This window comes from Peptacetobacter sp. AB845, from assembly GCF_047528295.1.
Classification (GTDB): Bacteria; Bacillota; Clostridia; order Peptostreptococcales; family Peptostreptococcaceae; genus Peptacetobacter.
The window spans coordinates 2,249,187-2,364,529 of the sequence record NZ_CP180001.1 but is presented as its reverse complement, the minus strand read 5'-3'; the positions used below and the strand labels follow the sequence as shown (position 1 = coordinate 2,364,529).

The following is a 115,343-nucleotide window of genomic DNA, read 5'->3' as shown; positions in this document are numbered from 1 at the left end:
CTTTCGTTGAAGCAGAAGATGTTATGACAATAATGGAAAAAATGGTTCAGGAAATATTCAAAGAAACTATAAATGTTGATATAGAACTTCCTCTACCAAGAATGACTTACGCAGAAGCTATGGATAGATACGGTTCAGATAAACCAGACACTAGATTTGGATATGAATTTGTAAACATAACTGACTTAGTTGAAGGATGCGGATTCAAAGTATTTGCTGACTGTGCTGTAAAAGGTAAGAGTGTTAGAGGTATAAATGTTGAAGGAATGGCTGAAAAATTCCCAAGAAAACAGATATCTCACTTAGAAGACTGTGCTAAAACTTACAAAGCAAAAGGTCTTGCATGGATGAAAATAACTGAAGAAGGGGTAACATCTCCAATAGCTAAATTCTTCAGTGAAGAAGAATTAAATGCAATAGTTGAAAGAATGAACGGTAAAGTAGGAGACTTACTTCTATTTGTTGCTGATAAAGATTCTATAGTTTACGACGCATTAGGACAGGTAAGACTTGCAGTTGCAGATAAATTAGGAATATTAGAAGAAAAGAAAAATCAGTTCAACTTCTTATGGGTAACAGAATTCCCACTATTTGAAGAAGATGAAGAAAATGGAAGATATGTTGCTAAACACCATCCATTTACTTCTCCATTAGATGAAGATATAGATAGACTTGATACTGATGAAAAAGATACATTAAGAGCAAAAGCATACGATATAGTATTAAATGGATACGAAGTAGGTGGAGGATCTGTGAGAATATCTGATTCTGAAGTTCAGAAAAAAATGTTCGCAGCTCTAGGATTAAGTGAAGAAGAAGCTTACAACAAATTCGGATTCTTACTAGATGCTTTCAAATACGGTGCACCACCACACGCTGGTATGGCATTCGGACTTGATAGATTAGTTATGCTACTTGCAGGAGTTGACAACATAAGAGAAGTTATAGCATTCCCTAAAAACCAGAATGCTATATGCCCAATGACAAATGCTCCAGCTCCAGCAGAAGATGCTCAGCTTGAAGAATTAAGCATAAAAGTAGATATAAAAGAAGAAAACTAAATTGTAAATATTAAAATAAATATAGACAAATTTAGCTAAAAGATATATAATACTTATTACAAAATAATAATACTTCTCGAAGGGGAGTAGCTTACACAGATAAGTGCAGTTGGTCGTCAATACAGCATATATGCTCGGTCAACTGGCGAGGATAGAATGTTAACCTTGATAGCGAGACCTTCAAAATAGACAACGGTTTATTTTGAAGGTTCGTATCAAGGTTTTTTTATTACTCAAAATAAATCAAGACGAATTAAAAAAAGAAATCATATCTATTAGAGAAGAAAAGGAGGAATACTTATGTTTTATCAGAAAAATTATGAAGAAGTTTTAAAAAACTTGGAGTCTAGTGAAAACGGTCTAAGCCAAGAAAAAGCAAAACAGCTTTTAGAAAAACATGGCTACAACGAATTACAGGAAAAAGACAAAGTACCTGTATGGAAACTATTTTTAGAAAGCTTTAAAGATCCACTAGTTATAATACTTCTTATAGCTGCAATAGTTCAGATTGCACTAGGTGAGACTATGGAATCTTTAATAATATTTGCAGTTATAATACTTAACAGTATACTTGGCGTTGTTCAGACAAAGAAAGCAGAAAGTTCATTAGACAGTTTAAAAGCTTTATCTGCACCAAACGCAAAGGTTATAAGAGATGGAAATAAATTAACTATACCTGCTAAAGAATTAGTACCAGGGGATGTAGTAATACTTGAAGCAGGGGATTATGTACCAGCAGATGGTAGATTAATAGAAGCACAGACATTAAAATGCGTTGAAGGAATGCTTACAGGTGAATCAGAACCAGTATTAAAACACACAGATGTTATAGCAGATGAATCTCCTTTAGGAGACCAGAAAAACATGGTATTCAGTGGTTCTATGGTAGTTTACGGTAGAGGAACATTTGTAACAACTGGAACTGGTATGAACAGTGAAATGGGTAAAATAGCAGGACTACTTGAAAATGCAGACTCAAAACTTACTCCACTTCAGCAGAATATAGAAGCTTTCAGTAAAAAATTAGGTGTTGGTATAACATTACTTGCATTATTAATATTCGGAATACAGGTTGGTAAAGCATTTATAATGGGAACAGGAAATATGGGTGAAGTAGTACTTAGCTCATTTATGTTCGCAGTAGCAATAGCAGTTGCAGCAATACCAGAAGCATTATCATCAATAATGACTATAGTTTTAGCAGTTGGAACAAATAATATGGCTAAAAAACAGGCTATAATAAGAAAACTTCCTGCAGTTGAAACACTAGGTTCAGCAAAAGTTATATGTACAGATAAAACTGGTACACTTACTCAGAACAAGATGACAGTAGTAGATTTATACATGAATGGAACTGAATCAGAAGTTATGAATTCAGCAGAAAGCTACGAATCTAACGCACATAGCAGATTACTTACATTATGCTCAGTATTATGTAATGACTCTGCAATAGGTAGTGAAGGTCAGGAAATAGGTGACCCAACAGAAACAGCTTTAATTAACTTTGCAAATAAAAATGGATTAAATTACGAAGATATAAGAAATGAAAACCCTAGAGTTGAAGAATTACCATTCGACTCTGATAGAAAATTAATGACAACTGTAAATAAAACTAGAGATGGATACTTTATGTTTACAAAAGGTGCTCCAGACATAATATTCTCTAGATCAAAATACGTTTTAATAAACGGAGAAAAGAAAGAACTTACAGATGAAATAAAACAGCAGTTTAGAACTCAGAACGAAGGATTCTCAAATAGAGCGCTAAGAGTTTTAGCATTTACATATAAAGAAGTAGAAGAAGGATTTGCTCCTTCAATAGAAGATGAAGACGATTTAACTTTAATAGGTCTACTTGCAATGATAGACCCTCCAAGAGCAGAAGTAATAGATGCAGTTGCAGAAGCTAAAGAAGCTGGAATAAAAACAGTTATGATAACTGGTGACCACAAAACAACAGCAGCTGCAATAGCTAGAGAAATAGGAATAATGGAAGATGGCGACCTTGCTTTAACAGGTCAGGAATTAGACGCACTTACAGAAGAAGAACTAGATGAAAAACTAGAAAAAATAACTGTATACGCAAGGGTTTCTCCAGAAAATAAAATAAGAATAGTAAGAGCTTGGCAGAAAAAAGACTGTGTATCAGCTATGACAGGTGACGGTGTAAATGATGCCCCAGCTTTAAAACAGGCTGATATAGGTATAGGTATGGGTAGTGGTACAGATGTTGCAAAAGATGCAAGTGATATGGTATTAGTTGATGACAACTTTGCAAGTATAGTAAATGCAGTTGAAGTTGGTAGAACAGTTTATAGCAATATTAAAAAATCTATAACATACTTATTTGCAGGTAACTTCGGTGCGATAATAGCTATATTATTTGCGGTATTTGCTAACTGGACAAATCCATTTACAGCATTACAGCTTTTATTCATAAACCTTGTAAATGACTCACTTCCAGCAATAGCATTAGGATTTGAACCAACAGAAAGAGGAACAATGAAGAGAGCTCCAAGACCAGCGAATGAAGGTATATTAGCTGATGGAACAATGCAGCGTGTAGTATTCAGAGGTATTGTAATAGGTATAGTTACAATAATAGCTCAGTACATAGGAATGCAGGTATCTCCAGAATTTGGTGTAGCAATGGCATTCTCAACATTAATATTTGCAAGAACATTACAGACAATAGCAAGCCGTTCAAATGTAGATCCTGCAGTAAAAATAGGATTCTTTTCAAATAAATACGTTATAGGCGCTATGGTAGTATGTTTCTTATTATACTCAATAGTATTAATCCCAGCAGTAAGACCAATATTCTCAATACCACTAGGATTTGGTATGCAAGAACTTGGAATATGTATAGGACTTGCATTAGTATCAACTCTTGTAATGGAAGTTGGTAAAATATTTATGAGAAATTCAGTTAAATAATTTAATAGATAGAAAAATCCACAACAAAAAAATAGGGAGCATAATGCTTCCTATTTTTTTGTTAAATTTAATTAAGTGATTAACTTTATTGAACTATTTTAAATAATAATATATAATGTAATGAGTTATAAAAATTTGTATATAGGTGAGGGGAAAAATGAAAAGAACAGATTTACTTCAAAGGATATTGGAGTTCAAAAGAAATCTAACATTTACTTATTATAAGTTTCTTTCAACTCCGCATGAATACTATCCAGGTGAAAAAATGCATATGAGGGAAGTGCATGTTATAACAGAAATTGGTGAAAATGGATTGGATAATATTAGTGAACTAAGCGAGAGGCTGAATATAACTAAAGGTGCAGTTTCTCAGTATCTAAAAAAATTAGAGAAAAAAGGGTTCATAGAAAGGGTACAAGAAAGCGAAGATAAGAGACAGTATTCTGTTAGATTGACTGAAAAAGGTAAAGAGCTAAATAAAATCCATACTAAATACGATAAAGAACAGTATAGAAAAGCATATCCTTTCTTTAGTGAGTTTACAGAAGAGGAATTAGAGCTTATATGTAGATTCGAGGCTAAATTTGCTGAATTTGGCGAAGAAATGCTAAAATATGAAAAAGATGATAATTCTGATTGGGGAAAGAATTATATCTAAAATAGTAGTATTGAAAAAAGAATGGTGAAATTATTTAATAAAGGCAAGGCAATAACTTATAAGTATGACAATAAAATAATTTGTCATATAAAATTAGTTATTTGTTTTGCCTTTATTTTTTTGATTTACAATAGAAATAAAATGTAATATAATTGAATTTATATAGTTTAACGAAAATTGAGAAAATTTAAATTAAAAGTTAGACTAATTAATAGAATAAAAATACCAATTTAAACGAATAAAGTAGAAAAAACTAAAAACTAAACCGAAAATTATCTAAATAGGAGGAGATTTTTATGAAATTATGGGGAGGTCGTTTTAGAAAGTCTGAAAATAAGCTGATGGAAGAGTTTAATCAGTCTTTTGGATACGACAATGTTCTTTATAAAAAAGATATTGAAGGAAGTTTAGCACATGTATACATGCAGGTGAAATGCGGACTTTTAACAGAAGAAGAAGGAAAGGCTATAACTGATGGACTTGTTGGAATACTTGAGGATATAGAAAGTGGAAAGCTACCACTTGATGGAAACTACGAAGATATACATACGTTCACAGAAGCTAACCTTATAGAAAGAATTGGAGAAACAGGAAAGAAATTACACACTGCAAGAAGTAGAAATGACCAAGTAGCAGTAGATATGAGATTATATGCAAAAGAAAAAGGTGCTGAAATAGCAGATCTTACAGCTATGTTAAAAGATACAATAAAAGCAAAAGCTGATGAAAATCCATGCATAATGCCTGGATACACTCATTTACAGAGAGCACAGGTTGTAACATTTAAGCATCATTTAATGGCATACCACAGCATGTTCTCAAGAGATGAAAAAAGACTTAGAAATGCTCTTGAAATACTAGATGAATGTCCTTTAGGATGTGGTGCATTAGCTGGAACAACTCACGATATAAATAGAGAAATAACTTCAGAAAAATTAGGATTCAAAAAACCAGTAGACAACTTTATGGATGGTGTAAGTGATAGAGATTATTTACTTGAGCTTATGTCAGATTTCTCAATAATAATGATGCATCTAAGCAGATTAAGTGAAGAGCTAATACTTTGGAGCTCACAGGAATTTAAATTTGTTGAAATAGACGATTTATATTCAACAGGAAGCTCAATAATGCCTCAGAAGAAAAATCCAGACGGTGCAGAACTTATCAGAGGTAAAACAGGAAGAGTATACGGAAACTTATTCTCATTATTTACAGTAATGAAAGGAATTCCTCTAGCTTATAATAAAGACATGCAAGAAGATAAAGAAGGATTCTTTGACAGTGTAAGAACTCTTGAAATGTGTTTAGAAATAATGGCTAGAATGATAGAAACTCTAAAAGTTAGAGACGATAACATGAAAAAAGCTGTAAAAGGTGGATTTTTAAATGCTACAGAAGTTGCAGACTATCTAGTTAAAAAAGGAACTGCATTTAGAGATGCTCATGGAATCGTTGGAAATATAGTAATCTACTGTGAAGACCACGACAAAGCAATAGAAGAATTGACTTTAGAAGAATTAAGCCAGTTCTCAGATGTATTTGATGAAGAAATATACGACTTTATAGATTATGAAAATATACTAAACAAAGGAATTAAAAAGAATTTAAAATAAGAAAATATAAATTAATAAAAAATATAAAGTAATAAAATAAGGACTGTTGTAGATTATTGCAACAGTCCTTTAATATTTATTTTCTAGTTTTTCCTGTATCTTTTTTTACAGTTTGATTTTTATCCTTTGAGCTATTTGATTTTTTCTTTTTCTTCATCTGCGCTCTTTGTTTTCTTTTATATCTTCTATAGTATTTTCTAGCTAGTTTGTATACAAGGAAAAGAAGCAATGCAACAATAGCTACTTTTAAAATACTTAAAAGAACTCTAAAGAAAGTATTTTCAGTTAAAAATGCAAATTTGCTAGTTACATCATTTTTTGCAACTAAGTCTATAGTTTTAAATTTTTCTCCGTTTTTATATATATAAAATTCCCCAACCTTATCTCCTGAGCTTATTGGAAGAGAAGTATCCTGTAGGTCTGTTTTGAAAGTGAACTCATCTGTAACAGTCTGTCCCTCAGGAAGTACTACTGTATAACTTTCTTTAGGTTGATACATAAGTTTTTTCTGTTTAGAGAACCACTTTCTCTTAGAATCTACATAATCAGATTTATCCATTATAGTGAATGAATCATAGTTTTCAAACCCATAGTCTATAAGAGTTCTAGAATCTACATAAATTCCTTCATTAGTTGAATTAAATACTGCAGATATAATTCTTTGATTATCTTTAACTGCACTAGTTAAAAGACATTTTCCTGCAGCATTTGTAAATCCAGTTTTTATACCGTCTACAATATCATATTTTATATCAATTCTTTTACCTCTATACATTATCTTTTGATGAGAAGTAAGGAATTTATTAGAGTTTGTATAAACTCTTTCATGAGGATACTGCTTAGTAGGCTTGAATTTTACTGATTTAGTAGCTACAATTTCTCTAAATACTGAATCAGACATACATTTTCTAGCTATTAAAGCCATATCCTTTGCAGTTGTGTAGTGGTTTGTATCAGGTAGACCATTTGGATTGTTAAAATGAGTACCAGTACAACCTATTGCTTCTGCCTCTTTATTCATTAGGTCGGCAAACTCTGGAATAGATCCACTTACATGCTCAGCTAAAACATAAGCTACGTCATTACAAGAATGAACCATAAGGGCAGTAAGTAATTCCTTCACTGTAAAAGTTTCTCCTTTTTTTAGAAACATACTAGATGGCTCTATGTAAGGAAGGTCGCCTATAGTTATTTTTTCATTTAAGTCTGGAACATTTTTTATAACTAAATAAGCAGTCCATGCCTTTGTAGTAGAGGCTGGATAAATTTTTACATTTCCATTTTTCTGATAAAGAACTTTACCCGTTTCGTAATCCATTAAAACAGCACTTTTAGCCTCAAGATTTACTACCTTTTGCTCAGCAAATACATTTCCTATTGATGTAAAAACTGAGGCAAATACTAAAAGAAAGGCTATTAATACTGAAGATATTTTTTTCATTAAAAAACCTCCAATTAAATTCAAATATACTTTTTTAGTATAACATAGTTGTGTCAATAATAAAAATGAAAGGAGTGATAAAATGGAAAAAAATAAAAAAACATTTATCTTTGCAGCTATTGTTATTGGCTTATGTGCAATTGCTGGTGTGAAAATTTTTGAAAGTGAGGGAAATGCAAGATATGAGATTGCTCAAAGTGAGGATATTGAAAAAGAAGGCTCGGATTTAAAACAAGATAACAATTCTTCTCAGAGTAACAATAATTCAACTACGACAGAGGTAACTGTATATATAAGTGGAGCGGTTAAAACAGAAGGGGTTATAACTATGAGCTCTGAGGATAGATTATCTGATGCTATAAAGGTTATGGGAGGAATTGTAGAGGGTGCAGATATGAATGCGATTAATTTAGCAGAAAAATTGGTGGATGGAAAGCATTATATAATACCAAAACAAGGTGAACAAATTCCTAATGATGTAAATGCAGGTGGGGGAGCATCTGGCGCAACTACACAAACAGCAGGAGGTAGTGAACAGGGACAAGGTGGACTTGTGAATTTAAATACTGCTACAATTGAACAGCTAGACACACTTCCAGGAGTTGGAGAGGCTACTGCAAACAAAATAATAACCTATAGAGAAGAAAATGGTGGATTTAAAAGCATAGAGGATTTAAAGAATGTCAAAGGAATTGGAGATAAAAAATTTGAAGAGATTAAGGGGAATATATGTGTATAGTAAATAGAAGTATATGCGTATAGTATAGAAAAAAATATAAAAAAACTATTGTAAATATGGTATATGTCTATAGTTTTTTTATTCAAAGATGAAGAATTTATCTATTATACGAGATGAAAAAAATATTGTCAATAAAAGATATTTGTTAAAAATATAAGATAAAACAAAAATAAAATTAAAAAAATAAATTTATTAAAAAATTCAAAAAAGCTAGTTTGATTAAAAAAATCAAGCTAGCCTTTTATTTTGGGGAGAAAGCTTAATTAATTATATATAAAACGTAAAAAATATGTTAATATAAGAGTGCACAGTTATTTAAAAAAACGATAGATGTAAATAAAAAAACAATATATGTAAATAAAAATCAATAGATAATATACAAAAAAGTAAAAATTAGAGAAATAAAAATAAAAAACGAAAAATTTATAAACAGGGGGAATTTAAAATGGCAAAAGAATATAAAAGACTAACAGAAATGACATCAGCTGGAGGTTGAGCAGCTAAAATAGGGCCAGAGGTTCTGGCTGACGTATTATCTCAATTACCAAAAAATGACAACGAAAAAGTAGGAAACTTATTAGTAGGATTAGATACAGCAGACGATGCTGCAATATACAAATTAGATGATGAAAAAGCTTTAATACAGACATTAGACTTCTTCACTCCAATGGTAGACGATCCATATATATTTGGGCAGATAGCTGCGGCAAACTCTTTATCAGATATATACGCAATGGGTGGAGAACCAATAGTTGCTATGAATATAGTTTGTTTCCCATCTTGTCATGATATGCAGGTACTTGCAGAAATACTAAAAGGTGGATTTAGCAAGGTTAAAGAAAGTGGTGCGTTATTAGTTGGTGGACACACAGTAGACGATAAAGAACCAAAATACGGATTATCTGTATCAGGATTAGTTCATCCAGATAGAGTACAGGCTAACTCAACTGCTAGACCTGGAGATAAATTAATACTTACTAAACCAGTAGGAACAGGAATACTTTCAACAGCTATGAAAGAAGATTTAGTATCTCAGGAAGTAGTAGATAAAGTAATAGAAACAATGGTACATCTAAATAAATATGCGGCTATGAGTGTTAATAAATTTGAAGTACACTCAATAACAGATATAACAGGATTCGGATTATTAGGACATGCTATGGAAATGGCTAAAGCATCAGATGTAACAATAGAAATAGATTCAAAAAATGTACCTATATTAGAAGGTGCAATAGAAATGGCTCAGATGGGTATAGTTCCATCAGGAGCATACAACAACATGGGTTATATACAGGATGATGTAATGAAGGATGAAAGTGTACCAGAATGTATAGAAGACTGTTTATACGATCCTCAGACATCAGGAGGATTACTTGTTGCAGTTAGAGCTGATCAGGCAGAAGATATAGTAAAAGACATGCTTGCAAATGGTTCAATAGTTGCAGAAGTAATAGGTGAAGTTAAAGAAAAATATGAAAACGGAAAATACATACATGTGATATAATCAAATAAGGGAAAACAATATTTAAATATTAAAAAGAAAGAGTGGTCAGGTTGAATAAAAAAGAATTATTTAAAATGCTTCCTTCAGTAGATGAAGTATTATCACAGAAAGAAATTGAAGAATTAATAGAAAAATATCCAAGAAGTATAGTACTAGAATCTATAAGAGAAGTAATAGATAAAAATAGACAGACAATAGTCGCTATAAAAACAGAAGAGGAAGCTGAAAAATTCTCTCTTACTATAGAAAAAGTAATAGAAGAAACAGAAAGAAAAGCAAGAGATAATTACGCTCTTTCTTTAAAAAAGGTAATAAACGGAACAGGAACTGTTCTTCATACAAACTTAGGTAGATCTTTAATAAGCGAAAAAATTAAAGATGAAATATGGACTGCAGCTTCAAGATACTCAAACCTTGAATATGATTTAGAAAAAGGTGAAAGAGGATCAAGATATGTACATCTAACAGATATGATAAAAAGATTAACTGGAGCGGAAGATGTTTTAGTAGTAAACAATAATGCTGCAGCAGTTATGCTTGTTCTTAGCACAATGGCTAAAGGTGGAGAGGCTATAGTGTCAAGAGGAGAACTTGTTGAAGTTGGTGGTTCATTTAGAATACCAAGTGTTATGGCACTTAGTGGAGCAGACCTAGTTGAAATAGGTGCTACAAATAAAACACATTTAAAAGATTATGAAGATGCTATAACAGAAAACACAAGAGCACTTATGAAAATTCATACAAGTAACTACAGAATAATGGGATTCACAGAATCAATATCTGTAGCAGAACTTGTTGAATTAGGTAAAAAACATAACCTACCTGTAATAGAGGATTTAGGAAGTGGAGTATTTATAGATTTATCTAAATACGGATTAGAATATGAACCAACAGTACTAGATTCAATACACCGGGGTGCTGATATAGTAACATTTAGTGGAGATAAAATGCTTGGTGGAGCACAGGCAGGTATAATAGTAGGTAAAAAGAAATACATATCAGCTATGAAGAAAAATCAGCTAACAAGAGCACTAAGAGTCGATAAACTTACAATATGTGCACTTGAAGCAACACTTAGAATGTACTTAGATGAAGAAGAAGCTGTTAAAAACATACCTACATTAAATATGATAACAATGCCTATAGAAGAATTAGAAAGAAAATCTAATCTTTTATATGCAGAAATAGAAAAATTAAACCTAGATGCGGATGTTCATATAGAAGAATGTCTATCTCAGGTTGGTGGAGGATCTATGCCTCTTGAAACAATGAAATCTAGAGGAATAGCTATAACTCCAAACAATATGAACGTATCTACATTAGAAAGAAAACTAAGACTTAGCGATTCTCATATAATAGCTAGGGTTTACGATAATAAATACGTTCTTGACGTTAGAACTATATTCGAAGACGAGTTTGCAGATGTAGCTAATGAGCTTAAATTAGCATTTATGTAGTCTAAAATTTATTCAAAGAAATTATTTAACTGATTTGAGTAAAATTTTAGAAAGCGGATTCGAAATTAGGAGGAATTAAAATATGAAACACATTATAGTAGGGACTGCCGGACATATAGACCATGGTAAGACAACACTTATCAAGGCTTTAACTGGTAGAGAAACAGATACCCTTGATGAAGAGAAAAAAAGAGGTATTTCCATAAATCTAGGATTTACTTTCTTCGACTTACCTAGTGGAAAGAGAGTAGGTATAGTAGACGTTCCTGGGCATGAAAAATTTATAAAAAATATGTTAGCTGGAGCATCTGGACTAGATATGGTAATGCTTGTTGTTGCAGCTGATGAAGGTGTAATGCCTCAGACAGTAGAGCATATAGATATACTATCATTCCTAAATATAAAAAATGGTCTAATAGTATTAACTAAGAGTGATATGGTAGAACCAGAATTTAGAGAATTAGTTAAAGAAGATATAAAAGAAAGAATGAAAGGTACATTCCTTGAAGATGCTGAAATGCTAGAAGTAGATTCTGTATCTAAGAGAGGAATTCCAGAGCTTATTCAGAAATTAGATGATATGAGTGAGCAGATAGAAGAAAAGAACGAAAACTCACCAGCAAGACTTAATATAGATAGAGTATTTACAATAAAAGGTCATGGTACTGTTGTTACAGGTACTCTTCTTGAAGGTAAGATAAGCGTTGATGATGATTTAGTAGTATATCCAGAAAACCTAAAAGCTAAGATAAGAAGTATTCAGGTTCATGGTGAAGATGAAAATACTGCTTATGCTGGGCAGAGAACAGCTATAAATATTTCTAATGTTAAAAAAGATGAGATTGGAAGAGGAGATGTTCTTGCAGCTCCAGATTCACTTGAAGAGTCTATGATGCTAGATGTTAAGATGAATATAATCAAACATGTAGATAAGACTTTAAAACATTGGGATAGATTAAGATTGTACCATGGAACAAGAGAAATTCTTTGTAGAGCAGTTCCTCTTGATAAGGAAGAAATTGCTCCAGGAGAAAGTGGATTTGTTCAGTTAAGACTTGAAGAAAGTATAGTATCTAAAAAGGGAGATACTTTTGTTGTAAGAAGTTATTCACCAATGGCTACAATAGGTGGTGGTGTTATAATAGATGCTTCACCTAAAAAACATAAGAGATTTGATGAAGATGTAATAGAAACTTTAAAAGTTAAAGAAAAAGGTGAACTTCATGATATTCTTGAAGAATATTTAAAACACAACTCTAAGAATTATCCAACAGTTAAGGATATGATGAGTTATAGTGGTGCTCATGAAGAGGATATAAGAAAAGCTTTAGATAAATTATCTGAAGAAGGTAAGATATTTGTGATTGGAAGTATGTATATACATATTAATCACTACAAAAAATTATCTGAAAAGGTAAATGAACTTCTTGCAGATTACCATAAACACAATAGATTAAAACCAGGTATTTTAAAGGAAGAGTTAAAATCTAAGGTTGAAAGTAAATTCAAACCAAAGGAATTTGATATAGTTCTTGCTTCACTTGAAGGTGATGGACTTATTAAAATCGCTGGAAATATTGTTTCGCTTAAAGATTTCGAAGTTGTTTTCAATGAAAAACAGAAAGAAAATAGAAACAGAATGCAGAAAATGCTTAAGAAATGCGGATTTGAATCTGTTCCAACTATAGAGGAAATAACAGGAAAAGATGTTAGAGCTAAAGAGGTTCTAGATGCTATGATAGGAGATTCTGTTGCTATGCTTGGTGATGGATATATCATGGATATGGAAACTTATGATAAGGCTAAGAAGATGCTTGTTGATTATATTAATGAGCATGGAGAGATTACTCTTGGAGAGTATAGAGATTTAATAGGATCAAGTAGAAAGAACTGCATGATAATATTAGAAAGTTTTGATAGAAATAGAATAACAAAGAGAATCGAAAATAAAAGGGTTCTTATGTAGAAAAAGGCAAGAAGGTACACTTCGTTCCTGGCTTCGACGATTTCTTCGTCTAGCTCGAACTTTGTTCGAGGCTAAAGACGAAATCGTCTGCAGATAGTCACTGAAGTTGTACCTTTCTTGCCTTTTTGCATAGGGAAGCTTTTTAATTTTTGATTCTTTGTTGTTATTAGGGATGAGGGCGAGAAATGTTTTTTATTTAATGGAAGGTTTTAAATCTATGATGAGTTGACAGAATTTGGACTTGATAGAGAAACTGTGTATTATTATATTAGAGAAGGTGAATATCATGCTTTCCAATTTGCAAGATTCTATCAAGGTCAAGAGGATATGGAAGACTACATATATGTAAATTCTCCAGAACATATGTCGGGATTAAGTTGGGAACATGGATTTAGAAATACATTTGAGAAGTATAAAAATTATAAATAGATTATTAGTTGTATATGAATAATTTAAATAGTTAATTTTAATTATAAATAAATATGAGATAATAAAGGTACTGTCTGTTTGATGGTACCTTTTATTTTTAAGTAAGTAAGATAAAATATTTATCATTATATACATAAATAGATTTTATTTATAACTTTCAAAAAACATTTAAAAGAAAACAAAAAAATGTTTTCTTTCTATACCCCATTATGGTATATTTTTTTTGAACATCATATAATTACGAAATGTTAAAAAAATATTAAACTAATACTTAATAAGGTAGTAAAATTTTAATATAAAATTATAGATATTATTAATACATATAAAATATATAATTGATAGTATTATTTTCTGTTAAATGATGTTGCAATATTTTGAAAATACTAAAAAAGATGTGAAATTTATTATTTAAGAAAAATAACTTATGGAGGAAAATGCCAATGAAAGCAAATAAACATTTAGCTACAGTAATGGCTGCAACTATGGTTGCAGGAAGCGTAGTACCTGTAATGGCAGAAACAACTAACGAAGCATTAATAGGGAAAAATAGAATAGAAACAGCTGTAAAAATATCTAAAGATGGATGGAATTCAGCAGAAACAGTAATATTAGTAAATGATGGCGCTATAGCAGATGCATTAACTGCAACACCACTTGCATTTGCAAAAAATGCTCCAATATTATTAACTTCTAAAAATGGTTTAAGTAATCAGGTAAAAGCTGAAATAAAAAGATTAGGAGCTAAAAATGCAATACTAATAGGTGGAAACACAGTTCTTCCAGCTTCAATAGAAAAAGAATTAAAAGAATTAGGTTTAAAACCAGATAGAATAAAAGGTGAAACAAGAGAAGAAACTGCTTTAGCAATAGCTAAAAGATTAGATGCTATAAGCGATGTATCAGAAATAGCAGTAGTAAATGGAACAAAAGGTTTAGCAGATGCGGTTTCAGTAGCAGCAGCTGCAGCAGAAAGACATATGCCAATATTACTTGCAAATCCTAAAAAAGGATTATCAGCTTCTGAAAAATTCATAAAAGATGAAGCTATAAAAGCATCATACTTAATAGGTGGAACAACTGTATTACCAAACAAAATGGTATCAAGCCTACCAGGTAAAAAAAGATTAGAAGGATCAAACAGAAATGATACTAATGCTAAAGTTATAGAAACATTCTATAAAGGAAAAGAATTAAAGAATGTTTATGTAGCTAAAGATGGTAGAGGTGGAGATTCTCAGTTAATAGATGCATTAGCAGTTGGTGTACTTGCGGCTAAAAATGCTTCTCCAGTATTAATAGCTTCTAAAAACCTTAACGCAAAACAGGTAAATGTTATAAATACTAAAGAAGTAAGCAACATAGTTCAGGTTGGTGGAAAAGGTAACGAAGGTGCATTTAACCACTTAAAAGAAATAGAAGAAGAAGATGTTTATGAAGTAGAAACAGTAGAAGAATTAAAAGAAGCTTTAGCAAAAGCAAATGCTAACGATAAAATAGTATTAAAACCAAATGCAACAATAACAGAAGATATAATAATAAATACAGATAAAAATGTAGATATAAAAGTAGAAGGAACAGTTACAGGTAAAGTAGAAATAACTGCTCCAAACGGAAATGTTGCAAACAACTCAACTAGTAAACCAGAAACTAATAAACCAAGTGGTGGTGGTTCTACAGGTGGAACAGTTGTATCTCCAAGCGTATCAAGTGTAACTGCAACTATATCTGGAAATGATATAAATGTAGAGGCTATAGTTAGTAATGCGGGTAATAATAATGCTAAAATAGAAATAATAAAAGACGGAAAAGTTGTAACAGAAAAATCTGTAGATGTAGTAAATGGAAATATAAACTGCAAAATAGAAAATTTAGCTAAAGGTGAATATACTGTAAAAGTTACTGTTGGAGGTTCTTACAAGGTTTCAGAAAAAGTTTCAATAGCAACTGGATTACTTGAAGCAAAAGATGAAGCATCATTAAAAGATGCTATAAAAAATGCTGAAAAAGGAGATACAATATCAGTAGTTAAACCTATATATGTAGATGGGTTAGTAGAAGTAGATAAAAGTATAACTATAAATTTAAATAAAAATACGATAACACAAAATAATGCCACAACTAAGAACGGAGATATTGTAGTAATAAAAGGTTCTAATTTAAATGTATCTATAAAAAATGGAACTTTAAAAAATGAGGATGCAACACAAGATATGGGACATGTAGGGGTATTTATACCAGAGGGTTCTAATAATATAAATCTTAATTTATCAGATGTTACAATAAAAATGGCAGGTTTTGCAGAAGAAGATATTATACCTGATAAAACAGCTAATTTATTTGGTGTATACGCAAATGGAAATTGTACAGGAATATCATTTAATATAGATAGATGTAATATAAGTGGTGCGGCTGTAGGTGTATACTTCCCAGTAGGAAGTGAAAAAATATCAATTAAAGACTCTACAATAACAGGTGGAACAGCTGTAGGTATAAAAGGTGGAAATGGAGTAATATCAAATTCAAAACTAGTAGGAACTGGTCCATGTACAGATGAACGTATAAATAATTTAGTTCCAAATACAGATGGTATACATGAAGCAGGAGAGGCTTTATTAATAGAAGGAAACTATGCTAGAAATATGGATATAAAAGTAGAAAACTGTACATTAGAAAGTGGAAATGGATACGGTGTGCGTATGCAGTTCTTTAATGAGAAATATACAAAAAAACTAAGTATAAAAGGTGGAACTGTAAAAGGTAAGTTAGGTGCTATATTTAATAATCACTCTGCTAATACAAATAAAGATTATGCAAGTGATAGTGGAATATTCAAAAAATCATTAACAACAAGTGGAGTAACTTTTGAAGTTACAGATGAGAAAAGTTTAAATAATGCTGTATTGAATTCTAAAGAAGGAGATAAAGTAGTACTAAAAAATGACATAACACTTAAAGAAGCAATAAAACTTCCAAAAGGTAAAGTTGAAATTGATTTAGCAAATAATAACATTACATCAGAAGTAACAGATAAAAAGCTTTTTGAAGAAGTAAGTGATGGTAAAAAAGTAATTATAAAAAATGGAAATATTAATGTAGATTCAAATATAAAAACAAGTTCTCGTATATATGTAACAAAGGGAGGATATGTAAAATTAGAAAAAGTAAATCTTACAACAAATGGAAGTGGTTTCTATTTAGCTGGCAAAAATGCTACTGCAGATATAATAGATTCAACAATAAATTCAAAAGGATACTGTGTTTCAACTAATGCCAAAGATACAACAACACATGGAGTAATTTATAATATAACAAATTCAACACTTAATTCTAATACTGAAGATAGTGTAGGAACACCAGTACTAGTAAATGTTCCTTGTGAATTAAATATGACAGATTGTAAAGTAAATGGACTTTATCAAGGTGTTGTAGTAAGAGGTGGAAAGGCTAAGCTAGTAAGAACCGATATTGTAAATAACTCTATTATAACAAATAAAGATGATTATAAAGGTGAAGGAAATTGGGGAGAAGGTAACGGTGTTCCACGTGCAGCTTTAGTGGTAGGAAACAGACATACAGTTTCATATGCTTACCCAGCAAGTGTAGAATTAGAGGGATGTACTATTGAAGAGAAGTCAGAAAATCCAGCTATATACATGTGGGGTAATACTGAAACCAATAATGCTACTTTAAAATATGATTCTAAAACTACTATTAAAAAAGGTAAATTTATAAAAGGGAATGAATTCTGTAATATAGATGGTAAAGGTCTTACAGTAGAAAGTAAATAATCAAAAGGCTGCCCTCGTGGCAGCTTTTTCTATACATAAAAAGAGGGCTTAAAGCCCTCTTTTCTGTATGTGCGATGATATTATTTAATTAAAGTCATGTAAGCCAAAATTGGCAAACCGATAAAATATAATATAACCAAATTATATCCGATAAAAGCCAAAACGTAAAGGAAAAAATAAAAAAATCCTTCTAAAATCTAAAAAAACAAACCAACTAAAATAATTCATTCCAAAATAATAAAAAATTCTCTTTCCTTACTTCACAACCTTAAACTGATCATTTAAAATCTTAAACTCATCCTTGAATCCCTTAGTCAAATAAACCTTCTTATCCTTAGTAACGAAAACAGCCTCAACATTGTCTATACCCTCGATAAGCTTCTTACCATCCTCAAGTCCAAGAGCAAATGCAGATGTAGAAAGGGCATCGCAGTTTATAGATTTGTCAGAGATAATACTAACACTAAGAAGATTATTATCGAATGGATAACCATCTGCTGGATTTAGTATATGATGATACTTCTTGCCGTCTTTTTCAACAAATCTTTCATAAACACCAGAAGTTACGACAGATTTATTACTTACCTTAATACTTGCAAATGAATCATTTGCATTTTCAATAGGATTTTTTAGTCCTATATTAAAATCGCCAATAGTTTTGATATTTCCACCTAAGTTTATTATAGCTTTTTCAACATCACTAGCCTTTAAATATAGTGCAACTTGGTCTGCTGCAAATCCTTTAGCTATTGCACCCAAATCTATTTTCATACCTTTTTTCTTTAAGAAAACAGTAAACTCTTTATCAAAAGTTTCATTTTTACCGTCACCATCTTGGTCAGATTCTAACTTAATTTCCTTAACTTCTACATTTTTGTAGTCTATCAAAGGTAGGAGTGTATCTATTTCAGATTTTTCAGGGACTCTGGCATCCTCTTTTCCTATAGACCAAAGATCACTTACAGGCCCTATTGTTACATCAAAATTACCATCAGATAGTTTTGAGTAGTGTATAGCCTCTTTAACAACTTCATAAGTTTCTTCTGATACTTTAACAGGCTTTATTCCAGCATTTTTATTTATTTTAGAAACATCGCTTCCAGGAATTTCTGTACTCATAAGGTTGTCGACATTCTTTACAACATCGTCGCATCCTTTAAGAATTTCAGAGGCTTTATTTTGTTTCTTTCCGTATACTGTAACGGTGTTCACAGTTCCTAGATAATAGTTTGTCTGTGAGTAATTTTCGTCCATATTAGGTCTAAAGATAAAATATCCTGCTACCAATAATATTATTAGCACAACAATTTGTGGAGCTGATTTTCTCATTTTTAATTCTCCTTATTTAAATTTATAGTAGTTAATATCAAAGTATGATATGATTAATTATATCATAATTGACAGCAAATTTATCGTACAAAGAAAATAGAAGAATTATTTATAAAAGAATAATTTGTAGAAAATTTTGGGGGAAGTTAGATGAAAAAGAAAGATTTTATTTTAATAGCAGTTGTATTAATAGCAGTTGTAGCACTTTTTGGGTATACAAAGTTTAAGGATGCAAATGAGAAGGCTGCATTTGTAGAAGTTTATAAAGATAATGAGCTTTATAAAGAGATTCCACTAGATGAGGAAGATGAATTTACAATAAAGGACGGAGAGCATATAAATAAGGTTAAGGTGCATGATAGAGGTGTTGAGGTGACTGAGGCTAATTGTCCAGATAAGGTGTGTGTCAAAACAGGATTTATCACAAAGCCGAGCCAGAGTATAGTTTGCATACCTAATAAGTTGAACATAAAAATAGTAGACGGCAATACTGATGATAGCATAGATGCTGTAGTTCAGTAGATTGTTTTTAATATCTATACGGATAGAAGATAAGTAATGGTAAAAAGATAAACAGGAGGAAAATTTATGTCATATAATGAAGAAAACTTCACTAAAAAATCGTGGGAAGGTTTGATAAATACGGATTGGAAAGAGCTTTTAAGTGATGAATTTGATAAGCCATATTTTGAAAAATTAAATGAGTTTTTAAAGGAAGAATACAAGGAACACGAGGTATTCCCTAAAAGAGAGGATATATTCACAGCCTTAAACCATACATCATTCAAAGATACAAAGATTCTTCTTTTAGGGCAGGATCCATATCACAATGACGGTCAGGCACATGGGCTTGCATTTTCAGTTCTTCCGGGAATTAAAACTCCGCCATCATTAAAAAATATGTACAAGGAATTAAATGCAGAGTATGGATGCTTCATTCCAGATAATGGGTACCTTATGGATTGGGCAGACCAGGGAGTTCTTCTTTTAAACACATCTCTAACTGTTAGAGCACACGAAGCGAACTCTCATAGCAAAAAAGGCTGGGAAAAATTTACAGATAGAATAATAGAGATTTTAAATGATAGAGAAGATCCAGTTGTGTTTATTCTTTGGGGAAATAATGCTAAAAAGAAAGTTAAACTAATAAATACAGACAAACATTACATATTAGAGGGGACTCATCCAAGTCCACTTTCTGCAAATAGAGGATTTTTCGGGTGTAATCATTTTAAAAAAGCTAATGAAATATTAAAAAGCATTGGTAAAACTGAAATCGATTGGCAGATAAATAATTTAAAAGAAGATGAGCAGATGAGTTTAATATAGTTTTTTTCGATTTTTTTATTTATTTTTTGAATAACACTTGCAAAAGTGTATTCTATGTGTTATATTATTACTGTTGAAAAAACCACGGGGGTGGATGGGTGCTGGTGTGCCCTCTAGTCTTCAAAACTAGTATGAGGGGTTAGGAGCCTCTTAGGTGGGTTCAATTCCCACGCACTCCCGCCAATTAGATAATAATAACTTGAATAGATTGGAAATACTGGCTTTGATAGTCAGTATTTTTTTATTTTTTGTATCTTGTAACTCAATTGTAACTCAATTAAAAAGTAACTCAATTAAAAAGTAACTCAATAAAAAGAGCCTGGAGCATAAAGCCCCAAGCCCACAAATTAAAATATATTTTCTAGTTCGTTTATAGCCTCTATTTTTTTATCTTCCATAACTTCAGTATATATATTTAAAGTTATTTCAATATCCGCGTGTCCCATTAAGACCTGGACAGTTTTCGGAGGTATATTTTTTTCAAATAATCTAGTCGCAAATGTTTTTCTTAGTCCATGAAATTTTATATGTTCCTCTTTTGGTATTCCCATTTTATCCTGGATTCTTTTAAATGGCTTAGGCGGATAATTTGGGTTTAGATAAGAGCCTACACTATTACAAAATACTAAATTATTATCCTGGAACGATTCGCCTAATTTAGCTTTGATTTCGTCTTGCTGCTTTTTATGTTCTAGTAGCTTATTGAACACATTACTAACTATTGGAACAGTACGAAACGCATTTTCTGTTTTAGGTATTTGTTCGAATGTTTCCCTATGTTTATTATCTTGATCATCAAATATATATCCGCGCCGTACAGACCTATTGACAGTTAAAGTGTGATTATCAAAATCTATATCAGACCATTTAAGCCCCAGGAGTTCGCCAAGTCTTAACCCCGTACTAAGAGCCACCAGGAAGAAAGTTTCTAATTTATGCCCTTTGATAGTTTCTATAAAGAGAGCTTGTTCATCAACAGTGAATACTTGTTTCTTTTTTTCTTTTTTCTCAGTTGGTAGCTCAACAAGTTTGGCGAAGTTTTTTTCTATGTAGTCATTTTTTTCGGCAAAGTCCAAACAAGTTTTTAATTTTTCGTTGATTTGTTTAACAGTAGATACAGTTGTTCCATTATCTAGTAATCTGTTATAATATGCTTGTATATTATTCAATTTCAGTTTGTAAAGTGGGATATTAGCTATTTCAGAGCCTTCAATATAGTTTCGATATATTGATTCGTAGCGCTCAAATGTTTTCGGCTTAATATCTCTTTTTTTTATGTTCCAAACCCAATAATTAAACCAAGTGGCCACTGTATATTCATTTATAGCAGCTTGACCAATAGGATTTAAAAGCTTGTAATTATCCATTTTTTCTTTGACTTCTTTTTTGGTTTTTCCATAAAATGATTTTCTTTTAGCTTTTCCGTTTTGGTCGATTCCAATAGTCAATTGTCCGCGGTAACAGTTACGAGAGCTATAAAAGGCAATAGAGCCCTCACCATTGGCGCGTTTACTCATCAGAGCCACCCTCTTTATTATTTTTTTGATTAAAGTATTTTTTTTCGAATTTATTGTATTCTAAATCTAATTTTTTTATTAATTCTTCTTTTGATTTTTTACTAAGATTATCGTTAAATTTAGATAAATCAATATTAAAATCAGTAGTTAGAGATTCTTTTGTTTTAATATACATTTCTTTTAAATACTCTTTTTCTACTTGTGTTATTTCACGATTACAAGAATTATATTCTGTTAAAGTGTCTAAAGTCATATTCACTATAGGAATGAAAGCAGAAGTGACTTTTAAAGCAGACTCCCGCGTATTTATTAACTTTGAGTCGGCGTTTAATAACCTGTCAAATGTATCATTATCTATACTAGAACGATTTGTTTTTTCTAGATTTTCAGTTAAAGATAAAATATTTAATACATACTGTTCTAATTCTGAAACTTCAAAAGTCTTATGGTTATCAGAAGAGGGGTCAAAAGCGACAATTTTCTTCAAAGTATAAGAAAAAATATATTGTTTTGAAGTTAAAGAATTTAATAAATTTGTCAAGTTCAAAGCAATATCTTTAAAGTCTAAATTGCTATGTTTAAATCTTTTTTCTAAGGAATCACTTATTTTTTTTGTAAAAGCTGATGATAAAAAATCAAAAGTTTCTTTATATTTTTCTTCGGAAAAATCAAAATTTACCTTATCTTCTAATAATAAATCATTCTCAGAAACATTTAAAATACTGGATAAAATTTCAAGACTTTCTTTCGTTGGCTCAGATTTACCACTTTCATAATTTGAAATTGAAACTCTAGAAAGTCCACATTTATCGGCTAAATCTTGTTGCGTCATTCCTAATTCTTTACGCCTACTTTTTAATAATTCAATATTCATATTTTCACCACCTTCTAAGATATATTATAAAATACTTTCGTTATATGTAAATCACTTTTTAATATATTCGCTTGACTTTTTATCGTAAAAATATTATTATGCTTATTGTAAATAGATTTGAAACTATTTACTTTTAATAAAAAGGGAGGTATAAAAAATGACTCTAAAGCTAGAAAGAGTAAAAAGAAATTTAACACAAAAGCAACTTCAAGATTTATCGGGGGTTTCAATGGTTACTATCAGAAAGATTGAAAAGGGAACGATTGAAAATGTTACTTTAGTTACTTATAAAAAACTAGCTAAAGCCCTTGATATTTCAGTTGAAGAATTAATAAAAGAGGAGGAATAAGACCATGACAAAAGAAAATGACCTATTACAGAGCATTGACGGAGCTTTTCAGACTTACAAAGCAGCAGAACAGAAAGAGCTAGAAGAAAGACAAGGATATAAAATAGTTTCTAGTCCTGGAATAGACAGAGATAACTTAAAGACTTGTAAAGAAGTAGCTCAGATATGCCCTATATCAGAAAGTAAGTTAAGAAAGCTATGTAAAGATTCTAAAAATAATGGTTTCCCTTGTGTATATATAGGGGATAAGGTTTATATCTTAGTGAATGAAGTTTATGGCTGGCTATTAGACCATATAGGCGAAAGATTTTAAAAGGGGTGAGCTGATGAGCAAACGTAAAAGAGCCATATTAGAAAAACATAAAGAAAGAGCCATTAAAACAATAGAAGAATATTATAAAATTCATGACTTACCAAAAGGGGAAATGGAAGTTTCAGACGGTGGGAGATTTAAAGCACTAAAAAATAAAAATGAGATAGTTTTCACAGTAAATAATAAATTAAATGGTGATTGTTTTTTATGTATAAGCCGTATTTTGAATGATAGAAAGTGTTATGAGTTTTTAGAAATATTAAAAGTTGATTTTATATCAATGAGTTGTAGAGACCCAAAAGAAAAAAATCAAAGTTTAAAATGGTTCACAACAGTTTATGAGGGCGACGGCTTTTATGTAGTTGATTAGGTGGTGAGGCTATGGAAGAAGAAAAACTAAAAAATGGCTTTACTTCTTACTTGAATGATGTTTTAGATGCTGATTTAACAACTACCCAAAAAATTGTACTATTACAAATTATAAGATTTTATAATAAAAAACTGGGATATAGTTTTCCGAGTTATGAAATTTTAGCAGATAAAAGCAAAATAACAACTAGAACAGCTATTAAAACAGTTGATTTTTTAGTGAAAAATAATTGGATAAAAAAAGAAGTTTATAAAGGTAAAGGAAACAAGTATTTTATACCCGATAAATATATGTTAGTAAGTAGTGAAAATAATACATGTGAAAATAATACATGTGAAAATAATTCACTAGTGGGGTGTAATAAATTCACTAGTGGGGTGAAAAATATTCACACAACAAATACTAATATAAATACTAATACAATAACTAATAATAATATGTCAGATTCTAAAGAATCAGACGCACCCCCTGGAGCTTTTAAAGATAGTATCAATACAAATAAAAAGACTAATAGCAGCAAGAAAAAAACTACAAAAGATTATTCGAATGAAATAAAAGAAGTAGTGGAATATCTAAACTTAAAAGCTAATAGAAACTATAGACCAGGAACAACCAAGACTAAGAGCCTAATAAGTGCAAGATTAAAAGATTATACAGTCGAGGATCTAAAAGCCGTTATTGATTTCAAAGTTGGTGAATGGTTAGAGAATGAGAAAATGAATAAGTATCTCAGACCCGAAACCCTATTCAATGAAACTAAGTTTGAAAATTATATTAATGAGCTACCAAGCCAGGCAACAAAAGAATCTAGTCAAAGTTATTTAGAAGATAATGATGTTGATTTGTCGATTGAGGATATTATAAAAATAAATCTAAGGAAATCAAGCAATGAATAAATACCCAAAATATAGGTTCTTTGATACCGAGAATATACGTTCTATATACTCAACGATAATTTACTCATTAAGATATTAAAAAAGCCTTAAAAGCGATTTAACGGCTTTAGGGCTTTTAATAAAAATCTTGCTGCAAGGAAGGAGAATAAAAAAATGGATAATTTAAAAAATGATAGACGACTAAAAAATAAAACGGCTGAACAAGATGTTATCGGACTAATGTTATTAAAACCCGAAGTTCAAACGGCACTTGATATAGTTCCAATATCAATATTTACAGATACAGAACAAGCTATAATACAAGGATTCAAAAACGCTCATAAAAGCGGAAAGGAGGTAACAATTGTAGAGCTAATGGAAGAGTTGAAAAAGCCTTCATACAATCTTAATATATATACACTTTCAGAATTAACTAAATTTGTTAGTGATTGTACACTACAAAAAGATGATTTGGAAAAAGCTATTATGGTATTGGAGGATTTGCGGAAAAAAAGAGAGTTTGTAAATTATTCATTAGAGGGGATTGAAAACCTTCTAAATGGCGGAGAGCTAGAGAGCCAGGTAATAGAAACGAGTGATAAAATCGAAAAGCTAATACAGTATCAAAATGACGGTATAAACGATATTAATAGCCTTGTTCAAAAGTCTATGAATAGATTAGAAAATACTGATATTCAAACCAAATTTGGTTATAGTCTACTTGATAAAAATATAGGTGGTGTTAAGCCTGGAGACTATACAATAATTGGTGCTAAGTCGGGAGTAGGAAAGACAACATTAGCCCTAAATATAGCCTTGAATGTATTAGAGCAAGGAAAGAAAGTATTAATAATATCAAGGGAAATGACCGACGTTGATGTATTCGACAGATTCGCAACAATGGTTTCAAAAATACCGTCAATGAAATTTAGAAACAAAGATTTTACGGCTGATGATTGGAAAAGGTTCGTTAGTGCTAGTGGATACCTGGGAGAGTATGAAGGGAAATTATTGATAGATAATAACAGTACCAAAATATCAGATATTATCAAGCTAGTTAGAAAGTATAAACCCGATTTGGTAGTAATTGATTACTTACAGTTATTGAGTGCTGAGGACGGCTCAAAGCTAGAAAATGCGGAAAGAATAATCGCTAATATATCAAGAAATATACGCACTATGACACTAAAATATAATTGCCATGTTATGGCGCTTGTACAGTTAAACAATAGTTTCAAAGGTATACCACATGGGGAAAATGTTATAAGACAATCAGCTACAGTATACCAGGACGCGACAAGTGTTATATACTTGCATGATTTACAAGATAAAGAAGAATTAAAATTTGTATATAGTAGTGTTGGTGGTATAGGAGATAAAGAGGCAGAAAATATAATAAAAAATAATAAAAGCAAAAAATCAACTAGTGTATACGCGTTTAAATTAGATAAAAATAGAAATGGAGCTACTGGAGTAGAGCCGATAACATTTATTCGCCCACAGTTCAAAATGTATGACAATGACGGACTAAAAAATATATAAATATGTAGTGTAAAAAATCAATGAGAATATATAAAAAAATTACACTACAAAATATTATTCCTGGAGAATAAGAGCCAGGATATAAAACCACAAAAGGGGCTTTACTTCATAGCTTTGTAAGTATTGGAAATAGTCAATCACAGAAAGAAAAAATAAAAAAGGGGCAGAGCTAAGACACAAAAGGAGGTGAAAAAATGAAAGTATTGACTAAAGTAAGAATGATAATTCCAATTGTTACAAATTGGATAGAAAACAATTTAATCGTAAGAGCTGATATATACAAAAAACGGCAACTTGTAGATAGTTTTGAAGTATCAAAAATAACTATAAGCGATATTTTAGAGATAGCAGCAAAGGGCAGAAAAGGTTGTTATATATATTTTGAAACTATACACGATATAGGACTTGTAAACGGTGTATGTGCTATAGAATACAAAGACTTAACAATTATGATAACTATGCAATAAAAAAAGAGCCAGGAACGAGCCCGACTCAATTATAAAAAAATTGGGTGTAATATACCCACAAAAACCAACTTAAAGTATATTACACCCTCTTAAAAAAATCAATAATGTAGAGGTGCAAAAATGGAGATAAAAACTCAAAAAATGAATTTATTTAGCCAAAAGGATATAAATGAGATTATAAGAGATATAAATTATAAGTTACAAGATAAGGGAGCTACACCCGACTATCTAAGCCAGGAAAGTTTTTTAAGAGCTGAAAGAGAGCTTGAAGAAAACGAAAGAGATATAAACGATTTATATTTGTTATATTCTCAAAAGCTAGAACTTACAGAAAAAAACAAGGAGAATTTACCAAAGGAAAGATACAACTACATGATAAGTGAATATAAATATCTAACAAATAAGTTTGAAAAATTAAAAAGCAGCTTAGAAGAAATTAAGGATCTAATAACTAATACAGTATTAGACACAAGCGAAGAAGGTTTCAAATTTGGTTTCCTGGCACATAAAGAGCTGAACAAAACATTAAATATTTAGTTAGGGGTGTAGAAGATGATAAAGGACGAAACAATAAAAGAAGTAGTGTTATATGGTGCAATAGATGAAGGGGTAATAAAAGATTTAGATGACCTGGAAGAAGTAAAAAAGATGAAAGAGCCATTCAATGAGCTACAAGAAAAATATAAGTTATTAAGAAAGAAAATAGTTATAAATTTTGCTAACTATAAAGCATTAAATGATGAAACAACAGAAGAATACAAGGAAATAATAAAATTATATGAAGATATAGAAAATATTTGGCACGTTTTAGACAATGCAAGCTCAATGATATATGAAGCACTACAAGAAACACAAGAATATAATTTTATTGAAGGTTTCAAAATGAATAAAAGAATAAGAGAAAATTTATAATAGAGGTGTAAGAAATGAATGATAATAACATACTAGGAGTATTTTTTAATTGGGTAGATAGAAAGAAATTTGAAGATATAAACAGTTTTTTATCAGTAAATAGAGTTTATAAAATTACTGATATATTAAAAAATAAATATCAAAAGATAAATGAAGTTATATCAAATAAACGGATAGACAACCTAAAAATAGAAGATATGAGCGAAGAGGAACAGAAAAAAATAAAAGAAGTACTATACAACATAAGATATGAATATGAAAAAATAGAAGAGTTAGAAACAATAATCAACGGGGCTTTTTTAGACTTGCAACAATATTATTTCATGCAAGGGTTCAAAGCCAATACAGAGCTACGGGAACAGTTACAAAGATTAATAGATAAAAATTAATAGGAAGGTGAAAGAAAATGATAGTAAAAGAATATTTTAATCAGATAGAAAATGATATATCAAAAGTATTTATTGAAATGGGTAAGTTATTAGAAGAAAATAAAAGAGCTAGAGAAGTATATTCAAATAATATAAATCAAAATATGAAGATATTAGAAGAAAAGTATTTTTTCATATTAGATGAGGACTATATAAGAATTAAAAATGTAGATAATGAAGAATTATCAGAATATGAGTTAAAAGAGTATGAGAATATATTAAATATATATAAAGGGCTTAGAAAAATATTCATAGATATTGGATATATCGAAAGAAAAAAATCTTTATCAGAACTAAAAAATAAAAAGCCATTAATGGAACAGTTAGAAGAAATAAAAAATAAATGTAAAAAGCAATTTGAAAATACGGCGGTATAACAACCGCCCTTTTTTATCAAAATAAATGTAGTGTAAAAATAATTCAAAGTAGGGGCTAGAAATTACACTACAAAAGGGAGTTGAAAATATAGTGTTTTGTAGGATAAAGGACGGCAAAGGATACACATATAATATTTATTTATGCGAGAGAAAGCGAGAAAATGGGGAAGTAAAATCAAAAGATATTTTTATAGCTCAGTATAATATCGGAGTATCGTTATATTTTAAAGATGAGGATATGGGCGGTTTGGTTTTAGATATTCCCGAGAGCTCAAAAGAATTTATAATGAATGATTTAAAAGCCCTGGGATATGAAAAGTATTTTGATATTGTAGTGAAAAAATTAATAGAATATAAACGAAAGAAGTACACTACATATATAAAAAACAATAAAGAATATTTTGAGGAAAAATTAAGATATAAAAATCAAAGGAAGAAAGATTATGAGGACTTCAAGAAAAAATATCAAGATTTGGTAAATAAAGATAATGAAAAATATTTTAATTTGGGTTTTGATAAAGGATTAAGGCAAAAAATAGAAAATAATCTAGGTAGCTTTTATGGATCAAGCAGCAATAACTTTTCAGACCAGGAAAGAAAATTATTAAAACAAGCATTTAAATTATTATCAAACAAACATCACCCCGACAAGGGCGGAGATACCGACACAATGGCAACAATTAACAACTTAAAAGAAAAGATATTGAAATAGTATTAGGGCGGTTTATACCGTCCTTTTTTATTGGAGTATAAGAGCCACAACCTTAATGTCATTAACTATTCATTAAGATTTCACTAAGGTTACACTAAGAGCCATTAATAGCAGCATGATTAAAAAGTAGCGAAAAGATAGTTTATATTTGGCTTGTACCTTTTTGGTAAAAGCTTGAAATATAGGGATTATCGTGATTCACTACAATTAAAAAAATATATGGACTGCACCGAAACAGTGCAACCATTGAAATATAAAGCTTGTCGTGAAACACGAGGAGCCTTGAAATATAGGGGGTTGAAATAGCACAAGGCAACAAAAAAAGAAGTATCCGGACTTTTCGGCCACCCTAAAAAGAGCTTGCCGAGATTTCGTCCACCCTAAAAAAGAGCATTGAAAAAATATTTCGGCAAAATCGGCGCCCCTAAAAAAGACTAGCTATTTTTGACTTTTTTGACTCCCTAAAAAAGAGATTATTTTTTCTAGTAAGTTTTGAGTAAGTTTTGAGTAAGCGCAACGTTGCAACAAAAAACATAATTTATAAAAACACGATTTAAAAACGCAGTCAGATTGATAATGATTGAAATATCAATGTATAGAAGGTATAACACAAGTGCAACGCGTTGCAACATTACAAGCTATATAATCTATTTTTGAGTTATGCAAGGTATAAACACAAGGCGAATTATTTACAAGGGCTTAGGGTGGCAAATATAAAGCCAAAATCAAAGAAAACTATAAAAGGGAATTTTCGCCAGGTGCGTTTTTATATTCGGTCGATTGACCGATAAAAAATAACCAAAAGGGGCAAAATTTTAAAAGCAACCTAGAAAGAATTTTCTACAATATAACATTTTTTAAATATTTATAACTTATTAGGATATATTAGAAGATATAAGACCGAGTAAAAACCGAGTATAAGGGGTGTCCTCAGATTTGGGGATACCCATAAAAACTTACTTCCTGGGGGTGTGCTCAGATTTGAGCATACTATAAGAGCACATCAACGAGGTTGACCCGTCAACAGATTTGACTAGTTCAAAAACTTAACCGGTCGACCGACTTATATTTTGTAATAAATATTAATAAAAAGAATTGTATTTGATATACTTCATAAAGTGAACCATGTACAGAGTGGCGAGGTTGAAACCTTCTATTGAAAGGGGGTGGATACCATGAGAGATTTTATTGATGTATTTTTGACTTTAATTATAATACCGATATTGGTTAATATAGTTTCTAGTCTATTAACAGATAAAATAAAAAACCACTCTACAAAGTTTGGCGACGAAGAGAGTGGAAAAAATAAAGAATAATTTTTATTTAATTGTTCTTTTGTTTTCTTAAATCAACCGAGCCACTTTGACGTGGTTCTTTTTCTATATTCATTATATCACTCCCAAACAAAAAAATAAAGCAATTATGAACCTTATAATAAGATATAAAATGTTATGCAATTCTATATTACTCAAAATGATAAAAATTAACTAAATTAAATAAAAAAACAACTATACTTTATATTATAAAAAGATATATCAAAATATATTAAATTATATTTAACTATGTGATTTTATGGAAATTTAATCTTTTAAAGTGAAGTCTGAAAGCTAGTATTTGCAAGGTATTCAAAAAAACTGCGTGTTTTGTCGATTATGCGAAGTTTTTATAACTAGAAAAAAGAAGTAATATTATATCATATATTCACGAGGTATAATGTGAGGATATAAAAATAATTCAATCATGCTGCAATTAGAAATCTTCAAAACGTACGTTCTGTGAATGTGATATAATATTTTATATTCTTTTTCCTGGAGGTGCGTTTTTATGTGTGATGTAAAAAGAGAGCTAGAAAGCTATAATAGTTATAAAAGCGAATTGAAATATCTAAGTGTAGAATTAGAACACTTGAAAGAAAATGACGTTGATATAAAAAGTTGTCCTATTGGGGAAAGGGTACAAACTTCTAATATAGGCGACCCAACGGCTAATTTTGTTGTAGGTAGTGAACAAAGAGCCATAGAAATAAAAAAGGAAATGAGAAATATTAGTCAGAAAATACGATTAATAGACGCATTTATAAAAGGTTTGGAAGAAATAGACAAAAGAATAATAGAATATAAATTTAAAAAGAATTATAACTATGCTCAAATTGGGCGTGCTTTGGGTTGTAGTTCTACAATGGCACAAAATCATATTGAAAAAAGCTTGAAAGAGCTAGAATTTCTATTCGAAAATTATTATATACCTATTTAAATGATCTAAGTATTACGGGTGGTGTTTTTTATGTGTGATATAAAAAAGGAACTGAAAAAATATGATAAGTTGAAAAAACGCATTAAAGTATTAGAAAGTATTATAAAATTTGAAGATGACCAAAAGAGAATAAAAAAACTAGAAAATGAAATAATATCAATTAGATTTCAATTAAATGTATTAAATAATCTAATTAAAGAATTGCCCGAAAAAGAAAGAAAAATAATCAAGTATAGATATATTAATAAATATAGTTGGGCGAAAATATGCACTATAACGGGAGATAGTGAAAGAGGTATAAGGTATAAAATGAATAATGGCATTAAAAAAATAGATTTTATATTCAATAAATATGGATATATTGTATAAATTGAAAGGGTGCATTTTATGAATGATATTATATTGAACCTAGGAGAATTAAAAAATATATTGCGTATTTTTGGAAAAGATATAATTGAAGGTATAGAGCATAAAAGACGAAAAGAGCCGTTAAAAGATAATTTGAATTGTTCAAATAGTGAACTATTGGAGCATATAGAAGAAACAAGAGAAAAAAGGTGTAATACAAGGATTATGATTTCAAGGTTACATATAGCCTATAAAATATTATCAGAAGAAAAACAAATACTTCTTAAATTGAGATTGATAGATTGTAATAATTGGAATTATACAAGTAAAAAAATAGGGTATAGCGAAAGAACTTTGAGAGATTGGGAAAATAACGCACTAAATGAGATATTAAACAAATACAATGAATTACTTGAAATAGATATAGATGAAAGTTTATTTGATGATATATACTTTTTAGATGTATGATTGAAATTGAGATTGAGATTGATATAATTTTAGATAGATAATATAATAGCTATATAATATATAAAGCCTTTCAATATTTTGTATAGTTCTTTTTCTTTTACTCAGTAGCAAAACCAACAAAAGAGCCTACGTTATTCGTTGGGCTTTTTTTATTTGCTTATTATTGCTATAATAGGTATACCACAATATATATTTTTTTATAAATCTTTTTCTATATATTCAAGTAAGTATATGGCCATTTATAGCGTTATCTTGAAGTGATGATAAAAGAGCCTAACAAGTATTATTATTTGTTGGGCTTTTTTAATACTCATTGTTGGAAAATGTTGGAAAAAAATATATATCTATTTGAGGATCTAAAAGAGCAGCTATCAAAATATTGTTCCTGGAGGTGTATTTTATATGAATAAATTACAGAAAAAAGAAGAGCGAAAACAGTTAGCGGAGTTTTTGAAATATTATGGTTTACAAGTAGTGGAAGGAATAGAACAGAACAGACTAAAAGAGCCATTGAAAGAAGAGTACCAGGAAGAGCCAACAGAAAGAAAATCAAGCTATATATTAGAAATTATAAAAGGAGCTGAGGAAAGCCGTTGTAATACAAGAATAGCAATTTCAATATTACATAGAGCATATGAGGAGCTAAAGGAAAAAGAGAAACAAATAATAAAAATGCGATTTAAAGAGCGAGAAAAGATATATTATATTTCAAAATCTATCAATAGAGGTGATACACAAACAAGAGTTATCTATTACAAGGCACTTGATAAAATGATTGATAGTTATAAGATATTTGATATATCAAGAATAGATAAAAGTTTATATAGTGATAAATACTTTGATTTTATTATATAGGGTGTCAATTTTACACCCTTTTTTTATTTATAACTATAATTTCAAAATAGCAGCAAGATTTTTATATAGCCATAGCCCCCATAAAATCATTAGAGGGTAGTTTTTCAGAATACCGCTTGTCCCACATACAAAATATACATAGGTTATCCCACATAACCCCCACCCCTTTATTATGATTTTGTAGGTTTATTTCAGTAAAATGCTAACAATTGCTAACCTTTTGTAGTGTAAAAATATGAGATAGTATCAGTAAGAAATAACACTACAATATTGAGAACCTGAGAAAACTTGAAACTATTTTATATACAAAGCCTTACAAAACCTAACATAAATTATATATATAGGCGAAAAAATGCTAATAAATGCTAAGGTATTAAATTTATATCATGCTGCTATATAATAATTTTGTTGCCTGGAGAGTCTAAGATATTAGTTTCATAAGATGTTAAGAAATGTTAAGGTTTGAATATGTAGTGTAATATTATGGTGATATTATTAGAAGTTTTGACACTACAAAAAAATACTAAGAAAACCTAATGTTTAAATGTGTTATAATGTAGTTAGAAAAAAGAATAAAATAATTGATTTATAAGATTATAAAAAAATATGTTTTGTAACTCAATTGTAACTCAATTATTTCAAAAAGTTATATAAAATTATATGAGATTAAGAAAAATAAAAATATAGAAACATTGAAATTATAAGGTTTTTAGAGAAATGGGAATTGAGTGAAAACTATCAAATAGTTTCCCACGCACTCCCGCCAATACAGTATATTATGGAACCTGAATGAAGGTTCCTTTTTTTATATATTCTAAATATTTACTTGGAGGAATTAAAAAAATGATGGATTGGGAAAAAAGAACATCTCTTGTTGTAGGAGATGATGGAATAGAAAAATTAAACAACGCAAGTGTGATAATATTCGGTGTAGGAGGAGTCGGTGGATTTGCAGCCGAAGCAATAGCAAGAGCTGGAGTAGGAAATATCACAATAGTAGATTTTGATGATGTGGATATAACAAACATAAACAGACAGATAATAGCTCTTCATTCTACAGTTGGAAAGATGAAAGTAGATGTATTTAAAGAGAGAATAAAAGACATAAATCCAAATGTAAACATAACTGCAATTGCAGAAAAATACACTCCAGAAAATGGGGAAGAGTTACTAAGCAGTGGTGAGTTTGATTATGCAATAGATGCAATAGACATGATAACTTCTAAAATACACCTTATAGAAACTTGCACTAAAAAAAGAATCAAAATAATAAGCTCTATGGGAATGGGTAATAAGCTAGATCCTACGAAAATAGAACTTACGGACATATACAAAACTAGCATGTGCCCTTTAGCTAGAGTAATGAGAAGAGAACTAAAAAACAGAGGAATAAAAAAACTAAAAGTCGTATACTCAACTGAAAAAGCAATAGAGCCAAAAGAAAAAATAATGAACGGAAACAAAATGACTGCGGGAAGTGTATCATTTGTACCTTCTGTAGCAGGACTAATAATGGCATCTGCTGTAATAAATGAATTACTAGAAGAAAAATAAAATATATAAAAAGCTGCTAGAATATTACTATCTAGTAGCTTTTTTATGTTTAATTCCGTATAAGCAGGTAAATAAACTTAGGAAAAGAGAAATAACTGCTCTGTAAGCGACAATACTGGAAGCGCCCCATACCTATAAATGTGTTACTTAAATGGATGGGGCGCTGAAGCTCTGGAGCACAGAGCAGTTATAATCTTGTCCTTTTTATTTACCTTTATTCTTCTGCTGCAGCCATAATCAGTATATCACCCGGCAGTAGTTTTGTATCCCCAGTAGGAATTATATTCTCTAAATTTCTCTTTATCAAAATAATAAGATAAGGATTCTCTGTAGTTATCTGATGAAGCGGCGTATTTACCCACTTACTCTTCTTATCGATAACAACTTCTCTAAGTGAAAGATGCTTTCTATCCTCAAAAGACCTTGCTGCAAAAACAAGCAAATCTCCAACCTCAAGAACAGTATCTCCCTTAGGAACTATTGGCGAATGATTCCTTACAATCATTGCAATTAATAAATCTCTAGGAAGTCCTAATTTACTTATTTCTAAATCTTTCCAAGGATGATTTTTATCAATATGTATTTTTATAAAGCTTATATCACTATCTTCTTGATAGTCATTGAAAGTCTTTCTAACATCCGCGTTCTTATCAATCATAGAAAGTTTATTTGCAACCCAAGGAAGAAGAGTTCCCTGTATAGAAATTGAAAGAATAACTATACAAAATACTAGGTTGAATAAATTATATTTTGTATGAACACCACTTAAAACAACAGAAATTGCAAAAACGATAGATGCAACCCCTCTAAGCCCAGACCAAGATACAAGTGCAATTTGCTTAGGAGAAGATTTAAATGGTACTAAAAGTATAAGTGAAACCAACGGTCTTGCCACTAATGTAAGGAATACCATTATCATTAATGAAGGTATCATAACTCTAGGTAAGTCTACAGGTGTTACTAAAAGTCCAAGTAGGAAGAATATAATAACCTGTGCGACATCTGTTGAAACATCGAAAAAATGTACCAAATATTTCTTATGTATCAAAGTAGAATTACCTAAAATTATTCCACATAAATAAACACTTAAATATCCATTTCCATTTAAAGTATAAGGCAATGAAAATGATAGAAGCATTACTGCTAATAGGTATATAGTTACACTTTCTTGAGATTTAAAAAGACTGGTTTTAAATAAGTATATAGATAACTTAGCGACTAAAACACCAAATAATACTCCAAATAACATCTGCTGTACAAGTAGAGCTGGAACGGAAATGTCCTGTCCGAGCATAATTGCTATTAATGAACTTGTAAGCATGTACGATATAGGGTCATTTGAACCAGATTCTATTTCTAAAAGTGAGTCAGTATTGTTTTTTAAGGCTAGATTTCTAGAGCGAAGTATATTAAATACTGATGCAGCATCTGTAGAAGATATTACAGATCCTATTAAAATACTTTCTAGCCATGGTAAGTGCAAAATAAAGTGAGAAAATAATCCAACAGCTCCAGCAGTTCCAGCAACACCTACTGTCGAAAGTAACACAGATTGAGCTACAACCGGTTTGGCAGCTTTTAGATTCGTACCAAATCCTCCGTAAAACATTATGAAAATTAAACTGACTGAACAAATTATATTCACAAAGGAATAATTGTCAAAATTGATTTTGAAAAGACCATTCTCTCCAAAGCACATTCCAAGCAAGATGAATATAATAAGAGATGGTACAGGAATTTTTTCTAAAAAATCATTTAGTAAGATTCTGATTATTATAATTATACTAACTAATAGTACGGCTTTTTCCATAGATAAACCTCCTTTAAGGTTCTTTGTATAATTAATGATAACATAAATCAGAATAATTTGAAAATAGAAAGATTTTCATCTTGCCTATCTTTGAAATGATAGAGTATTTTTATATTTATTCCTAAGGAAATTATAATAATTTATTAATTTTACTCAGTTTTATATTTTTTCTTTTTAAAAATTCCATTCTCATCACAATAAAATACAAGTGTTCCATTTTTATCAGTTCTATAAACCACAGAGCCATTTTCTCTAAATGTATCGAGAACACTTCTATGTGGGTGTCCGTAGTCGTTGTTGTACCCACAAGAGATTGCAACAGCATCAGGTTTAAGTTTTGCTATAAATTCATCTGTTGATGAAGAAGAGCTTCCATGATGCCCTGCCTTTAAAAATTCTATATCTGGTAAATTACACGATGATAGTATCTCTGATTCGTTTTCTTTTTCCGCATCTCCTGTAAATAAAAACTCATAACCTTTGTAATTTAATAGAGATACTATTGAATTTAGATTATTTTTATCAGTAATTGTAGATGGAGATAAAATTTCCATAGTTGTTGAGCTATCTATTTTTAATATATCTCCTTTTGTTAGGTATTCTATTTTTAAGTTTTTATCTTTGCAACTATCCAAAAGATTGTAAAAAGCTTCGGAGTCTGTTTTTGCTTCTGGCATATAGAAATGAGATATTTTAAACTTATCTATAATATAGTCCATGCTTCCTATATGGTCTGTGTCTGGATGAGTGGCAATTAAAACATCAATTTTTTTTACACCTTTTCTTTTTAAGTATGAGTAAACTGTATGTTCAGCATCTTCATCTCCTGCATCCATGAGAATACGTTTGTTCTCGGGTGTCTGTATGAATATACTATCTCCCTGACCGACATCAATTATATGTACAGAAAATAATTTTTCATCTGAGCAACCGTTTACATAGATAAGCAGTAAAAATATCAAAAAAATTTTTATAAGTGATTTACTTTTCATTTTTGTACACCTCTGATAAAATAAATGTTTGGAAAATATAATTTTAGGGTAAAATAAAAATTATAAAAAAATTAATAGTTATCTCATTTATATAATCGACTAATTATATTAGTTATAGACACAAAATGAGAAAAAATATGAAAAAAAGAGATAATAGTTTAGAAATATAAATGTGTAAATATAAAATAAATGAAAAAAGATATGTTAAGGGGAAAAAAGGAGAGGTTTTTATGAGTAAAATAGAATTTAAAAATTTAGATATAGAATCATTGGATAGGTTACAGCCATTCTTTGATATGACAGATTATGAAGCTTGTGATTATTGTTTTGCTACAATGTTTATGTGGCGGGATACTTACAAGACAAAATACCATATAGAAGATGATTTTGCGATAGTTTTTGGTGAATATGAAGGGGAAATATTCTCAGTACTACCACTAGCATCAAGAGAAAATGTTAAAAAAGCTATAGATTTTGCAATGGACTATTTTGAAGAAATAGAAAGCAAAGTTTATTTAAGAGGTATAAATAAGGAAATGGTTGACTATGTTCACAGCAATTACGGAGATAAATTTGAATACATAGAAGAAAGAGATTTATTTGACTACATATATGATGCTGAGTCTTTAAGAACATTAGCAGGTAGAAAAAATCAGAAGAAGAGAAATCATATAAACTACTTCTTAAAGGAATACGAAGGAAGATTTGAAAGTAGATTATTAGATATAGCTGATTTTAACGATTGTAGAGCTTTACTTGATAAATGGAAAGTTCAGAAAGAAGATTCTGATGCAGATGTTGATGATGGAGAATATGTAGCAATAGAGAAAATATTCAATAATTATGATAAACTAAGAGATAGGGTAAAAGTATTTGGAATATATGTTGATGGAGCTTTAGAAGCATTTAGTATAGGTGAAAAACTAAAACCTAATATGGCTCTTATACATATAGAAAAAGCAAATCCAGAGATAAGAGGTCTTTATCCATATATAAATCAGAAATTCTTAGTAGATGAATTCCCAGATGTTGAATTTGTAAACAGAGAAGAGGATTTAGGTATAGAAGGGCTTAGAAAGGCTAAACTTTCTTATCATCCTGTTAGATTTGCTGAAAAATATACAGTTAGAGAAAAATAAATTCAGTATATAAATAGGAGGAGACCTATGAACGTTAGAATAGCGACTGATAAAGATTATGATCAGATTAGAAAAATATGGACTTACTGCTTTAATGAAGGTGAAGAAGTAGAAAATTGCTACTTTGACAATAAATATAGAGCTAAAAATACAGTAGTTGCTGAATTGGAGGGAGATGTAGTTGCATCAATTCACTTAAATCAGCACACTATAAAACTTGGCACTAAAGAAGAGAAAGTATCTTATGTTGTAGGTGTATCTACTTTACCAGAGGCTAGAGGCAAAGGAATGATGAAGTCTATGATGAATTTATCATTTGAAGAGATGTACAACAGAAATCAGAATGTTTCTATACTTATGCCTATAGATTTTAGACTTTATAGAAGATTTGGCTTTGAAAACTGCTATGACATGATAGAACACAGAATAAATATAGAGGATTTATCGGCTTTTAGAATAGAAAGAGATTTTAAAAGAGCAAAGGAATCGGATATAGATACTCTTATAGATATTTATAATAAATCTAATGAAAGATTAAATGGATATACTGTAAGAGGTAAGTGCAGATACGGGAATATGTTTAAGGAAGTCGAAGCTGATGGAGGTCATATTTATATTTGCTCTGATGATAAAGGTGTATATGATGGATATGTTATTTATGCTATTAATGAAGGAAAATTCTTTGTGAGAGAAGTGTACTTTAGTAATACAAGGGCTTTAAAGTCTATTTTAGCATTTATTTATAACCATAATACACAGTGTGAAAAGGTCGTTATAATGGAAGATGTTAGAAATACGATAGGTAATACATTAAAGAATCCTAAGACTTCAGAATCGCTTTTAAACCCATTCATGATGGGAAGAGTTATAAATATGAATGGATGTTTAAAAAATATAGCTAATTATTTTGAAATTGATTATAATTACTCTGAAAAATTAGAGAATGTAGATGAAAATGTAGTAATAGCTATAAAAGATGATTATATAAATCAAAATACTTCAAATTATTGCTTAAAATTCAAAGACAATGACTATAGTTTTGAAGAATTAGAATATAATGAAGAAAATTCTGATTTAGTCTTAAATATAAATCAAATATCTCAATTAATATTTGGATATAAAGATATAGATGATATTTTAGATTTATATGATAATGAAATGAAAGAAGAAAAGCTAGAAATATTAAGAGAAATATTTGTTAAAAAGAGAAATCACATAAATGAATACGATTAAAAAATAATATTATTAAAATTAAAATTGGATGTTGAGTATTTTACAACATCCAATTTTTTTATATATTTTAAGTATTTAGCAAGTTGCTGTACTTACCTTTGATATGTTAGATATTTTACTTCCTATTAGATAGGCAGCTACAAGTTTGATTAAATCTGGAATTATAAATGGTATGACACACATTCCAAGAGTTGCTGTAAGTCCTATTGGCCCATTTGCAGCAGAGAATACCTTCATAAACCAAACTGTTCCAAGAGCATAACATGCAATAAGTCCTATTATTGCTGAAATTATAAATGAAATTTTATTTTTTCCAAAGAATTTTTCAAAAGCCCACATTATTAAAGAAGTAGCTAAAAATCCTACGATATATCCACCAGTTGATCCAGTTAAAGCAGCTAGCCCACTTTTAAAACCAGCAAATACAGGTAAACCTATTGCACCTAATCCTAAATAGATTAACAATGATATTGTTCCGAGTTTTCCGCCTAAAACCGCTATTGCTAGATATACACCAAATGTTTGTAGTGTAAATGGTACTGCTGTTGGAATAGAGATCCAAGAGCATATTGCTATTATTACAGCACAAAGTGCTACATATACTAGTTCTTTTGTTTTCATAAATTTATACCTCTCTTATATTTTTCGATTTATGTTTACTAGAATAAATTAAATTTAAATAAATGTCAACTACAAAACTAAAATAGGTTTACCTAATTATAAAGGTAAACCTATTGTTTTATTTTCAGTTTACTTTTGTATTGTAAATGATTACTTAATAAAATAATGAATTTATCTAAATAAATATAAAAAACAAAAAAGTTTTTGTATATAATTTCAAAAATTGTCAAATATAAAAGTAGATAGGAAAGTGAGGGATATTTAAGTATGTATTTAAGAAGAAATCTATTAGATAAAATTAGAGCATTTTTTATAAGAAGGCCAACCGTAATTTTATTCTTTTTTATATTGTTAATTTCAATTTTGTCTACTAGAGGGGAAATAGTTGATACTTTTGAATCTAACCAAATTGTTAATATAAAAGGGACAGTTATATCTGAATCAAAAAAAGATAGATACACTCAATACAGAATAGGTGATTGTTTGGTAAATGATTATTCTAATAATGTAAATCTAGATGTTGGGGATATTGTAGAGATTAAAGGGAAGTCAAAGGCGCTTTCTGATATGAAGTTTGAAGATTTTAATTATGGAAGATACCTAAAAAGTACAGGAGTTGAGAGTTATTGCAACATGATAAATTGTAAAAAAGTCGGTATAAGTAAACCGTATAAATTAATTGGAATAATAAGAGAGTACATAAAAGATACTAATGCTTATCTTTATAAAGATAAGTCTGATTTTATAAATTCGATGCTTTTGGGAGAGAAGAATCTTATGAGTGATGAGGATAAAAGGATGTTTTCAAGAACAGGAGTGAGCCATATTATAGCTGTTTCTGGACTTCACGTTGGGATATTATGTACCTTGGTAGGTTTTGTGGGCAGAAGGATAAATATAGCTTTTAATATGGTTATTGTAAACATTGTTCTATTTATGTACTTTTATATAGCAGGAGGAAGTCCGTCCATTGGAAGAGCTGTTGTATCATCTGTTTTTTCCGATATATGCTTTATTATTGATAGAAAAAGGGATGGAATTAGTACACTTGCCATAATTTCATCCTGTATGATGTTTTTAAATCCCTTTGTAATATACAATACAGGATTTCAACTTAGTTTCTTAGCTACATTTTCAATAGTTTACTTTTATCCAATTATAAATAAAAAAATAAAATTTTCTGCAGCATCGGTTACAATAGCAGCCAATATAATGACTTTACCAATAATTGTTTATAGCTTTGATGGAATTTCTATATTATCGGTTGTAAGTAATATTTTAGCTGTTCCATTTGTTGCATTTGTTGTGTATATAGATGTAGCGAGTATATTTTTATTTAAATTTTTACCTTTTATTGCAAGCATTGTCGCAGGGTTGAATTCTGTAATTATATCTATAATTTATTTTATTCTAGAAAAAGTAGATGAAATATGGTTTTCATACATACAATTTACTCAATTAGACTTTAGTTTTCTCGTGATTTATTATATAATAATTAGTCTAGGTATAATTTATTATGAAATAAAAGTCGTAGAGGAGCAAAGAAATGGATTACAAGGATATTATCGGAGGAATGAAACAGAATAATTTTGAGAAAGTATATCTTTTCTATGGAAAAGAGTATTATCTTATAGAAAACTCAATAAAAATGTTAAAATCTGGCTTAAATGAGAGTATGCTTGATTTCAACTTTGATGTAATAGATGGCAAAGAAGTTCAATTAGATCAGCTTTTAAGCTCTATAGAGACATTTCCGTTTATGGATGATAGAAAAGTTGTAATAGTTAAGGACTTTGAACTTTTTGGCGGAAATAAGAAAAACTTTACTGATGCAGATGAAAAATATTTTGTAGAAAGATTAGATAATATACCTGATACAACTGTGTTGGCATTTATTGTTTATGGAGATATAGATAAGAGAAAGTCTATATATAAAAAAATAAACAAGGTTGGAACAGTTTGTGAATGTAAGAAATTGGATGGAATGGATCTTTTTAAATGGGTAAAAAGAGAATTCTCTAGACTTGATGTTAATATAGAAAACTCTACAGTTGCATATTTTATAGAGCAACTTGGATATAGAGATAAAAATAGCGATATGACCCTTACAGATGTAAAAAATGAGATATTTAAGATGGGGTCTTATGCTGGTGCGGGAAGTACACTAACAAATGAAATAGTAGATAAACTTTCTCCAAGAAAAGTAGAAAATAATGTATTTAGAATGATAGATAATATAGGTATGAAAAATGCCTCTATTGCAATGAAAATTTTTAAGGATATGGTATTCGATGGAGAGCCTGTACTTAGAATAATGAGTTTAATATCGAGACAGTTTAGAATAATACTAAAAGTTAAAGATATGCAAAAGGAAAATATAAAATTTAAAGAAATTGCATCTACACTAGGACTTCAAGAATTTGTAGTAAAAAATGCAGCAAAACAGGGAGCGAATTTCTCTGATGAAAAATTAAGCGAAATAATGAACTACATACTAGAAAGTGAATACAGAATAAAAAATGGACTAATTGGAGACGAAGCAGCTATAGAAATACTAATAGGAAAATACTGTAAATAAAGGGCAAAAGAGTAACTGCTCTATGCTCCAGGCTTCAGCGCCCCATAATTCTTGTAACACATTTCAAGGTATGGGTGCTTGTATTACTTTGCAACGACAGGTTAGTTTTTAAAATAAGAGAAAATTTAAATGAAAAAGGGTATAGATTGAATTTAAGCGACAATGCAACTTGATTGCCTGGAGCAAAATTCAATCTATACCCTTTTTGTTGCTAAATTTGAGCAATAAAAAAACCCCCTTTAGCGAACAGGGGGCTATATATGTCATATTAAACTGGTAATTAAGCGTTCATACCGTTTAATTTCTGAGCTAATTTAGCTACTTTTCTTGATGCAGCGTTTTTATGTATAGTTCCTTTAGAAGCTACCTGGTATATTCTTTTCTGTGCGTACTGGAATCTAGCTTTAGCTTCTTCAACGTTTCCTGCTGCAACTGCTTCATCAAATCTTCTTATAGCTGTTTTAACCTGAGATTTTCTTACTCTGTTTAAAGCAGTTTTCTTTTCTATAACACTTATTCTTTTTTTAGCTGATTTTATGTTTGCCATTCTATTCACCTCCCACAATAACTTTATTAAATAATCACTCATCGTCAACATATTAGATTTTAACAGAATTATAAATAAAAATCAAGGAAAAATATTTATTTATTTTTATATTTTTTATATCTTGATTTTGTTATAATTTCGGCCTGTTAAAATACAACTAATTATAGATTATACTAGCGTATTTATAAAAAATCAATTAAAAAATCAAATTCTAAAGAAAAATATTTTTCACTTGGTATTTTACAATGACTTTTTTTATTTACATAAGGCGTGAGATAAAGTAAAATAATAGGTATGATATAAAAGCGTAACTACGCTCATAAACGGAAAAAATGAATTTAGCGTAAAAAATCGCTTTGAAATAGAGAATAATTTTGAAAGGGAGGAAACTTAATTGTCAAGCAGACAGAGTAGAACAAGAAACTTTAGTATAATTGCGCATATAGACCACGGAAAATCTACTTTAGCCGATAGATTAATACAGACTACAGGTCTTGTAAGTGAAAGAGACATGAAATCTCAGCTTCTTGATAACATGGATCTTGAAAGAGAAAGAGGAATAACAATAAAATTACAGAATGTTAGACTTAAATATAAGGCTAAAGATGGAGAAGAGTATTATCTTCATTTAATAGATACTCCAGGACACGTCGATTTCAACTACGAGGTATCTAGAAGTTTAGCAGCTTGTGAAGGAGCTCTTTTAGTTGTAGATGCTGCTCAGGGTGTTGAAGCTCAGACATTAGCAAATGTGTATCTAGCTTTAGATCAGGATTTAGAAATACTTCCTGTTATAAATAAGATAGATTTACCAAGTGCTAGACCAGACGAGGTAAAAGCGGAAATAGAAGACTATATAGGATTAGATGCATCAGATGCTCCACTTATATCAGCTAAGAACGGAATAAATATAGAAGATGTCTTAGAAGGAATAGTAAAACATGTACCAGCTCCAGAGGGAGACTCTGAAGCTCCTTTAAAAGCTTTAATATTCGACTCATACTATGATGCATACAAAGGTGTTATAGCTTATGTAAGAGTATTTGAAGGTACTGTTAAAAAAGGTATGACAATCGAAATGATGAATACTAAGAAGAAATTCGAGGTAACTGAAGTCGGTGTTATGGCTCCTAACCCAACAGAACTTCCTGAATTAGCAGCAGGAGATGTTGGTTATATAGCAGCTAGTATAAAAGATATAAGAAGTTGTCGTGTTGGGGATACAATAACTGATGCAGATAACATGACAGCAGAAGCTTTACCAGGATACAAAAAAGCAACTCCAATGGTTTACTGTGGTATTTATCCAGGTGAAGGGGAAAAATATGAAAATGTAAGAGATGCACTTGAAAAATTACAGGTAAATGATGCAGCTTTAGAATTTGAAGCTGAAACATCTGCAGCTCTAGGATTTGGATTTAGATGTGGATTCCTTGGATTATTACACATGGAAATAATGCAGGAAAGATTAGAAAGAGAATTTGACCTTAACATAGTAACAACAGCTCCATCTGTTATATATAGAGTAACAAAAACTGACGGAGAAGTTGTTATGATACAGAACCCAGCAAACCTACCTGAGCCTGGAGAAATACAGATGATAGAAGAACCTATCGTTAAAGGTGATATAATAGTTCCAAAAGACTTTGTAGGGGCTGTTATGGAGCTTTGTCAGGAAAGAAGAGGAACTATGCACAATATGGAATATATTGATGACAGAAGGGTTATGCTTCACTACGACCTACCTCTAAATGAAGTTATATACGACTTCTTTGATGCACTAAAATCAAGAACTAGAGGATATGGATCACTAGATTATGAAATGAAGGGATATGTACCTTCTAAGCTTGTTAAACTTGATATACTTATCAATAAAGAACAGGTCGATGCACTTAGCTTCATAATCCACGAAACAAAGGCATTTGTAAGAGGAAAAGCTATGTGTGAAAAACTTAAAAATGAAATACCTAGACATCAGTTCGCAGTTCCTATTCAGGCAGCTGTTGGAAATAAAGTAATAGCTAGGGAAACAATAAGTGCTTTAAGAAAAGACGTTCTTGCAAAATGTTATGGTGGGGATATATCACGTAAGAGAAAACTTCTTGAAAAACAGAAAGAAGGTAAGAAAAGAATGCGTCAGATTGGTAGCGTAGAGGTGCCACAGAAAGCATTCATGTCAGTTCTTAAACTTGACGACTAATAAAATAGAATAAAAAAATAATTTGGCTGTTGCATTTAATTTGTGTAACAGCCTTTTTAGAAGATTGGAGTGATTTTTTTGATAAAATTGCCAGAGACTACAGCCTATATAATAGAAAGAATAGAAAAAAATGGATTTGAGGCATTTGCAGTAGGTGGATGTATAAGAGATAGCTTACTAGGAAGAGTGCCTAATGATTGGGATATAACGACTTCTGCAAAACCAGCGGATATAATGAATATATTTGAAAACACTGTAGAAACAGGTATAGAGCATGGAACTGTTACAGTAGTTATAGATAAAGAGCCTTATGAGGTTACTACATATAGAATAGATGGAGATTATACAGATGGAAGGCACCCAGATAGTGTAGAATTTACAGAAAATATAGAAGAAGATTTATCGAGAAGAGATTTTACAATAAATGCTATGGCATATAATAATTCTACTGGACTTGTTGATGTATTTGGAGGAAGAGAGGATTTAGAAAATAGAGTAATAAGATGTGTAGGAAATCCTAAAAAAAGGTTTGAAGAGGATGCTCTTAGAATGATGAGAGGGATTAGATTCTCTGCACAACTTGGATTTTCAATTGAGAAGGATACATTTAAGGCGATTGAGGAAATGGCGGATTCAATATCAGTAGTATCTATTGAAAGAATAAATGTAGAATTTACAAAGACTCTAATGTCGGATGCTAAAAAAATAATGATTTATCATGAAACTGGTATATTAAAGAATGTACTTCCAGAGTTGTATACAGTAGAAAAGGAAAATCTTAAAGGAGATTTTTCTATTGAAAAATCTATAAAAATGGGGATAGACTGTGCAAATTTATGTAAAAAAGATTTAGCTTGTAGATTGGCTGGATTTTTTGTATATATAAATGAAGCTATAGGAGTTGAAAATACTAAAAAAATATTGAAAAAGATGAGATATGATAATAAAACAATCTCTAAGACTTGTGAGCTTTTAAAATACAGCATGAGAAATATTTCAAATAACAAAGAAGATTTGAAATATTTACTTATGAAATTGGATAGTGTAGAGCTGTTAGAAGATTTAATAGATTTAAAAGCAGCTGAGGTGGATACTTACTTAGAAACACAGAAAAAAATATTTGAAGATGAATCTACAAAAAACGATGAATCAGATAAAGTTGGATTAGAAGTGTTAGAAGCATTTACTGTAGAATCTTTAATAGTATTAAATAATATAGAAAACACTTTAAAAGAAATAGTAGATAATAAAGAATGTTTTAGAGTTAAGGATTTAGATATAAATGGAAAAGATTTAATAGCAGCTGGGGTAAAGCCAGGAAAAGAAATTGGAGAAATGTTAAATAAAATTTTGAAAGAAGTAATAAAAAATCCAGACATAAATAAGAAAGAAAAATTATTAGAAATAATAAAATAGATTTAATAGGGAAACTATTATTATAAAATTTATAAATAATAATCTATTTGAAGTATATCGATGAAAATAGAATATATAATTAAATTTATAAAAAATTTAAAAAATTAAAAAAGTCCGTTTGAATTATAAGGAAAAGGGTATATAATGGACATAAAGAATTAATTATTATGTATCGGCTTTTTAAATTTATATATTTATTTGTCGGTAGAAGGAGAGTACAAAATGATGGATTATAAGAATTTAATAATGAACTCAAAATCAGTTAGAAGTTTTAAAGAAAAAGAAGTTGAAGCTAAAAACTTTGACGAAATAAAAAAATATGTTGAAACAGCTAAAGTTCTAGTTCCTGGAATAGAAACAGAATTAAAATTCTATGATAAATGTGAAGTATATGAAAAAATGGAAGGATTAGCTGGATACAATGGATTCCTTATAGATGCACCACACTACATGCTTTTACTTTCAGATAAAAAAGATAATTATATAGAAAATGCTGGATATATAGCAGAAAATGCAAGATTAAAAGGTGTAGAATTAAAAATAGATTCTTGCTGGATAACATTTGAAGATGGAAAGAAAATACTTGAAAATATAGGAATAGTAACAGATAAAGAATTAGTTGCATTAGTAGCGTTCGGATATGCTGATGAAGCTAAGAAAAAAGTTTTAAAAGCTACTAAAACTGGAGAAAACTATTCTCAGTCAGAAATGGAAAAAGCAATGGCAGAACCTGCATCAGATAGAAAAGCTATAGAAGAAATAGTATTCATGGATAAATGGGGACAGGCAGCAGATATAGAAGATCTAGAAACAAGAGCTTTACTAGATGCATTCTCATACGCTAGATTAGCTCCTTCAGCACTTAATAAACAGCCATGGAGATTCATAGTTGATGGTGGTAAAATAGTTCTTGCTGTTGATAAAGAAGAGTTAAAAGATGAATACGAAGGAAAAATAGCTTCTGGTATAGTAATGTTATACTTCGGATTAATAGTAGATACAACTCTTATGGATTCTAAATGGGTATTTGATGCAAGTGGATATGAAGTACCTGCTGAATATAGAGTAGTTGGATACTGCAATATATAATTTAAATTGATTATGTGGGATGCCTCGATTATTTAAAGAGGCATCTCTTTTTTTTGCTTAGAACACTCTTAATCTTCTCTCCAGGCTTCGATGCATCGCTTTGATTTTGTAACACATTTATGTGTTGCGATGCATCTCCAGATTGTATAAAATAATAATTATTAAAAGGAGGAATGTTTGATGTTTGGAGTTTATATACATATTCCGTTTTGTGTGAAGAAGTGTAAGTACTGTGATTTTAATTCATTTAAGATGAATTTATGTGATAAGAAGAGATATTTAGATGATTTGAAGAGAGAAATCGAGATGTATTCAGAAGAGTGTTCAGATAGAAAGGTAGATACTGTATTTTTTGGAGGGGGTACTCCAAGTATTTTATCAAGTGAGGAGATTCAGGATTTGATGAAATCTGTTAAGAGTAATTTTAATGTTTCAGAAGATGCTGAGATAACTATGGAGTGTAATCCAGGGACTATTGATAGAGAAAAGTTAGAGGCTATTAAGAGTAGTGGTATAAATAGACTTAGCATAGGGCTTCAAGCTGTACAAAATCATCATTTAAACTACATAGGAAGGATTCATACTTATGAGGAATTTGAAAAGAATTTTAGAGAAGCCAGAGATGTAGGATTTGACAATATAAATATTGATTTGATGTTTGCTTTACCAAATCAGACAGAAGAAGATTGGAAAGAGAGCTTAGAAAAAGTTGTAGGTTTAAATCCAGAACATATTTCAGCATATTCTCTTATACTTGAAGAAGGAACAGAGCTTTTCGATATGTATGAGAGGGAAGAGTTTGAACTTATGGACGAAAATAGAGATATAGAAATGTACGAGTATACAATTAATTATCTAAAGGAGAACGGGTACAATCAGTATGAGATATCCAACTACTCTAAGAAAGGAAAAGAATGTAAACACAATATAATCTACTGGCAGTGTAAAAACTATCTTGGTCTTGGAGCGGGAGCAGCAGGATACCTTGGAAGAAATAGGTATACAAATGAAGCTAATTTAAATAGTTACCATAAAAAAATAGAAAACAATGAAAAGCCTATTATAAATGTTGAAAATCTTTCTGATGAAGAAATGATAGAGGAAATGGTATTTATGTGCCTAAGAATGACTGAGGGAATAAATAGAATTGATTTTAAAAATAGATTTAAAATTGAATTTTGTGATAAATATCAAAAGCAGGTAGATGATCTTGTTGATAGAGGACTTTTACTTGTAGATGAAAAAAGTGTAAGATTGACTCAAAAGGGTAGAGAAATTTCTAATAGCGTATTTTTAGAAATATTATCTTAAAGTAAAAAAGCATACAAAAGGTAATAGAGAATACAAAAAATAAAAAATTAGCACTCGAAGTATCTGGTGGACAATTTGTAAAAGAAGGTATTGAATTTGCAATAAAGGAATCTAATTATAGTATAATTGGATTTCTTTTTTTGTGTTCAAAAATACTTTTCAAAAAGTTTTTCAAAAGATGTTGACAAAAAAATTTAAAGGTGTTATAAAATAAGTATAAGCTTTTTAGCACTCCTAAATGATGAGTGCTAATAAAGTAAGAAGGTGATAGATTTGGAATTGAATGAAAGAAAATTAAATATACTTAAGGCGATAGTTAAAGATTATATTGATACAGCAGAGGCTATCGGTTCTAGAACAATTTCAAAGAAACATGATTTTGGAGTCAGTGCAGCGACTATAAGAAATGAAATGGCTGATTTGGAAGAGTTGGGATATTTGATACAGCCTCACACATCTGCAGGTCGTGTACCTTCTGTTAAAGGATATAGACTATATGTTGATTCTTTAATGAGCAAGGGAGAGCTTACTGATGAGGAAAAAAGGTTAATTGAAAACTGTATGAAAAACAATATAGATAATATAAATGTTTTAATTCATGAAACATCAAAGATGCTATCAAAATTAACCAATTATACTACAGTAGCTATTACAAAGAGTATAACAAACAACGTAATAAAATATATACAGTTGGTAAATTTAAATGAAAACGAGATACTTTTAATAGTAGTATCAGAAAAAGGAAATGTAAAAAAAGCAAGTATACCTGTAAGAGAAAATATTGAACAGGCTAAGTTAAATCTTATATCAGATAGCTTAACTAAAAGACTTGCTGGAAAGAGTTTATCAGATTTAGATGAAAACTTTATATCTTATGTTAAATATCAGATTGGTGAGTTTTCAATGGTAGTCGATGAATTGATTAACATACTAAATGGAGATGACTCGGATGATGACTATTCATTGACATTGAATGGAGCGACGAACATATTCAACTATCCAGAGTTTAACGACATAATAAAAGCAAAAGAATTTTTAAACCTAGTTGAAGAAAAGGATGCCGTTACAGATCTTATCAAACAAAAGGGAATTCAAAAGGATAACCTGAATATTTTGATAGGTAATGAAAATGGAAAAGGTCTTGAAAAAGATTGTAGTGTCGTAACAGCTACATATAATGTAGATAATAATACATTAGGAAAAATAAGCTTTATAGGACCTACAAGAATGGATTACGCTAGAGTTTGCTCAATAATAAATTATATGAGCATTTTACTAAATAAAAAGAAATAAAACAGCAAAAGCTGATTGACTGAGGGGTGTATGTCTTGGAAAATAATAGAGGTATAAACGAAGAGACGAAAGAAACTAAAACGTGTGAGGAAACTCAAAACGAAGAGTTAAATGTTTCTAATGAAGAGATAGAAGGTGAAGCAGAAAAAGTAACAGATATAAATGCTAAACTTGAAGAAAAAAAATTAAAAGATGAAATAGCTGATATGAATGATAAATATCAGAGACTTCAGGCTGAGTATGCAAACTACAGAAGAAGAACTAATGAAGAAAAAGAAACAATTGGAATATTTGCAAATGAAAAAATAATGGCAGAACTTATTCCAGTTATAGACAATATGGAAAGAGCTCTTGATTCTGCAGACAAAGGAACTCCAGTTTATCAGGGAATAGAGCTAGTATATAAACAGCTTTTAGATACACTTGCTAAATTTGGACTTCAGGAAATAGAGGCTGAAGATGGGCCATTTGATCCAAACTTCCATCAGGCGGTTATGCAGGATCATATATGCGGTGTAGAACCTGGTAAAGTTGTAGATGTACTACAAAAAGGATATAAATTAAATGAAAAAGTTGTTAGAGCAACAATGGTAAAAGTTTCTTGCTAGTATAAATTAACTAGCACAACTTAATTAAAAGAATTAAATTTTTAAAAAGGTAAATTACAAATCATAATATGATTTATAATCATAAAGGAGGAAATTAAAATGGCAAAGGTAATAGGTATAGACTTAGGTACAACAAACTCATGTGTAGCAGTATTAGAAGGTGGAGAACCACAGATAATACCAAACTCAGAAGGTATGAGAACTACTCCTTCAGTAGTAGCTTTCACTAAAGATGGAGAAAGAATAGTTGGGGAACCAGCAAAAAGACAGGCAGTAACAAATGCAGATAGAACTATAAGCTCAATAAAAACTCATATGGGTACTGACTACAAAGTAAATATAGATGGAAAAGATTATTCACCACAGGAAATATCAGCAATAATACTTCAGAAATTAAAATCTGATGCAGAAAGCTACTTAGGTGAAAAAGTAACAGAAGCAGTTATAACTGTTCCAGCATACTTCACAGATGCTCAGAGACAGGCAACTAAAGACGCTGGTAGAATAGCAGGACTTGAAGTTAAGAGAATAATAAACGAACCAACAGCAGCATCACTTGCTTACGGTATGGATAAATTAGATCAGGACAAAAAAATATTAGTATTCGACTTAGGTGGAGGTACATTCGACGTTTCATTACTTGAAATAGGTGATGGTACTTTCGAAGTTTTAGCTACAGCTGGTAACAACAGATTAGGTGGAGATGACTTCGATAAAATAATAATAGATTACTTAGCAGAAGAATTCAAAAAAGCTGAAGGTGTTGATTTAAGAAACGACAATATGGCTCTTCAGAGATTAAAAGAAGCTGCTGAAAAAGCCAAAAAAGAATTATCTTCAACAATGAGTACAAATATAAACCTTCCATTCATAACAGCAACTGCAGAAGGTCCAAAACACTTAAACATAGATTTATCAAGAGCTAAATTTGAAGATTTAACAGCTGGATTAGTTGAAAAAACTATGGAACCAATGAAGAGAGCTATATCAGATGCAGGAATATCAGTTTCTGAAATAGATGATGTATTACTAGTTGGTGGTTCTACAAGAATACCAGCAGTTCAGGAAGCTGTTAAAAAATTCATAGGAAAAGAACCTCACAAAGGTATAAACCCAGATGAATGTGTTGCAGCTGGTGCTTCAATACAGGCAGGGGTATTAACAGGAGAAGTTAACGACTTATTATTATTAGACGTAACTCCATTATCATTAGGTATAGAAACTTTAGGTAATGTATTCACTAAAATAATAGACAGAAATACAACAATACCAACTAAAAAATCTCAGGTATTCTCAACTGCAGCAGATAACCAGACAGCTGTTGATATACATGTACTTCAGGGTGAAAGAAGTATGGCTTACGACAATACTACATTAGGTAGATTCCAGTTAACTGATATACCACCAGCAATGAGAGGAATCCCTCAGATAGAAGTTACTTTCGATATAGATGCTAATGGTATAGTTCATGTTACAGCTAAAGATTTAGGAACTGGAAAAGAACAGAAAATAACTATAACTTCTAACACTAACTTATCTGAAGAAGAAATAGAAAGAAAAGTTAAAGAAGCTGAAATGAATGCAGAAGCAGATAAAGCTAAAAAAGAAAAAATAGAAGCAGTTAACCAGGCTGAATCAACAGTATATCAGACTGAAAAAACTTTAAAAGAAGTTGAAGATAAAATAAGTGCTGATGATAAATCTGCAATAGAAAAAGCAATAGAAAACGTAAAATCTGTAAAAGATAAAGAAGATGCAACAGCAGAAGAAATAAGAAATGCTATAGATGAATTAATGCAGAAATTCCAGAAAGTATCTGAAGTAATGTATCAGCAGGCACAGCAGGAAGCTCAGCAGCAGGCAGGAGCTGAAGAAACTGGTAAAACAGCATCAAATGACGAAAATGTATACGATGCAGACTTCAAAGAAGTAGATGAAGATAAATAATATCTAACTTTTAGTATTTAAAATAACTGAATGTGATTATTCCAGGAAAAAAGACTATATAGCTTGTAATTAACCTGTGAATAAAGTAAGATATTAAAGTAGAATTATAAAGTATGAATGATAGCTTGTAGTTTTAAATATTCTACAAGCTATTGTTTTATTGTTTGAAAGTTTTAGAGAGGAAAAGGCGGTGTCACAGGTTGAGTAGTAAAAGAGATTATTATGAACTTCTTGGCGTTGAAAAGACAGCAACAGCCCAGGAAATTAAAAAAGCATATAGAAAACTAGCTATGAAATATCACCCAGATAGAAATCCAGGTGATAAAGAAGCTGAAGAAAAATTTAAAGAGATAAACGAAGCGTATGAAGTATTATCAGATGAAGAAAAGAGAAAAAGATATGATCAGTTTGGTCCAGACGGTGTAAATGGTCAGGGTGGATTCGGTGGCCAGGATGGCTTTGGCGGATTTGGTCAGGGCGACTTCGGTGGATTCGGCGGATTTGAAGATATATTTGGAGATATATTCGGAGGTGGATTCGGCGGATTTGGTGGATCTGGCTCAAGAAGAAGAGGCCCAGTAAGAGGTGCCGATATAAGACAGAGAGTAAGAGTTACATTTGAAGAAGCTGCAAAAGGTGTTAAAAAAGAAATAAAAGTAACAAGAAATGAAGAATGTAGCGAATGTAATGGTACAGGTGCAAAACCAGGAACTTCTAAGAAAACTTGTCCAAACTGTAATGGTACAGGTACAGTTAGAAGCGTACAGAGAACTCCGTTTGGTAATATAGCAAGTACTAAGACTTGTCCAAATTGTAATGGTACAGGTGAAATAATAGATACTCCATGTTCTAAATGTAAAGGAACTGGTAGTGTAAGAAAAACTAAAACTATCGAAGTTGATATACCAGCAGGTATAGATGATGGACAGATGATAAAATTATCTGGACAGGGTGAATTTGGTGAACCAGGAGCTCCAAAAGGAGATTTATATATAATAGTAGAGGTTATGCCTCATGAAATATTCAGAAGAGATGGATACGATATTTATATAGATATGCCGATAACATTTGTTCAGGCAGCACTTGGTGATGAGATAGAAGTGCCAACTCTTGATGGTAAGGTTAAATATACTATACCAGAAGGTACTCAGACAGGTACAGTGTTTAGATTAAGAGATAGAGGTATAAAACGTATAAGAGGTAATTCTAAGGGTGATCAGTACGTTAAAGTTAATGTAGAAGTACCTAAGAAACTTTCTGAAAAACAGAAAGAATTATTAAGAGAATTCGCAGGTGAATGTGGGTCGAAAGAGCACGAAAAAAAAGCCACATTCGGGGAAAAAATAGATAGATTATTTGGAAAGAAAAAGAAATAATTTTTAAATAGGCTGTTGCAGTATTTGTAGCAGCCTATTTTTAGTTTTTACTCAAAGTTAAATTCTTCTCCAGGCTTCGATGCTTTGCAAAGTTTTTGTAACACATTTATTAGTTGCAAAGTGTCTCCAGATTGTCGAAGTATTTTAACTTTGAGTAAAACTAAAGGCTTTGCTACAAATACTTACAACAGCAATTTTTAAAAATTATTTTCATGGAAATAATAGGAATCAAGCCAGTAAAATGATAAAAAAGAAAATTTATCTTGAAAGATTGGTTTATTAATGGTATTTTGTGTAATGAGAAATTTTTAGGTTGAAGTTTTTTAGAGAGATTTTTATGAAAAGGAGAGCAAGAATGGAAGAGAAGAAAGGGTTTAGTATAAATTGGGTAGAGACTGGTAAGTTGTTTTTATCGGCTTTAGTTATTTTTACGCTTAAACATTTTGTTGTTAATTTTGCTGGGGTTGAGTTTAGAAATAATGAGACTACTAGTATGGGTGGAGTTCTTTTAGGTTTAGTGTTTGTGGCAATGGTGCTTGAATATTGGAAGGGATTCCATATTATAGGAAAAGGTGATGGAAAAGGAGCAAGTATTATAGCTGGTATAGGTGCTGGTATATTTGCTAATTCTATAATGAATTTCTTTATAACTGTTGTTATAGCAGCAGTAGTGTTTGGTATTTTAGATTATTTCTTATCTGGTAAGAGAGAAAAAGAGAGATTAGAAAGAGAAGCTAGAAAACCTAAACACGATGGTAAAAAGAAGAAATCAAAGAAGAAAAAGAGATAATAAAAAAGAAAAATAATAAGATTATATTGTAAAAAGAAAAAGTAAAAAATAAAGTAAGTAATAATGTAAAAATAAAAGAATAAAAAATAAAAGAATAGAAAATAAAGGAATGATGATGTTAAAAAGGTTGTGTTATTAAAATTTAGTAGCACAACCTTTTTTTGCAGAAAGAAAAGATAATAGATAAAAATTGTTATATAGTATGATATAATAAAAGGTAATGTAAAATGGAAAATTTTGACCATGTGTCAATTTAAAGAATAATATTTTTTAGATGGAGGTTACGAAAAATGGGAAATTGGATAGAAGTAACAATTAGAACAACTACAGAAGCAGTTGAGGCTATAACAAATATACTTTATGAAAATGGAGCAGCAGGGGCTATGATAGAAGACCCTAATGACTTTAAATTCCAGAAAAAACACGAATATGATTGGGATTATGTTGAAGAAGAAGTATTCAACAAAAGTGGAGAAGACTGCGTAAAAATAAAAACATATATATCTGAAGAAAAAAATGTACCAGAATTCGTTGAAAATGTAAGACATAGAATATCAACACTTAAAGATTTTGGTATAGACCCAGGTGAAGGAAGTGTATCTTTAGATACAGTTAATGAAGCTGATTGGGCAAATAACTGGAAAAAATACTACAAACCAACTAAAGTAGGTGAAAAGATAGTTATAAAACCATCTTGGGAAGAATACGAAGAACAGGATGGAGATATAGTTATAGAGCTAGATCCAGGTATGGCATTTGGTACAGGTACTCACGAAACAACTAGTATGTGTATATGCCAGTTAGAAAAATACGTTACTCCAGATGCTAAGGTATTCGATATAGGTTGTGGTAGTGGTATATTAGCAATAGCAGCTGCTAAACTAGGTGCTAATGATGTTACAGCAGTTGATTTAGATGAAGTAGCTGTTGAAGTTGCTAAAGAAAATGTAAAAGAAAGTAACGTAGAAGAACAGGTTACAGTACTTCATGGAAACTTAACTGATGTTATACATGATAAAGCAGATGTTGTAGTAGCTAATATAATAGCAGACATAATAAAAATACTTGCTAAAGATGTACAGCAGTTTATGAAAGAAGATGCTGTGTTTATATCTTCAGGTATAATACTTGCAAAAATAGATGAAGTAGTAGAAAGTCTTGAAGAAAATGGATTTGAAATAGTAGAAGTTATCAGAAAAGGAGAATGGTCTGCTATAGTATCTAAAATAAAAAAATAAAAATTTATTTAAAAAGGATATTATTATGGATTGGACATGGACTATGGATAGATTTTTTGTAGACAAGAACAATATAAATTTAGAAGAAAATACATGCATCATAGAAGGTGAAGATGTAAAGCATATAACAAAAGTTCTTAGATATAGAGAAGGCGAAAAACTTGAAATCTGTGACGGAGAAGATAACGAGTATATAGGCGAAATAAAATCTATGTCTAAAGAAGAAGTTTGTCTAGATATAATAGACAAAAGGGATATAAAAAGAGAATCTAAGCTAAGAGTTAGAGTATATCAGGGAATGCCAAAAGGTCCTAAGATGGAGTATATTCTTCAGAAATTAACTGAAGTTGGAACTGATGAAATAATCTTAGTAGATACAAAAAGAAGTGTTGCAAAAGTAGACGGTAAAAAAGAAGATAAAAAGCTTGAAAGATGGGAAAGAATCATCTATGAAGCAGCTAAACAGTCTAAGAGAGGAAAAATTCCTACATTAAGAGGAGTTTTAAGTTTTAAAGAAGCTCTTGAGGATATGAAGAGAAATGATTACAATATTTGCCCTTATGAAGATGAAAGAAATATACCTTTAGTTAAAGAGATAAGAGGGCTTGATATAGAAATTATAGGTATATTTATAGGACCAGAAGGTGGAATTGCTGATGAAGAAATAGATGCACTTAAAGAAAATGGAGCAAAAGTAGTTACTCTTGGTCCTAGAATTCTCAGAACAGAAACTGCATCTACTGTTGCCTCAGCACTTGTACAATATGAATTAGGTGATTTAGGAGGAGAAATATAAGTGAAAAAAGTTGCTTTTTACACACTTGGATGTAAAGTAAACCAGTATGAAACAGAAGCTATGATAGAATTATTTGAACATGCTGGATATGAGCACGTTCAGAGTGAAGAATATGCAGATGTTTATGTTATAAATACTTGTACTGTTACTCACATGAGTGATAGAAAATCAAGACAGTATATAAGAAGAGTTAAGAAAAAGAACCCAAACTCTGTAATAGCAGTTGTAGGATGCTATTCTCAGGTTGCTCCAGAGGAGATACTAGATATAGAAGAAGTAAATTTAGTTATGGGTACTAATGATAGAAGACATATAGTTGAAAAGGTAGAGGCTGTTACATGCAATGATAAGGTGTCTACAGTAGACGATATAATGAAGGTAAAAGAATTTGAAGAAATCGAAATAACTCAGACTAATGGAAGAACTAGAGCATTTATGAAAATTCAGGATGGATGCGATAGATTCTGCACATATTGTATAATTCCTTATGCGAGAGGAAGAGTTAGAAGTAGAGATCTTGATAATATAGTTGAAGAAGTTAAATTATTAGCTTCTAAAGGGTATAAGGAAGTAGTTCTTACAGGAATACACGTTGCATCTTACGGAAAAGATATAAAGGATAAAGATGTTAAATTACTAGATGTTATAAAAGCTGTAAATGAAATAGATGGTATAGAAAGAATAAGAACTAGTTCAGTTGAACCTATATTATTCACTGATGAGTTTGTAGAAGAAATCTCTAAAATGGATAAAGTTTGTCCTCACTTCCATTTATCACTACAGAGTGGATGTGATGCTACATTAAATAGAATGAATAGAAGATATACTACAGCTGAATATAGAGAAATAGTAGAGAGATTAAGAGAAAAAATGCCAGATGTTGCTATAACTACTGACGTTATAGTTGGATTCCCTGGAGAAACTAATGAAGAATTTAAACAGACTTATGAATTCTTAAAAGATATAGAATTAGCACAGATGCATATATTCAAATATTCTCCAAGAAAAGGTACTCCAGCAGCTAAGATGGACAACCAGATAGATCCTCAGGTAAAACATATGAGAAGTGAACAGCTTATATCTCTATCTAAAAATAATTTCGATAAATTTGCTGAAAGATTTATAGGAAGAGAAATGGATGTTTTATTTGAAGAAACTACTAAATCTGGAAATTATGAAGGGCTTACAATGAACTACATGAGAGTTGAAGCTCCAAGTGAAGAAGACATTTCTGGACAGATAAGAAAAGTAAAAATAACAGGAATAAAAGAAGACTATGTTGAAGGTGTATTAATATAGTAGAAAATAAAAAATAATTTAGTAAAAATATAAATTAGAGATAAAATCCTTCTTGTTTTGCCGATTAATTTGGTGAAAAAAGAAGGATTTTTTATTTTAGTGTAGAATTTTATAAAGATAACAAATCGGAGGTGAATTAATTATGGATTGTATATTCTGTAAAATAGCAAATGGAGAAATACCATCATCAAAAGTTTATGAAGATGATAAAATATTAGCGTTTAACGACCTTAATCCTGTTGCGCCATATCATATACTTGTAATACCTAAAAAACACTATGCTAGTATATTAGATGTGCCAGCAGAAGAAATAGGTATAATAGCTGATATACACAACGCTATAAATACAATAGCTAAAGAAAAAGGATTCGATAAAACTGGATTCAGAATAATAAACAACTGCGGTGAAGATGGTGGTCAGGAAGTTAAACACATACACTACCATGTACTAGCAGGTAAAAAACTTCCTAACTACGAAGCAGAAGAAAAATAGGATTGTTTTCCTAGGAAAATCTTAGCAAAATGTATGATTGGGCAATTTTAAAAAAATGTTAAAAAAAATATCGGATTAGGAACAAAAATACTTGATAAAAATAAAGATTTAGTTTATACTAGATTAAGTGTTAGGTTTGTAATCCTTAACAGTTGTTACAGTCCCAGCATAATTGCGCTATCGGAGGGAGGGAAAAAGAATGTCAGAAGTTAGAGTAAGAGAAAATGAATCATTAGACAGTGCTTTAAGAAGATTTAAACGTCAGTGTGCAATGTCTGGCATAATGTCTGAAGTTAGAAAAAGAGAACACTACGATAAACCAAGTGTAAAACGTAAGAAAAAAGCTGAAGCAGCTAGAAGAAAAAACGCTAAAAGATAGTAGCAAATAAAAACAAAGAGGTGAGGGGAAATGACCCTTAAACAAAAATTACAAGAAGATCTAAAGACTTCAATGAAAAACAAAGATACATTGAGAAAATCAGTTATAACTTTAATAAGATCTTCAATAAAGCAGGTAGAAGTTGATAAACGAATCGAATTGAACGATGATGATGTTATAGATATAATATCAAAACAGCTAAAACAGCGCAATGACAGTTTAGAACAATTTCTAGATGCTGGAAGGGAAGATTTAGTTGAAGAGACTAGATCAGAAATAGAAGTATTAAAAGAGTACCTACCTCAACAATTAAGCGAAGAAGAGCTAAATGAGATTGTAAAACAGACTATATCTGAAGTAGGAGCAACTTCTATGAAGGATATGGGAAAAATAATGTCAGTTATAAAACCTAAAACAAAAGGTAGAGCTGATGGAAAACTAATTAATAAATTAGTTAAGGAAAACTTACAATAAATATGTATATATGGCCTGGATATTTTATCCAGGCTTTTAATCTTTTTTGAATAAATTTATATTTGCTTACCTAAAAAATATAGTTAAATTAAAAAATGTATAAAAAAAAGAGATAGTTTTAAAAGGTTATCTCAATAAATTTCATAGCAATAAAATGAAAATGAAATTGACACTCGGTTATATTTATAATAACATACTTTCAATTAAATAAAAAGTCTGTAAATTCGAAATAATATGAGTTATTATATATATAAGCTAAAAAGACATATATCAAACATAAAATATAAAAAATACTAAGGGAAAACGATATATGTTAGCGAAGGGAGAGGGTCTTATGAAAGTTACAGTAACTGGAAAACACGTTAAATTAACAGATGGAATAAAAGGGTATACAGAAGACAAATTAAAAAAATTAGGAAAATACCTTGATGAAGACACAGAAGTTAAAGTAACTGTTAGCGCTGGGAAAAATAGACAGAAGGTAGAAGTTATGATACCTAATGTAAATGGACACACAATAAGAGTGGAAGAAGAACAGGATAATTTATATCCAGCAATAGATTTAGTTTGCGATAAGTTAAGCAGACAGATTGTAAAATATAAAGATAAATTTAAAACTAGAGTACCAGGCAACTTCTCTATTAGATATGAAGGAATAGAAGAATTAGCTCATGAATTAGATTATGAACCAGAAGAACCTGAAGTAGTAATAGAAAGAAGAAAAAAATTCAACTTAAAACCTATGAGTGTAGAAGAAGCTATACTTCAGATGAATTTAACAGACCATGATTTTTATATGTTTAAAGATCGGGAAAGTTTCGAAATATGCTTAGTATATAAGAGAAAAGAAGGCGGATATGGATTAATAGAACAGGAAGTATAAATTCTATCGATTCATTTATAAATAAAAAATGCAAATAAGGGAGTTGTCAGTAGGCAACTCCTTTTTTAAAATATGATTAAAAAATGTTTATAACATAAGTAAAATGGGTAGAAATAAAGTATATGAATTTTAAGGAGGAAACAAAATTATGGATATTAAAGTTTTACAAAACTTATCTTATGGACTTTATACAATAGGAACATTAAAATATGGAAGAAAAGTTGGGTGTGTTGTTAATACAGTATTTCAGGTTTCAGCAGAACCAGCAATGATATGTGTAAGTATGAATAAAGATAATTTTACACATGATTGTATAAAAGAAGAGGGAAGATTTAGTGTATCTATATTATCAGAAGATACAGATCCAGATATAATAAGAACATTTGGTTTCCAGTCATCTGAAAAAAATGACAAATACGATGGTTTCAAATATGATTATGTAGATAAAATGCCAGTAATGGTTCAGGATATAAGCGGATATTTAATATGTGAAGTTGTATCTTTTACAGATGCAGGAACACATTCTTTAATACTTGCAAAAGTAACAAATACAGGATTTGTAGGGAAACATAAACCTATGACTTATGATTATTATCATAGTGTAATAAAAGGTAAAGCACCAAAGAATGCTCCTACATATATTGCAGCAGAAGATAAAAAAGAAGAAGCTCCAAAAGCAGAAGGAAAAATAAGTTACTACTGTGATGTATGTGGTTATGTATACGAAGGAGATATAACAAAAGAGCCTGACGATTATAAATGTCCATTATGCCATATGGATAAATCTCATTTTGTAAAAGTGGAAGAAGAACCAGCAGAAGAAAAAGTAAGCTATTACTGTGATGTATGTGGTTATGTATATGAAGGCGATATAACAAAAGAAGGCGACGATTATGTATGCCCATTATGTGGTATGGATAAATCTCATTTTATAAAATCTGATGAAAAATCTTCTACAGCTAAAAAAGAAGAACCAAAAAAAGAAGTAAAAGAAGAATCTCCACAGTCAGAAGAAGGAGTAAGCTACTACTGTGATGTATGTGGCTACGTATATGAAGGAGATATAACAAAAGAACCAGACGATTACGAATGCCCACTATGCCATGTAGACAAATCTCATTTTATAAAAGTAGAAAAAGAAGAATCAAAGGAAGAAGTAAAAGAAGAGACTCCACAGTCAGAAGAAGCAGGAGTAAGCTACTACTGTGACATATGTGGATACGTATACGAAGGTGACATAACAAAAGAACCAGACGACTACGAATGCCCACTATGCCATGTAGACAAATCTCATTTCATAAAACAGTAAAATAAGATATATTATATAGGCTGTCACAAAATTTGTGACAGCCTTTTTTCTGTCTTGAATGAAATTAATTTACTTATAAATTATTACTTTTAAATAAATTCTTTCTGTTGCTTGTAAATTAAATATATCTATCTCCTCGACAATGCAGCTTGACTGCCTGGAGAGGAATAGATATATTTTTTACAAGCTTTAAAGAAAAATTTTTAAAAGTTTATTTCATAATAAAAAATGAAGTTCAAATTTATTATGAAATAAGCAATAAAAATGGTATAATATAGAATGTGGAATTATATTTATGTAATGAAACAAAAAAGTTTAAGAAAGCTTTAAGCTGGGAGGAAAGAAAGAATTGATTATACAAAAGAAATTTCTTATATCAGAGCCAAATTTTGAAAGAGAATTATTTGGAAACTTTGATGAAAATATTAAGCTTATAGAAAAGTCACTAAATATAGATGTAACACTTAGAGAAGGAAATCTTATTTTGATAGGTGAAGAAAAAAATGTAGAGGCAGCAAATAGTTTAATGAATGAGCTACACACTACAGTATCTAAAGGAAAATCATTGGATAAACAGTCAATACTATATTCTTTATCACTTCTTAATGATGGAGATGAAAATAGAATACAAGAACTTGAAGGAACAATAGTACTTACAAAAAAAGGTACTCCAGTTCAGCCTAAGACTTTAGGTCAAAAGGAATACGTTAAATTAATAGAAAATAATGATATAACTTTTGGTATAGGTCCAGCTGGTACAGGAAAAACGTATCTAGCAGTTGCAATGGCAGTGCAAGCATTTAAAAGAGATGAAGTAACAAGAATAGTGCTTACAAGACCTGCAGTTGAAGCTGGTGAAAGCTTAGGATACCTTCCTGGAGATTTACAGGAAAAAATAGACCCATATCTAAGACCACTTTATGATGCATTATTTGAAATGCTAGGTGGAGATAAGGTTAATAAATATATAGAAAGAGGTATTATAGAGGTTGCTCCTCTTGCATTTATGAGAGGTAGAACACTTGATAATGCGTTTATAATACTAGATGAAGCGCAGAATACAACATCTGAGCAGATGAAAATGTTCCTTACTAGATTAGGGTTTGGGTCAAAAGCTGTAGTAACAGGTGATGTTACACAGACAGACCTTCCATCAAATAAGAAAAGTGGATTAGTTCAGGCTACGTATATATTAAAGGATGTCAATGGAATAGGAATAAAAGAGCTAACAGATAGAGATGTTGTTAGACATGAGCTTGTTCAGAGAATAATAAAGGCATACGATAAATACGAGAAAAAAGAAGCTTACAAAAGAGAAAAAAAGGAAGAGAGAAAAAGACAGAACAAATAATCTGGTAAATTGAAAATTAAATAAAAATAGATTGATTTCAAAATTAATTTGAACAAAAAATTAAATAAGCAGGTGGAAATTATGAGATATATATTTGATGATAGACAGGAAAAAATAGATATAAAAGATGAACTTTATGAAAAAATAGAGGATATAGTAGAAGAAGTATTAGATTATGAAGGGTACAGTGATGACTACGATATAAGCATATCTTTTGTAGACAATAAAGAAATACATGAGCTTAATAAACAGTTTAGAGGTGTTGATAGAGCTACAGATGTGCTATCATTCCCTATGCTATCTGATGAGTTTGAGGATGTAGAATATGAAGAAATGTCTTTAGGTGATATAGTTGTATCACTTGAGAGAGCTTTAGAACAGAGTATAGAATATGGACATAGCTTCGAAAGAGAAGTTTGCTTCTTAGTATGTCACAGTATGTTCCATTTATTAGGTTACGACCATGATACTGAGGAACATACTAGAGAAATGAGAGAAAAAGAAGAGGCAGTTCTTACTAAATTAAACATAACTAGAGATTAGTTTTTTTACTAATATTTGAAAAGGGAGCAGGGTCCTATGGAAGAAAACGGTAAAAAAAAGAAGAAAAAGAAACAAAACATAATCAAATCATTTAATGCTGCAATAGAGGGAGTTATATATACTTTTAAATCAGAAAGAAATATGAAGATTCACTATCTTATAGCATTTAGTATTTTGCTTGTAAGTTTATTATTTAAACTATCTAAACTAGAGTTTATAATGCTTTTAGTTGCTATAACACTTGTTATAGTTGCTGAGATGTTTAATACAGCAATTGAAAAAACTGTAGACCTAGTTACATCGGAATACCATGAATTAGCAAAGATAGCTAAAGATGTTGCAGCAGGGGCGGTACTTGTTGTATCGTTAAATGCTGTTGCAGTTGGTTATATAATTTTCTATGATAAATTGACCAAGCTTTCGGGTTATCTTATTTATTCAATAAGAGAATCTGAAATGCATATAACATTAATATGTATAGTCATGGTTTTACTAGCAGTTGTTGTTGCAAAAGCACTTACAAATACAGGAACTCCTCTAAAGGGTGGGATGCCTAGTGGGCATGCAGCTCTTTCATTTGCAATAGCTACAGCTATAACACTTATGACAGAAAGGGTAGAAGCATCTACACTTGCATATTTAATGGCATTACTCGTTGCACAGAGTAGAATAGAGGGAAAGATACATACATTTTGGGAAACAGTTGCAGGAGGTGTATTAGGTACTCTAATTGCAATATTGGTATTCCAGTTAGGTCTTTTCTATTAATTATAAAAAGTTAGGAGAATAATATATGTTTAAATCAGGTTTTGTCAGCATAGTAGGTAGACCAAACGTAGGAAAATCTACTTTGATGAACAATGTTGTTGGAGAAAAAATAGCTATAATGAGTGATAAACCTCAGACAACAAGAAATACAATTCAGGCGGTTTATACTGATGATGAATCACAGGTGGTATTTTTAGATACTCCTGGTATACACAAACCAAAAAATAAACTAGGAGAAATAATGGTAAAAGCTGCTACAGATGCATTTAGTAATGTAGATTTAATACTATTTGTTGTAGATAGCTCAAGAAAAATAGGACCTGGAGATAGAAGAATAATGGAAGATCTTAGAGGTTCTAAAACACCAATAGTTCTAGTAATAAACAAAATAGATCAGATAGAGGACAAAGATGAATTATTCGACATAATAAAAATGTACGATGATGAGAAAATGTTTAAAGAAATAGTGCCAATATCTGCATTAAAAGGTAAAAATGTAAAAACTCTTATAAATGTTATCAAAGAAGATTTAGAAGAAGGGCCAAAATATTTCCCAGATTATATGGTAACAGATCAGCCAGAAAGAGTCCTAATAGCTGAACTTATAAGAGAGAAAGTTCTTCATTATGTTGATGACGAGGTACCTCATGGGGTAGCTGTTGAAATAGAAAGAATGAAGGCAAGACAGAATAAAGATATAATAGACATATCTGCAGTTATTTATTGTGAAAGAGATTCTCACAAGGGAATAATCATAGGTAAAGGTGGAAGAAAGCTAAAAGGAATAGGAAAATCTGCTAGACAGGATATAGAATTACTTTTAGGTTCTCAGATAAACCTTCAGTTATGGGTAAAAGTTAAAGAAAACTGGAGAAACTTACAGAATTATATCAATAATTTTGGGCTCAATGATAATAGCAAATAATTGTATTTAATACAAAATATATTAAAAAGGTGGATAAAATGGACAGGACGCAAGAAACATCACAAGATTTATTAGACGAGGTCAAGTCGTTAATTGAAAATCACAAATACTTCGAACTTAGAGAATTACTTGAGGAATATCATATTATAGATATATATGATGTTATGGAAAATTTAGAAGACGAGGGAATGCAGGTAAAATTATTTGAAATACTTCCAAGTGATATGGCAGCTTCTATATTAGAGGAAAGTGGAGTTGAATTTTTCAGTAGAATGATTTCGAAACTTGAAATAGAGCATGCTAAAAATATCTTAGAATGCATGTCATTAGGAGATATGGCAGATATTTTAAATGAACTTGAAGAAGATGAAAGATTAAAAATAATAGATTACCTAAATCCTGAGGACGCTGAAGCTGTTAAAGAGCTTTTATTCTATGAAGATGATACAGCTGGTGGTACTATGACAAAAGGATATATATCTATAAATAAGGACATGACTGCACTTCAAGCTATAGAAAAAATGAGAGAAGAAGCAGAAGATGCGGAGACAATCTACTATATATATGTAGTCGATGATGAAGAAAAGCTAGTGGGTGTACTTTCTCTTAGAGAACTTATAGTTGCTAGAGATGAGGCTATAGTAGAAGATCTTATGATAGAAAATCTTATATCAGTTTATGATGACGAAGATAGGGAAGAGGCAGTTAGATTGGTATCAAAATATAATTTAGTTGCAATCCCAGTTGTAGACAGAGAAGGAAAACTTAGAGGTATAATAAAAGTAGATGATATTATAGATGTTATGGAAGAGGAAGCTAATGAAGATATGTACAAATTAGCAGGTAGCTCAGAACATGAGAGAGATACTGCTGAGGATGAAAACTCAACTTTAGCACAGCAGATATTATCTTCAATAAGAGGTAGAATGCCTTGGCTTTTATTAACTTTAATCGGAGGGTTATTGGCTTCAAGTTTAATGGCAAACTTCGACACTCTAATAAGAACAAATTTTGTGGAACTTCTATTCTTTGTTCCGTTAGTTATAGGAATGGGTGGTAATATAGGATGCCAGGCATCTTCAGTTACAATAATAACCCTATCTAATAGGGAAATATCTGGAAAGGATATTGCAAAAGAAAGTTTAGTTGGGATAATTACAGGACTGATATGTGGAGTAATAACAGCTATTGTTATTTATGTATTTAAACATAATGTAAATATGGCTTTAGTTATATCTATTTCATTATTTGTAAATATGGCAATAGGAGCTTTAATAGGTGTACTAGCCCCTGTTATGCTTACTAAATTAGACTCAGACCCAGCTACAATATCTGCTCCGGTTATATCTACAATTTTAGATATAATTGGAATAGGAGCTTATTATTTAACATCTAGTATACTACTTTCACAGATGATAGGATAATAAATTAAAGATTATGATAATATAAATATATAAAACTTAATGAAAATATAGTATAATTAATATAATAAAAAGGATTGATAAATTTGGTTATATTCAACACACAGGGGATAGTTCTTAGAACATCCAGATACTCTGAAAATGATGTGATACTTACTATTTTTACTAGAAATTTAGGAAAAGTATCAGCAATAGCCAAAGGTGCCAAAAGAAATAAGTCGGCACTACTTCCTTCAGCACAACTTTTTGCATATAGCAATTTTACATTAAAAAAACAAAGAGGAATGTATAGAGTATCTCAGAGCGAGATAATAAAAAGTTTTTATGATATATCCTATGATATAGATGCATTTTCTTATGCATCCTATATATCTAGATTAGTTGAAAATTCTCTTTTAGAAAACCAGACAAATCCGAAATTATTCAATTTAATAGTTAAAACGATGTATCTTCTGTCTCAAAAGGATGTTGATAAAGAGTTTATAACAGCAGCTTTTGAATTGAAGTTTTCTGATTGTATGGGATTTAGACCTATTACCGATAGATGTTCTGTATGTGGAGATGAATCGGATCAAAGGGCTATATTCAATATAGAAGAAGGTGGAATGCTTTGTAAAAGATGTGCAGAAAATTTCTCGGGAAATATAAGACTTGATATAACAACGAGAAAGCTTATGAATTATATACTGACAAATGAAATAGAGACTGTCAGCAAGGCACAAGTCAATAAAGTGCTGACTAAGGAACTTTCAAAATTAATGAAACAGTACTTAACAGCATATGTAAGTAATTTAAATATGAAATCTCTAAACATCTTAGATGATTTACATAAGTTTTAAAAAGGAGCTGATATTATGAGCAGTATAACAATTGAAATGGTGGATAAAGTAATGGAAAGAGTGCCATCAGCTAGTTACAAAGAAGTAAAAGAGGCACTTGTTCATTCTGATGGAGATATCCTAGAGGCTATAATCTACCTTGAAGAAAATTCAGGAGCAATAAAAGCAAAGAAAAAAGTTGAAGATTTCTTTGAAAAAAGTAAAGAAGACGCTGAGGAAGTTAGAAAAAGCACAGAAGAAAAAATAGGCAAAGATGTAGAAGAGCTTAAAGCTCAGTTAAAAGAATTATTTGCTAAAAGTAACAGAGTAAGAGTAGTCGTTGAAAAAGAAGGCAAAATAATAATGAATATTCCATTTACAGTTGGTGTAATAGGAATAGCTATGATGCCTCTTCTTACAATTCTTGGACTATCAGCTGCTGTATTATCTAAATATAGAATAAAAATACAGAATGAAGCAGATGGAGAAACTGTTGATTTAGGAGAACTTAATGAAGAAAAAGCAATAGTATTAAAAGATATGTTTGTTAATACAGCTAAGGATTTAAAAGAAACAGTTGTAAAGAAAAAAGAAGATACAGACGATAAAGATATAACAGATGATTTAATAAATGAATGTGAAAAAGACGAAAATGCTGAATAGCAGATTTAAAAAAGATTAGTTTTTACTGATAAAGTTTATTTAATATCGATTATAAGGTAATTGGTATTTAAAACATATAAAGTATTGCAAAGTAGCCTTTCGTGTAAACGGAAGGCTATAATATTTAGGAGGGATTTTTATGAATTTTCAGGAGATGATTCTTGCTTTACAGAGATATTGGTCTAAGCAAGGATGTATCATTACACAGCCTTATGATGTTGAAAAAGGTGCAGGAACAATGAATCCAAATACTTTCTTAAGATCACTTGGTCCAGAACCATGGAAAGTATGCTACGTTGAACCATCAAGAAGACCAGCAGATGGTAGATACGGAGAAAACCCAAACAGATTATATCAGCATCATCAGTTCCAGGTTATATTAAAACCATCACCAGATGATATACAGGACTTATATTTAGATAGTTTAAAAGAAATAGGTATAAACCCATTAGAACACGATATAAGATTTGTTGAAGATAACTGGGAAGGAGCTACTGTAGGTGCTTGGGGGCTAGGCTGGGAAGTTTGGCTTGATGGAATGGAAATCACTCAGTTTACATATTTCCAGCAGGTAGGTAATCAGGAATGTGAATTAGAAACAGGAGAGATAACTTACGGTCTTGAAAGAATAGCTATGTACATACAGGATGTAGATAGTGTATACGACTTAAAATGGAATGATGAATTAACTTACGGCGATGTATTCCAGAAACAGGAATATGAAAACTCTGTTTACTCATTTGATGAATGTAATGCAGAATTATTATTCCACTTATTCGATGAATACGAAAAAGAAGCATTAAAATTAATGGATAAAGGCCTTGTTATACCTTCTTATGATTACGTATTAAAATGTTCTCATACTTTCAATACTCTTGATGCAAGAGGAGCAATTGGTGTAAGTCAGAGAGCTGCATTTATAGGTAGAGTAAGAAATATGGCAAAAGTAGTAGCCGAAACATATATAAAACAGAGAGAAGAAATGGGATTCCCTCTATTAAAAAAGGATGGTGACAAATAATGAATAACTACCTTTTATTTGAAGTAGGCGTTGAAGAAATGCCATCAAGATTCGTTGCTAGTACTTTAAAACAGATAAAAGAAAGTACTGCAAAAATGCTTAATGAAAAAAGAGTTAAATTTGACGATATAGAAACTTTCGCAACTCCAAGAAGATTAACTTTCATAATAAATGGATTAGCAGAAAGACAAGAAGATTTAGAAGAAGAAGTAAAAGGACCTTCTAAAAAAATATCATTAGATGCTGATGGTAACTTTACTAAACCAGCTCAGGGATTCATGAGAAGTAAAGGATTAAATCCAGAAGATATATACTTTAAAGAAGTAGGAAAAGATGAATATTTATTCGCTACAATAAGAGAAAATGGTGCTGAAACAGCAGAAGTATTAAAAGAAATACTTCCACTAGCTGTAAAATCAGTAGTATTCCCTAAAGCAATGCATTGGGCAGGAAAAGATATAAGATTTGTTAGACCTATAAGATGGTTAGTAGCACTTCTTAATGATGAAGTACTTCCAGTAGACCTTGAAGGAATAGTAGCTTCTAATGTAACTAAAGGACATAGATTCTTAGGATCTAAAGAAATAGTTGTAAATTCAGTAGAAGATTACAAAGCTAAATTAAGAGAAAACTATGTAATACTTGATCAGGCAGAAAGAAAAGCTATGATAGTTGAACAGGCTAACAAAGTAGCTGAATCTTTAGGTGGTAAAGTAATAATGGATCCAGACCTATTAGATGAAGTAACTTGCATAGTTGAATATCCAACTGCATTCTACGGAGAATTCGATAAAGAATATTTAAAACTTCCTAAGAGAGTTGTAATAACTCCAATGCAGGATCATCAGAGATATTTCCCAGTAGAAGATGCTAATGGAAATCTTCTTCCAAACTTTATAGCCGTTAGAAATGGTGACAGCTTCGGTATAGAAAATGTAAAAGCTGGTAATGAAAAAGTTCTTGAAGCTAGACTAGCAGATGCATTATTCTTCTACAGAGAAGATACTAAGAAAAACTTAGAATCTTATAAAGAAAAATTAAAAACTGTTGTATTCCAGGAAAAATTAGGAACAATATACGATAAATCAGAAAGAATAACAAAACTTTCAGCTGTAATAGCAGATTCTTTAGGATGTGCAGATAAAAAAGCTGATATAGTAAGAGCAGCTGAACTTTGTAAGGCTGACCTTGTTACAAATATGGTATTCGAATTTGATGAACTTCAGGGATATATGGGTATGGAATACTCTAAACTTGAAGGAGAGAATCCAGCAGTATCACAGGCTATATATGAACACTATATGCCAATAGCAGCTGGTGCAGAAGTTCCAGCTTCATTAGAAGGTTCAGTAGTATCTATAGCAGATAAACTAGACTCAATAGCTGGTTTCTTTGCAATAGGTATACAGCCAACAGGATCTCAGGACCCATTTGCTCTAAGAAGACAGGCTCTAGGTATATTAAATATACTAATGGAAAACAAAATAACTATAGATATAAAAGAAATATCTGAAGCTGCATTAGATAACTACACAGAATTAGAATTCAACAAAGAAGAAGTAGTTGGTCAGATGTTAGACTTCTGCTCAGAAAGAATTAAAAACTTATTCAAAGATATGGGAATAAGATACGATGTTGTTGAAGCAATATTAAATGCTGATATAAATGATATAGCAGATATGCATCATAGAGCATTAGAACTTAACGAATGGATAAATAAAGATGAATTAGTTGAAATGCTTACTGCATTTAACAGAGTTTCTACTTTAGCTGAAAAAGCAGAAGGTATAAATGTTGATGAAGCTTTATTAGTTGAAGCTCCAGAAAAAGAATTATATGAAGCATTCAAATCAGTTAAAGAAGAAGTTAAAGTACATCTTGCTAACAAAGATTACGGAAAAGCACTTGATTCATTTGCTACATTAAAACCAGCAGTTGATAATATGTTTGACAATGTAATGGTAATGGATAAAGATGATAATGTTAGAAACAACAGATTAAATATGTTAAAGAACATATCAGATACAATGCTAACTATATGTGATCTTAACAAAATAGAATACAAATAAATTTTAAAATTAATAAAATGTGAAGAAGCGCTTAGTTTTAATAGAGTTATTTAGTTAATGTTAGAAGCTAAGGGCTTCTTTTTTAGATAAGATTATTTGCATTAACAATCATGATATATATGTTAAGAAAAATCTATAATGAAAAGAAATATAAATAGTATATAATAGAAATAGCTGTAAATAATTGCAGCTATTTTTATTGCGTTATAAAAGAAAAATTTATAATACTATAGAAAAAATATATAGAAATAATTAAAGTAATTTAAATATCTATAATATTTGTTTTGTAAAAAAATATAGAGTATACTTTAAATATACAATTAGGCATTTAGCTTATAAATGAAAACGGAAAAAGAGGATAAATAATGAAAGAAACAAAAGAAGCATTAATACTATTTAGTAGAATTCCGATAGCAGGTCATACAAAAACGAGATTGATGCCTTTTTTATCGGGAGAAGAATGTGCTGAATTACACTCAGCATTTTTAAAAGATATATTCAATACATTTAAAAATACAGGAAGAGATATATTTATATTTCACACACCAGATGATTTAGATAATTATATAGAAAAGCACTTTGAAGGATATGCTGAAAAAGATATACAGAGCGGCGAAGATTTAGGTGCTAAGATGTTTAATGCTATAAACTATGTATTATCAAAAGGATATGAAAGTTGCATACTGACTGGAGCAGATATTCCAGAGATTACTATATCTAGCTTAGAAAAGGGATTTGAAATTTTAAAAGAAAAAGATATAGTTCTAGCTCCAACAGCAGATGACGGATACTATATGGTAGGCATGAAAAAGGCTACGGATGCAATATTTAATAATCAGCATTATGGAAGCGGTAAGGTCATTGAAAATACAATATTAGCTGCAGAAAAATCTGGGCTTACAGTAGGACTTTCAGACTTATATGTTGATATAGATACAAAAGAGGATTTAAAACTTTTATATGAGAGAATAGAAAGTGATGAATATGAGTGTCCTAATACTAAAAAATATATAGATGAAGTAATTAAGGAAAGGCTAGATGAATTATGTTAGATAAAAATATAGTAGACAGTTATATAAATAGAAAAGAATTTAAAGAATTTTTTGGAGTAAGTGAAGATTATAAGCTTGAATCTGAGTTATTAGGACGGGGCGAATATAATATAAACTATTTATTTAGTTTAGAAGATGGTACTAAAAGAGTAATAAGATTTAACACAAAGAGCCAGATGGATTTAGAAAATCAGATAGGATATGAATATAATGCACTTAAGATACTTGAAAAATCAGGAAGAACACCTCATGTATACTATTTAGATGACAGTAAAAGTAAATTGGACTATGGTGTACTCGTTATGGAGTACTTACCGGGAAAGCCATTAGTATATGAAAAAGATTTAAAAAAGGCAGCTCATATATTAGCCGATATACATTCTGTAGAAGTGCCAAGTGAAAATACTTTTGTAGTTCCCCAAAATCCATTATATGCAATGCTTGATGAGTGTAAGAATATGGCATCTGTATATATAAATTCAGAGTTAGGCAATGAGAAAACAAAAGAAACTATAAAAAGATTAATCGCAAATGCAGAAAAATCTCTTGAAGGAGAATATGAATGTAGAGAGTATAGAATAATAAATACAGAATTAAACTCTGGTAATTTCTTAATAAATGGAGATGAAAAAGAAGGGTTTAAAAATTATCTTATAGATTGGGAAAAACCTATACTTGGAGAGATAGAGCAGGATTTAGGACATTTCCTAGCTCCAACTACGACATTTTGGAAAACAGATACAATTCTTACAAGAGAAGAAATAGATGAATTTGTGAAAGAATATAAAAAAGCTATAGCTGCTAGAATAGATACATCAAAAGTTGAAGAAAAATTGGATATATATCTAAAAATGACGTGTTTAAGAGGTACAACTTGGTGCTCTATGGCATGGGTTGAATATCAAGAACCAGATAGAGCAATAAAAAATGAATTTACTTATAATAAGATAAAAGCATATCTTGAGGATGAGTTCCTAGAGAATATAGAAAAAACATATTTTAGATAATATAAAATGTCTAAAATAATATAAAATATTAAAAAAATAAAAGATGAATAAAATAAAAATATAGATTAGTAAAAAAATAAGTGAGTATTTGAAAGGAGTAGATTTATTGATACAGGTAAATAAAAGAATAAAACAGGCTTCAATAGTTGTACTACTTTTATTATGTGTATTTATATATAAAAAATATTTAAGTGGAATATCTGTTGAAGACCTTAGAACATATATAGAAGGATGGGGAGTATTTGCACCGATTGCGTATATTTTAGCATTTACAATACTTCCAATAGCATTTTTCCCAGTTCCGATACTTGCTGTTGCAGCAGGAGTTGTATTTGGAATGTTTAAAGGTACAATTTATACATTAATAGGTGCTTGGATGAACAGTGCAGTAATGTTTATTATGGCAAAAGTATTGGCTAGAGAGATGATACTAAACTTTTTAAAGAACAAATTATCTCCTAGTATGTGGCAGGCATTTATAGAGGCAGATGGTAAAAAATCTTTCTTTATAATATTTGTACTTAGACTAATTCCAGCAGTTCCGTACAATGTAATAAACTACGGTGCAGGTCTGAGTGGGATGAGTTTTAAAAGCTATATAATAGCTACTATTGTGGGAATATTCCCAGGAACACTAGTGTTTATAAATATAGGAGATAAAGCATTAGATATGAGTAATCCTAATTTTATGATTGCAATAGTACTTTTAGTGATATTAACAGTAGTTTCTTTATTATTAGCTAAAAAAATAATGCCTGCAAAGAACGATGAAAAGAAAAAAATAGAGTAAATATTAATTGAATATAGAGCAAAGATTAAAAATAAGGAATTAAATGAAATGGATGTAAAAAAAGACTATATTTCTATCATAGTTCCGATATACAATGAAGAAAAAAATATCGAAAATTTGATAGATAATTTAGAAAGGCTAAATGGAAATTTTGAGGTTATCTTTTCTGAGGGTGGATGTAAAGATAAGACTTGTCAGATTATTGAAGAGAGAATAAAAGATAAGTCTAATTATAAGCTAATAAAATCTGAAAAAGGTAGAGCAAATCAGATGAATAATGGGGCAAAGGCATCTATAGGAGATACGCTATTTTTCTTACACTGTGATAGTAAAATAGAATCTGATATTTTAGAAAAGATAGAAGCAGCAGTAAATAAAGGTATTAAATTTGGATGTGCAAAGTTAAAATTTGACAGTAAGGGAATTCTAATGAAAATATGTGGATTTATGTCTAATTTTAGAGTTAAACATAGAAAAATAGCATTTGGAGACCAGGGAATGTTTATAGATAGAAATGTGTTTTTTGAAAATGGAGGTTACAGAAGTATACCTCTTATGGAAGACTATCAGTTATCTATCGACATGAAAGAAAAATATCCAGTAGAGCAAATAGATTCGTATATAACAACTTCAGGTATAAGATTTGAAAAAAATGGAAAATTAAAGACCATGTACAGGATGCAAATTCTTCAAAAAATGTATCGAGATGGAGAAGATATAGAGAAAATCGCATCTATGTATAAATAAATATAAATATAAATATAAAGATTTTGAGTGATTAAAATAATTAGAAAGAGTATGAGTGATATTTTGAATGATTAAAATAATTAAAAATTGGATGTGAATAATATGGAAATACAGGAAAAACTTCAAAATGAAGTGGCAAATTGTATTGAGTGTGATTTATGTACAAAAAATTGCAGTTTTTTAGAGAAATATGATTTAAATTTAGCAGATTTTTCTAAAAGACCAGATTTAGCATATAACTGCTTTTTATGTGGAGATTGCGAGAGAGTTTGTCCAGAAGATATAGATGGAAGAAAGATAGCAATAATGATGAGAGAAGATTCTGTTGAAAAGAACGGAGATAAAATAGCAGAAGATGGATACTCAATGTTGTTAAAAGAAAAAATAAATTACAAATTTAAAAATTATAAATCAGCAAATAGCAAAGTTGTTCTATTTACAGGATGCAATTTTCCATCATTTTATCCTGGAGCTACAAGTAAAATATCAGAGATTTTAAAAGAATATGGAATAGATACAGTTTACGATTGTTGTGGTAAACCCGTATCTGAGCTAGGTTTAAAAAAAGAGGCTGAAAAAATAATAGAAAATATCAACAATGAATTGAAAAAAAGAGAAGTAGAAGAGGTGGTAATGCTTTGTCCAAATTGCTATTATTTTTTAAGAAATAAAATAGATGCAAAGGTTGTTAGTATTTATAAAAAACTTGATGAGTTAAACCTAGGCAAAAAATTAGACAAAGATATGAAGATATTTATGCCATGTCCGGATAAAGAAGCTAGATTTATATTTAAAGATATAGAAAAATTCTTGCCAGATAATAATGAAGAAGAAAATAAAAAAATAGAAATAATAAAAGCTCAGTGTTGTGGACTTGGAGGATGTGCCTCTGCAAAAGAAAAAGAATTATCTCAAGGATTTACAAGTGATGCAATAGAAAAAGGTGGAGATGACTTTTATGTTTACTGTGCATCGTGTGCTGGTAATTTTAGACGTGGTGGAGCAGAAAATGTATCACATATATTAAACGAAATTCTTGAAATAGATGAGAAGCCAGAAAAGGGATTTAAGAGTCTAACAAATAGAATGAAGTTTAAATTTAAGAGATAAATTTTAGTTGATAAAAATCGTATTTTGAATTTAGAATATACTGATATTTTATACAAAATACTGATTTTATATATAAATAAGAATTGGAGGAATTGAAAAATGGATTGTTATTTTGAAAAAGAAGACTTAATGAAATTTGGTTCAGGTATAATAGGTGAGGATGCTCCAGATTTATGGAATAAATTCATGAGCTACTATGGATCAGTTTTTGAAGATGGAGCATTAACTAAGAGAGAAAAATCTTTAATAGCATTAGCAGTTGCTCATGCTGTAAAATGTCCATACTGTATAGATGCATACACTACTGGATGTTTAGAAAGTGGAGCAAATCAGGAACAGATGACAGAAGCTCTTCATGTTGCAGCGGCTATAAGTGGTGGAGCAACTCTAGCTTTCGGTGTTCAGATGAAAAATAATGCAAATAAATTAGAATTATAAAATAGGGGGGAATTTTATTATGAATAGATTAGAAAATCTTGAATGTATAACACCATTTGCTGAAAAGGTAGAGCATAAAGAATGGTTAAAAACTAATGAAAAATTATCGACTTTACAGGTAAATGTAGGAACTCTATGTAATCTAGCTTGTAAACACTGCCATGTTGAAGCTGGACCAAATGGAAAAGAAATAATGTCAAAAGAGGTAATGGAAGCTTGCCTAGAATTAGTTAAAAATAATCCTTCATTTAATACAATAGATATAACTGGTGGTGCACCAGAAATGAACCCTAACTTTGAATGGTTTATGGAAGAATCAGCAAAATTAGTTGACAGAGTAATAGTTAGAAGTAACATAGTAATACTTCAGGAAGAAGGATACACTCATCTTCCAGAAAAATTTGCTGAAAACAAAATAGAAGTAGTTGCATCTTTACCATACTACTCAGAAAAAGATTGTGATAGACAGAGAGGTAAAGGTGTATTCAAAAAAGTAATATCTGGACTTCAGAGATTAAATGAACTTGGATATGGAAAAGATAAAGACTTAGTATTAAACTTAGTTTACAATCCAGGAGGAGCATTCTTCCCACCATCACAGGAAAGTTTAACAAAACAGTATAAATCAAAATTATTTGCGGACTATGGAATAGTATTTAATTCTGTATTCAATATAATAAACAATCCAATAGGAAGATTCGGTGCATTCCTTGAAAGAAGTGGAAACTTAGTACCATATATGTGTAAGTTAGAGGGAAGCTTCAATGAAAGTGCTGTAGAAAATATGATGTGTAGAGATCAGATATCAGTAGGCTGGGATGGAAAAGTTTATGATTGTGACTTCAATCAGGCTGAAGGACTTGAAATAGAAGGAAATAAAAATATATTCGATTTATGTAAAGATGGAATAGAAGTAAGAAATATAATAACTGGAAAACACTGCTATGCTTGTTGCGCTGGAGAAGGATCAAGCTGTGGTGGATGCACAACTGAATAATAATATAATCTGATAATAAAAAATAATAAAATAGGCTGTTACGATAGATTATTGTAACAGCCATTTTTAAAATTATAATGAAATTTTACGATATTATAAGATTTCTTCTAGTACTTCGATTATGTCTACTACTAACTGTGGACAGAAAGACATCATTTTTCCACTTTCTAATAATACGTTCATATCTTCTGGTACAGATGGATTTAGTCCATCAAGTAAATTTTTACATACACAAGAATTATGTTTTTCTGCGAATTTCTGTTTAAATTCCATTAATTTACCTATGCTCTGATTTTTTACATCAGGGGTATTTGGTTCATAATGACCGTATTTTAAACCTATTACCATTAGTGCAGCTACATAAGCTCCACATGTTTCACCAGCGAACATACCTGCACCAAAGCAAGCAGACATTTTTTTTGCTGTTTTGTCATCAATTCCTAAGTCTTCTGCAAAATAAGAAACTATTACCTGTGAACAGTCAAATCCCTGTCCAAATAATTCTGCAACTTCATTTGTTGTTATCATAAATTATCACCTCATTAAAAGAATATAGAAAAAAAAGCAATGAGTCAATAAAATAAAAAATTATAAATAAAAAGTAATGCAAAATATTTTATTATAGAAAAAAACTATATTAAACTATTATTTGTATAACATATTTTTATAAAAAATATTGGACACTAATATAAATAAAACATACTAAATAAAAATGAAATCAAATAATATATATTATCTTTAGTTAGAAGTGATTGTATGTATTTTTTATACATATGGTATAAAAAAGTATAGTATTAAAAAATAAAGAGAATTAATAAAAATTATTCAAAAAAAATTATTTATTAAATAATATAAAAAAATAAAAATGGAAATTTATAATATACTATTTATAATACATTAAATATGAGTTATAATTATAAATAAGATGAGCTGATATACTGAAAGCTGTAATAAAAAATATATTAATATGTCATAAATATCGTATAAAATATAAATAATGTACGATAAATATGATTAAAATATAATTTTTCTATTTACAGAATGGTACATAAGGTTATATAATATACAATATAAGCGTGCTAGGAAATAAAGTATAGCACAATGGAGGAAGGTGATTAAAATTCAGCTTAATGATAGGCAGTTAAAGATAATAGATATAGTTAAGGAACATGAACCTATAACAAGTGAAAGAATTGCCGCAAGTTTAAATGTCACTCGTGCTACACTTAGATCAGATCTTGCCATATTAACTATGACAGGAATACTTGACGCAAGACCTAAAGTTGGATATTTCTACTCGGGAGTAAATGAAATCAATCTTATAGGAAGTAATATAAAAGAGAGAAAAGTTGAAAGTGTTATGAGTATGCCAGTACTAGTAAAAAAAGATTCTAGCATATACGACACAATTGTAACTATGTTCTTATCAGATGTAGGAAGTATAGTTATAATCGATGATGAAGAAAACCTATGTGGTGTTGTTTCAAGAAAAGACCTACTAAAGGCGACAATAGGCGGTGCAGATATAAATAAGATGCCTATTGGTATGATAATGACTAGAATGCCTAACATAGTAACATTGAATAAAGATGATTCAATAACTACAGCAGCTAAAAAAATAATAGAACATGAAGTTGATTCAGTTCCAGTAGTAGAAAGAGATAAGGAAAATGAATCAAAAATAAGAGTTGTAGGAAGAATATCTAAAACAAATATAACCAAATTATTTTTAGAAATGGTAGATAGTTAGGAGGAATGTCAGTGGATAATAAGTTGATGATATATGCAATATCTGATTCGATTGGAGAAACAGCTAGAAATATGATAAAAGCGGCTATGTCACAGTTCTACGGTCGTGATCCATACGAGATAAAAAGATTTCCTTTTGTAACAGAAAAGGGAATGCTTTTAGATATATTAGAAAATGCTAAAAAAGAAAATGCTATAGTAGTTTACACATTAGTTGAAGATGAAATGTGTGAGATTATAACAGAATTCTCAGAAAGAGAAGGAATCAGCTCAATAGACCTTATGTCAGACATGCTTAAAAAAATAAGTAGTCGTTTAGAGAAAAAACCAAAAAGAGAACCAGGAATAATAAGAAAACTTGATGAATCATACTTCAAGAGAATAGATGCTATCGAGTTTGCAGTTAAATATGATGATGGTAAAGATCCAAGAGGAGTTCTTAAAGCAGATTTAGTTCTTGTTGGTATATCAAGAACATCTAAAACTCCACTTAGCATGTATCTAGCTAACAAGCATATAAAAGTAGCAAATGTTCCTTTAGTTCCAGAAGTTCCGATTCCAAAAGAATTATCTGAAGTAAGCACTAAAAAAATCATAGGACTTACTAATTCACCTGAAAAATTAAACGAAATCAGAACTGAAAGATTAAAAGCGTTAGGACTTTCAAGTAAAGCAAACTACGCTAATTTTGAAAGAATACTAGACGAACTTGATTATTCGGAAAACGTATTCAAAAGACTTGGATGTCCGGTTATAAATGTAGCTAATAAGGCTATAGAAGAAACAGCTGGAATAATCCTAGATATAATGAAAGAAAATGGGTTAAGCATATTCAAAGATGGAGAGATATAGATTAAATCTCTAAAAAGTTATATAGTGTATAAAAATGTTAAACAGTGGTCGTTTAACGGCGACCACTTTAAATAAATATAATATCAAAAGTTTAAGGTTATAAATTTTTAAATTTAATGGGGGTTAAAAAATGGAAACTAAGTATGTTTATAGTTTTAGCGAAGGTAGTAAAGAAATGAAATCTTTACTAGGAGGTAAAGGAGCCAATTTAGCAGAAATGACTAAAATAGGATTACCAGTTCCTCAGGGATTTACAATAACTACAGATGCTTGTAATGATTACTACGATAATGAAAAAACTATAAGAGCAGAAATCGTAGCAGAAATAGAAAAACATCTTGCAGAATTAGAAGAATTACAGGGTAAAAAATTAGGATGCACTAAAAATCCTTTATTAGTATCAGTTCGTTCAGGTGCTGTATTCTCAATGCCAGGTATGATGGATACTATATTAAATCTTGGATTAAATGACAACAGTGTATTAGGATTAGCAGATGCAACTCAGAATGAAAGATTTGCTTATGATAGTTACAGAAGATTCATACAGATGTTCTCAGATGTTGCTATGGAAGTTCCAAAATATAAATTTGAAAATGTATTAGACAGAGTTAAAGAAGAAAAAGGATATAAATTCGATACAGATTTAACTACTGAAGATTTAAAAGGTATAGTTGAAGAATTTAAAGCTATATACAAAAAAGAAGTTAAAACTGACTTCCCACAGGATCCAAAAGAACAGTTAATGCTTGCTATAGAAGCAGTGTTCAGATCTTGGAACAACCCAAGAGCTATAGTATATCGTAAATTAAACGATATATCTCACAAACTTGGTACAGCGGTAAATATACAGTCAATGGTATTCGGTAACATGGGTGAAACAAGTGGTACAGGTGTTGCTTTCACAAGAAACCCAGCTACTGGAGAAAACAAATTATTCGGTGAATACTTAATAAATGCACAGGGTGAAGACGTTGTTGCAGGTATAAGAACTCCACAGGATATATCTACTCTTCAGAATGTAATGCCAGAAATATACGATCAGTTCGTAAAAGTAACTCAGATACTTGAAAACCATTACAAAGATATGCAGGATATAGAATTTACTATAGAAAATGAAAAATTATTCATACTTCAGACTAGAAATGGTAAGAGAACAGCTAAAGCTGCTATAAATGTTGCTGTTGATTTAGTTGAAGCAGGAATAATAGATAAAAAAGAAGCTATAATGAGAGTTGAACCTAACCAGTTAGACCAGTTATTACATCCAACATTTGAAGATAAAGCTTTAAAAGAAGCTACTGTATTAGCTAAAGGTCTTCCAGCATCTCCAGGTGCAGCTTGTGGTAAAGTTTACTTCAATGCTGATGATGTTGTTGCTGCAGTTGAAGGTGGAGAAAAAGTTCTTCTTGTTAGACAGGAAACTTCTCCAGAAGATATAGAAGGTATGGTAAAAGCTGAAGGTATATTAACAGCTAGAGGTGGTATGACATCTCATGCAGCAGTTGTTGCCAGAGGTATGGGTAAATGTTGTGTAGCTGGTTGTGGCGAAATAAAAGTTGACGAAGCAGCTAAAGAAATAAGAGCAGGAGAACTTACTATAAAAGAAGGAGACTTCTTATCAATAGACGGTTCAACTGGTAAAGTATACTTAGGAGAAGTTAAACAGTCTCCAGTAGAAGTTACAGGAAACTTCGAAAAATTAATGAACTGGGTTGATGAAACTAAACAGATGATGGTTAGAACAAATGCAGATAACCCAAGAGATGCTAAAGCAGCAGTAGAATTTGGTGCTGAAGGTATAGGATTATGTAGAACTGAGCACATGTTCTTTGAAGAAGATAGAATACCAGCAGTTAGAGAAATGATACTTTCTAAAGATGTTGAACAGAGAGAAAAAGCTCTAGCAAAAATACTTCCAATGCAGAGACAGGACTTCTTAGAAATATTTGAAGTTATGGAAGGTAAACCGGTTAATATAAGACTTCTTGATCCACCTCTACATGAATTCTTACCACAGGATGATGAAACAATAGCTGAACTTGCAGAAAGTATGGGAATAGATGCAGCAGAAATAAGAAAGAGAATAGTTGACCTTGAAGAATTCAACCCAATGCTAGGACACAGAGGTTGTAGACTTGCTGTTACTTACCCAGAAATATGCGTAATGCAGGCTAGAGCTATAATAGAAGGTGCTATAGAAGCAATAAACAAAGGTGTAGAAGTTCATCCAGAAATAATGGTTCCACTAGTAGGTGAAGTAAACGAATTAAAACTTATAAGAGGAATGATAGAAGAAACAGCTGAAAAAGTTATGGAAGAAAAAGGTGTTAAAGTTGACTACACTGTAGGTACAATGATAGAAATACCAAGAGCTTGCTTAACTGCTGATGAAATAGCAGAAGTTGCAGACTTCTTCAGTTTCGGTACTAACGACCTTACTCAGATGGGATTCGGATATTCAAGAGATGACGCAGGTAAATTCTTAGGTGAATACGTAGATAAAGAAATATTAGAAAAAGATCCATTCCAGGTACTAGACCAGAAAGGTATAGGAAAACTTGTTCAGATGGGTGCTAAATTAGGTAGAAGCGTTAAACCAGAATTAAAACTTGGTATATGTGGTGAACATGGTGGAGAACCATCTTCAGTTGAATTCTGCTACAATACAGGATTAAACTATGTATCTTGCTCTCCATACAGAGTTCCAATAGCAAGACTTGCAGCTGCACAGGCTTCTATAAAAAATCCAAGATACTAAAAAAATCTCGGAATTATACCTTTCTCCAGGCTTCGAACATTTTTCTGATTTAAATGTTAGCTTTTCAAGCTAACAAAATAAGAAAAAATGTTCTGCAGATTGTCGAAATGGTATAACATCCTCGATTTATTACAAGAGTAAATAATGATGAGGCTACTAAGCGATGCTTAGTAGCCTTTTTTAAAGTTATTAGCCTAGGCTAATAACTATTTTTTTATTTGGTATTAAATTTATTAGTGAATAGTGTAATAATTATTTAGATGATTATATTAAAAATAAAAAATACTACCATATTTTAGATGATAGCATTTTAAATATTTGTTTAGTTTTAGTCATCAAAGTAATCGAAGTTATCGTCCTCATCTTCAAAGAAATCTTCATCGTCGTTGAATTCGTCATAGTATTCGTCGTCGAATTCTTCATCATCAAATTCTTCATCGTCGTCTTTTATTCTGTTCCAAGGTGATAATATTGGATTATATGTTTCTTTTGGAGATATTCTTTTGTTTAGCATAGTATATCACTCCTTTGAGTATTTTAATTTACATTTTACTCATTAAATATGTTTTAAGTTTTAATAAGAAATTCTATATTTTTATCAAAGAATCCTCTTTATATAATAAAAATTTTGATTATTTTTATTATTAGATATAAAATGTAATTAGTAATGATTTTATTTAGCTTGAAGGTGATTATATGAATGAAAGAATAAGTAATAAACTTTTTAATGAGATTAATGGATATATAAAAGATAGGTATATAGATCAAAAGATATTATTTAATGATGCTAGTATATGTTCTTTGCCATTAGAGGATAAGTGTTTACAAATTGATGATGATTCAGAAATTTGTGAGATGCCAGATTTTATAAAGCGTAGAAGAAAAATATCTGAGTATGATTTGGAGCAACAGTTAGAGAAGTCTTTTTCTGAGGAGCTCGTTTCTATTATAGAAAAAAGAAGTCTTAAGGCAGCAGATGTTTATAGGAAGGCTAATATTGATAGAAAACATTTTTCAAAGATAAAGAATAATCCAGATTATAGGCCTAGCAAAATAACTGCAATTGCATTTGCCTTAGCTTTTGAATTAGATTTGGATGAAACAGATGATTTTATTGGTAAGGCTGGATATAAGTTAACACATAGTAGCAGATTTGATATTATAATTGAGTATTGTATAGAAAATAAAATATATGATGTATTAGAAGTAAATGATATTTTGTATGATTTTGGAGAAAATTTAATAGGATGTTAGATTTAAAGAATACCTTATTATATTTATGGAATATCTTGTTAGAATTATAATATATAGATTAATTTTTAATTGTCACCTATTGTGCGACCATTTGTATTTTTAAATACTCTATACTGAGAATATAGAGAAAAAAATATAAATGGGAGATGATGGTATGAAAAATTTGACTGAACTAGTATTTATAATTGATAAATCAGGATCTATGAGTGGATTAGAGAGTGATACAATAGGTGGATTTAATTCACTTATAAAGAAGCAGAAAAAAGAAGAAGGAGATGCTCTTATATCTGTTGTATTTTTTAATGATAATCAAGATGTGGTTTTGGATAGAGTTGATATAAATAAAGTTAAAGAACTTACAGAGGAAGAGTATGTTTGTATGAGTTGTACAGCACTTTTGGATGCCGTTGGAGATTCAATAAAACATATAAGAAATATTCACAAATATGCAAGAAAAGAAGATATTCCTGAAAAAACTGTTTTCGTCATTATGACAGATGGACTTGAAAATGCCAGTGAAAAATACAGATATCATGATGTTAAAAGATTGATTGAAAGAGCTAAAGAAGAAAGCAATTGGGAGTTTCTTTTCTTAGGAGCAAATATAGATGCAATAGGTGAGGCTAAAAATCTTGGAATTGAAGAAGATTATGCAGTTGAGTTTTGTTGTGATGAAGAAGGAATAGAATTAAACTATGAGGCAGTTTCTGATGCTGTTAAAATGATGAGATGTTGCGATGAAAAATTAGGCGGTGATTGGAAAAGAAATATTGAAAAAGATTTAAAAGATAGAAAATAAATAATTATAGATTAAAAAGACAACTAGTTAAAAATATTAGTTGTATTTTTGTATGTTTGAAAGAAGAAGTTGAAGGGTATTAAGTATTTGCGAAAAAATTGAAAAATTTGCTCATAATAGTTTCAAAATTTTTAAAAAAATATATATACAAATAAAAAGAATTAGTGATATTATTATACTATATTTATAAACAATGGAGGTTTTGATGATGATAAGAGTTGGAATAGTTGGTTATGGAAACCTTGGAAAAGGTGTAGAATCAGCCGTAAGTAAAACAAAAGATATGGAAATAGTAGGAATATTCTCAAGAAGAGATCCAAGCAGCATACATCCACATGATGCAAATATTCCTGTATATAAAATGGAAGATGCAGTAAATATGAAAGATGATATAGATGTTATGGTATTATGCGGAGGAAGTGCAAAAGATTTACCAGAACAGACTAAAGAATTTGCTAAATACTTCAATGTAGTTGATAGTTTTGATACACATGCAAGAATACCAGAACATTTTGCAGCAGTTGATGCAGAATGTAAAGAATCAAATAAAATAGCAGTTATATCTACTGGATGGGATCCAGGAATGTTCTCATTAAATCGTGTTTACGCTAGTGCAATATTACCAGAAGGAGAAGCATATACATTCTGGGGAAAAGGTGTTAGCCAGGGACACAGTGATGCGGTAAGACGTGTTGAAGGAGTAAAAGATGCTAGACAGTACACAATACCTGTACCAGAAGCATTAGATGCAGTTAGAAGTGGATCTAATCCAACACTAACTACTCGCCAGAAACATACAAGAGAAGTATTTGCTGTAGCAGAAGAAGGTGCAGATTTAGATAAAATCAGAGAAGAAATAGTTACAATGCCTAACTACTTCGATGAATACGATACAACTGTACATTTCATAGATGAAGAAACACTTCAGAGAGAACACGGTGGAATACCTCATGGTGGATTTGTAATATACAGTGGTAAAACTGGATGGGAAAATGAAAACAAACACGTTATAGAATACAGCTTACAGCTTGATTCTAACCCAGAATTCACTTCAAGTGTGTTAGTTGCTTATGCTAGAGCAGCATACCGTATGAATCAGGAAGGTATGAAAGGATGCAAAACTCCATTTGATGTAGCTCCAAGTTATTTACATCCATTATCAAATGAAGAATTAAGAGCAAAAATGTTATAATTATAGAATTTAGAGTGTGTAGTCGGTTTTATGGCTACACACTTTTTTTGAAATATGATAAAATTCGGATAAGACGTCAAATTAAAAAAAGGAAAAGAGGATGATTTTATGTCTGAAAAAAGTAAAGGATTTTGTAAGTATTGTGGAAAAGAATACACTAAGGGTTGTATGTTGCGTCATTTAGACACTTGTAAAAAAAGAGAAGAAAGTTTTAAAGAAGAAAATAAAAGAAGTAAGCAGGGGTATTTTCAAATATCTATTTCAGACAAATATGATAAAGATTATTGGATAATCATAGAAATAAATGAAAAAGCAACTTTAAGAGAATTGGATAGCTTTATCAGAGATATTTGGGTTGAATGTTGTGGTCATTTGAGTTCATTCATAGTAGAAAATATAAATTACGAAATTGTTCCTAATGATGAATTTTGTAGTGAAGATGATTTTCTAGCAAGTATTTTGGGAAGAAGACAAGTAAAAAGTATGGATTATAAATTAAAAGATGTTCTTGAAGTAGGTCAAAATTTTAAATATGAATATGACTATGGTTCTACTACAGAATTAATTTTGAAAGTAGATAGACGTAGAGTTAGAGGGAAAAAGTTAGATAATGATATAGAAATTTTATCAAGAAATAATCCTCCTCAATTTATATGTCAAAATTGCAGAAAAAACAAAGCAAAATGGATAATGCCAGAAGGTCTATCATTTGATAATAATATATTTTGGTGTGATGAATGTTTAGAAAATGAAGAGGATGCTCCAGAATATGCACTACCAATTTGTAATTCTCCTAGAATGGGAGTTTGTGCATATGAAGGAAGCACTATTTATCCAGATCAGTTTGAGCCAGATGTAGTAGATGATGCAAATAAAATTAAAAAAGTTTCTAATGAAGAATTATCTAAATATGAATTTGTAGAATCTGAAAAAAATGAATATAAGGTAGATGCTAAAGGTAGACGTTATAAACAAATATTATTAGAGTATGTTTGGAGCAATATTACACCCAAAAAGAGAAATTATGAAAAAGCGACAATAGAACAATGGCGTGAACTTTATGAAATTGCTACAAGAATAGGTCAATTAAAACCTTGGGAAAATATAATGACCAATCATATAATAGCTGTTAAAAGGGAATTCTCTGAAGATGTATTATATTATAGAATAAGAGGATTTATGGAAATGGTGAAAGGAATAGAAGTGTTTGAAGGAGAAGAAGCCTTTAGTTCACTTCTTGGAGAATATGAATATAAAAAATTAAATATACCATTAGATTATGTAATATATTCACAGAATAAAATAGCTTGTTATTGGGATGATAGAGAGGATTTAAAAGAAACTCAAAGAAAAATTATAAAAGAATTAGGTTATAAATATAGAGGAAGAGGAAATTGGTTAAACTTTGTAAAAGATGAACCAGGATTCGATTTTATGGCATTAAATAAAGAAGAAGTAGCTTCTACTATTGAAAACTTTAAAATTTTAGAAAGAGCTCTAGAAGTATATGAAAAATCTGATAAAAAGTTTTCTCTTCTTTTAGATGAAATATTTTATGTTGAATTGAAAGAAGATGGAAGTATAGGTGAATCTAGGTTTAAACCACTTTTAATAGAGGATTATGTATTTGAAGAAATAAAGATAGAAGATAAAAAGGATATAATGCTCTTAGAAGGTATAAACGAACACAAAGGAATTCTAGAATTGAAAATATTTGTTCCAAATGAGCTTTATTATGATAGAACTTATAATGAATATACAATTTCTATAGCTTTTGTATTTGGAAATAATAAAAAAATAGAGAATGAAATATATATGAGTCCATCTGATAATATAATTAAGTCAATAGCAGATGAATTTATTCATCAGATATTTTCTAAAAGACCAAAAGAAGTACATGTTTCAAATGCTATTTTAGAGGTTGCACTTAGAGAAATTTGTAGGATATCTGGAATTAAGTTGAAATTAAAAAAAGAGTTATCTATAGATAAGATGTAAAAGATTAGCACAGAAGATTATACTGTAGTATAGTTTTCTGTGCTTTTTATATTTGAGGTTTATGAATATATTAAGAAAAAATGAATGATAATATTATAATGTATTATTATTTGTTATGTATTTATTATATATGTTGTAAATAGTGTGGTATATTTCGAAAAAAATAATAACAACTACTGATGAAGGACGATAAGGCTATCTAATTGTTTTAAAAATTCTCCTACTTTCTTTTGCTCATATAAATCCTTAGGATGTTTTAATTCTAATTTAAAAAAATCATCTGCAGAAATATTTAATAAACCATGATTTCTTGCTCCTTCAGCTGCACATTCAGAAATATGTTTATACCAATTATCTGTATTAAAATAATATAGTAAATAATTAGAATTTATATATTTTTTATCTATAGAAAAAATTATATATAAAGTAGATAACACACCTTTATCATAATAATCTAATCTTTTTACTACCCCGTATGGATAACCATCAGAATAACTTTTATTATATGCAAATTCTCCATTTTTTATAAGAAAATAATTACTAACATCTCTACTAGCAACTCTATTATTAAAAAAAGTAATTTGATCTACTAATCCATACTGAGCAGATATAGTTAAAGGTAGTTTTGATTCTAAATTAATATTTTTTCTCGTTATACGTTCAGATAAATCAAATAACTTATGCTGTTCCCAAGTTGTAGCAAAAAAATAAATAAAATGATATAATTTAAGTGTATGTTTTATTTTAAAGGTACATAAAATATATAACAAAAATAATAAAACTAAAAAAATTCAACATACAAAACACAGTATAAAGAAAAGAGGATAAATAGCATGAATAAGCAACAATTAGCCAATAAAATATGGGAATCAGCAAACAAAATGCGTTCGAAAATAGAAGCAAATGAGTACAAAGATTACATATTAGGATTTATATTCTACAAATATCTATCAGAAAGAGAAATAAGATTCTTAAAGGAAAATGAATTTGAACAGGAAGATATAGAAAATCTAACAGAAGAAGATTCTGAGACTATGGAATATATACAGCAAAATTTAGGATACTTTATAGCTTATGAAAATCTATTCTCAACTTGGTTAGAAAAAGGAAATCAGTTTGATGTATCTAATGTAAGGGATGCACTACGGGCATTCTCTCGTTTAATATCTAATACACATAAAAAAGTGTTTGAAGGAATATTTACAACATTAGAAACAGGTCTTAGTAAATTAGGAAGCAATGCAGGACAACAGACAAAGGCAATAAGTGATTTATTAGTTCTAATAAAAGATATACCAATGGATGGAAAACAGGATTATGATGTTTTAGGATTTATATATGAGTATCTTATAGGTATGTTTGCAGCAAATGCAGGTAAAAAAGCTGGAGAATTCTATACTCCTCATGAGGTATCATTACTAATGTCTGAAATAGTAGCAGAACATTTAAGTGATAGAAAAGAAATAAAGATTTATGACCCTACAAGTGGTTCTGGATCATTATTGATAAACATAGGTAAATGTGTATCAAAACATATGAACACTCATGGAAATATAAAATATTATGCACAAGAATTAAAACAAAATACATATAACTTAACTCGTATGAATCTTATAATGAGAGGAATAAATGTAGATAATATAGTAGTTAGAAACGCGGATACATTAGAAGAAGACTGGCCTATAGATGAAAAATTAAATAATGAGCCATTATATGTTGATGCTGTTGTATCTAATCCACCATATTCTCAGAAATGGAATCCTGATGGAAGAGGCAATGACCCACGTTATTCTAGATATGGTCTAGCACCAAAAGGAAAAGCAGATTATGCATTTTTATTACATGATTTATATCATAAAAACCAGATGGACTAATGGCGATAGTATTACCACACGGTGTACTATTTAGAGGTGGAGAAGAAGGAGAAATAAGAAAAAATCTTATAGAAAATAATAATATAGATGCAATAATAGGACTGCCAGCTAATATATTCTTTGGAACTGGTATACCTACTATAATAATGATATTAAAACAAAAAAGAGAAAATACAGATGTTCTTATAATAGATGCATCAAAAGGCTTTGAAAAAGAAGGTAAAAACAACAAACTAAGAGCATCAGATATAAGAAAAATAGTAGATACAATAAAAAATAGAGAAACAATAGAAAAATATTCTAAAAAAGTATCAAGAGAAGAAATAAGAAAAAATGAATATAATCTAAATATACCAAGATATGTAGATTCATCAGAAAAAGCAGAGAGTTGGGATATATATGCATCTATGTTTGGTGGAATACCAAAATCTGAAATAGATGAATTAGAAAAATACTGGAAGGCATTTCCTGAATTAAAGGAAAATTTATTTACAAAAACAGATACGCCTTATGTAGAGTTAGTAAATGAAGATATAAAAAAATATATAAAAGAAAATGAAGATATAAAAAATTTCAAAGAAAACTTTAAAATAGCATTTGAATCATTTGATGAATATCTTAAAACAGAACTTATTGAAAACATGGATGATATAAATATATCTAAAGAGGAAGAAATAATAAGTGAAGATATATTTAATCGCTTAGAAAAATTTGAAATAATAGATAAGTATAATGCATATCAGATATTAGACAACGAGTGGACTAAGATAGCTACTGATTTAGAAATTATACAGACTGAGGGAAAAGAATCAATAAAAAAAGTAGATCCTAATATGGTAGTAAAAAATAAAGATGGAAAAGAAACAGAAGTACAAGAAGGTTGGTTAGGAAGAGTAATTCCTTTTGAAATTGTACAAGAAACAATATTATTTGATGATTATACTAAATTAAAAACCAAAAAAGATAGATTAAACGAAATAGATTCAGAAAAACAGGAGATATTTGATTCTTTAGATGAAGAAGAAAAAGAGTCAGATATATTAAATGATGCAGGAGATGCATTTGCAAGTAAAAATGTAAAAGATAAATATAAAGAAATTTGCTTAGATATAGATACGGATGAAGTAAAAGAATTAAAAGGATATTTAGAGTTGCTTGAAAGAAAAGCTAAAAAAGATGAAAAAGTTAATTATATAAAATGTAGTAATAATGTAGAATGGAGCAAAATGCAGCAGAATAAGGATACTACTTATCCTAAGAAAGAGATACAAAATTATCTTTCTGAGATACAAAATAATTTTGAGTTTGAAGAAGAAACATTTGAATATAAGGTAAAAAGAGTATGCTCTTTAATAGAAGAAGAAGCGGAACTTAAGAAAAATATAAAAACAGAAGAAGCTGATTTAATAAGTTTAACAAAAGAAACAATAGAGAATCTTTCTGAAAGTCAGATAAAATATCTTTTAGAAGTTAAATGGATTAAAAACTTAGTAAATGAATTATTCAAATTAACTGATAGTATAGTAAATGAACTAGTTTCTAAGGTTGAATCTATATCAGATAAGTATAAGCAAACATATTTTGGAATTGAATCTGAAATAAAAGAAACTGAAAGTATACTATGTGAGATGATTGATGAACTAGAAGGAAATGAATTTGATATGAAAGGGCTGAAATAATGATAAAAGACCAAAAATTCGATTCAAGGGATTTAATGATGATTGGGAACAGCATAAGGTATATGAAATCTTTAAAATAACTCGTGGTTATGTACGTACCAAGTAACAGCATAAGGTATATGAAATCTTTAAAATAACTCGTGGTTATGTACTACCAAGTAACATGACTGAAAAAAAACAAACCAAAGAAAATTTTTATCCAGTATACTCATCTCAAACAAAAGATAATGGATTAATGGGATACTATAAAGATTATTTATATGAAAATGCTATAACTTGGACAACAGATGGAGCTAATGCAGGAACCGTAAATTATAGAGAGGGAAAGTTTTATTGCACTAATGTTTGTGGTGTTTTACTTTCAAATAAAATAAAAACAAATAAAATGATTGCGGAAGCATTAAATAATGTTTCAAAAGGGTATGTGTCATATGTTGGAAATCCAAAACTTATGAATAATGTTATGGCTGATATAGAGATAAAAATTCCATCATCTAAAATAGAACGAGAAGAAATATCTAAATTATTTATAAATATAGACAACCTTATCTCTCTTCATCAGCGGAAACTAGAAAAACTTAAAAATATAAAGAAAGCTTGTCTAGAAAAAATGTTTGTATAACAAAAAAATTAAAGGAGTATCAAAATGACCTTAGAAAATAAATTAGGCATAACTGATTCCTCAGAATTAGCTCGAATAGAAGAGGAAATAAGTAAGAAAAAAGCAATAGAAATATTTGAAAAAAATAACATATTAGAAGATGAAATAGGAAAATTTGCAAGCCTATCTAAAATACATGAAATCCTATTCTCAGAAATATATAATTTTGCAGGAAAACTAAGAGAGGTAAATATAGCAAAAGGAAATTTTAGATTTGCACCATTAATGTATCTTGAAAACTCAATAAAGTACATAGATAAAATGCCACAATCTACATATGATGAAATAATAGAAAAATATGTTGAAATGAATATAGCTCATCCTTTTAGAGAAGGAAATGGAAGAAGTATGAGAATATGGTTGGATTTGATATTGAAAAAAGAGCTGGGAAAAGTTATTGATTGGAGCAAAATTGATAAAGAAGACTATCTTTTAGCTATGGAAAGAAGTCCAATAAGAGATATAGAAATAAAATTTGTGTTAAAAAATGCACTTACAGATAAAATAAATGACAGAGATATTTATATGAAGGGAATAGATGCAAGTTATTATTATGAAGGGTATAATGTTTATAAAACATCAGAAATAAAAAATTATTAATAAAGGTGATATATTATGGATGTATTTAGAACAGAAGCCGAATTTGAAGAAGCTTTAATAAAAATACTACAAAAGCATGGTTGGGAAGAAAAAGTACTTAAAAATTACACAGAAGATGACTTAATTCAAAACTGGGCAGATATTTTATACGAAAATAATAAAAGTATAGATAGACTAGATGAATATCCATTGACAAGAAGTGAAATGGATCAAATTATTGATAAAATAAATGAACTTAGAACACCATTAAACTTAAATGGATTAATAAATGGAAAAACAATAGAAATAAAAAGAGATAATGAAAATGATAAAAATCATTTTGGAAAAGAAATAAGTTTAAAAATTTATGATAGGCAAGAGATAGCAGCAGGACAAAGTAGATACCAAATTGCTCAACAACCGAGATTTTCTAGTAAATCGAAATACTTAAATGATAGAAGAGGAGATATAACTCTATTGATAAATGGTATGCCTGTTATACATATAGAATTAAAAAAGAACGGTGTACCTTTAAGTTATGCATGTAATCAAATAAAAAAATATTCAGAAGAAGCTGTATTTACAGGATTATTCTCTTTAGTTCAAATTTTTGTAGCAATGACTCCAGAAGAAAGTGTTTATTTTGCGAATCCTGGAAGAGATGGAAAATTTAATTCAGATTATTATTTTCATTGGGCGGATTTTAATAATGAGCGAATTGATAACTGGAAAGATTTTACATCAAAATTACTTTCAATACCAATGGCTCATCAGTTAATAGGATTTTATACTATTGCAGATGATTCAGATGGTATATTAAAGGTACTTAGAAGTTATCAGTATTATGCAGCTAATGCTATATCTGACAAAGTTTCGAAGATAAAATGGGGAGAAGCAAAACAAAGAGGAGGATATATCTGGCATACTACAGGGTCAGGAAAGACTATGACAAGTTTTAAATCTGCTCAACTAATTGCAAATTCAAATGATGCAGATAAAGTTGTATTCTTAACGGATAGAATAGAGCTAGGTACTCAATCATTAAAAGAGTATAGAAGTTTTGCAGATGATAGGGAATATGTACAAGAAACAGAGGACACAAGAGTTTTAATAACTAAATTAAAGAGTGATGATTATAGAGACACACTAATAGTAACTTCTATACAGAAAATGAGCAAAATACAGGAAGAAAATGGTGGATTGAATCTTCGTGATTTAGAGTTGATAAATAAAAAAAGAGTGGTTTTCATAGTGGATGAAGCACATAGGTCTACTTTTGGTAAGATGTTACTCACTATAAAAGAAACATTCCCTAATGCTATTTTCTTTGGATTTACAGGAACACCAATACATGAGGAAAATCAGAAAAAAAGTAGCACAACAACTAGTGTATTTGGAGATGAGCTACATAGATACAGTATCTCTGATGGTATAAGGGATAAGAATGTTTTAGGATTTGATGTTAATAAAGTTATGACTTTTAAAGATTCAGAACTTAGAGAGGTTGTAGCTTTAGAAAAAGCAAAAGCTAATTCTGTATCAGATGTATTGGGAAATAAGAAAAAAGAGGATATATATTATAAATATATTACTCCATCTGAAGTTGGTATGATAGCGAAAGATGATGAATCTCAATATGGAGATAAAAAGGGAATAGAAGACTATGTACCAAATGCTCAGTATAAGACAAAAGAACATCAAAATAAGGTAGTAGAGGATATAAAAAACAATTTCTTTAAATTAAGTAAAGGAAAATTCCATGCAATATTTGCTACAAGTAGTATTCCAGAAGCAATAGATTATTATAAACTTGTAAAAAAAGAAATACCAGAAATAAAAGTAACTTGTTTATTTGATCCGCATATAGATAACAATGATGGAGCAACTATAAAAAGAGAAGGATTAGTTGAAATATTGGATGACTATAATGAATTATATGACCAGAATTTTGATATTCCAACTCATGCTAAGTTTAAAAAAGATGTTGCTTTAAGGTTAGCACATAAAGAATATTATAAAGGAATAGAAGCTGACAGAAGAAAGCAGTTAGATTTATTGATTGTTGTTGATCAGATGCTTACTGGATTCGATTCAAAATGGATAAATACTTTATATCTTGATAAGGTAATAGAATATGAAAATATAATTCAGGCATTTTCAAGAACAAACAGACTATTTGGTCATGAAAAACCTTGTGGAATTATAAGATATTACAGAAGACCACACAGAATGGAAGATAATATAGAAAAAGCAATAGAATTATACTCTGGAAATAAACCATTAGGGCTATTTGTTGAAAAGATAGATTATAATGTTAGAAAAATGAACGAAGTTTTTAAGGATATTGAATATCTTTTCAAAACTGATGGAGTAGGTAACTTTGAAAAATTGCCAGAAAAAGCTGAGTCTAGAGCTAAGTTTGCAAAATTATTTAAAGAATTGAATGATTATCTTGAAGTAGCAAAGGTTCAGGATTTTAGATGGGATAAAAAAGAATATTTAGTAGAAGTTGAAGAAGGTGATGAGAAGCCAGAGCCAGTAATTTCTGTAATTGAAGAAAGTGATTATGTAGCTTTACTACAGAGATATTCAGAACTGAAAAAAGATACACCTCCAGGAGGTAGCTCTGGAAATGATGTTACAAAAGATGACGATATTGTTTATGATTTGGAGGGGTATTTAACAGAGGTACATACCGGTATGATAGATTCTGATTATATGCAGAGTAAGTTTGAAAAATATTTAAAAGCTTTATATAATGGCAAAAAAGAAACTATAGAGCAAGCTTTAGAAGAGTTACATAAAACTTTTGCTATATTATCTCAGGAAGAACAGAAATTTGCTAATATTTTAATCAACGATATACAGCGAGGAGATGTGATTGTTGAAGAGAATAAAAGCCTAAGGGATTATATAAATGAATATCAGTTTAAATCTCAGGATGATAGAGTTCATAGATTTTCAATGGCGCTTGGTTTAGATGAAAAAATGCTTAGAGATATAATGGATTTAAATTTAAATGAGAGTAATATAAATGAATTTAATAGATTTGATAATCTAAAGAATACTGTAGATAAAAAACAAGCAAAAGATTTTTTAGAAAAAAGAGAAGGAAATAAGCTATCTCCACCAAAGGTAAACATTAAACTAAATAATGTTTTGAGAGAATTTATACTTTCTGGCGGCTTTGATATTTAAAGTTGCTCTTAAATTGAAATAATTAATCAAAATTGAAATATATATTAAAAATTTAATAAGAAATTTTATAAAAAGCTAATGACGAAATAATTGAATCATTAGCTTTTTTGTATATCTTGGGAACAGCATAAGTTATTTGATTTATCTGAACGTATAACGAGAAAAAATATTAATTTAGAATCAAAACTACCTTTAACTATATCTGCTCAGTATGGATTAGTAGATCAAATTACTTTTTTTAATAATAGAGTTGCTAGTAGAGATGTTAGTAATTATTTTCTTATAAAAAATGGAGAATTTGCATATAATAAAAGTTATTCTGATGGTTATCCATACGGGGTAGTAAAAAGATTAGATTATTATGATAAAGGTGTGTTATCTACTTTATATATAATTTTTTCTATAGATAAAAAATATATAAATTCTAATTATTTACTATATTATTTTAATACAGATAATTGGTATAAACATATTTCTGAATGTGCAGCTGAAGGAGCAAGAAATCATGGTTTATTAAATATTTCTGCAGATGATTTTTTTAAATTAGAATTAAAACATCCTAAGGATTTATATGAGCAAAAGAAAGTAGGAGAATTTTTAAAACAATTAGATAGCCTTATCGTCCTTCATCAACGTAAGCCGATTTTTGGAAATGGAGGAAATTAAAATGTCAAAGCAGCAGCGGAACACAGAATTATTTTATGAATACTACGAAAAATGGATTAGAGTATATAAAATGGGGGCAATAAGAAAAGTTACCCTTGATAAATATATGATGACTTTGAAGTGGTTAAAACGATTAGCACCAGAATTAAAAGTATGTGAGCTTAACAGAATAGAATATCAAGAGATATTAAATAAATATGCAGAATATCATGAAAGACAAACAACTATGGATTTTCACCATCAACTAAAAGGAGCTATATTGGATGCAGTAGATGATGGTTTAATAGAAAGAGACCCAACTAGAAAAGCTATTATAAAGGGAAAAACTCCATCAGAGAAAAAAAGAAAATATCTAAACCAGTTTGAACTTCATATGCTTTTAACTTCTTTAGAATTAAAGCAAGAAGTTAGTTGGGAATGGCTTATATTATTAGTTGCTAAAACAGGAATGAGATTTTCAGAGGCTTTAGGATTAACTCCAAAAGATTTTGACTTTGAACACCAGATGCTTTCAATAAATAAAACTTGGGACTATAAAGGCGAGGGTGGATTTATGCCAACAAAGAATAAATCATCTGTAAGAAAAATACAAATAGATTGGAAAACAGTTATACAATTTTCTGAGTTGTTAAAGGGACTTCCTGAAAATGAACCAATATTTGTAAAAGGAAATGTATATAATTCGACAGTTAATTCAGTTTTAAGTAGATATTGCAAAAAAGCAAATATTCCAGAGATAACAATTCATGGGTTAAGACATACACATGCATCATTATTATTGTTTGCTGGTGTATCAATAGCAAGTGTGGCTAGGAGATTAGGTCATTCAAGTATGACAACAACTCAAAAGACATATCTTCATATAATACAAGAATTAGAAAATAAAGATATTGATATTGTAATGAGATCATTATCTGGCTTAAATTAATATTTAATATAAAGGCTTACGTTGATGAAGTTTTATAAGGAGAAAGAGCATTGATAAACATTAAAATCAGTGCTCTTTTAATTTATAAAATATTTTACTAACTTTATTAATGTTGTGATAATATTAAATAAAAAACAAAAAAATTCTAAAATCTTGTAACAAAAGCCACCTACAAAACGACTAATCTAATGAAAGGAGGAATCCCGATGAAAGAGCTTATCCAAGAACTATTCAACCAATACTACAAAGACATCTACAAATACATATACAGCCTTTGTCGAGATACTTCCGTTTCAGAAGAAATAACATCAGAAGTATTCGTCGAAGTGGTAAAATCAATAGCTACATTTAGAGGAGAATCGGACATAAAAACATGGCTATTCCCCATTGCAAGACATAAATGGTATACATATTTAAGAAAAAAATCAAATCAAATAAAAACAGAAAGCTTACATGATTTATACGATTATAATTTTTTAGAAATTAATAAAAATACAACAGGAAACAAAAATAATTCATCAGAAAATGTAAATGAAGAAATTTTTTATAAAGAATTAAAAAGAACCATATCAGAAATACTTGAATCAGAATCAGAGCTAAGTAGAAAAATATTCAATATGAGAATAGATGGATACTCATATGTTGAAATTGCAACAATATGCAATATTTCTGAAAGCTCAGCGAGAGTAGTGTTCTTTAGAACTAAAAACAAATTAAAGAAAATATTGGAGAGGGAGGGATTTAAAAATGACTAAAATTACTTGTGATATTTGTATGGATTTAATGCCACTTGTTCGGGATGGTGTAGCAAGTGAGGATAGTGTAACAGCTGTGATGAATCATATTTCAGATTGTGAAGATTGTAAAAAAATATATGATGAAATGTATATAAATAACAAAAGTATTACAGAAAATAATAATACTCCTCAACAAATAAAATCTCAACAGCTAAACTCTCAGTCAATAAACATAGATAAAGCAGCTAAAAAGGTTGAAAAGAAAATAAACAAATATTTGGGTATGATAATTATGTTTGGTATTTTCTTTGGGCTTAGTTTGACAGCTAGTGAGGAAATGTTTTTAAATTCGTTCATTATGCCAATAATTGGAGCATTTGGATATTATTTATTTCGTTGGAAAGCTGCATATACAGTGCCTTGTATCATTGTAATAAGCAATTTTATAATCAATGGAATAGGATTTTTAAGGGGAGTAGAGCATTTAGATATTATGTCAATGGTTATGTGGGGTTCTGTATACTCTTTATTTGCAATTATTGGAACTATAATTGCAGGACTACTACATTTTGGATTGAGAAAGGAGTAGATGAATATGAGTAAAAAGTTTTGGAAAAGATTAGCGGTTGTTGTTGCGATACTGATGATTGTAGTACTTGCTGTATTTGCAAATGCATTTATGGGAAATCCAGTTTCAAAGATGCTTGCTCAAAATACTGCCGAGGAAATATTAAAAACAAAGTATAAAAATAAGGATTATCAGATAGATGATGTTGTTTACAGTTTTAAAGATGGATATTATCATGCTAAAATAAGCTCACTAAGTAGCATAGATAGTAAGTTTAATTTGAGTATTAATATGTTTGGAAAACTAGAATATGATGATTATGCTAGTATAACTGATGGATACAATACTGCAGATAGGTTAAACGATGAATATAGAAAATTAACTGATCCTATTTTAGAAAAGATAATGCTTAAATATAAAGGTGATATATACTATGGAATGCTAGAAATACGTACAAAAAATAGTATAGATTATGAAAGTGAAGATGATGATATACCAGAGTATGCTATGGTGCAAGAGAGTTTAGAGATAGATAAGCTTTATGATATTAGAGAATTAGGAAAATCAGCAGGTCATATAATTATTTATGTTGAAACTGACGATATTAGTCCTAAAAATGCAGCAAATATTTTAAAGTATGTCAGAGAAGAGTTTGATGAGGCAGGTGCTCCTTTTAGAGCTATAGATTTGACTTTAAGACATAGCAAAACAGAAACAGGCAGTGTGCCTAAAGTTGAATTAAATATAATAAACTTTAATTACGATGATATTTATAAAGATGATTTAGTTGAAAAAGTTAAAAAAGCAGATAGGGAAGCTAAAGAGTATTATGCAAAATTAGATAAAGAAAAGCTAGAACAAGAAAAAGAAGTAGATGAAAAATAATTAGAAAATAATTCAAAATAAGTTTACAATAATTAATTATTTTTTATAAAAACTTTAGAGATAATTAAGGAAAAAGTGTTAATATGAGTATGAACAAAGGGGGTATGCTTATGAAAAAAATAAACGATATGATACAAATATTAGAGGAGAAAGGTAGATTTAAAGAAACTAAAAATTTCATTCAGCATGGGGATGTTTCTGTATATGAACACAGTGTACTAGTTGCTAAAAAAAGTTTAGAGCTTGCTGAGAAATTTAATATAGATGTAGACGAAGAAGCACTTATCAGAGGTGCGTTGCTTCACGATTATTTTTTATATGATTGGCATGAAAAAGATGATAGTCATAAATGGCATGGTTTTTTCCATCCAATGAAATCTCTAAAAAATGCTATGAGAGATTTTTATATTTCAGAAATAGAAGAAGATATAATCAAGAAGCATATGTTTCCGCTTACACCTATACCACCTAAAACAAAAGAAGCATGGTTAGTTTGTATGGCAGATAAAATCTGTGCTATAAAAGAAACGGTAGAGCCTCGATATAAGAATATTTATAATATTATAAAGAAAAAAGTTGTATCTTAGATAAAATTGAATAATATAAATACCATTCACACCATTTTTTATACCATTCAGGCATAAAATCAAAAAGTATGATTTAAATATGATATCATTAAAATACAAAAATAAACAAATCTATCAAAAAGTAACAGAAGGATTAAATTTATTAAAAAATAAATTTAAAATGTAACAAATTAACAACAAAGCTGGTAATATGATAGATTTTGGGAAAAAACTATGTTAGTATCGGAACATATAAAATTTTTATATGATTTGAGAAAATATATTTAGGGGTGATAGGTATGAAAAAAAATAATAGTATAAAAATAATTTTTAGTTTGTTTTTATTATTAATAATTGGAATAACTGGAACTACATTAATTGCACAAGATATTGATACTACAAAGATAAAAAATAAAGAATTTAATGAGAATGTTGTGTTTTATCCTCAACATCAAGATGATGAAATTTTATGGGGTGTCAGTGCAATTACTAAAGCTATAGAGGAGCGTGGAGCTGATAATGTATATATTGTATTAGTTTCAGATGGATCAGGAGTAAATGTTTTTACAAGAAATCCTATATTTACAAAAATTCCTAGAAAAGAAAAGGAAAAACTTAGAAATAATGAATTTAAAGCAGCTTTACAAGAATTAGGTGTCAAAGATAAGAATATAATAATACTAGCCGATGAGGATAATAAGTTGGGAACTCATTATGAACTTATGGAAAAGACTATATTGAAATTTGAACAAGAATTAGGTAGTGTTACTCATATAGCTCATCATTATAAATACGATGACCATATAATGCATAGAAAAAATGGAGAAGTTTTAAAAAGATTGAGAGATGAGCATAAGATAAAGGATGCTAGATATTTTATGAAACCAAAATATGTAAAAGACATACCTGAAGAAAAAAGAGAATACTATAAATCAGAAACTGAAGAGGAAAGAGATAAAGCTAAGAAGGCTATAAATCAGTATAAGACTATAGATGTAAATAAAGGGAAATTAGGAATAGGATATACATCTGCTCACTCATATTTCGACAATTTATATAAAGATCCTAATTATACATCAGTATTGAGCGTTTATTAAAGAATAAGGCGATTGAAAATTTTCAATCGCCTTTGATTTTATTTGTAATATAATTATATTCTTTCTATTATCCAACCATAAGTGCCATTGGCTGGATTTTTTTGATATTTAACTATAGCATCAAACTTATTTCCATTTGCATCAGTGAATGATTTTACTTTAGCTTCACCTTTTTTTAGCAATGATTTTACCATAGTTTTATTAGGCTTCTTTTTAAACTTTTTAAAACATTGATCTTCATTCCAGATTCCGTATCTACATTCTTTGTAATTCTCACAGAAGAATCCTTTTTCATATTCATATACATTAGAACCACATACTGGGCATTTACCTAAACTTTGTTTTTCTCCAGAATCATTAGCTTTTGATTTTGTAGAAATTGCTTTAGTTGAGCTTGAACCAGCTTTTTTAGAACTTGTGCTTTTATTAGTATTAGATTTATTTTTTTCTTCCATAGCTTTTAAAGAAGATTCTTTGATATATTTTTTGTACTTAGTGCTATATACATAATGCTCTGGATTTATATTTTTCCTAGAGTCCATTTTCATAGTATTTACGCTTCTAACAATGAAAGAGCATATATTATTTAAATATTCTTTTCTTGAGAATTCTCCCTTTTGAATATCACTTAAACTTTTTTCTAGTTTACCAGTAAAATCTACGTCTAAAAGCTCTTTAACAGGGAAGATTTCAACAAGATTTATACCTAGTTCTGTTATATAATAAGATTTTCCTTTCTTTTTAACATATCCAACATCTTTTATCTTTTTAAGGACATCAGCTCTAGTTGCTGAAGTACCAATTGAATATCCTGAAAGAACAGTTGTGTCATCATCTGATACATTTTTACCACAATTTTTCATAGCTTTTAGAAGTGTATCTTCAGTGTATGATTTAGGTGGTGTAGTCTGTTTTTCAACTGGGGCTACACCTAATACATCTACTTTTTCTCCTTTTTCGACGAATGGCAGAAGTTCGCTCTTATCTTCTTTATTATATACTTCTAAATAACCTTTAGATTTTAGCACTTTTCCTTTAGTCTGGAAGATTTTTCCGTCTACATCTGTTTTTATTTCAGTATTTTCAAATTCTGCAGGAGGCATGAAGTTTGCGACAAATCTATCTCTTATAGCGTTGTAGACAATCATTTCATCTTCATTAAGTCCTGTTGGCAATATGTAAGTAGGCATTATGGCACTGTGGCTGTCTACTTTTGAAGAGTCAAAAACTCTCTTAGTTTTGGTAAATTTGATTTTATCTTTATAAGGAAGGTTTTCTTTCACTCTGTTTAATGTCTGTTCTGCCTTAGAAGCCAAACTTTCTTCTAAGTAGATAGAGTCTGTTCTAGGATAGGTGATAAATCCCCCTTTTCCTTTTCCTTCGTATAATGACTGACACACACTAAGAACCTTATCAGATGTGAATCGAGCGTATTTAGAAGTTATATATCCCTGTAAAGATGTAAGAGAGAATAGCTTTGGAGCGTATTCTTTCGTATTCGTAACTTTTTTATCTTTTATAGTACCCTTATCTGATTGTATTTCAGATACTATTTTTTTACATTCTTCTAAATCATCAATTCTACTTTCTTTTCCTTTATATATGTACTTACCTTTGTATTTTCCATTAGCAGCTCCGAACGTTCCTTCTATTTCGTAGTATGTCTTTGGTACGAAATTCTTTATTTCCATATCTCTATCGTAAATTAATTTAACTGTAGGAAGGATAACCCTACCAATATTTAGCATTTTTCCGTTACCATATTTTAAAGTAGCAACTGATGTGAAATTTATTCCAATTAGCCAATCTGTTATAAGTCGAGTGTATCCAGCAGCTTGAAGGTTTAACATTTCATTATTTTCTTTAAGGTTTTCCATACCTCTAGTTATATCTTCTGGAGTCCATTCGTTTACTAGTATTCTTTTTATTGGAATATTAGGTTTAATAAGGAAGAAAATTAAAAATGCTATAAGTTCTCCCTCTCTATCGTTATCTGTTGCATTTATTATATATTCAATATCATCTCTTTTTAGAAGAGATTTTATTACATTAAACTGATCTCTTTTACTTTTATCTACTTTAAATTTAAATTTATCTGGCGGAATGAAAGGGAAGTTTTCCATTTTCCAAGAGCCAGAATATTTTTCTTTGTCGTAGTCTTTAACATCGTAAAGGGAAACTAAATGTCCAACAGCATATGTAACTATATATCCATTTCCCTCAAAATAGCCTTGATTTCTTGTTTTAGCACCTAAGAAAGAGGCTATAGTCTTTGCTACTGACGGCTTTTCTGCCAGTATTAATTTCATCTGCTCGCCACCTTTTTACTTATTTTATAATTTAAAAATTTATTTATAATTTCTCAAAATTTATTTTATAAATGATTATATAAAACTTTACATTTAAATTATATACAAAATTGCACCTACTTAGTATATAATAAATGTAGAAATTTATCAATAATGGAGGGAACACATGTTTGAACTTAAAATAAAAAAATTAAATGAAGATGCGATAATACCTAATTTTGCACACAAAGGTGATGCAGGGATGGACCTTTACTCAGTTTCTGAAGTTGAAATACCAGCAGGGGAGACTAGATTAATAAAAACTGGAATAGCAATACAGCTTCCTCACATGACAGAAGCTCAGGTTAGACCAAGAAGTGGACTAGCTTTAAAACATTCTATAACAGTTTTAAATACTCCTGGTACAATAGATGAAGGATATAGAGGAGAAATAGGTGTAATACTTATAAACCACGGTAAAGAAACTTTTGTTGTAGAAAAACACATGAAAATTGCTCAGATGGTTGTAAAACCAATATATGAAGTAAATGTAGTAGAAGTAGAAGAATTAACTGACTCAGAAAGAGGAGAAGGTGGATTCGGATCTACAGGAACAAAATAGTGATATATAGAAATAGGTTATTTCAAATTTTTTAGTATAATCTATAAAAGCTTGAAATCACAAATAATCTCACCTCCAGGCTTCAGCGCCTCGTACTTTTTTGTAACACATTTAAATGTTACGAGGCGCTTGCAGATTGTCGGTTTTGATTAATTTGATGATTTCAAGCAAAGATGATTATCTTTTAAAAATCTTTGAAATAGCCTTTTTAATATATTCACTATTTTGTTTGTAGCTCCGAATCCGATAGAGAACTAGCATTAATGTAGGAATAAATCCTCAGATATGAAAACTTCAACATTTTATATGAAAATTATAATCATGGCTGGCAGTAGTATTTGCAATAAGCCTATATGTATATAACGCAAATTAATTTGCATCGACAATTCTGCAAGCGCCCCACAGCATTGAAATGTGTTATATAAATGGGTGGGGCGCTGAAGCCTGGAGAGCAAATAATTGCGATTATATACATAAAAATAGGCTGTTGCAAATATTACAACAGCCATTTTTTAATTCTTATTTAAATGTTGCGTTTTCTATCTGAGGATCTTTTATTCCAAGTGTTTCCATTGTTGCTTTGTTTATTATTGTTTCTGTTTCTTCTAGTGTAGCTACTGGTAATTCAGAAGGCTGTTTTTCACCTTTTAGTATCTGAGCTGCCATTTCTCCAGCTTTTTTACCAAGTTCTTTGTAACTTATTCCGTTGCAAGCTAGTGCTCCGTTTTCAACATGTCCTTCTTCAGAACCTATAACTGGTATTTTGTTTTCAGTTGCTACTTTAGTTATTATTGGCATTGAAGATGCCACTAGGTTGTCTGTTGGAGTGAATATTACATCAGCTTCTTTTGCAACTGCTGCAACGGCCTGGTTAACTTCATTTGCCTGAGTTGCACCTTTATCTATTACTTTTATTCCTTCTTTTTCAGCGGCTTTTCTTAAAGCATCTACCTGTAATTTAGAGTTTATTTCACTTGTGTTGCAAACAACGCCTATTGTTTTAACATTTGGTACGAATTTTTTTATTAATTCTAATGATTTATCTACTGGTATAGCATCAGATGTACCTGTTACATTATTTTCTGATGATTCATTACTTTTTACAAGTCCTGCTTCAACTGCATCTGTAACTGCTGTGAATACTATTGGTATATCCTGAGTAGCGTTTAGTGCAGCCTGAGCAGATGGAGTAGATACAGCAAATATTAAGTCTTTTTTATCATTTGCGAAGTTGCTAGCTATTGTCTGAGAAGTAGGGTTGTCGTTCTGAGCATTTTGGAAATCTACTTCTAGGTTTTCTCCTTCTACAAATCCATTTTCTTTAAGTCCTTCTATAAATCCTTCTCTTGCCTGATCAAGTGCTGGATGTTCAACTAACTGAGTTATACCTATTTTTTTTACTTCATCAGATGAACCTGAAGATTCACCACTACCTGAGCAGCCTGTAAGTAATGTTGCTCCTAATGTTAAAGATAATATTAAAGATAAGAATTTTTTATTTGATTTCATTTTATTTTCCTCCGAATTATTTTTAGTATATTTGAAGTTTCTGATTTTTAAAATTGATTTTTTAGTTGCATGTTTATTTGATTTATAAATTATATTTAATAACATATTTTATTGATTAGTCGAATTCCAGGGAAAAAATAAAAGCCATATAGTTTAAGACTACATGGCTTTTATTAATCATTATATTACTATAAAAAAGAAAGCCACATAATTCTCGATCTATGCGGCTTATATATAAGTAATTGAAACTTCATAAAATTGACTTATTATTATAACCTGCACAGACACAAAGCCCTGGATTGTATTTACCGAGGTCTGTATCCGTACATTATGTTAGTTTAGATACAGCCTCTAAATATATAGGTTATAACAGTAATAATAAAGTCTAGTTTTCATGATAGTTTCTCCTTTTCATTCGTTATAGTTTATTAGTTCTTTAAGTCAGTTTTTTATAATTGATATAATTTACTGAAAATTAATTATCTTTTGAACTTATTTATATTCTAGAATATAAAATACATAGTGTCAAGAGTTTTTTGAAAATTATTTTAATTTATTTTTTTATTAATTTTCTTTTATTGATATTAAAAAAATCTAGTTTTCTGTTTTTACAAGTTTAACATCCATATCAGCTGGCTTTTCTATACCTAAAGTTTTCATAGTGTCCTCATTCATAGTTATAACAGGTTCATCCATTGTTTCAACTTTAAGGTCAGAAGGCTGTTTTTCACCTTTTAATATCTGAACTGCCATTTCACCAGTTTTATATCCTAACTGATAGTAGTCAACTCCACCACAAGCAAGGGCTCCAGATGTTACAGAACCTTCATCAGATGCGATTATAGGTAATTTGTTCTCGTTTGCAACTTTAGCGATTATAGGCATTGAAGATACAACAAGGTTGTCTGTTGGAACATAAAGAACATCCGCTTTGCCTACAACAGAAGTTATAGCCTGATTTACTTCAGAAGATGCACTAATTCCTTTTTCTATTACTTCCCAACCTTTAGTTTTAGCGTATTCTTTTAATGAATCTACCTGAACCTTAGAATTAACTTCACTTGTAGAATAGATTACAGCTATTTTTTTAGCTTGTGGAGTTAATTTTTCAACTAAAGACATTGTTTTGTCTATTGATAGGAAATCAGATGTACCTGATACATTTCCTCCTTCTTTATTATCTAAAGATTTTACAAGTCCTGCTTCTATAGGATCTGTTACAGCTGTGAAAAGAACAGGTATTTCCTGAGTTGCATTGAATGCAGCTTGAGCTGATGGAGTAGATATTGCATAGATTAAATCTTTTTTATCATTTACGAAATTACTAGCTATTGTCTGAGAAGTAGGGTTGTCGTTCTGAGCATTTTGATAATCTATTTCTACATTTTCCCCGTCTTTATATCCGTTGTCTTCTAGTGCTTTTATGAATCCTTCTTTAGTCTGGTCAAGAGATGGATGTTCTACAAGCTGGGTTATTCCAACTTTCTTAACTGAGTCCGAAGAAGTAGATTTTCCACTGCCAGAACATCCTGTAAGCATTGATACTGATAAAACTCCTGTAGTTATAAGTGCGATTAATTTTTTGTTGATTTTCATAATAGTTTCCTCCGTTTTTTAGTGTTTTTTTAGTTTAGTTTGGTTGGTAATTTTTAGTTTTTTAATAATATTTGAGTTTGGTAAACTTTTAGTCTGGTAAACATCAAATCTGATAAATTTCTTATACAGCGTATTCGAATTTTTCTAGAATATCCTCAACAGTCATTTTTTTCTTATCTTCACCTTTAACATCCATTACAATTTCGCCTTTATGTAGCATAACAAGTCTATCTCCGTATTCTAATGCGTGTTTTAGGTTATGAGTTACCATAAGTGTTGTTATATTTTTCTTTCTAACTATTTCATTTGTAAGGTCTATTACCTCATTTGAAGTTTTAGGATCTAGTGCAGCTGTATGTTCATCAAGTAGTAGTACCTTTGGATCTGCTAAACAAGACATTATTAGTGATAATGACTGTCTCTGTCCTCCTGATAGGAACTGAACCTGAGTGTCTAGGAATTTTTTTAAATCAAGAGAAATGCCTTCTAATAAAGATTCAAGTGTGTCGTCTGTATGTCTTAGACATTTTCTAAGATTTAAAAGTTTTCCTTTGTTTAATGCTAGAGAAAGATTTTCTCTAACTGTCATTGAAGGACAAGTTCCTAAGCTAGGATTTTGGAAAACTCTACTGATTACTTGAGTTTTTTTATGTTCAGGAAGATTGCTTATATCTGTTCCATCTAATAAAATCTGTCCTGATGTTTCTTTTAATAATCCTGAGATTATGTTTAATAAGGTAGATTTACCAGTACCGTTACTACCTACGATACATACAAATTCTCCGTCTGGTATATCTATTGAAAGTTTGTTTAAAACTGTATTGTCATCTCCACATGGATTTGGGAAGGTTTTAGTTATTTTTTTTAGCTGTAGCATGATTATCTCTCCTTTTTAATATCGTAATTATTTAAAAATATTGATTATTCTGTATTTAATAGTTTTATATATTTTCAATTAAATCTTTTATATTTCTTTTTTATTTATTTTGCGGCTTTTTTCTTTAGCTGAAGATTACCTACTGCTAAGAATGCAACTATTACAAGTGAGCTTATAAGTTTTAAGTCTGTAGAAAGCATTCCTAGGTTTAGTGCGAAGTAAATAGTGAACTGGTAGATGAAAGCACCTATTAGTATTGCAGTTGTAGCTTTAACAGCTCTAACTTTTTTGAATAATGTAAGTCCGATTATTATTGATGCTATACCAAGTACTAGAGTACCGATTCCCATTGTAACATCTGCGAATCCCTGGAACTGAGCCATTAGAGCACCAGATAATGATATTAAAGCGTTTGATATCATTAGTCCTAATATTTTTATATTTCCTATATTTATTCCAAGAGATTTTATCATCTGTTCATTATCTCCAACACCTTTTAAAGTGTAACCAAGTCCTGTTTTTAAGAATAAATCTAATAATATTTTTGCTATTAAAACAAATATAAGTGCTATTACAACAGGAGGAATATCACCTTTGAATAAGTTAGGGAATGTGAATAGTGGTATGTTTGATTTTCCCATTATTCTAAGATTTATTGAGTAAAGCATTCCCATTGTAAGTATTCCTGATAGTAGGTTAGATATTTTAACTTTTATGTGAAGAAGACCTGTAACCATTCCTGCTAAAGCTCCTCCAACTACTGCAAGTAAAACTCCAACTATTGGATTTAATCCCCGAACTAATGCTGCTGCTGATATTGCAGCTCCCATTGTGTAACTTCCATCTGCTGTCATATCTGGGAAGTCTAGTATTTTGAAGGTAATGTATACCCCAATCGCCATAATTGCTAAAATTAAACTCTGTGTAACTACTGAAATCATAAATTTAAACACTCCTTTTAAAAACTTTTTTGATTTTTATTTTTAATAACTAAACTTTCAAAGTAAAAAAATGTAAAAATAAAGGCCGCATAGTTTAGATTTCTATGCGGCCTAAATATTCATATAAAACAATTGATATATAAATATATTAAAAAAACCACATAGTATTCGCTCTATGTGGCCGATATATTTTATAAAAACTTTACAAAACAAACAAATCGAAACTTAGCCAACATAGATACAGTCGTAAAAATCCTAACGGCCTGTACCTATTCGCATGGAATCGATACAAACCGATCTAATAGTGGCTAAAATAAAATCGTCTCTGTTTATTCTTTAAAGTCTTCATAACGCTCTCTCCTTTTCCTTAATAATTCTTCTAGTTTAATAATTAAAAAATTTAAAATATTTTTCTGAAAATTTTGTGATTCATTTTCTATGGTTCCTATTGTAGCTCAGAGATTTTTTTCTGTCAACACAAAAAACTAAATTAATTTAAGTTTTTAGAAAATTATATATATTTTCGTCTAAAATGATAACTTTGAAAGTATTGAAAATACTGGTATTGAGAATGCAGTAAAAAAACTAAAAATTTTTATAAAAAAATAATGGAGTTTATACTTAAATATAACAAGAAACTTACCTAATCTAAGAAAAACTATTGTATTATATAATAAACAATAATATTTCAAAGAATTGTAAAAACGAAAAATTATATAAATTGGCATAATTTATCTTATAATTAAAATTTATTGAAAGGGATATGATTTTATGGAAGAAGGAAAAACTATAAAAGTTGAAGCAACTGAGGAATTCATAGAAGAACATATACCATTTATAATTTCTTGTATAAGTAAGTTTACAGGAAGGTATGTTTCTATAGAAAATGATGATGAATACAGTATAGGTATGATAGCTTTTGTTGAAGCTATAGAGAAATATAAAGAGAAACGAGGAGATTTTTATGCTTTTGTCAGATTAGTTATAGAGAGCAGGTTAAAAAATTTCTTTGAAAAAGAAAATAAAAATAGCAAAAATAAATCAATAGAGGATTATAAAGAAAAGGGAATAGATATATTAGAAACAGCTGACAATAACGAGGATTTTGATTTAAACAGAGAGATTACAATAGACGAGATAAAAAAATTAAAAGATGAGATAGACGAGTTTGGATTTGGATTTGAAGAACTTGTAAATGAAGCACCTAAACATAAAGATACTAGAAAAAAAGCTATAGATATATCTGAAAAATCAAGTAGAGAAAAAGATATAACTGATTTCATGTTTATGAAAAAGAGATTACCAATAAAAAATATGTCAGATAGATTTGATGTTAGCGAAAAGGTAATAAGAAAGAGTAAATTGTTTATTATAACAGTTATAATTATACTTTTTAGAGGATATAGAAATTTAAAACTGTGGATAAAGAAAGGTAGATAATTATGTTATATAAAGGGATTATTATCGAAATTAAGGAAAGATATTCGATAGTTGTTACTAACGAATCTGAATTTTTTAGGATAAAAAATAAAGAAGGAATGAAACTGGGAGATAAGATATATTTTTTAGAAGAAGACATATATAATATAGATTCTAAAGATAAGGTCATAGACTTTAATGATAAAAGTAAAAAAAGTAAAAAGAATAAGTTTAATATTTATAAAAGATTAGTATCTGTAGCGGCTGCAATAGCTATTATTGTTGGAACTGTTATATATACATCTGCACCAAAATCTTATGCAACTGTATCTTTTGATGAAAATGGAAGTAGTGTAGAGCTAAGCCTTGATAAAAACAAAAATATAAACTCTACATCTTTAATAAGTGGAAGTTTAAATATTTCAGATGATGACGATTTTTCAATGGTTTTAGATCAACTTTACAAACAGATTAAACAGGATTCTAAAAATAATAAAACAGGAAGAGTTTTAGTGGGGCTTTGTTTTGAAGATGCTGAGGATATAGCTTATGAGGAAGAAATAAAAGCTCTTATAAGTAAGAAATTTAAGGGATTGAATGTTATGTATGTGAGAGTTGATAAAAATCAATTAACACAGAACCAAAATGCAGAAATTTCAATGGGTGAGTATGCAGCTATGAAGATGATAGAAGAAAACGATATAGAAGGAATGACAATAGATAAACTTAATAAGATGTTAAAAGACGGAAAATATGCATATCTAAGAGAAGAAATTTTAGATGAACTAGAAGATAGAAGTGAAGGATATGAAGATGACGACGATGATGATATAGACGATATTGAGGATTATTATAAAAAAGAGAAAACTAATAAATCTAATAATATTAAAGTGAAAAATAATAAAAAGTCTACAAAAGATGATTATTCTGAAGTTGATGATGAACATGAAGAAAGGGATCATGATAATGATAATGACGATAATCATGAAGAGGAAGAGGATGATTCAGATGATGAAGATTAATTTTTAAACAGATTAAAATAATTAAGAATAAATGGTAAAATAAAATTAATAAATAAACTTTAAATAGAAAGATTGGTGATTTTGATGCTAGTAGGAACTTCTAACCTTACTAAAAATATGGATAATGCTTGTGTAACAGAGCTAGAAATTCCACTGATAGTGATTATGGAAAATGCAGTAAATGCTGCTATAAAAAACTTGGATATAGAAGAAAATAACTCTTATACAGTTGTTTGTGGTGTAGGAAATAATGGTGGCGATGGGCTTGGAATAGCTAGAAAGCTTTCAATATTAGGTAAGAAAGTAGATATATTCTTAGTAGGTAAAAGGGAAAAATTAACAGAATGCTCTTCAATTAATTTTAAAATATTAGAGAATATGGGACTAAGTCTTAAATTTTTAAATGAAAAAAATAAGATAGATTTAGAAAATTCTCTTAAAAATACAGATGCATGTGTAGATGCAATATTTGGAACAGGCCTAAAAAGAGATGTGAGCGGTATTTTTGCAGATGTGATAGAGTTTATGAATAATTATTCTAAAAAAATATATGCGATAGATATATCATCAGGTCTTGATAGCGATACTGGAAATATAATGGGAGTAGCTGTAAAAGCATTTAAAACTATAAGTTTTGAGTTTTATAAAAGAGGATTTTTAAATTATAAGGCTGACGATTATATAGGAAAGGTTGTTGTAGAAGAGATAGGAGTGCCTAAATTTATAAAAGATAAATTTCATAATAATGAATTTATAGCTGATAAAAATGAAATTACTAAGTTTATAAATAAAAAAGATAAAAATGCTCATAAGGGAAATTTTGGAAGAGTTAGTATTGTAGCCGGAAGTAGAGGTTTCTATGGAGCAGCAAAAATAGCTACTGAGTCTGCGGTTAAGACAGGAAGTGGTTTGGTTACACTTATAAGTGATTCAGATGTTCAAGAAAAATTATGCACAGTTTTTACTGAGGCAATGACTGTTAATTATTCTGAAAAAGAAAGAGTTAGAAAACTTTTATGTTCTAGCAATGCTATAGGAATAGGGCCTGGAATGGGAGACAATAACACTACATTAAAAATAATAGAATCTATTTTAAAAGAAGTATCTTGCCCAATTATAATAGATGCAGACGGAATAAACTGCTTAAAAAATAATAAAAATATATTAAAAGATAGTAAAAGAGATATTTTAATAACGCCTCATCCTATGGAACTTTCTAGAATAACTGGTTTTTCTATGGAATATATAAATGAAAATAGGATAGATGCAGCTAAGGAAGCAGCAAGAACTCTTAAATCTATAGTCTTATTAAAAGGAAATAGAACTGTAATAACAGATGGGTATACTACATATATAAATATGACAGGAAATAGCGCAATGGCAAATGGAGGAATGGGAGACTGTTTAACAGGAATAATAACATCATTGGCAGGGCAAAATATACCTTTATTTGAAGCAGCTGTAATAGGTACATACCTTCATGGGTATACAGGAGATAGGCTGGCTGAAGAAAAATATACTGTTAATGCGAGTGATATTATAGAAAAAATACCGTATATTATGAAGGAATTTGAAAGATTGTAAAAAATATTGTAAATAATGAATATAAAATTACAAAATTTAAAAAATTGGTTAAAGTTAGAAAAATTTGATACTTTTTTGTAATCATTGAAAAGAAAATATGTAATATAATAAAAAAAAGAAAAAGAGAAAATAAATTTAAAAAGTAGAATACTTGAAAGGAGGGAGTGTATATGCTTTTAGGAATAAATATAAAATTAGTTTGGTTGGCAGTAGCTGTTATATTCGGAATAGGCGAAATGTTTACAGCTGGTCTTACTTTAATTTGGTTTAGCTTTGGAGCCTTAGCTACAATGTTTTTAACAACCTATGTTGAAAGTATCCCTATGCAAGTACTAATATTTGGTGTCAGTTCAAGTATAATGCTTTTCATAGCTACAAAGGTTATAGTAAAAAAAGATGAAAGCTATGTATCTAATACAAATATAGATGCATTAATTGGAAAATATGCCATTGTAGAAAAGGATGTTTCAAATGTAGTCTATGGAATAGTCAATTTAGAAGGAGAAAAATGGACTGCTGTATCTGAAAAGGATGAAACATATAAAAAAGGAGAAAAAGTTAAAGTAGTAAGAATAGATGGGGTTAAATTAGTTGTAACCAAATAAATTCAACTAATAAAAATAAAATATATATAAGGAATAGATTTGAATGGAGGTATCATTATGGCAGGAGTAGTAAAAACGATAATAAATTTAGTGTTAATTTTATTTGTTGTGTTTATAGCTTTATCTTGTGTTAAAGTAATTAAACAATCTAGAATGGGTATAGTTATGAGACTAGGTAAGTTCCATAAAGAAGCTAAAACAGGCGTGCATTTCTTAGTACCATTTATAGATAAAATGGCGTACATTATAGACCTTAGAGAATTAGTTGTAGATTTCCCACCACAGCCGGTTATCACAAAAGACAATGTTACTATGCAGATAGATACAGTAGTGTACTATAAGGTAACAGATCCTGTTAAGTATGTATTTGAAATAGCTAATCCTATATCAGCTATAGAAAACTTAACAGCTACGACTTTAAGAAATATAATTGGGGAATTAGACCTTGATGAAACACTTACTTCAAGAGATATAATCAATGCAAAGATGAGAACTATACTTGATGAAGCTACAGATAAATGGGGTATCAAAGTAAACAGAGTTGAACTTAAAAATATAATGCCTCCTCACGATATTCAGGTTGCAATGGAAAAACAGATGAGAGCCGAACGTGAAAGAAGAGAAGCAATTCTTCAGGCAGAAGGTAATAAATCAGCATCTATACTTCAGGCAGAAGGAGAAAAACAGTCAGCTATACTTAGAGCAGAAGCTAAGAAAGAAGCTATGATAAGAGAAGCAGAAGGTAAGAAACAGTCTGCAATCTTAGTAGCAGAAGGGGAAGCAGAAGCAATAAGAGAAACTGCAATAGCTAGAGCAACTGGAGAAGCAGAAATG

Annotated in this window: 105 protein-coding genes, 1 tRNA gene and 1 pseudogene (2 of these 107 cut by a window edge); 91 read left to right on the top strand and 16 right to left on the bottom strand. The window is 29.9% G+C overall.

Features of this window, described 5'->3' with window-relative positions:
* From aspS to argH, 4 genes are all read left to right on the top strand, one after another.
* A protein-coding gene (gene aspS / locus ACK2WO_RS11160; protein WP_414697897.1) for an aspartate--tRNA ligase crosses the window boundary here: on the top strand, positions 1-1,061 show its 3' portion. 733 nt of this gene lie to the left of the window's left edge; the window shows 1,061 of its 1,794 coding nt (coding positions 734-1,794); its start codon lies beyond the left edge, outside the window; it ends in the stop codon at positions 1,059-1,061.
* Positions 1,062-1,361: 300 nt separating this feature from the next.
* Positions 1,362-3,998, top strand: coding sequence for a calcium-translocating P-type ATPase, PMCA-type (locus tag ACK2WO_RS11155; RefSeq protein WP_414697896.1), 2,637 nt, complete (start codon positions 1,362-1,364; stop codon positions 3,996-3,998).
* A gap of 157 nt (positions 3,999-4,155) precedes the next feature.
* Positions 4,156-4,656 (top strand): MarR family winged helix-turn-helix transcriptional regulator, encoded by a 501-nt coding sequence (locus ACK2WO_RS11150; protein ID WP_414697895.1) that lies wholly within the window; start codon positions 4,156-4,158, stop codon positions 4,654-4,656.
* Positions 4,657-4,952: 296 nt separating this feature from the next.
* On the top strand, positions 4,953-6,269 hold the full coding sequence (gene argH / locus ACK2WO_RS11145) for an argininosuccinate lyase (RefSeq protein ID WP_118548819.1): 1,317 nt from the start codon (positions 4,953-4,955) through the stop codon (positions 6,267-6,269).
* 76 nt (positions 6,270-6,345) lie between these two features.
* On the opposite strand, the gene ACK2WO_RS11140 is transcribed toward argH, so the two are convergent.
* On the bottom strand, positions 6,346-7,710 hold the full coding sequence (locus tag ACK2WO_RS11140) for a D-alanyl-D-alanine carboxypeptidase family protein (RefSeq protein ID WP_414697894.1): 1,365 nt from the start codon (positions 7,708-7,710) through the stop codon (positions 6,346-6,348).
* An 82-nt stretch (positions 7,711-7,792) separates the two neighbouring features.
* On the opposite strand from ACK2WO_RS11140, the gene ACK2WO_RS11135 reads away from it, so the two are divergent.
* From ACK2WO_RS11135 to ACK2WO_RS11110, 6 genes are all read left to right on the top strand, one after another.
* The gene (locus tag ACK2WO_RS11135) at positions 7,793-8,449 is read left to right on the top strand and encodes a helix-hairpin-helix domain-containing protein (protein ID WP_414697893.1); all 657 of its coding nucleotides are present in this window, start codon (positions 7,793-7,795) and stop codon (positions 8,447-8,449) included.
* Positions 8,450-8,894: 445 nt separating this feature from the next.
* Positions 8,895-9,953: a selenide, water dikinase SelD gene (gene selD / locus ACK2WO_RS11130; protein ID WP_414697892.1), complete on the top strand. Its 1,059-nt coding sequence runs from the start codon at positions 8,895-8,897 to the stop codon at positions 9,951-9,953.
* Positions 9,954-10,027: 74 nt separating this feature from the next.
* The gene (gene selA / locus ACK2WO_RS11125) at positions 10,028-11,410 is read left to right on the top strand and encodes an L-seryl-tRNA(Sec) selenium transferase (protein WP_414698751.1); all 1,383 of its coding nucleotides are present in this window, start codon (positions 10,028-10,030) and stop codon (positions 11,408-11,410) included.
* Positions 11,411-11,492: 82 nt separating this feature from the next.
* Positions 11,493-13,376 (top strand): selenocysteine-specific translation elongation factor, encoded by a 1,884-nt coding sequence (gene selB, locus ACK2WO_RS11120; protein WP_414697891.1) that lies wholly within the window; start codon positions 11,493-11,495, stop codon positions 13,374-13,376.
* A 225-nt stretch (positions 13,377-13,601) separates the two neighbouring features.
* On the top strand, positions 13,602-13,805 hold the full coding sequence (locus tag ACK2WO_RS11115) for a hypothetical protein (RefSeq protein ID WP_414697890.1): 204 nt from the start codon (positions 13,602-13,604) through the stop codon (positions 13,803-13,805).
* 440 nt (positions 13,806-14,245) lie between these two features.
* A complete protein-coding gene (locus ACK2WO_RS11110; protein WP_414697889.1) occupies positions 14,246-17,593 on the top strand; it encodes a cell wall-binding repeat-containing protein in 3,348 nt (1,115 codons plus the stop codon).
* Between the two features lie 255 nt (positions 17,594-17,848).
* Here the strand turns inward: ACK2WO_RS11110 and ACK2WO_RS11105 are convergent, their stop codons facing one another.
* The gene (locus tag ACK2WO_RS11105; protein WP_414697888.1) at positions 17,849-18,922 is read right to left on the bottom strand and encodes an FAD:protein FMN transferase; all 1,074 of its coding nucleotides are present in this window, start codon (positions 18,920-18,922) and stop codon (positions 17,849-17,851) included.
* Positions 18,923-19,072: 150 nt separating this feature from the next.
* On the opposite strand from ACK2WO_RS11105, the gene ACK2WO_RS11100 reads away from it, so the two are divergent.
* The 3 genes from ACK2WO_RS11100 to ACK2WO_RS11090 all read left to right on the top strand — a co-directional run bounded on the left by ACK2WO_RS11100 (position 19,073) and on the right by ACK2WO_RS11090 (position 20,434).
* Positions 19,073-19,444, top strand: a complete 372-nt coding sequence (locus ACK2WO_RS11100; protein ID WP_178412699.1) for a NusG domain II-containing protein — start codon at positions 19,073-19,075, stop codon at positions 19,442-19,444.
* Between the two features lie 66 nt (positions 19,445-19,510).
* Complete coding sequence (locus tag ACK2WO_RS11095; protein ID WP_414697887.1) at positions 19,511-20,251, top strand: uracil-DNA glycosylase; 741 nt, start codon at positions 19,511-19,513, stop codon at positions 20,249-20,251.
* An 86-nt stretch (positions 20,252-20,337) separates the two neighbouring features.
* Positions 20,338-20,434, top strand: a tRNA-Sec gene (locus tag ACK2WO_RS11090).
* Positions 20,435-20,598: 164 nt separating this feature from the next.
* Here ACK2WO_RS11090 and ACK2WO_RS11085 read toward each other — a convergent pair.
* Positions 20,599-21,768 (bottom strand): tyrosine-type recombinase/integrase, encoded by a 1,170-nt coding sequence (locus tag ACK2WO_RS11085; protein WP_414697886.1) that lies wholly within the window; start codon positions 21,766-21,768, stop codon positions 20,599-20,601.
* A complete protein-coding gene (locus ACK2WO_RS11080) occupies positions 21,761-22,642 on the bottom strand; it encodes a helix-turn-helix domain-containing protein (protein ID WP_414697885.1) in 882 nt (293 codons plus the stop codon). Before ACK2WO_RS11080 ends, ACK2WO_RS11085 begins: the two co-directional genes overlap by 8 nt.
* 157 nt (positions 22,643-22,799) lie before the next feature.
* Here ACK2WO_RS11080 and ACK2WO_RS11075 point away from each other — a divergent pair, with 157 nt between their 5' ends.
* The 17 genes from ACK2WO_RS11075 to ACK2WO_RS10995 all read left to right on the top strand — a co-directional run bounded on the left by ACK2WO_RS11075 (position 22,800) and on the right by ACK2WO_RS10995 (position 34,465).
* Positions 22,800-22,991: a helix-turn-helix domain-containing protein gene (locus ACK2WO_RS11075; RefSeq protein WP_414697884.1), complete on the top strand. Its 192-nt coding sequence runs from the start codon at positions 22,800-22,802 to the stop codon at positions 22,989-22,991.
* A gap of 4 nt (positions 22,992-22,995) precedes the next feature.
* Entirely contained in the window at positions 22,996-23,304 is a 309-nt protein-coding gene (locus ACK2WO_RS11070) for a hypothetical protein (protein WP_414697883.1), read from the top strand.
* Positions 23,305-23,317: 13 nt separating this feature from the next.
* On the top strand, positions 23,318-23,674 hold the full coding sequence (locus ACK2WO_RS11065; RefSeq protein ID WP_414697882.1) for a hypothetical protein: 357 nt from the start codon (positions 23,318-23,320) through the stop codon (positions 23,672-23,674).
* 11 nt (positions 23,675-23,685) lie between these two features.
* Positions 23,686-24,570 carry a conserved phage C-terminal domain-containing protein gene (locus tag ACK2WO_RS11060; RefSeq protein ID WP_414697881.1) on the top strand — a complete coding sequence of 295 codons (885 nt, stop codon included), beginning with the start codon at positions 23,686-23,688 and terminating at the stop codon, positions 24,568-24,570.
* A 153-nt stretch (positions 24,571-24,723) separates the two neighbouring features.
* Positions 24,724-26,091: a replicative DNA helicase gene (locus ACK2WO_RS11055; RefSeq protein ID WP_414697880.1), complete on the top strand. Its 1,368-nt coding sequence runs from the start codon at positions 24,724-24,726 to the stop codon at positions 26,089-26,091.
* A 194-nt stretch (positions 26,092-26,285) separates the two neighbouring features.
* Positions 26,286-26,558 (top strand): hypothetical protein, encoded by a 273-nt coding sequence (locus ACK2WO_RS11050; RefSeq protein WP_414697879.1) that lies wholly within the window; start codon positions 26,286-26,288, stop codon positions 26,556-26,558.
* A 120-nt stretch (positions 26,559-26,678) separates the two neighbouring features.
* The gene (locus ACK2WO_RS11045; RefSeq protein WP_414697878.1) at positions 26,679-27,095 is read left to right on the top strand and encodes a hypothetical protein; all 417 of its coding nucleotides are present in this window, start codon (positions 26,679-26,681) and stop codon (positions 27,093-27,095) included.
* Positions 27,096-27,110: 15 nt separating this feature from the next.
* Entirely contained in the window at positions 27,111-27,470 is a 360-nt protein-coding gene (locus ACK2WO_RS11040; protein ID WP_414697877.1) for a hypothetical protein, read from the top strand.
* Between the two features lie 14 nt (positions 27,471-27,484).
* Positions 27,485-27,859 carry a hypothetical protein gene (locus tag ACK2WO_RS11035; RefSeq protein WP_414697876.1) on the top strand — a complete coding sequence of 125 codons (375 nt, stop codon included), beginning with the start codon at positions 27,485-27,487 and terminating at the stop codon, positions 27,857-27,859.
* 17 nt (positions 27,860-27,876) lie between these two features.
* Positions 27,877-28,275, top strand: coding sequence for a hypothetical protein (locus tag ACK2WO_RS11030; protein ID WP_414697875.1), 399 nt, complete (start codon positions 27,877-27,879; stop codon positions 28,273-28,275).
* 91 nt (positions 28,276-28,366) lie between these two features.
* Entirely contained in the window at positions 28,367-28,987 is a 621-nt protein-coding gene (locus ACK2WO_RS11025; protein ID WP_414697874.1) for a hypothetical protein, read from the top strand.
* A gap of 1,175 nt (positions 28,988-30,162) precedes the next feature.
* Positions 30,163-30,303 (top strand): hypothetical protein, encoded by a 141-nt coding sequence (locus tag ACK2WO_RS11020; RefSeq protein ID WP_414697873.1) that lies wholly within the window; start codon positions 30,163-30,165, stop codon positions 30,301-30,303.
* Positions 30,304-30,811: 508 nt separating this feature from the next.
* Complete coding sequence (locus ACK2WO_RS11015; RefSeq protein ID WP_414697872.1) at positions 30,812-31,240, top strand: hypothetical protein; 429 nt, start codon at positions 30,812-30,814, stop codon at positions 31,238-31,240.
* Positions 31,241-31,270: 30 nt separating this feature from the next.
* Positions 31,271-31,609, top strand: a complete 339-nt coding sequence (locus tag ACK2WO_RS11010) for a sigma factor-like helix-turn-helix DNA-binding protein (protein WP_414697871.1) — start codon at positions 31,271-31,273, stop codon at positions 31,607-31,609.
* Between the two features lie 18 nt (positions 31,610-31,627).
* Positions 31,628-32,056 carry a hypothetical protein gene (locus tag ACK2WO_RS11005; RefSeq protein WP_414697870.1) on the top strand — a complete coding sequence of 143 codons (429 nt, stop codon included), beginning with the start codon at positions 31,628-31,630 and terminating at the stop codon, positions 32,054-32,056.
* 402 nt (positions 32,057-32,458) lie between these two features.
* Complete coding sequence (locus tag ACK2WO_RS11000) at positions 32,459-32,911, top strand: hypothetical protein (RefSeq protein WP_414697869.1); 453 nt, start codon at positions 32,459-32,461, stop codon at positions 32,909-32,911.
* 843 nt (positions 32,912-33,754) lie between these two features.
* Positions 33,755-34,465 carry a ThiF family adenylyltransferase gene (locus ACK2WO_RS10995; RefSeq protein WP_414697868.1) on the top strand — a complete coding sequence of 237 codons (711 nt, stop codon included), beginning with the start codon at positions 33,755-33,757 and terminating at the stop codon, positions 34,463-34,465.
* Positions 34,466-34,679: 214 nt separating this feature from the next.
* Here ACK2WO_RS10995 and ACK2WO_RS10990 read toward each other — a convergent pair whose 3' ends face one another.
* Together ACK2WO_RS10990 and ACK2WO_RS10985 are read right to left on the bottom strand one after the other, a co-directional pair.
* Complete coding sequence (locus ACK2WO_RS10990; protein ID WP_414697867.1) at positions 34,680-36,275, bottom strand: potassium/proton antiporter; 1,596 nt, start codon at positions 36,273-36,275, stop codon at positions 34,680-34,682.
* Between the two features lie 149 nt (positions 36,276-36,424).
* Positions 36,425-37,267, bottom strand: coding sequence for a ComEC/Rec2 family competence protein (locus tag ACK2WO_RS10985; protein WP_414697866.1), 843 nt, complete (start codon positions 37,265-37,267; stop codon positions 36,425-36,427).
* Between the two features lie 239 nt (positions 37,268-37,506).
* Here ACK2WO_RS10985 and ACK2WO_RS10980 point away from each other — a divergent pair, with 239 nt between their 5' ends.
* Together ACK2WO_RS10980 and eis are read left to right on the top strand one after the other, a co-directional pair.
* A complete protein-coding gene (locus ACK2WO_RS10980) occupies positions 37,507-38,406 on the top strand; it encodes a DUF2156 domain-containing protein (RefSeq protein ID WP_414698750.1) in 900 nt (299 codons plus the stop codon).
* 27 nt (positions 38,407-38,433) lie between these two features.
* A complete protein-coding gene (gene eis / locus ACK2WO_RS10975; protein WP_414697865.1) occupies positions 38,434-39,639 on the top strand; it encodes an enhanced intracellular survival protein Eis in 1,206 nt (401 codons plus the stop codon).
* A 75-nt stretch (positions 39,640-39,714) separates the two neighbouring features.
* Here the strand turns inward: eis and ACK2WO_RS10970 are convergent, their stop codons facing one another.
* Entirely contained in the window at positions 39,715-40,260 is a 546-nt protein-coding gene (locus ACK2WO_RS10970) for a biotin transporter BioY (RefSeq protein ID WP_414697864.1), read from the bottom strand.
* A 267-nt stretch (positions 40,261-40,527) separates the two neighbouring features.
* On the opposite strand from ACK2WO_RS10970, the gene ACK2WO_RS10965 reads away from it, so the two are divergent.
* Positions 40,528-41,847: a ComEC/Rec2 family competence protein gene (locus ACK2WO_RS10965; RefSeq protein ID WP_414697863.1), complete on the top strand. Its 1,320-nt coding sequence runs from the start codon at positions 40,528-40,530 to the stop codon at positions 41,845-41,847.
* Positions 41,807-42,838 carry a DNA polymerase III subunit delta gene (gene holA, locus ACK2WO_RS10960; protein WP_414697862.1) on the top strand — a complete coding sequence of 344 codons (1,032 nt, stop codon included), beginning with the start codon at positions 41,807-41,809 and terminating at the stop codon, positions 42,836-42,838. The genes ACK2WO_RS10965 and holA overlap by 41 nt, the downstream gene beginning before the upstream one ends.
* A 280-nt stretch (positions 42,839-43,118) precedes the next feature.
* Here the strand turns inward: holA and rpsT are convergent, their stop codons facing one another.
* Complete coding sequence (gene rpsT / locus ACK2WO_RS10955) at positions 43,119-43,385, bottom strand: 30S ribosomal protein S20 (protein ID WP_040410674.1); 267 nt, start codon at positions 43,383-43,385, stop codon at positions 43,119-43,121.
* A gap of 394 nt (positions 43,386-43,779) precedes the next feature.
* Here rpsT and lepA point away from each other — a divergent pair, with 394 nt between their 5' ends.
* From lepA to arsS, 33 genes are all read left to right on the top strand, one after another.
* Positions 43,780-45,585 carry a translation elongation factor 4 gene (lepA, locus tag ACK2WO_RS10950; protein ID WP_178412531.1) on the top strand — a complete coding sequence of 602 codons (1,806 nt, stop codon included), beginning with the start codon at positions 43,780-43,782 and terminating at the stop codon, positions 45,583-45,585.
* Between the two features lie 69 nt (positions 45,586-45,654).
* Complete coding sequence (locus ACK2WO_RS10945; RefSeq protein ID WP_414697861.1) at positions 45,655-47,001, top strand: CCA tRNA nucleotidyltransferase; 1,347 nt, start codon at positions 45,655-45,657, stop codon at positions 46,999-47,001.
* A 222-nt stretch (positions 47,002-47,223) separates the two neighbouring features.
* Positions 47,224-48,090 carry a nitroreductase family protein gene (locus ACK2WO_RS10940; RefSeq protein ID WP_414697860.1) on the top strand — a complete coding sequence of 289 codons (867 nt, stop codon included), beginning with the start codon at positions 47,224-47,226 and terminating at the stop codon, positions 48,088-48,090.
* 180 nt (positions 48,091-48,270) lie between these two features.
* Positions 48,271-49,401 carry a radical SAM family heme chaperone HemW gene (hemW, locus tag ACK2WO_RS10935; protein WP_414697859.1) on the top strand — a complete coding sequence of 377 codons (1,131 nt, stop codon included), beginning with the start codon at positions 48,271-48,273 and terminating at the stop codon, positions 49,399-49,401.
* A gap of 273 nt (positions 49,402-49,674) precedes the next feature.
* Positions 49,675-50,694, top strand: a complete 1,020-nt coding sequence (hrcA, locus tag ACK2WO_RS10930; RefSeq protein WP_414697858.1) for a heat-inducible transcriptional repressor HrcA — start codon at positions 49,675-49,677, stop codon at positions 50,692-50,694.
* A 26-nt stretch (positions 50,695-50,720) separates the two neighbouring features.
* Positions 50,721-51,302, top strand: a complete 582-nt coding sequence (grpE, locus tag ACK2WO_RS10925; RefSeq protein ID WP_414697857.1) for a nucleotide exchange factor GrpE — start codon at positions 50,721-50,723, stop codon at positions 51,300-51,302.
* Between the two features lie 99 nt (positions 51,303-51,401).
* Positions 51,402-53,249, top strand: coding sequence for a molecular chaperone DnaK (gene dnaK, locus ACK2WO_RS10920; RefSeq protein WP_414697856.1), 1,848 nt, complete (start codon positions 51,402-51,404; stop codon positions 53,247-53,249).
* Between the two features lie 200 nt (positions 53,250-53,449).
* Positions 53,450-54,625, top strand: coding sequence for a molecular chaperone DnaJ (gene dnaJ, locus ACK2WO_RS10915; protein WP_414697855.1), 1,176 nt, complete (start codon positions 53,450-53,452; stop codon positions 54,623-54,625).
* Positions 54,626-54,980: 355 nt separating this feature from the next.
* Positions 54,981-55,415, top strand: coding sequence for a hypothetical protein (locus ACK2WO_RS10910; protein WP_414697854.1), 435 nt, complete (start codon positions 54,981-54,983; stop codon positions 55,413-55,415).
* Between the two features lie 290 nt (positions 55,416-55,705).
* On the top strand, positions 55,706-56,653 hold the full coding sequence (gene prmA / locus ACK2WO_RS10905; RefSeq protein WP_178412136.1) for a 50S ribosomal protein L11 methyltransferase: 948 nt from the start codon (positions 55,706-55,708) through the stop codon (positions 56,651-56,653).
* 43 nt (positions 56,654-56,696) lie between these two features.
* On the top strand, positions 56,697-57,449 hold the full coding sequence (locus ACK2WO_RS10900; protein WP_414698749.1) for a 16S rRNA (uracil(1498)-N(3))-methyltransferase: 753 nt from the start codon (positions 56,697-56,699) through the stop codon (positions 57,447-57,449).
* Positions 57,450-58,748, top strand: a complete 1,299-nt coding sequence (gene mtaB / locus ACK2WO_RS10895) for a tRNA (N(6)-L-threonylcarbamoyladenosine(37)-C(2))-methylthiotransferase MtaB (RefSeq protein WP_414697853.1) — start codon at positions 57,450-57,452, stop codon at positions 58,746-58,748.
* Positions 58,749-58,890: 142 nt separating this feature from the next.
* Positions 58,891-59,241, top strand: a complete 351-nt coding sequence (locus ACK2WO_RS10890; RefSeq protein WP_414697852.1) for a histidine triad nucleotide-binding protein — start codon at positions 58,891-58,893, stop codon at positions 59,239-59,241.
* A gap of 199 nt (positions 59,242-59,440) precedes the next feature.
* A complete protein-coding gene (gene rpsU, locus ACK2WO_RS10885) occupies positions 59,441-59,620 on the top strand; it encodes a 30S ribosomal protein S21 (RefSeq protein WP_002844447.1) in 180 nt (59 codons plus the stop codon).
* A gap of 30 nt (positions 59,621-59,650) precedes the next feature.
* The gene (locus ACK2WO_RS10880) at positions 59,651-60,094 is read left to right on the top strand and encodes a GatB/YqeY domain-containing protein (protein ID WP_118548783.1); all 444 of its coding nucleotides are present in this window, start codon (positions 59,651-59,653) and stop codon (positions 60,092-60,094) included.
* A 334-nt stretch (positions 60,095-60,428) separates the two neighbouring features.
* Positions 60,429-60,977, top strand: a complete 549-nt coding sequence (gene hpf / locus ACK2WO_RS10875) for a ribosome hibernation-promoting factor, HPF/YfiA family (RefSeq protein WP_414697851.1) — start codon at positions 60,429-60,431, stop codon at positions 60,975-60,977.
* Between the two features lie 148 nt (positions 60,978-61,125).
* Positions 61,126-62,286, top strand: coding sequence for a rubredoxin-like domain-containing protein (locus ACK2WO_RS10870; RefSeq protein WP_414697850.1), 1,161 nt, complete (start codon positions 61,126-61,128; stop codon positions 62,284-62,286).
* A gap of 349 nt (positions 62,287-62,635) precedes the next feature.
* Positions 62,636-63,637, top strand: a complete 1,002-nt coding sequence (locus ACK2WO_RS10865) for a PhoH family protein (protein WP_006440918.1) — start codon at positions 62,636-62,638, stop codon at positions 63,635-63,637.
* 81 nt (positions 63,638-63,718) lie between these two features.
* Positions 63,719-64,180 carry an rRNA maturation RNase YbeY gene (ybeY, locus tag ACK2WO_RS10860; RefSeq protein ID WP_178412133.1) on the top strand — a complete coding sequence of 154 codons (462 nt, stop codon included), beginning with the start codon at positions 63,719-63,721 and terminating at the stop codon, positions 64,178-64,180.
* A 36-nt stretch (positions 64,181-64,216) separates the two neighbouring features.
* Positions 64,217-64,948: a diacylglycerol kinase gene (locus ACK2WO_RS10855; protein WP_414697849.1), complete on the top strand. Its 732-nt coding sequence runs from the start codon at positions 64,217-64,219 to the stop codon at positions 64,946-64,948.
* 25 nt (positions 64,949-64,973) lie between these two features.
* Positions 64,974-65,873, top strand: coding sequence for a GTPase Era (gene era / locus ACK2WO_RS10850; protein ID WP_178412131.1), 900 nt, complete (start codon positions 64,974-64,976; stop codon positions 65,871-65,873).
* A 38-nt stretch (positions 65,874-65,911) separates the two neighbouring features.
* On the top strand, positions 65,912-67,297 hold the full coding sequence (mgtE, locus tag ACK2WO_RS10845) for a magnesium transporter (protein WP_178412130.1): 1,386 nt from the start codon (positions 65,912-65,914) through the stop codon (positions 67,295-67,297).
* 83 nt (positions 67,298-67,380) lie between these two features.
* A complete protein-coding gene (gene recO, locus ACK2WO_RS10840) occupies positions 67,381-68,133 on the top strand; it encodes a DNA repair protein RecO (protein ID WP_178412129.1) in 753 nt (250 codons plus the stop codon).
* A 12-nt stretch (positions 68,134-68,145) separates the two neighbouring features.
* On the top strand, positions 68,146-68,775 hold the full coding sequence (locus ACK2WO_RS10835) for a DUF4342 domain-containing protein (RefSeq protein WP_178412143.1): 630 nt from the start codon (positions 68,146-68,148) through the stop codon (positions 68,773-68,775).
* 139 nt (positions 68,776-68,914) lie between these two features.
* On the top strand, positions 68,915-69,796 hold the full coding sequence (glyQ, locus tag ACK2WO_RS10830; protein ID WP_118549820.1) for a glycine--tRNA ligase subunit alpha: 882 nt from the start codon (positions 68,915-68,917) through the stop codon (positions 69,794-69,796).
* Positions 69,796-71,865 (top strand): glycine--tRNA ligase subunit beta, encoded by a 2,070-nt coding sequence (gene glyS, locus ACK2WO_RS10825; protein ID WP_414697848.1) that lies wholly within the window; start codon positions 69,796-69,798, stop codon positions 71,863-71,865. Before glyQ ends, glyS begins: the two co-directional genes overlap by 1 nt.
* A gap of 365 nt (positions 71,866-72,230) precedes the next feature.
* Positions 72,231-72,917, top strand: coding sequence for a TIGR04282 family arsenosugar biosynthesis glycosyltransferase (locus tag ACK2WO_RS10820; protein ID WP_414697847.1), 687 nt, complete (start codon positions 72,231-72,233; stop codon positions 72,915-72,917).
* Positions 72,911-73,924, top strand: a complete 1,014-nt coding sequence (locus ACK2WO_RS10815; protein ID WP_414697846.1) for a phosphotransferase family protein — start codon at positions 72,911-72,913, stop codon at positions 73,922-73,924. The genes ACK2WO_RS10820 and ACK2WO_RS10815 overlap by 7 nt, the downstream gene beginning before the upstream one ends.
* A gap of 106 nt (positions 73,925-74,030) precedes the next feature.
* Positions 74,031-74,714 (top strand): TVP38/TMEM64 family protein, encoded by a 684-nt coding sequence (locus tag ACK2WO_RS10810; protein ID WP_414697845.1) that lies wholly within the window; start codon positions 74,031-74,033, stop codon positions 74,712-74,714.
* Positions 74,715-74,762: 48 nt separating this feature from the next.
* Positions 74,763-75,461: a TIGR04283 family arsenosugar biosynthesis glycosyltransferase gene (locus ACK2WO_RS10805; protein WP_414697844.1), complete on the top strand. Its 699-nt coding sequence runs from the start codon at positions 74,763-74,765 to the stop codon at positions 75,459-75,461.
* A 102-nt stretch (positions 75,462-75,563) separates the two neighbouring features.
* Positions 75,564-76,571 carry a heterodisulfide reductase-related iron-sulfur binding cluster gene (locus tag ACK2WO_RS10800; protein WP_414697843.1) on the top strand — a complete coding sequence of 336 codons (1,008 nt, stop codon included), beginning with the start codon at positions 75,564-75,566 and terminating at the stop codon, positions 76,569-76,571.
* Positions 76,572-76,670: 99 nt separating this feature from the next.
* Positions 76,671-77,009: an arsenosugar biosynthesis-associated peroxidase-like protein gene (locus ACK2WO_RS10795; RefSeq protein ID WP_118549811.1), complete on the top strand. Its 339-nt coding sequence runs from the start codon at positions 76,671-76,673 to the stop codon at positions 77,007-77,009.
* Between the two features lie 19 nt (positions 77,010-77,028).
* Positions 77,029-78,006, top strand: coding sequence for an arsenosugar biosynthesis radical SAM (seleno)protein ArsS (arsS, locus tag ACK2WO_RS10790; protein WP_414697842.1), 978 nt, complete (start codon positions 77,029-77,031; stop codon positions 78,004-78,006).
* 93 nt (positions 78,007-78,099) lie between these two features.
* Here arsS and ACK2WO_RS10785 read toward each other — a convergent pair whose 3' ends face one another.
* Entirely contained in the window at positions 78,100-78,534 is a 435-nt protein-coding gene (locus tag ACK2WO_RS10785) for a C-GCAxxG-C-C family protein (protein ID WP_414697841.1), read from the bottom strand.
* A 583-nt stretch (positions 78,535-79,117) separates the two neighbouring features.
* Between ACK2WO_RS10785 and ACK2WO_RS10780 the strand changes: the two genes are divergently transcribed.
* The 3 genes from ACK2WO_RS10780 (at position 79,118) to ppdK (ending at position 83,365) form a co-directional block, all read left to right on the top strand.
* Entirely contained in the window at positions 79,118-79,756 is a 639-nt protein-coding gene (locus ACK2WO_RS10780) for a CBS domain-containing protein (protein WP_178412233.1), read from the top strand.
* 5 nt (positions 79,757-79,761) lie between these two features.
* A complete protein-coding gene (locus tag ACK2WO_RS10775; RefSeq protein ID WP_178412234.1) occupies positions 79,762-80,607 on the top strand; it encodes a pyruvate, phosphate dikinase/phosphoenolpyruvate synthase regulator in 846 nt (281 codons plus the stop codon).
* A 130-nt stretch (positions 80,608-80,737) separates the two neighbouring features.
* Complete coding sequence (gene ppdK / locus ACK2WO_RS10770) at positions 80,738-83,365, top strand: pyruvate, phosphate dikinase (RefSeq protein ID WP_414697840.1); 2,628 nt, start codon at positions 80,738-80,740, stop codon at positions 83,363-83,365.
* 328 nt (positions 83,366-83,693) lie between these two features.
* On the opposite strand, the gene ACK2WO_RS10765 is transcribed toward ppdK, so the two are convergent.
* Positions 83,694-83,879 (bottom strand): hypothetical protein, encoded by a 186-nt coding sequence (locus ACK2WO_RS10765; protein ID WP_414697839.1) that lies wholly within the window; start codon positions 83,877-83,879, stop codon positions 83,694-83,696.
* 182 nt (positions 83,880-84,061) lie between these two features.
* Here ACK2WO_RS10765 and ACK2WO_RS10760 point away from each other — a divergent pair, with 182 nt between their 5' ends.
* From ACK2WO_RS10760 to ACK2WO_RS10745, 4 genes are all read left to right on the top strand, one after another.
* Entirely contained in the window at positions 84,062-84,619 is a 558-nt protein-coding gene (locus tag ACK2WO_RS10760) for a hypothetical protein (RefSeq protein ID WP_414697838.1), read from the top strand.
* A gap of 154 nt (positions 84,620-84,773) precedes the next feature.
* Positions 84,774-85,418, top strand: a complete 645-nt coding sequence (locus ACK2WO_RS10755; protein WP_414697837.1) for a vWA domain-containing protein — start codon at positions 84,774-84,776, stop codon at positions 85,416-85,418.
* Between the two features lie 205 nt (positions 85,419-85,623).
* Positions 85,624-86,610 (top strand): diaminopimelate dehydrogenase, encoded by a 987-nt coding sequence (locus ACK2WO_RS10750; RefSeq protein WP_414697836.1) that lies wholly within the window; start codon positions 85,624-85,626, stop codon positions 86,608-86,610.
* Between the two features lie 108 nt (positions 86,611-86,718).
* Positions 86,719-88,608 (top strand): IS1096 element passenger TnpR family protein, encoded by a 1,890-nt coding sequence (locus ACK2WO_RS10745; protein ID WP_414697835.1) that lies wholly within the window; start codon positions 86,719-86,721, stop codon positions 88,606-88,608.
* Positions 88,609-88,781: 173 nt separating this feature from the next.
* Here the strand turns inward: ACK2WO_RS10745 and ACK2WO_RS10740 are convergent, their stop codons facing one another.
* Positions 88,782-89,378 (bottom strand): restriction endonuclease subunit S, encoded by a 597-nt coding sequence (locus tag ACK2WO_RS10740; RefSeq protein ID WP_414697834.1) that lies wholly within the window; start codon positions 89,376-89,378, stop codon positions 88,782-88,784.
* Positions 89,379-89,441: 63 nt separating this feature from the next.
* Here ACK2WO_RS10740 and ACK2WO_RS10735 point away from each other — a divergent pair.
* From ACK2WO_RS10735 to ACK2WO_RS10685, 11 genes and pseudogenes are all read left to right on the top strand, one after another.
* Positions 89,442-92,161 (top strand): annotated as a pseudogene (locus ACK2WO_RS10735) (type I restriction-modification system subunit M).
* A gap of 124 nt (positions 92,162-92,285) precedes the next feature.
* Positions 92,286-92,783, top strand: a complete 498-nt coding sequence (locus ACK2WO_RS10730) for a restriction endonuclease subunit S (protein ID WP_414698748.1) — start codon at positions 92,286-92,288, stop codon at positions 92,781-92,783.
* Positions 92,784-92,807: 24 nt separating this feature from the next.
* On the top strand, positions 92,808-93,422 hold the full coding sequence (gene fic, locus ACK2WO_RS10725) for a protein adenylyltransferase Fic (protein WP_178412893.1): 615 nt from the start codon (positions 92,808-92,810) through the stop codon (positions 93,420-93,422).
* Positions 93,423-93,437: 15 nt separating this feature from the next.
* Entirely contained in the window at positions 93,438-96,599 is a 3,162-nt protein-coding gene (locus ACK2WO_RS10720; RefSeq protein ID WP_414697833.1) for a type I restriction endonuclease subunit R, read from the top strand.
* Between the two features lie 372 nt (positions 96,600-96,971).
* Positions 96,972-97,265 carry a restriction endonuclease subunit S gene (locus ACK2WO_RS10715; RefSeq protein WP_414697832.1) on the top strand — a complete coding sequence of 98 codons (294 nt, stop codon included), beginning with the start codon at positions 96,972-96,974 and terminating at the stop codon, positions 97,263-97,265.
* Between the two features lies 1 nt (position 97,266).
* Positions 97,267-98,193 (top strand): site-specific integrase, encoded by a 927-nt coding sequence (locus ACK2WO_RS10710; RefSeq protein WP_414697831.1) that lies wholly within the window; start codon positions 97,267-97,269, stop codon positions 98,191-98,193.
* A gap of 206 nt (positions 98,194-98,399) precedes the next feature.
* Positions 98,400-98,948 (top strand): RNA polymerase sigma factor, encoded by a 549-nt coding sequence (locus tag ACK2WO_RS10705; RefSeq protein WP_414697830.1) that lies wholly within the window; start codon positions 98,400-98,402, stop codon positions 98,946-98,948.
* Positions 98,941-99,519, top strand: a complete 579-nt coding sequence (locus tag ACK2WO_RS10700; RefSeq protein ID WP_414697829.1) for a zf-HC2 domain-containing protein — start codon at positions 98,941-98,943, stop codon at positions 99,517-99,519. Before ACK2WO_RS10705 ends, ACK2WO_RS10700 begins: the two co-directional genes overlap by 8 nt.
* A gap of 6 nt (positions 99,520-99,525) precedes the next feature.
* Positions 99,526-100,383 (top strand): hypothetical protein, encoded by an 858-nt coding sequence (locus tag ACK2WO_RS10695; RefSeq protein WP_414697828.1) that lies wholly within the window; start codon positions 99,526-99,528, stop codon positions 100,381-100,383.
* A gap of 110 nt (positions 100,384-100,493) precedes the next feature.
* Positions 100,494-100,970, top strand: coding sequence for an HD domain-containing protein (locus ACK2WO_RS10690; protein ID WP_243412001.1), 477 nt, complete (start codon positions 100,494-100,496; stop codon positions 100,968-100,970).
* 278 nt (positions 100,971-101,248) lie between these two features.
* Entirely contained in the window at positions 101,249-102,046 is a 798-nt protein-coding gene (locus ACK2WO_RS10685) for a PIG-L family deacetylase (RefSeq protein WP_201416903.1), read from the top strand.
* A gap of 53 nt (positions 102,047-102,099) precedes the next feature.
* Here ACK2WO_RS10685 and ACK2WO_RS10680 read toward each other — a convergent pair whose 3' ends face one another.
* A complete protein-coding gene (locus tag ACK2WO_RS10680; protein WP_414697827.1) occupies positions 102,100-104,355 on the bottom strand; it encodes a type IA DNA topoisomerase in 2,256 nt (751 codons plus the stop codon).
* 166 nt (positions 104,356-104,521) lie between these two features.
* Here ACK2WO_RS10680 and dut point away from each other — a divergent pair, with 166 nt between their 5' ends.
* Positions 104,522-104,956 (top strand): dUTP diphosphatase, encoded by a 435-nt coding sequence (gene dut / locus ACK2WO_RS10675; protein ID WP_178411677.1) that lies wholly within the window; start codon positions 104,522-104,524, stop codon positions 104,954-104,956.
* A gap of 519 nt (positions 104,957-105,475) precedes the next feature.
* Here the strand turns inward: dut and ACK2WO_RS10670 are convergent.
* The 4 genes from ACK2WO_RS10670 to ACK2WO_RS10655 form a co-directional block, all read right to left on the bottom strand.
* Positions 105,476-106,465, bottom strand: a complete 990-nt coding sequence (locus ACK2WO_RS10670; RefSeq protein ID WP_414697826.1) for an ABC transporter substrate-binding protein — start codon at positions 106,463-106,465, stop codon at positions 105,476-105,478.
* A 594-nt stretch (positions 106,466-107,059) separates the two neighbouring features.
* The gene (locus tag ACK2WO_RS10665; protein WP_414697825.1) at positions 107,060-108,061 is read right to left on the bottom strand and encodes an ABC transporter substrate-binding protein; all 1,002 of its coding nucleotides are present in this window, start codon (positions 108,059-108,061) and stop codon (positions 107,060-107,062) included.
* Positions 108,062-108,182: 121 nt separating this feature from the next.
* Positions 108,183-108,938: an ATP-binding cassette domain-containing protein gene (locus ACK2WO_RS10660; protein ID WP_178411937.1), complete on the bottom strand. Its 756-nt coding sequence runs from the start codon at positions 108,936-108,938 to the stop codon at positions 108,183-108,185.
* 104 nt (positions 108,939-109,042) lie between these two features.
* Complete coding sequence (locus tag ACK2WO_RS10655; RefSeq protein WP_414697824.1) at positions 109,043-109,879, bottom strand: ABC transporter permease; 837 nt, start codon at positions 109,877-109,879, stop codon at positions 109,043-109,045.
* A 771-nt stretch (positions 109,880-110,650) separates the two neighbouring features.
* Here ACK2WO_RS10655 and ACK2WO_RS10650 point away from each other — a divergent pair.
* The 5 genes from ACK2WO_RS10650 to ACK2WO_RS10630 form a co-directional block, all read left to right on the top strand.
* A complete protein-coding gene (locus tag ACK2WO_RS10650) occupies positions 110,651-111,319 on the top strand; it encodes a sigma factor (RefSeq protein WP_414697823.1) in 669 nt (222 codons plus the stop codon).
* A gap of 2 nt (positions 111,320-111,321) precedes the next feature.
* Positions 111,322-112,320 (top strand): anti-sigma factor domain-containing protein, encoded by a 999-nt coding sequence (locus tag ACK2WO_RS10645; RefSeq protein WP_414697822.1) that lies wholly within the window; start codon positions 111,322-111,324, stop codon positions 112,318-112,320.
* A gap of 84 nt (positions 112,321-112,404) precedes the next feature.
* The gene (locus ACK2WO_RS10640; protein WP_414697821.1) at positions 112,405-113,904 is read left to right on the top strand and encodes an NAD(P)H-hydrate dehydratase; all 1,500 of its coding nucleotides are present in this window, start codon (positions 112,405-112,407) and stop codon (positions 113,902-113,904) included.
* Between the two features lie 170 nt (positions 113,905-114,074).
* The gene (locus ACK2WO_RS10635; RefSeq protein WP_414697820.1) at positions 114,075-114,509 is read left to right on the top strand and encodes an NfeD family protein; all 435 of its coding nucleotides are present in this window, start codon (positions 114,075-114,077) and stop codon (positions 114,507-114,509) included.
* 57 nt (positions 114,510-114,566) lie between these two features.
* A protein-coding gene (locus tag ACK2WO_RS10630; protein ID WP_414697819.1) for an SPFH domain-containing protein crosses the window boundary here: on the top strand, positions 114,567-115,343 show its 5' portion. Its footprint extends 225 nt past the window's final position; the window shows 777 of its 1,002 coding nt (coding positions 1-777); the start codon lies at positions 114,567-114,569; its stop codon lies beyond the right edge, outside the window.

Coding starts and splice junctions, on each gene's coding strand:
- ACK2WO_RS11095 (WP_414697887.1), top strand. CDS start 19,511: ATGTCATATAATGAAGAAAACTTCACTAAAAAATCGTGGGAAGGTTTG.
- argH (WP_118548819.1), top strand. CDS start 4,953: ATGAAATTATGGGGAGGTCGTTTTAGAAAGTCTGAAAATAAGCTGATG.
- selB (WP_414697891.1), top strand. CDS start 11,493: ATGAAACACATTATAGTAGGGACTGCCGGACATATAGACCATGGTAAG.
- ACK2WO_RS11135 (WP_414697893.1), top strand. CDS start 7,793: ATGGAAAAAAATAAAAAAACATTTATCTTTGCAGCTATTGTTATTGGC.
- ACK2WO_RS10665 (WP_414697825.1), bottom strand. CDS start 108,061: ATGAAAATCAACAAAAAATTAATCGCACTTATAACTACAGGAGTTTTA.
- rpsU (WP_002844447.1), top strand. CDS start 59,441: ATGTCAGAAGTTAGAGTAAGAGAAAATGAATCATTAGACAGTGCTTTA.
- ACK2WO_RS10940 (WP_414697860.1), top strand. CDS start 47,224: ATGATGGATTATAAGAATTTAATAATGAACTCAAAATCAGTTAGAAGT.
- glyS (WP_414697848.1), top strand. CDS start 69,796: ATGAATAACTACCTTTTATTTGAAGTAGGCGTTGAAGAAATGCCATCA.
- ACK2WO_RS10820 (WP_414697847.1), top strand. CDS start 72,231: ATGAAAGAAACAAAAGAAGCATTAATACTATTTAGTAGAATTCCGATA.
- rpsT (WP_040410674.1), bottom strand. CDS start 43,385: ATGGCAAACATAAAATCAGCTAAAAAAAGAATAAGTGTTATAGAAAAG.
- ACK2WO_RS10870 (WP_414697850.1), top strand. CDS start 61,126: ATGGATATTAAAGTTTTACAAAACTTATCTTATGGACTTTATACAATA.
- hemW (WP_414697859.1), top strand. CDS start 48,271: ATGTTTGGAGTTTATATACATATTCCGTTTTGTGTGAAGAAGTGTAAG.
- ACK2WO_RS10855 (WP_414697849.1), top strand. CDS start 64,217: ATGGAAGAAAACGGTAAAAAAAAGAAGAAAAAGAAACAAAACATAATC.
- ACK2WO_RS10695 (WP_414697828.1), top strand. CDS start 99,526: ATGAGTAAAAAGTTTTGGAAAAGATTAGCGGTTGTTGTTGCGATACTG.
- ACK2WO_RS11000 (WP_414697869.1), top strand. CDS start 32,459: ATGAATAAATTACAGAAAAAAGAAGAGCGAAAACAGTTAGCGGAGTTT.
- ppdK (WP_414697840.1), top strand. CDS start 80,738: ATGGAAACTAAGTATGTTTATAGTTTTAGCGAAGGTAGTAAAGAAATG.
- ACK2WO_RS10690 (WP_243412001.1), top strand. CDS start 100,494: ATGAAAAAAATAAACGATATGATACAAATATTAGAGGAGAAAGGTAGA.
- ACK2WO_RS11020 (WP_414697873.1), top strand. CDS start 30,163: ATGAGAGATTTTATTGATGTATTTTTGACTTTAATTATAATACCGATA.
- ACK2WO_RS11060 (WP_414697881.1), top strand. CDS start 23,686: ATGGAAGAAGAAAAACTAAAAAATGGCTTTACTTCTTACTTGAATGAT.
- ACK2WO_RS10985 (WP_414697866.1), bottom strand. CDS start 37,267: ATGAAAAGTAAATCACTTATAAAAATTTTTTTGATATTTTTACTGCTT.
- ACK2WO_RS10785 (WP_414697841.1), bottom strand. CDS start 78,534: ATGATAACAACAAATGAAGTTGCAGAATTATTTGGACAGGGATTTGAC.
- ACK2WO_RS10795 (WP_118549811.1), top strand. CDS start 76,671: ATGGATTGTTATTTTGAAAAAGAAGACTTAATGAAATTTGGTTCAGGT.
- arsS (WP_414697842.1), top strand. CDS start 77,029: ATGAATAGATTAGAAAATCTTGAATGTATAACACCATTTGCTGAAAAG.
- ACK2WO_RS10750 (WP_414697836.1), top strand. CDS start 85,624: ATGATGATAAGAGTTGGAATAGTTGGTTATGGAAACCTTGGAAAAGGT.
- ACK2WO_RS10670 (WP_414697826.1), bottom strand. CDS start 106,465: ATGAAATCAAATAAAAAATTCTTATCTTTAATATTATCTTTAACATTA.
- dut (WP_178411677.1), top strand. CDS start 104,522: ATGTTTGAACTTAAAATAAAAAAATTAAATGAAGATGCGATAATACCT.
- ACK2WO_RS10990 (WP_414697867.1), bottom strand. CDS start 36,275: ATGGAAAAAGCCGTACTATTAGTTAGTATAATTATAATAATCAGAATC.
- ACK2WO_RS11035 (WP_414697876.1), top strand. CDS start 27,485: ATGAATGATAATAACATACTAGGAGTATTTTTTAATTGGGTAGATAGA.
- ACK2WO_RS11050 (WP_414697879.1), top strand. CDS start 26,286: ATGAAAGTATTGACTAAAGTAAGAATGATAATTCCAATTGTTACAAAT.
- ACK2WO_RS10765 (WP_414697839.1), bottom strand. CDS start 83,879: ATGCTAAACAAAAGAATATCTCCAAAAGAAACATATAATCCAATATTA.
- ACK2WO_RS11110 (WP_414697889.1), top strand. CDS start 14,246: ATGAAAGCAAATAAACATTTAGCTACAGTAATGGCTGCAACTATGGTT.
- ACK2WO_RS10650 (WP_414697823.1), top strand. CDS start 110,651: ATGGAAGAAGGAAAAACTATAAAAGTTGAAGCAACTGAGGAATTCATA.
- ACK2WO_RS10995 (WP_414697868.1), top strand. CDS start 33,755: ATGATGGATTGGGAAAAAAGAACATCTCTTGTTGTAGGAGATGATGGA.
- ACK2WO_RS11010 (WP_414697871.1), top strand. CDS start 31,271: ATGTGTGATATAAAAAAGGAACTGAAAAAATATGATAAGTTGAAAAAA.
- ACK2WO_RS10965 (WP_414697863.1), top strand. CDS start 40,528: ATGTATTTAAGAAGAAATCTATTAGATAAAATTAGAGCATTTTTTATA.
- ACK2WO_RS11155 (WP_414697896.1), top strand. CDS start 1,362: ATGTTTTATCAGAAAAATTATGAAGAAGTTTTAAAAAACTTGGAGTCT.
- ACK2WO_RS10970 (WP_414697864.1), bottom strand. CDS start 40,260: ATGAAAACAAAAGAACTAGTATATGTAGCACTTTGTGCTGTAATAATA.
- ACK2WO_RS10720 (WP_414697833.1), top strand. CDS start 93,438: ATGGATGTATTTAGAACAGAAGCCGAATTTGAAGAAGCTTTAATAAAA.
- fic (WP_178412893.1), top strand. CDS start 92,808: ATGACCTTAGAAAATAAATTAGGCATAACTGATTCCTCAGAATTAGCT.
- ACK2WO_RS10880 (WP_118548783.1), top strand. CDS start 59,651: ATGACCCTTAAACAAAAATTACAAGAAGATCTAAAGACTTCAATGAAA.
- era (WP_178412131.1), top strand. CDS start 64,974: ATGTTTAAATCAGGTTTTGTCAGCATAGTAGGTAGACCAAACGTAGGA.
- ACK2WO_RS11085 (WP_414697886.1), bottom strand. CDS start 21,768: ATGAGTAAACGCGCCAATGGTGAGGGCTCTATTGCCTTTTATAGCTCT.
- hpf (WP_414697851.1), top strand. CDS start 60,429: ATGAAAGTTACAGTAACTGGAAAACACGTTAAATTAACAGATGGAATA.
- ACK2WO_RS10710 (WP_414697831.1), top strand. CDS start 97,267: ATGTCAAAGCAGCAGCGGAACACAGAATTATTTTATGAATACTACGAA.
- ACK2WO_RS10745 (WP_414697835.1), top strand. CDS start 86,719: ATGTCTGAAAAAAGTAAAGGATTTTGTAAGTATTGTGGAAAAGAATAC.
- ACK2WO_RS11070 (WP_414697883.1), top strand. CDS start 22,996: ATGACAAAAGAAAATGACCTATTACAGAGCATTGACGGAGCTTTTCAG.
- ACK2WO_RS10700 (WP_414697829.1), top strand. CDS start 98,941: ATGACTAAAATTACTTGTGATATTTGTATGGATTTAATGCCACTTGTT.
- ACK2WO_RS11045 (WP_414697878.1), top strand. CDS start 26,679: ATGGAGATAAAAACTCAAAAAATGAATTTATTTAGCCAAAAGGATATA.
- ACK2WO_RS10800 (WP_414697843.1), top strand. CDS start 75,564: ATGGAAATACAGGAAAAACTTCAAAATGAAGTGGCAAATTGTATTGAG.
- ACK2WO_RS11080 (WP_414697885.1), bottom strand. CDS start 22,642: ATGAATATTGAATTATTAAAAAGTAGGCGTAAAGAATTAGGAATGACG.
- prmA (WP_178412136.1), top strand. CDS start 55,706: ATGGGAAATTGGATAGAAGTAACAATTAGAACAACTACAGAAGCAGTT.
- ybeY (WP_178412133.1), top strand. CDS start 63,719: ATGAGATATATATTTGATGATAGACAGGAAAAAATAGATATAAAAGAT.
- holA (WP_414697862.1), top strand. CDS start 41,807: ATGGATTACAAGGATATTATCGGAGGAATGAAACAGAATAATTTTGAG.
- ACK2WO_RS11040 (WP_414697877.1), top strand. CDS start 27,111: ATGATAAAGGACGAAACAATAAAAGAAGTAGTGTTATATGGTGCAATA.
- ACK2WO_RS10655 (WP_414697824.1), bottom strand. CDS start 109,879: ATGATTTCAGTAGTTACACAGAGTTTAATTTTAGCAATTATGGCGATT.
- ACK2WO_RS10660 (WP_178411937.1), bottom strand. CDS start 108,938: ATGCTACAGCTAAAAAAAATAACTAAAACCTTCCCAAATCCATGTGGA.
- ACK2WO_RS10640 (WP_414697821.1), top strand. CDS start 112,405: ATGCTAGTAGGAACTTCTAACCTTACTAAAAATATGGATAATGCTTGT.
- ACK2WO_RS11065 (WP_414697882.1), top strand. CDS start 23,318: ATGAGCAAACGTAAAAGAGCCATATTAGAAAAACATAAAGAAAGAGCC.
- ACK2WO_RS10815 (WP_414697846.1), top strand. CDS start 72,911: ATGTTAGATAAAAATATAGTAGACAGTTATATAAATAGAAAAGAATTT.
- ACK2WO_RS10705 (WP_414697830.1), top strand. CDS start 98,400: ATGAAAGAGCTTATCCAAGAACTATTCAACCAATACTACAAAGACATC.
- ACK2WO_RS10805 (WP_414697844.1), top strand. CDS start 74,763: ATGGATGTAAAAAAAGACTATATTTCTATCATAGTTCCGATATACAAT.
- ACK2WO_RS11075 (WP_414697884.1), top strand. CDS start 22,800: ATGACTCTAAAGCTAGAAAGAGTAAAAAGAAATTTAACACAAAAGCAA.
- eis (WP_414697865.1), top strand. CDS start 38,434: ATGAACGTTAGAATAGCGACTGATAAAGATTATGATCAGATTAGAAAA.
- ACK2WO_RS10760 (WP_414697838.1), top strand. CDS start 84,062: ATGAATGAAAGAATAAGTAATAAACTTTTTAATGAGATTAATGGATAT.
- ACK2WO_RS11005 (WP_414697870.1), top strand. CDS start 31,628: ATGAATGATATTATATTGAACCTAGGAGAATTAAAAAATATATTGCGT.
- ACK2WO_RS10685 (WP_201416903.1), top strand. CDS start 101,249: ATGAAAAAAAATAATAGTATAAAAATAATTTTTAGTTTGTTTTTATTA.
- ACK2WO_RS10775 (WP_178412234.1), top strand. CDS start 79,762: ATGTCAGTGGATAATAAGTTGATGATATATGCAATATCTGATTCGATT.
- ACK2WO_RS10645 (WP_414697822.1), top strand. CDS start 111,322: ATGTTATATAAAGGGATTATTATCGAAATTAAGGAAAGATATTCGATA.
- ACK2WO_RS11140 (WP_414697894.1), bottom strand. CDS start 7,710: ATGAAAAAAATATCTTCAGTATTAATAGCCTTTCTTTTAGTATTTGCC.
- ACK2WO_RS11150 (WP_414697895.1), top strand. CDS start 4,156: ATGAAAAGAACAGATTTACTTCAAAGGATATTGGAGTTCAAAAGAAAT.
- dnaK (WP_414697856.1), top strand. CDS start 51,402: ATGGCAAAGGTAATAGGTATAGACTTAGGTACAACAAACTCATGTGTA.
- ACK2WO_RS11030 (WP_414697875.1), top strand. CDS start 27,877: ATGATAGTAAAAGAATATTTTAATCAGATAGAAAATGATATATCAAAA.
- ACK2WO_RS11055 (WP_414697880.1), top strand. CDS start 24,724: ATGGATAATTTAAAAAATGATAGACGACTAAAAAATAAAACGGCTGAA.
- ACK2WO_RS11015 (WP_414697872.1), top strand. CDS start 30,812: ATGTGTGATGTAAAAAGAGAGCTAGAAAGCTATAATAGTTATAAAAGC.
- ACK2WO_RS10680 (WP_414697827.1), bottom strand. CDS start 104,355: ATGAAATTAATACTGGCAGAAAAGCCGTCAGTAGCAAAGACTATAGCC.
- ACK2WO_RS10635 (WP_414697820.1), top strand. CDS start 114,075: ATGCTTTTAGGAATAAATATAAAATTAGTTTGGTTGGCAGTAGCTGTT.
- mgtE (WP_178412130.1), top strand. CDS start 65,912: ATGGACAGGACGCAAGAAACATCACAAGATTTATTAGACGAGGTCAAG.
- ACK2WO_RS10910 (WP_414697854.1), top strand. CDS start 54,981: ATGGAAGAGAAGAAAGGGTTTAGTATAAATTGGGTAGAGACTGGTAAG.
- ACK2WO_RS11105 (WP_414697888.1), bottom strand. CDS start 18,922: ATGAGAAAATCAGCTCCACAAATTGTTGTGCTAATAATATTATTGGTA.
- selA (WP_414698751.1), top strand. CDS start 10,028: ATGCTTCCTTCAGTAGATGAAGTATTATCACAGAAAGAAATTGAAGAA.
- ACK2WO_RS11100 (WP_178412699.1), top strand. CDS start 19,073: ATGAAAAAGAAAGATTTTATTTTAATAGCAGTTGTATTAATAGCAGTT.
- ACK2WO_RS10900 (WP_414698749.1), top strand. CDS start 56,697: ATGGATAGATTTTTTGTAGACAAGAACAATATAAATTTAGAAGAAAAT.
- glyQ (WP_118549820.1), top strand. CDS start 68,915: ATGAATTTTCAGGAGATGATTCTTGCTTTACAGAGATATTGGTCTAAG.
- ACK2WO_RS10890 (WP_414697852.1), top strand. CDS start 58,891: ATGGATTGTATATTCTGTAAAATAGCAAATGGAGAAATACCATCATCA.
- ACK2WO_RS10755 (WP_414697837.1), top strand. CDS start 84,774: ATGAAAAATTTGACTGAACTAGTATTTATAATTGATAAATCAGGATCT.